At 65.2% G+C, this 109,765-nt stretch carries 114 protein-coding genes (2 of these 114 only partly in view); 60 read left to right on the top strand and 54 right to left on the bottom strand.

What is annotated here, in order from left to right:
* The 3 genes from ACT6QU_RS04130 to ACT6QU_RS04120 form a co-directional block, all read left to right on the top strand.
* Window positions 1-886: the 3' portion of an AIPR family protein gene (locus ACT6QU_RS04130; RefSeq protein WP_444564447.1), read on the top strand. 869 nt of this gene lie to the left of the window's left edge; only the last 886 of its 1,755 coding nucleotides appear in the window; the start codon falls outside the window, past its left edge; the stop codon is at window positions 884-886.
* A gap of 331 nt (window positions 887-1,217) precedes the next feature.
* Window positions 1,218-1,685 carry a preQ(1) synthase gene (gene queF, locus ACT6QU_RS04125; protein ID WP_444564448.1) on the top strand — a complete coding sequence of 156 codons (468 nt, stop codon included), beginning with the start codon at window positions 1,218-1,220 and terminating at the stop codon, window positions 1,683-1,685.
* Window positions 1,686-1,730: 45 nt separating this feature from the next.
* Window positions 1,731-2,696 (top strand): threonine ammonia-lyase, encoded by a 966-nt coding sequence (locus ACT6QU_RS04120; protein WP_444564449.1) that lies wholly within the window; start codon window positions 1,731-1,733, stop codon window positions 2,694-2,696.
* Here ACT6QU_RS04120 and ACT6QU_RS04115 read toward each other — a convergent pair whose 3' ends face one another.
* From ACT6QU_RS04115 to ACT6QU_RS04095, 5 genes are all read right to left on the bottom strand, one after another.
* The gene (locus ACT6QU_RS04115) at window positions 2,697-3,692 is read right to left on the bottom strand and encodes a diguanylate cyclase domain-containing protein (RefSeq protein ID WP_444564450.1); all 996 of its coding nucleotides are present in this window, start codon (window positions 3,690-3,692) and stop codon (window positions 2,697-2,699) included.
* Between the two features lie 66 nt (window positions 3,693-3,758).
* Window positions 3,759-4,163, bottom strand: a complete 405-nt coding sequence (locus ACT6QU_RS04110; protein ID WP_444564451.1) for a VOC family protein — start codon at window positions 4,161-4,163, stop codon at window positions 3,759-3,761.
* A gap of 308 nt (window positions 4,164-4,471) precedes the next feature.
* Window positions 4,472-4,672: a hypothetical protein gene (locus ACT6QU_RS04105; protein ID WP_024588893.1), complete on the bottom strand. Its 201-nt coding sequence runs from the start codon at window positions 4,670-4,672 to the stop codon at window positions 4,472-4,474.
* Window positions 4,673-4,744: 72 nt separating this feature from the next.
* Window positions 4,745-7,666 (bottom strand): excinuclease ABC subunit UvrB, encoded by a 2,922-nt coding sequence (gene uvrB / locus ACT6QU_RS04100; RefSeq protein ID WP_444836525.1) that lies wholly within the window; start codon window positions 7,664-7,666, stop codon window positions 4,745-4,747.
* A 105-nt stretch (window positions 7,667-7,771) separates the two neighbouring features.
* Window positions 7,772-8,569: a DUF2189 domain-containing protein gene (locus ACT6QU_RS04095; protein ID WP_444564453.1), complete on the bottom strand. Its 798-nt coding sequence runs from the start codon at window positions 8,567-8,569 to the stop codon at window positions 7,772-7,774.
* Window positions 8,570-8,748: 179 nt separating this feature from the next.
* Here ACT6QU_RS04095 and ACT6QU_RS04090 point away from each other — a divergent pair, with 179 nt between their 5' ends.
* Window positions 8,749-8,961: a DUF2945 domain-containing protein gene (locus ACT6QU_RS04090; RefSeq protein WP_444564454.1), complete on the top strand. Its 213-nt coding sequence runs from the start codon at window positions 8,749-8,751 to the stop codon at window positions 8,959-8,961.
* A gap of 201 nt (window positions 8,962-9,162) precedes the next feature.
* Here ACT6QU_RS04090 and ACT6QU_RS04085 read toward each other — a convergent pair whose 3' ends face one another.
* From ACT6QU_RS04085 to ACT6QU_RS04075, 3 genes are all read right to left on the bottom strand, one after another.
* Window positions 9,163-10,191: a fatty acid desaturase gene (locus ACT6QU_RS04085; protein WP_444564455.1), complete on the bottom strand. Its 1,029-nt coding sequence runs from the start codon at window positions 10,189-10,191 to the stop codon at window positions 9,163-9,165.
* A gap of 192 nt (window positions 10,192-10,383) precedes the next feature.
* A complete protein-coding gene (locus tag ACT6QU_RS04080) occupies window positions 10,384-11,394 on the bottom strand; it encodes a serine hydrolase domain-containing protein (protein ID WP_444564456.1) in 1,011 nt (336 codons plus the stop codon).
* Window positions 11,395-11,663: 269 nt separating this feature from the next.
* The gene (locus ACT6QU_RS04075) at window positions 11,664-12,323 is read right to left on the bottom strand and encodes a transglycosylase SLT domain-containing protein (RefSeq protein WP_444564457.1); all 660 of its coding nucleotides are present in this window, start codon (window positions 12,321-12,323) and stop codon (window positions 11,664-11,666) included.
* 349 nt (window positions 12,324-12,672) lie between these two features.
* Between ACT6QU_RS04075 and ACT6QU_RS04070 the strand changes: the two genes are divergently transcribed.
* Window positions 12,673-12,924 (top strand): hypothetical protein, encoded by a 252-nt coding sequence (locus ACT6QU_RS04070; protein ID WP_444564458.1) that lies wholly within the window; start codon window positions 12,673-12,675, stop codon window positions 12,922-12,924.
* A gap of 43 nt (window positions 12,925-12,967) precedes the next feature.
* Here the strand turns inward: ACT6QU_RS04070 and ACT6QU_RS04065 are convergent, their stop codons facing one another.
* The 7 genes from ACT6QU_RS04065 to ACT6QU_RS04035 all read right to left on the bottom strand — a co-directional run bounded on the left by ACT6QU_RS04065 (window position 12,968) and on the right by ACT6QU_RS04035 (window position 19,931).
* Window positions 12,968-14,056 carry a sn-glycerol-3-phosphate import ATP-binding protein UgpC gene (locus ACT6QU_RS04065; RefSeq protein WP_444564459.1) on the bottom strand — a complete coding sequence of 363 codons (1,089 nt, stop codon included), beginning with the start codon at window positions 14,054-14,056 and terminating at the stop codon, window positions 12,968-12,970.
* Between the two features lie 13 nt (window positions 14,057-14,069).
* Window positions 14,070-14,918 (bottom strand): sn-glycerol-3-phosphate ABC transporter permease UgpE, encoded by an 849-nt coding sequence (gene ugpE / locus ACT6QU_RS04060; RefSeq protein ID WP_024588902.1) that lies wholly within the window; start codon window positions 14,916-14,918, stop codon window positions 14,070-14,072.
* A gap of 61 nt (window positions 14,919-14,979) precedes the next feature.
* A complete protein-coding gene (gene ugpA, locus ACT6QU_RS04055) occupies window positions 14,980-15,864 on the bottom strand; it encodes a sn-glycerol-3-phosphate ABC transporter permease UgpA (RefSeq protein WP_444564460.1) in 885 nt (294 codons plus the stop codon).
* 120 nt (window positions 15,865-15,984) lie between these two features.
* Window positions 15,985-17,295 carry a sn-glycerol-3-phosphate ABC transporter substrate-binding protein UgpB gene (ugpB, locus tag ACT6QU_RS04050; protein WP_444564461.1) on the bottom strand — a complete coding sequence of 437 codons (1,311 nt, stop codon included), beginning with the start codon at window positions 17,293-17,295 and terminating at the stop codon, window positions 15,985-15,987.
* A 170-nt stretch (window positions 17,296-17,465) separates the two neighbouring features.
* On the bottom strand, window positions 17,466-18,080 hold the full coding sequence (locus tag ACT6QU_RS04045) for a glutathione S-transferase family protein (protein WP_444564462.1): 615 nt from the start codon (window positions 18,078-18,080) through the stop codon (window positions 17,466-17,468).
* A 97-nt stretch (window positions 18,081-18,177) separates the two neighbouring features.
* On the bottom strand, window positions 18,178-19,026 hold the full coding sequence (locus ACT6QU_RS04040; RefSeq protein WP_444564463.1) for an EAL domain-containing protein: 849 nt from the start codon (window positions 19,024-19,026) through the stop codon (window positions 18,178-18,180).
* Entirely contained in the window at window positions 19,023-19,931 is a 909-nt protein-coding gene (locus ACT6QU_RS04035) for an EAL domain-containing protein (protein WP_444564464.1), read from the bottom strand. The genes ACT6QU_RS04040 and ACT6QU_RS04035 overlap by 4 nt, the downstream gene beginning before the upstream one ends.
* A 175-nt stretch (window positions 19,932-20,106) precedes the next feature.
* Between ACT6QU_RS04035 and ACT6QU_RS04030 the strand changes: the two genes are divergently transcribed.
* The 5 genes from ACT6QU_RS04030 (at window position 20,107) to ACT6QU_RS04010 (ending at window position 24,726) form a co-directional block, all read left to right on the top strand.
* Complete coding sequence (locus tag ACT6QU_RS04030; protein WP_444564523.1) at window positions 20,107-21,309, top strand: pyridoxal phosphate-dependent aminotransferase; 1,203 nt, start codon at window positions 20,107-20,109, stop codon at window positions 21,307-21,309.
* A 196-nt stretch (window positions 21,310-21,505) separates the two neighbouring features.
* Window positions 21,506-23,140: a BCCT family transporter gene (locus tag ACT6QU_RS04025; protein ID WP_444564465.1), complete on the top strand. Its 1,635-nt coding sequence runs from the start codon at window positions 21,506-21,508 to the stop codon at window positions 23,138-23,140.
* 198 nt (window positions 23,141-23,338) lie between these two features.
* Window positions 23,339-23,554: a cold-shock protein gene (locus ACT6QU_RS04020; RefSeq protein WP_024588910.1), complete on the top strand. Its 216-nt coding sequence runs from the start codon at window positions 23,339-23,341 to the stop codon at window positions 23,552-23,554.
* Window positions 23,555-23,934: 380 nt separating this feature from the next.
* Window positions 23,935-24,147 carry a cold-shock protein gene (locus ACT6QU_RS04015; protein WP_024588911.1) on the top strand — a complete coding sequence of 71 codons (213 nt, stop codon included), beginning with the start codon at window positions 23,935-23,937 and terminating at the stop codon, window positions 24,145-24,147.
* A gap of 156 nt (window positions 24,148-24,303) precedes the next feature.
* Complete coding sequence (locus ACT6QU_RS04010) at window positions 24,304-24,726, top strand: BA14K family protein (protein ID WP_444564466.1); 423 nt, start codon at window positions 24,304-24,306, stop codon at window positions 24,724-24,726.
* 98 nt (window positions 24,727-24,824) lie between these two features.
* On the opposite strand, the gene ACT6QU_RS04005 is transcribed toward ACT6QU_RS04010, so the two are convergent.
* Window positions 24,825-25,463 carry an MBL fold metallo-hydrolase gene (locus ACT6QU_RS04005; RefSeq protein WP_444564467.1) on the bottom strand — a complete coding sequence of 213 codons (639 nt, stop codon included), beginning with the start codon at window positions 25,461-25,463 and terminating at the stop codon, window positions 24,825-24,827.
* 234 nt (window positions 25,464-25,697) lie between these two features.
* Window positions 25,698-26,591, bottom strand: a complete 894-nt coding sequence (locus ACT6QU_RS04000) for a branched-chain amino acid aminotransferase (RefSeq protein ID WP_444564468.1) — start codon at window positions 26,589-26,591, stop codon at window positions 25,698-25,700.
* 236 nt (window positions 26,592-26,827) lie between these two features.
* Here ACT6QU_RS04000 and ACT6QU_RS03995 point away from each other — a divergent pair, with 236 nt between their 5' ends.
* From ACT6QU_RS03995 to ACT6QU_RS03980, 4 genes are all read left to right on the top strand, one after another.
* Window positions 26,828-27,382, top strand: coding sequence for a MarR family winged helix-turn-helix transcriptional regulator (locus ACT6QU_RS03995; protein WP_444564469.1), 555 nt, complete (start codon window positions 26,828-26,830; stop codon window positions 27,380-27,382).
* A 36-nt stretch (window positions 27,383-27,418) separates the two neighbouring features.
* The gene (locus ACT6QU_RS03990) at window positions 27,419-28,123 is read left to right on the top strand and encodes a response regulator (RefSeq protein ID WP_444564470.1); all 705 of its coding nucleotides are present in this window, start codon (window positions 27,419-27,421) and stop codon (window positions 28,121-28,123) included.
* Window positions 28,124-28,190: 67 nt separating this feature from the next.
* Window positions 28,191-29,600, top strand: a complete 1,410-nt coding sequence (locus ACT6QU_RS03985; protein WP_444564471.1) for an ATP-binding protein — start codon at window positions 28,191-28,193, stop codon at window positions 29,598-29,600.
* Between the two features lie 143 nt (window positions 29,601-29,743).
* Entirely contained in the window at window positions 29,744-30,160 is a 417-nt protein-coding gene (locus ACT6QU_RS03980; protein ID WP_444564472.1) for a DUF983 domain-containing protein, read from the top strand.
* Here ACT6QU_RS03980 and ACT6QU_RS03975 read toward each other — a convergent pair.
* The 3 genes from ACT6QU_RS03975 to ACT6QU_RS03965 all read right to left on the bottom strand — a co-directional run bounded on the left by ACT6QU_RS03975 (window position 30,157) and on the right by ACT6QU_RS03965 (window position 31,793).
* Complete coding sequence (locus ACT6QU_RS03975) at window positions 30,157-30,516, bottom strand: tRNA-binding protein (RefSeq protein WP_444564473.1); 360 nt, start codon at window positions 30,514-30,516, stop codon at window positions 30,157-30,159. The genes ACT6QU_RS03980 and ACT6QU_RS03975 overlap by 4 nt on opposite strands.
* A gap of 145 nt (window positions 30,517-30,661) precedes the next feature.
* Complete coding sequence (locus ACT6QU_RS03970) at window positions 30,662-31,162, bottom strand: YbjN domain-containing protein (protein ID WP_024588921.1); 501 nt, start codon at window positions 31,160-31,162, stop codon at window positions 30,662-30,664.
* A 358-nt stretch (window positions 31,163-31,520) separates the two neighbouring features.
* Window positions 31,521-31,793 (bottom strand): accessory factor UbiK family protein, encoded by a 273-nt coding sequence (locus ACT6QU_RS03965; RefSeq protein ID WP_444564474.1) that lies wholly within the window; start codon window positions 31,791-31,793, stop codon window positions 31,521-31,523.
* A gap of 139 nt (window positions 31,794-31,932) precedes the next feature.
* Between ACT6QU_RS03965 and lgt the strand changes: the two genes are divergently transcribed.
* The 7 genes from lgt to ACT6QU_RS03930 all read left to right on the top strand — a co-directional run bounded on the left by lgt (window position 31,933) and on the right by ACT6QU_RS03930 (window position 38,207).
* Window positions 31,933-32,769 (top strand): prolipoprotein diacylglyceryl transferase, encoded by an 837-nt coding sequence (lgt, locus tag ACT6QU_RS03960; RefSeq protein ID WP_444564475.1) that lies wholly within the window; start codon window positions 31,933-31,935, stop codon window positions 32,767-32,769.
* Window positions 32,766-33,809, top strand: a complete 1,044-nt coding sequence (locus tag ACT6QU_RS03955) for a class I SAM-dependent methyltransferase (RefSeq protein WP_444564476.1) — start codon at window positions 32,766-32,768, stop codon at window positions 33,807-33,809. The genes lgt and ACT6QU_RS03955 overlap by 4 nt, the downstream gene beginning before the upstream one ends.
* 239 nt (window positions 33,810-34,048) lie before the next feature.
* Window positions 34,049-34,843 carry a peptidoglycan editing factor PgeF gene (gene pgeF, locus ACT6QU_RS03950; protein ID WP_444564477.1) on the top strand — a complete coding sequence of 265 codons (795 nt, stop codon included), beginning with the start codon at window positions 34,049-34,051 and terminating at the stop codon, window positions 34,841-34,843.
* Between the two features lie 3 nt (window positions 34,844-34,846).
* Window positions 34,847-35,998 (top strand): M24 family metallopeptidase, encoded by a 1,152-nt coding sequence (locus tag ACT6QU_RS03945; RefSeq protein ID WP_444564478.1) that lies wholly within the window; start codon window positions 34,847-34,849, stop codon window positions 35,996-35,998.
* A 52-nt stretch (window positions 35,999-36,050) separates the two neighbouring features.
* Complete coding sequence (locus ACT6QU_RS03940; RefSeq protein WP_444564479.1) at window positions 36,051-36,557, top strand: hypothetical protein; 507 nt, start codon at window positions 36,051-36,053, stop codon at window positions 36,555-36,557.
* A 109-nt stretch (window positions 36,558-36,666) separates the two neighbouring features.
* Window positions 36,667-37,599 carry a ribose-phosphate pyrophosphokinase gene (locus tag ACT6QU_RS03935; RefSeq protein ID WP_024588927.1) on the top strand — a complete coding sequence of 311 codons (933 nt, stop codon included), beginning with the start codon at window positions 36,667-36,669 and terminating at the stop codon, window positions 37,597-37,599.
* Window positions 37,600-37,607: 8 nt separating this feature from the next.
* Window positions 37,608-38,207, top strand: coding sequence for an AAA family ATPase (locus tag ACT6QU_RS03930; RefSeq protein WP_444564480.1), 600 nt, complete (start codon window positions 37,608-37,610; stop codon window positions 38,205-38,207).
* Here the strand turns inward: ACT6QU_RS03930 and chrA are convergent.
* Together chrA and ACT6QU_RS03920 are read right to left on the bottom strand one after the other, a co-directional pair.
* Window positions 38,196-39,506, bottom strand: a complete 1,311-nt coding sequence (gene chrA, locus ACT6QU_RS03925; RefSeq protein WP_444564481.1) for a chromate efflux transporter — start codon at window positions 39,504-39,506, stop codon at window positions 38,196-38,198. The two genes, ACT6QU_RS03930 and chrA, sit on opposite strands and share 12 nt — an antisense overlap.
* Before the next feature lie 47 nt (window positions 39,507-39,553).
* Window positions 39,554-41,155, bottom strand: coding sequence for an ABC-F family ATP-binding cassette domain-containing protein (locus tag ACT6QU_RS03920; protein WP_444564482.1), 1,602 nt, complete (start codon window positions 41,153-41,155; stop codon window positions 39,554-39,556).
* A gap of 248 nt (window positions 41,156-41,403) precedes the next feature.
* On the opposite strand from ACT6QU_RS03920, the gene ACT6QU_RS03915 reads away from it, so the two are divergent.
* Window positions 41,404-42,768 carry an alpha/beta hydrolase family protein gene (locus ACT6QU_RS03915; RefSeq protein ID WP_444564483.1) on the top strand — a complete coding sequence of 455 codons (1,365 nt, stop codon included), beginning with the start codon at window positions 41,404-41,406 and terminating at the stop codon, window positions 42,766-42,768.
* 62 nt (window positions 42,769-42,830) lie between these two features.
* Here ACT6QU_RS03915 and ACT6QU_RS03910 read toward each other — a convergent pair whose 3' ends face one another.
* Window positions 42,831-43,946 carry a helix-turn-helix transcriptional regulator gene (locus tag ACT6QU_RS03910; protein WP_444564484.1) on the bottom strand — a complete coding sequence of 372 codons (1,116 nt, stop codon included), beginning with the start codon at window positions 43,944-43,946 and terminating at the stop codon, window positions 42,831-42,833.
* Window positions 43,947-44,127: 181 nt separating this feature from the next.
* On the opposite strand from ACT6QU_RS03910, the gene ACT6QU_RS03905 reads away from it, so the two are divergent.
* The 9 genes from ACT6QU_RS03905 (at window position 44,128) to ACT6QU_RS03865 (ending at window position 52,065) form a co-directional block, all read left to right on the top strand.
* Window positions 44,128-45,336 carry an MFS transporter gene (locus tag ACT6QU_RS03905; protein ID WP_444564485.1) on the top strand — a complete coding sequence of 403 codons (1,209 nt, stop codon included), beginning with the start codon at window positions 44,128-44,130 and terminating at the stop codon, window positions 45,334-45,336.
* A gap of 60 nt (window positions 45,337-45,396) precedes the next feature.
* On the top strand, window positions 45,397-46,563 hold the full coding sequence (locus ACT6QU_RS03900) for an LBF_2804 family protein (RefSeq protein ID WP_444836526.1): 1,167 nt from the start codon (window positions 45,397-45,399) through the stop codon (window positions 46,561-46,563).
* A 118-nt stretch (window positions 46,564-46,681) separates the two neighbouring features.
* Window positions 46,682-47,374 (top strand): 50S ribosomal protein L25/general stress protein Ctc, encoded by a 693-nt coding sequence (locus ACT6QU_RS03895; RefSeq protein ID WP_444564486.1) that lies wholly within the window; start codon window positions 46,682-46,684, stop codon window positions 47,372-47,374.
* Window positions 47,375-47,403: 29 nt separating this feature from the next.
* A complete protein-coding gene (gene pth / locus ACT6QU_RS03890; RefSeq protein ID WP_444564487.1) occupies window positions 47,404-48,102 on the top strand; it encodes an aminoacyl-tRNA hydrolase in 699 nt (232 codons plus the stop codon).
* 221 nt (window positions 48,103-48,323) lie between these two features.
* Window positions 48,324-48,911, top strand: coding sequence for an exopolysaccharide biosynthesis protein (locus ACT6QU_RS03885; RefSeq protein ID WP_444564488.1), 588 nt, complete (start codon window positions 48,324-48,326; stop codon window positions 48,909-48,911).
* 71 nt (window positions 48,912-48,982) lie between these two features.
* Entirely contained in the window at window positions 48,983-50,086 is a 1,104-nt protein-coding gene (gene ychF / locus ACT6QU_RS03880; protein WP_444564489.1) for a redox-regulated ATPase YchF, read from the top strand.
* A 9-nt stretch (window positions 50,087-50,095) separates the two neighbouring features.
* The gene (locus tag ACT6QU_RS03875) at window positions 50,096-51,061 is read left to right on the top strand and encodes a magnesium transporter CorA family protein (protein WP_444564490.1); all 966 of its coding nucleotides are present in this window, start codon (window positions 50,096-50,098) and stop codon (window positions 51,059-51,061) included.
* 51 nt (window positions 51,062-51,112) lie between these two features.
* Window positions 51,113-51,598 (top strand): MaoC family dehydratase, encoded by a 486-nt coding sequence (locus tag ACT6QU_RS03870; protein WP_444564491.1) that lies wholly within the window; start codon window positions 51,113-51,115, stop codon window positions 51,596-51,598.
* Window positions 51,595-52,065 carry a MaoC family dehydratase gene (locus tag ACT6QU_RS03865; protein WP_444564492.1) on the top strand — a complete coding sequence of 157 codons (471 nt, stop codon included), beginning with the start codon at window positions 51,595-51,597 and terminating at the stop codon, window positions 52,063-52,065. Before ACT6QU_RS03870 ends, ACT6QU_RS03865 begins: the two co-directional genes overlap by 4 nt.
* Window positions 52,066-52,075: 10 nt before the next feature.
* Here ACT6QU_RS03865 and ACT6QU_RS03860 read toward each other — a convergent pair whose 3' ends face one another.
* From ACT6QU_RS03860 to ACT6QU_RS03805, 12 genes are all read right to left on the bottom strand, one after another.
* The gene (locus tag ACT6QU_RS03860; RefSeq protein WP_444564493.1) at window positions 52,076-52,360 is read right to left on the bottom strand and encodes a type II toxin-antitoxin system RelE/ParE family toxin; all 285 of its coding nucleotides are present in this window, start codon (window positions 52,358-52,360) and stop codon (window positions 52,076-52,078) included.
* Window positions 52,347-52,643, bottom strand: a complete 297-nt coding sequence (locus ACT6QU_RS03855) for a type II toxin-antitoxin system RelB/DinJ family antitoxin (RefSeq protein WP_444564494.1) — start codon at window positions 52,641-52,643, stop codon at window positions 52,347-52,349. The genes ACT6QU_RS03860 and ACT6QU_RS03855 overlap by 14 nt, the downstream gene beginning before the upstream one ends.
* A 64-nt stretch (window positions 52,644-52,707) precedes the next feature.
* The gene (locus ACT6QU_RS03850) at window positions 52,708-53,583 is read right to left on the bottom strand and encodes a class I SAM-dependent methyltransferase (RefSeq protein ID WP_444564525.1); all 876 of its coding nucleotides are present in this window, start codon (window positions 53,581-53,583) and stop codon (window positions 52,708-52,710) included.
* Window positions 53,525-54,160, bottom strand: a complete 636-nt coding sequence (locus ACT6QU_RS03845; protein WP_444564495.1) for an FMN-binding negative transcriptional regulator — start codon at window positions 54,158-54,160, stop codon at window positions 53,525-53,527. Before ACT6QU_RS03845 ends, ACT6QU_RS03850 begins: the two co-directional genes overlap by 59 nt.
* Window positions 54,161-54,226: 66 nt before the next feature.
* Window positions 54,227-54,772 (bottom strand): adenine phosphoribosyltransferase, encoded by a 546-nt coding sequence (locus ACT6QU_RS03840; protein WP_444564496.1) that lies wholly within the window; start codon window positions 54,770-54,772, stop codon window positions 54,227-54,229.
* Window positions 54,773-54,888: 116 nt separating this feature from the next.
* Window positions 54,889-55,716, bottom strand: a complete 828-nt coding sequence (locus ACT6QU_RS03835) for a cytochrome c1 (protein WP_252926096.1) — start codon at window positions 55,714-55,716, stop codon at window positions 54,889-54,891.
* A 33-nt stretch (window positions 55,717-55,749) separates the two neighbouring features.
* Window positions 55,750-57,054, bottom strand: a complete 1,305-nt coding sequence (locus tag ACT6QU_RS03830) for a cytochrome b (RefSeq protein ID WP_444564497.1) — start codon at window positions 57,052-57,054, stop codon at window positions 55,750-55,752.
* Between the two features lie 21 nt (window positions 57,055-57,075).
* A complete protein-coding gene (gene petA, locus ACT6QU_RS03825; protein ID WP_444564498.1) occupies window positions 57,076-57,639 on the bottom strand; it encodes a ubiquinol-cytochrome c reductase iron-sulfur subunit in 564 nt (187 codons plus the stop codon).
* Window positions 57,640-57,855: 216 nt separating this feature from the next.
* On the bottom strand, window positions 57,856-58,164 hold the full coding sequence (locus ACT6QU_RS03820; RefSeq protein ID WP_444564499.1) for a DUF6665 family protein: 309 nt from the start codon (window positions 58,162-58,164) through the stop codon (window positions 57,856-57,858).
* 4 nt (window positions 58,165-58,168) lie between these two features.
* Window positions 58,169-60,064 carry an ABC transporter ATP-binding protein gene (locus ACT6QU_RS03815; protein ID WP_444564500.1) on the bottom strand — a complete coding sequence of 632 codons (1,896 nt, stop codon included), beginning with the start codon at window positions 60,062-60,064 and terminating at the stop codon, window positions 58,169-58,171.
* Window positions 60,061-61,923 carry an ABC transporter ATP-binding protein gene (locus tag ACT6QU_RS03810; RefSeq protein WP_444564501.1) on the bottom strand — a complete coding sequence of 621 codons (1,863 nt, stop codon included), beginning with the start codon at window positions 61,921-61,923 and terminating at the stop codon, window positions 60,061-60,063. The genes ACT6QU_RS03815 and ACT6QU_RS03810 overlap by 4 nt, the downstream gene beginning before the upstream one ends.
* A complete protein-coding gene (locus ACT6QU_RS03805; protein WP_444564502.1) occupies window positions 61,907-62,152 on the bottom strand; it encodes a hypothetical protein in 246 nt (81 codons plus the stop codon). The genes ACT6QU_RS03810 and ACT6QU_RS03805 overlap by 17 nt, the downstream gene beginning before the upstream one ends.
* Window positions 62,153-62,413: 261 nt before the next feature.
* Here ACT6QU_RS03805 and ACT6QU_RS03800 point away from each other — a divergent pair, with 261 nt between their 5' ends.
* The gene (locus tag ACT6QU_RS03800) at window positions 62,414-62,860 is read left to right on the top strand and encodes a tRNA (cytidine(34)-2'-O)-methyltransferase (protein ID WP_444564503.1); all 447 of its coding nucleotides are present in this window, start codon (window positions 62,414-62,416) and stop codon (window positions 62,858-62,860) included.
* 25 nt (window positions 62,861-62,885) lie between these two features.
* Here ACT6QU_RS03800 and ACT6QU_RS03795 read toward each other — a convergent pair whose 3' ends face one another.
* Together ACT6QU_RS03795 and ACT6QU_RS03790 are read right to left on the bottom strand one after the other, a co-directional pair.
* Complete coding sequence (locus ACT6QU_RS03795) at window positions 62,886-63,164, bottom strand: MoaD/ThiS family protein (protein WP_444564504.1); 279 nt, start codon at window positions 63,162-63,164, stop codon at window positions 62,886-62,888.
* Window positions 63,157-64,239, bottom strand: coding sequence for a WD40/YVTN/BNR-like repeat-containing protein (locus ACT6QU_RS03790; RefSeq protein WP_444564505.1), 1,083 nt, complete (start codon window positions 64,237-64,239; stop codon window positions 63,157-63,159). Before ACT6QU_RS03790 ends, ACT6QU_RS03795 begins: the two co-directional genes overlap by 8 nt.
* 416 nt (window positions 64,240-64,655) lie before the next feature.
* On the opposite strand from ACT6QU_RS03790, the gene leuA reads away from it, so the two are divergent.
* From leuA to ACT6QU_RS03775, 3 genes are all read left to right on the top strand, one after another.
* Entirely contained in the window at window positions 64,656-66,326 is a 1,671-nt protein-coding gene (gene leuA / locus ACT6QU_RS03785) for a 2-isopropylmalate synthase (protein WP_444564526.1), read from the top strand.
* A complete protein-coding gene (locus ACT6QU_RS03780; protein WP_444564506.1) occupies window positions 66,323-67,093 on the top strand; it encodes an alpha/beta fold hydrolase in 771 nt (256 codons plus the stop codon). Before leuA ends, ACT6QU_RS03780 begins: the two co-directional genes overlap by 4 nt.
* A 73-nt stretch (window positions 67,094-67,166) precedes the next feature.
* Entirely contained in the window at window positions 67,167-67,745 is a 579-nt protein-coding gene (locus tag ACT6QU_RS03775; protein ID WP_444564507.1) for a hypothetical protein, read from the top strand.
* Here the strand turns inward: ACT6QU_RS03775 and ACT6QU_RS03770 are convergent.
* Window positions 67,709-68,662, bottom strand: a complete 954-nt coding sequence (locus tag ACT6QU_RS03770) for a metallophosphoesterase family protein (protein WP_444564508.1) — start codon at window positions 68,660-68,662, stop codon at window positions 67,709-67,711. The genes ACT6QU_RS03775 and ACT6QU_RS03770 overlap by 37 nt on opposite strands.
* A gap of 71 nt (window positions 68,663-68,733) precedes the next feature.
* Between ACT6QU_RS03770 and ACT6QU_RS03765 the strand changes: the two genes are divergently transcribed.
* Complete coding sequence (locus ACT6QU_RS03765) at window positions 68,734-69,204, top strand: NUDIX domain-containing protein (protein WP_444564527.1); 471 nt, start codon at window positions 68,734-68,736, stop codon at window positions 69,202-69,204.
* 1 nt (window position 69,205) lies between these two features.
* On the opposite strand, the gene ACT6QU_RS03760 is transcribed toward ACT6QU_RS03765, so the two are convergent.
* On the bottom strand, window positions 69,206-69,463 hold the full coding sequence (locus ACT6QU_RS03760; RefSeq protein WP_024588967.1) for a hypothetical protein: 258 nt from the start codon (window positions 69,461-69,463) through the stop codon (window positions 69,206-69,208).
* A gap of 118 nt (window positions 69,464-69,581) precedes the next feature.
* On the opposite strand from ACT6QU_RS03760, the gene hemF reads away from it, so the two are divergent.
* Complete coding sequence (gene hemF, locus ACT6QU_RS03755) at window positions 69,582-70,496, top strand: oxygen-dependent coproporphyrinogen oxidase (protein ID WP_444564509.1); 915 nt, start codon at window positions 69,582-69,584, stop codon at window positions 70,494-70,496.
* Window position 70,497: 1 nt separating this feature from the next.
* Here the strand turns inward: hemF and ACT6QU_RS03750 are convergent, their stop codons facing one another.
* The gene (locus tag ACT6QU_RS03750; RefSeq protein ID WP_444564510.1) at window positions 70,498-71,256 is read right to left on the bottom strand and encodes a bestrophin-like domain; all 759 of its coding nucleotides are present in this window, start codon (window positions 71,254-71,256) and stop codon (window positions 70,498-70,500) included.
* A 305-nt stretch (window positions 71,257-71,561) separates the two neighbouring features.
* On the opposite strand from ACT6QU_RS03750, the gene ACT6QU_RS03745 reads away from it, so the two are divergent.
* Window positions 71,562-72,458, top strand: a complete 897-nt coding sequence (locus ACT6QU_RS03745) for a LysR substrate-binding domain-containing protein (protein WP_444564511.1) — start codon at window positions 71,562-71,564, stop codon at window positions 72,456-72,458.
* 133 nt (window positions 72,459-72,591) lie between these two features.
* On the top strand, window positions 72,592-73,320 hold the full coding sequence (locus tag ACT6QU_RS03740) for an alpha/beta hydrolase (RefSeq protein ID WP_444564512.1): 729 nt from the start codon (window positions 72,592-72,594) through the stop codon (window positions 73,318-73,320).
* 212 nt (window positions 73,321-73,532) lie between these two features.
* On the opposite strand, the gene ACT6QU_RS03735 is transcribed toward ACT6QU_RS03740, so the two are convergent.
* The gene (locus ACT6QU_RS03735; RefSeq protein ID WP_444564513.1) at window positions 73,533-74,156 is read right to left on the bottom strand and encodes a L,D-transpeptidase; all 624 of its coding nucleotides are present in this window, start codon (window positions 74,154-74,156) and stop codon (window positions 73,533-73,535) included.
* A 173-nt stretch (window positions 74,157-74,329) separates the two neighbouring features.
* On the opposite strand from ACT6QU_RS03735, the gene ACT6QU_RS03730 reads away from it, so the two are divergent.
* Entirely contained in the window at window positions 74,330-74,515 is a 186-nt protein-coding gene (locus tag ACT6QU_RS03730) for a DUF1059 domain-containing protein (RefSeq protein WP_024588971.1), read from the top strand.
* On the opposite strand, the gene ACT6QU_RS03725 is transcribed toward ACT6QU_RS03730, so the two are convergent.
* Genes ACT6QU_RS03725 through ACT6QU_RS03715 form a run of 3 tightly spaced genes read right to left on the bottom strand, consistent with a single transcriptional unit; the run spans window position 74,512 to window position 77,025 of the window.
* Window positions 74,512-75,777 (bottom strand): CCA tRNA nucleotidyltransferase, encoded by a 1,266-nt coding sequence (locus tag ACT6QU_RS03725; protein WP_444564514.1) that lies wholly within the window; start codon window positions 75,775-75,777, stop codon window positions 74,512-74,514. The genes ACT6QU_RS03730 and ACT6QU_RS03725 overlap by 4 nt on opposite strands.
* Window positions 75,774-76,412 carry a CoA pyrophosphatase gene (locus ACT6QU_RS03720; RefSeq protein WP_444564515.1) on the bottom strand — a complete coding sequence of 213 codons (639 nt, stop codon included), beginning with the start codon at window positions 76,410-76,412 and terminating at the stop codon, window positions 75,774-75,776. The genes ACT6QU_RS03725 and ACT6QU_RS03720 overlap by 4 nt, the downstream gene beginning before the upstream one ends.
* A complete protein-coding gene (locus ACT6QU_RS03715) occupies window positions 76,402-77,025 on the bottom strand; it encodes a DUF1285 domain-containing protein (RefSeq protein ID WP_444564528.1) in 624 nt (207 codons plus the stop codon). Before ACT6QU_RS03715 ends, ACT6QU_RS03720 begins: the two co-directional genes overlap by 11 nt.
* 109 nt (window positions 77,026-77,134) lie before the next feature.
* Between ACT6QU_RS03715 and ACT6QU_RS03710 the strand changes: the two genes are divergently transcribed.
* The 5 genes from ACT6QU_RS03710 to ACT6QU_RS03690 all read left to right on the top strand — a co-directional run bounded on the left by ACT6QU_RS03710 (window position 77,135) and on the right by ACT6QU_RS03690 (window position 84,604).
* Window positions 77,135-78,139, top strand: a complete 1,005-nt coding sequence (locus tag ACT6QU_RS03710) for an AAA family ATPase (protein WP_444564516.1) — start codon at window positions 77,135-77,137, stop codon at window positions 78,137-78,139.
* A complete protein-coding gene (locus ACT6QU_RS03705) occupies window positions 78,139-79,035 on the top strand; it encodes a DUF58 domain-containing protein (protein ID WP_444564517.1) in 897 nt (298 codons plus the stop codon). Before ACT6QU_RS03710 ends, ACT6QU_RS03705 begins: the two co-directional genes overlap by 1 nt.
* The gene (locus ACT6QU_RS03700) at window positions 79,035-81,845 is read left to right on the top strand and encodes a DUF4159 domain-containing protein (RefSeq protein WP_444564518.1); all 2,811 of its coding nucleotides are present in this window, start codon (window positions 79,035-79,037) and stop codon (window positions 81,843-81,845) included. Before ACT6QU_RS03705 ends, ACT6QU_RS03700 begins: the two co-directional genes overlap by 1 nt.
* 220 nt (window positions 81,846-82,065) lie before the next feature.
* Window positions 82,066-84,135, top strand: coding sequence for a hypothetical protein (locus tag ACT6QU_RS03695; RefSeq protein ID WP_444564519.1), 2,070 nt, complete (start codon window positions 82,066-82,068; stop codon window positions 84,133-84,135).
* Window positions 84,136-84,211: 76 nt separating this feature from the next.
* Window positions 84,212-84,604 (top strand): VOC family protein, encoded by a 393-nt coding sequence (locus ACT6QU_RS03690; RefSeq protein WP_444564520.1) that lies wholly within the window; start codon window positions 84,212-84,214, stop codon window positions 84,602-84,604.
* Window positions 84,605-84,801: 197 nt separating this feature from the next.
* On the opposite strand, the gene ACT6QU_RS03685 is transcribed toward ACT6QU_RS03690, so the two are convergent.
* Window positions 84,802-85,314, bottom strand: a complete 513-nt coding sequence (locus tag ACT6QU_RS03685) for a GNAT family N-acetyltransferase (RefSeq protein ID WP_444564521.1) — start codon at window positions 85,312-85,314, stop codon at window positions 84,802-84,804.
* Window positions 85,315-85,790: 476 nt separating this feature from the next.
* Between ACT6QU_RS03685 and ACT6QU_RS03680 the strand changes: the two genes are divergently transcribed.
* Complete coding sequence (locus tag ACT6QU_RS03680) at window positions 85,791-86,780, top strand: glutathione S-transferase family protein (protein WP_444563692.1); 990 nt, start codon at window positions 85,791-85,793, stop codon at window positions 86,778-86,780.
* A gap of 22 nt (window positions 86,781-86,802) precedes the next feature.
* Here the strand turns inward: ACT6QU_RS03680 and ACT6QU_RS03675 are convergent, their stop codons facing one another.
* From ACT6QU_RS03675 to ACT6QU_RS03665, 3 genes are all read right to left on the bottom strand, one after another.
* A complete protein-coding gene (locus ACT6QU_RS03675) occupies window positions 86,803-87,570 on the bottom strand; it encodes a L,D-transpeptidase (protein WP_444563693.1) in 768 nt (255 codons plus the stop codon).
* A 200-nt stretch (window positions 87,571-87,770) separates the two neighbouring features.
* Entirely contained in the window at window positions 87,771-88,679 is a 909-nt protein-coding gene (locus ACT6QU_RS03670; protein WP_444563694.1) for a cation diffusion facilitator family transporter, read from the bottom strand.
* A gap of 180 nt (window positions 88,680-88,859) precedes the next feature.
* Window positions 88,860-91,049, bottom strand: a complete 2,190-nt coding sequence (locus ACT6QU_RS03665; protein ID WP_444563695.1) for an anthranilate synthase — start codon at window positions 91,047-91,049, stop codon at window positions 88,860-88,862.
* 285 nt (window positions 91,050-91,334) lie between these two features.
* Between ACT6QU_RS03665 and cueR the strand changes: the two genes are divergently transcribed.
* Window positions 91,335-91,727, top strand: coding sequence for a Cu(I)-responsive transcriptional regulator (cueR, locus tag ACT6QU_RS03660; protein WP_024587480.1), 393 nt, complete (start codon window positions 91,335-91,337; stop codon window positions 91,725-91,727).
* On the opposite strand, the gene ACT6QU_RS03655 is transcribed toward cueR, so the two are convergent.
* Window positions 91,667-92,431, bottom strand: a complete 765-nt coding sequence (locus tag ACT6QU_RS03655) for a phosphatase PAP2 family protein (RefSeq protein WP_444563696.1) — start codon at window positions 92,429-92,431, stop codon at window positions 91,667-91,669. The genes cueR and ACT6QU_RS03655 overlap by 61 nt on opposite strands.
* A gap of 189 nt (window positions 92,432-92,620) precedes the next feature.
* Between ACT6QU_RS03655 and ACT6QU_RS03650 the strand changes: the two genes are divergently transcribed.
* On the top strand, window positions 92,621-93,295 hold the full coding sequence (locus ACT6QU_RS03650; protein ID WP_444836603.1) for a glutathione S-transferase family protein: 675 nt from the start codon (window positions 92,621-92,623) through the stop codon (window positions 93,293-93,295).
* Between the two features lie 3 nt (window positions 93,296-93,298).
* On the opposite strand, the gene ACT6QU_RS03645 is transcribed toward ACT6QU_RS03650, so the two are convergent.
* Window positions 93,299-93,733 carry a DUF1801 domain-containing protein gene (locus ACT6QU_RS03645; RefSeq protein ID WP_444563698.1) on the bottom strand — a complete coding sequence of 145 codons (435 nt, stop codon included), beginning with the start codon at window positions 93,731-93,733 and terminating at the stop codon, window positions 93,299-93,301.
* Between the two features lie 186 nt (window positions 93,734-93,919).
* On the opposite strand from ACT6QU_RS03645, the gene ACT6QU_RS03640 reads away from it, so the two are divergent.
* The 3 genes from ACT6QU_RS03640 (at window position 93,920) to ACT6QU_RS03630 (ending at window position 96,604) form a co-directional block, all read left to right on the top strand.
* The gene (locus tag ACT6QU_RS03640) at window positions 93,920-94,282 is read left to right on the top strand and encodes a hypothetical protein (protein ID WP_444563699.1); all 363 of its coding nucleotides are present in this window, start codon (window positions 93,920-93,922) and stop codon (window positions 94,280-94,282) included.
* A gap of 126 nt (window positions 94,283-94,408) precedes the next feature.
* On the top strand, window positions 94,409-94,939 hold the full coding sequence (locus ACT6QU_RS03635) for a YcnI family copper-binding membrane protein (protein WP_444563700.1): 531 nt from the start codon (window positions 94,409-94,411) through the stop codon (window positions 94,937-94,939).
* A 69-nt stretch (window positions 94,940-95,008) separates the two neighbouring features.
* Window positions 95,009-96,604, top strand: a complete 1,596-nt coding sequence (locus ACT6QU_RS03630) for a copper resistance CopC/CopD family protein (RefSeq protein ID WP_444563701.1) — start codon at window positions 95,009-95,011, stop codon at window positions 96,602-96,604.
* 3 nt (window positions 96,605-96,607) lie between these two features.
* Here ACT6QU_RS03630 and ACT6QU_RS03625 read toward each other — a convergent pair whose 3' ends face one another.
* From ACT6QU_RS03625 to ACT6QU_RS03615, 3 genes are all read right to left on the bottom strand, one after another.
* Window positions 96,608-97,855, bottom strand: a complete 1,248-nt coding sequence (locus ACT6QU_RS03625; protein WP_444563702.1) for a DUF2254 domain-containing protein — start codon at window positions 97,853-97,855, stop codon at window positions 96,608-96,610.
* Window positions 97,856-97,965: 110 nt separating this feature from the next.
* Entirely contained in the window at window positions 97,966-99,645 is a 1,680-nt protein-coding gene (locus tag ACT6QU_RS03620) for a formate--tetrahydrofolate ligase (RefSeq protein WP_444563703.1), read from the bottom strand.
* Between the two features lie 194 nt (window positions 99,646-99,839).
* On the bottom strand, window positions 99,840-100,457 hold the full coding sequence (locus ACT6QU_RS03615) for a thymidine kinase (RefSeq protein ID WP_024587489.1): 618 nt from the start codon (window positions 100,455-100,457) through the stop codon (window positions 99,840-99,842).
* A gap of 197 nt (window positions 100,458-100,654) precedes the next feature.
* Between ACT6QU_RS03615 and ACT6QU_RS03610 the strand changes: the two genes are divergently transcribed.
* The 3 genes from ACT6QU_RS03610 (at window position 100,655) to choV (ending at window position 103,720) form a co-directional block, all read left to right on the top strand.
* A complete protein-coding gene (locus tag ACT6QU_RS03610) occupies window positions 100,655-101,602 on the top strand; it encodes a choline ABC transporter substrate-binding protein (protein WP_444563704.1) in 948 nt (315 codons plus the stop codon).
* A 79-nt stretch (window positions 101,603-101,681) separates the two neighbouring features.
* Window positions 101,682-102,536, top strand: coding sequence for a choline ABC transporter permease subunit (gene choW, locus ACT6QU_RS03605; protein ID WP_024587491.1), 855 nt, complete (start codon window positions 101,682-101,684; stop codon window positions 102,534-102,536).
* Window positions 102,533-103,720: a choline ABC transporter ATP-binding protein gene (gene choV, locus ACT6QU_RS03600; protein ID WP_444563705.1), complete on the top strand. Its 1,188-nt coding sequence runs from the start codon at window positions 102,533-102,535 to the stop codon at window positions 103,718-103,720. The genes choW and choV overlap by 4 nt, the downstream gene beginning before the upstream one ends.
* 3 nt (window positions 103,721-103,723) lie before the next feature.
* On the opposite strand, the gene ACT6QU_RS03595 is transcribed toward choV, so the two are convergent.
* Entirely contained in the window at window positions 103,724-103,930 is a 207-nt protein-coding gene (locus tag ACT6QU_RS03595; RefSeq protein ID WP_444563706.1) for a DUF1059 domain-containing protein, read from the bottom strand.
* A 260-nt stretch (window positions 103,931-104,190) separates the two neighbouring features.
* Here ACT6QU_RS03595 and ACT6QU_RS03590 point away from each other — a divergent pair, with 260 nt between their 5' ends.
* The 6 genes from ACT6QU_RS03590 to ACT6QU_RS03565 all read left to right on the top strand — a co-directional run.
* Window positions 104,191-104,952 (top strand): 3-hydroxyacyl-CoA dehydrogenase, encoded by a 762-nt coding sequence (locus ACT6QU_RS03590; protein WP_444563707.1) that lies wholly within the window; start codon window positions 104,191-104,193, stop codon window positions 104,950-104,952.
* 10 nt (window positions 104,953-104,962) lie between these two features.
* A complete protein-coding gene (locus tag ACT6QU_RS03585; RefSeq protein ID WP_444563708.1) occupies window positions 104,963-106,105 on the top strand; it encodes a CaiB/BaiF CoA transferase family protein in 1,143 nt (380 codons plus the stop codon).
* A 2-nt stretch (window positions 106,106-106,107) separates the two neighbouring features.
* A complete protein-coding gene (locus ACT6QU_RS03580) occupies window positions 106,108-106,878 on the top strand; it encodes a HugZ family pyridoxamine 5'-phosphate oxidase (protein WP_444563709.1) in 771 nt (256 codons plus the stop codon).
* Between the two features lie 108 nt (window positions 106,879-106,986).
* Window positions 106,987-107,331, top strand: coding sequence for an ArsR/SmtB family transcription factor (locus ACT6QU_RS03575; protein ID WP_024587497.1), 345 nt, complete (start codon window positions 106,987-106,989; stop codon window positions 107,329-107,331).
* Between the two features lie 74 nt (window positions 107,332-107,405).
* Window positions 107,406-107,612, top strand: coding sequence for a heavy-metal-associated domain-containing protein (locus tag ACT6QU_RS03570; protein WP_444563710.1), 207 nt, complete (start codon window positions 107,406-107,408; stop codon window positions 107,610-107,612).
* A gap of 5 nt (window positions 107,613-107,617) precedes the next feature.
* Window positions 107,618-109,765, top strand: partial view of a heavy metal translocating P-type ATPase gene (locus tag ACT6QU_RS03565; RefSeq protein WP_444563711.1) — the 5' portion only. The gene runs 30 nt beyond the window's last position; the window shows 2,148 of its 2,178 coding nt (coding positions 1-2,148); the start codon lies at window positions 107,618-107,620; its stop codon lies off the right edge, out of view.

The following is a 109,765-nucleotide window of genomic DNA, read 5'->3' as shown; positions in this document are numbered from 1 at the left end:
AAACAATGGTATCACTGTGGTTGCGCGAGACATCAGAGTAACGTCGAGTCAGTATGTACTCGAAGACTACCAGATCGTGAATGGATGCCAGACTAGCCATGTGATTTTTGCAAATCAGCATCTGATAACGGGTGATCTTTTTGTACCAATAAAACTTATACATACCATCAGTGATGATGTCGCGCAGAGCATAATAAAATCAACGAATAAGCAGACGAACGTAGAGGAAAATGATCTCTTAGCTCTCACACAATTTCAACGCGATCTAGAAGATTATTATGCTGGAGTGTCAGGTGACACGAAACTTTTCTACGAAAGGAGAGCAAAGCAATATGCCAGCAATGGAGCAATTGAAAAAAGTCGCATAGTCACCATTGGGAACCAATTAAAGTGCTATGCTTCCATGTTTCTCGATTCCCCTAATCAGGCTAGTCGGTATCAAGGGACGCTCTTGAAGACGGTGAAGGATCGCGTCTTCCAGTCCTACCACAAGCCAGAAGCTTATTTTGTTGCTGCCTTAGCGGCGTATCGCTTCGAAATCGCGCTGCGCAAACTAACCAACGAAGAGCGTGACATCCGTCCGTTCAAGTACTTCCTGCTCTATGCGTTTCGCTCGCGTTTTGAACAAGAGGAGTTCCCCGGTGCTGGTGGCAAAAAGGTTGCAGCCTACAGCAATGCACTCAAAGACCACCTGACCGACACATCTAAGGCTAAGCTAGCCTTCGATGAAGCGGTCCTCATTGTCCGCGAAGCACTTGCAGGATCAAGACTGCCGGTTGCTCGTGACAGCGCTAAGTCTCGGCCGCTTGTGGAGGAAGTAAAGCGCGTGGCAACCTTGCGACGCGCGACTGCGCTACCCCCAACAACTACAGGCGGAAAAGTTTAACCGTCACATCCACTTTGAGGCAACACCCTCAAGGACGGAACGACTGATATGGGGGGGGCGGAAACTGATATGCTGTTCAATCTCCAATCGCGCCGGATATCAGATAATGCGCTGATCCCCCACTGCCGTCGCGCTTGCTAGCGGCTATAGTCGGCGGCACCTCCTCCACATCGTCATCCTCGGGTCAAGCCCGAGGATGACGATGTGGAGGGGAAGCGCCCGTAGTCCCGGCACCGCCACCCCCGCCTTTACCTCGCCGCCCTTCCCTGCTATCCGCGCGCCTTTCGCAATTCCGGTCGCAGCCTACCCGGTCAAAACAAGGACGAAGCGCTTGGCGCATGACACGATCTATTCGAACCTGACGCAGCTCGGCGCGGACGCCGCCATTCCCGCCCGGCCGGAGGATGCCGTGCTGGAGCGCGTGGCGAACCCGCAGGCCGGCACGCGCTATACGGTGCGCTTCACCGCGCCCGAATTCACCTCGCTGTGCCCGATGACCGGTCAGCCGGATTTCGCGCATCTGGTGATCGACTATATTCCCGGCGACTGGCTGGTGGAGAGCAAGTCGCTGAAGCTGTTCCTGTTTTCCTTCCGCAACCACGGCGCCTTCCACGAGGATTGCACGGTGACGATCGGCAAGCGGCTGGTCGAGCTTCTGGAGCCCCAATGGCTGCGGATCGGCGGCTACTGGTATCCGCGCGGCGGCATTCCGATCGACGTCTTCTACCAGACCGGCGCGGCGCCGGCCGATGTGTGGGTGCCCGAACAGGGCGTGCCGACCTACAGGGGCCGCGGGTGAGGAAAGGGGCTGGCGGCGCGCGGCGCGGCTTGGCATAAGGCGGCCATGACCGACATTTCCCGCATCCGCGCCGCAGCTTCGCGCCTGGAGGGCAAGGCCCGCCGGACGCCGCTTCTCAACTCGCAATTCCTCGACGAGATCGCCGGACGGCGCGTCTTCGTGAAGCCGGAATGCCTGCAGCATACGGGCTCGTTCAAGTTTCGCGGCGGCTGGTCGGCGCTCTCAGCGCTCGAGACGGAGGTGCGCGCGCGCGGCGTGATCGCGTTTTCCTCCGGCAACCACGCGCAGGGCGTGGCGCTGGCGGCGCGGATGCACGGCGTGCCGGCCGTGATCATCATGCCGTCCGACGCGCCGAAGATGAAGATCGACAACACCCGCGCCTATGGCGCCGAAGTGGTGCTCTACGACCGCGCCAACGAGGATCGCGACGCGATCGGCGAGCGGCTGGCGGGCGAGCGGGGGCTGACGCTGATCCGCCCCTTCGACGAGCCGGAGGTGATCGCCGGACAGGGCACGGTGGGGCTGGAGATCGCCGCGCAGGCGGCCGAACTCGGCGTTGCGCCCGGCGAGGTTCTGGTGCCGTGCGGCGGCGGCGGGCTGACCTCGGGCATCGCGCTGGCGCTCGCCGCCGAGGCGCCGGGGTTCACCGTGCGCACCTGCGAGCCGGAAGGGTTCGACGACGCGGCGCGTTCGCTCGCGGCGGGCGAGATCCGGGCCAACCAGCCGGGCGCAAGCTCGATCTGCGACGCGATCGTGACGCCGCAGCCGGGCCGGCTGACCTTTCCGGTAATGAAGGAACTGTGCGGCGCGGGCATCGCGGTGGCCGAATCCGACGTGCGCCGCGCCATGGCGCTCGCCTTCACGCGGCTGAAGATCGTGGTCGAGCCCGGCGGCGCGGTGGCGCTGGCGGCCGCGCTGTTCCATGGCGACACGATTTCGGGCGGCGACGTGGTGGTGGTCGCCTCGGGCGGCAACGTCGATCCGGAGCTGTTCGCGCAAATCCTCGCGTAATCAGGCGGCGGCGCTGTCGCGCCCGGGCGCCGCTTCGCCCTTGAAGATGCGGAACGTGCCGCGCCCGCCGGATTTGGCGGCGTAGAGCGCGGTGTCGGCGTGGACGAAGAGGTCGGCCGGCGCGGCGTCCGCGGCCAGCGCGATGCCGACGGAGGCGCCGAGCGCGTGGCTGCGCCCGTCGAGCAGGAACGGCTCGGCCATCGCGGCGGTGATCGCGCGGGCAAGCTCGGCGATCGCCTCGAGGTTCGCGCCCGCACCGACGAGCACCGCGAATTCGTCGCCGCCAACGCGGGCGACGAGATCGGCCGAGGCGCAGGTGACTGAGAGCCGCGCCCCGGCCTCGCGCAGGCAGGCATCGCCCGCCATGTGGCCGTGGCCGTCATTGACCTGCTTGAAGCCGTCGAGATCGATCAGCAGCAGCGCCGCAAGCGCGCCCGCTTCGGCCCGTTCCGTCAGGCGCTCCTGGAACTGCGCGCGGTTGGCAAGGCCGGTCATCTCGTCGAAGGCGGCAAGGTGGCGCAGGCGGTCGACGGCGCGCTTTTCGGCGGTGATGTCCTGCTTCATGCCGAAGATGCGCACGGCAACGCCCTGCTCGCATTCGACCTGCGCGGTGATGCGCATGAACTTCTGCACGCCTTTGGCGGTGACGATCTCGGCGTCGAAGGTGAAGGACGAGCGCTCCGCGATGGCGCGGCTGCGCCGCCGCTCCATCTCGGCGCGCGATTGCGGCGTGTAGAGCGCCAGCGTCGCCTCGCGGTCGGGCATCGAGCCGCGCGGCAGGTCGAAGATGTCGTAGACGACGTCGCTCCAGCGCAGTGAATTGTCGGCCAGCTCGCATTCCCACACGCCGATCTGCGCGGCTTGCGAGGCGCGAGCGAAGATCTTGCGAAAATGGGCGAGTTCGCGCGCCTGGTCGGCGATCAGCGCATCCTGCGCCGCCACCTGAAGGCGCAGCGCGTCCGCTTCGTCGAAATCGCCCGACAGGAATTCATGCACTGCTGATCGCCCCCGATGTCGCGGCGCACAGCCTAGCGGCGGAGGATTAAGGATTTTCCACCGGGTTCATTTGAAACTTCCGTCCGGCGGAGCGTCGTAGCAGACGAAGGCGATCTTGTTGCCGTCGCGGTCGCGCGCATAGGCGCCGTAGAAGCCTTCGCCGTAACGTGGCCGCCGACCGGGGGCACCCTCGTCGCTTCCGCCGTTTTCGAGAGCGAGTGCATGAAGGCGGTCGATGGTTTCGGGGCCGTCGACGAGGAAGGCCGTCATCGTGCCGTTGCCGACCGACGCCTCCGCGCCGTCGAAGGGCAGGCAGGCCATGAAGCGTGCGGTCGTCTCGTCGGCATGGCCCCAAGCCAGCGCCTCTTCGTCGGTGAACTGGCGCGCGATCCCCATCACCTCGAACAGCGGATCGTAGAACTGCGCCGCGCGGTCGAGGTCGCGCACGCCGACCATGGTGTAGCCGATCATTCCGTGATCTCCGGATTTTCTCGAGTGTTGACGCCTGACTTCAGCAACAGGCCGTCAAGAAGCCAGCAATCGATCATACTCGCCATGATGGCCGATCCAGAACCAGACGCAATCCTCCGCCTCCCTCACAGCGAGCGCGCGATAGGAAAGCCCTATGCGCACCGACCAGAACCGTCCGACATTCTTGAAATGGAGTGGAGGGTGGCGTGGGTCCGACTTGAGAAGCTCGAAGTTCCGATCCGCGAGCAGGCGAACGTGCTCCGGCAAAGCGGCATGACAACGCCAGAACGAGGGCGTCGCGAAATGGTTCAAAGACGCGTCGACTTGCCAGCGCGATGCTCAGCCAGGGCAAGGTCGGCCAATGCATCAAGCTTTCCGCCGGCCGCATCCTCCGCAATGCGTCGATCAAAAGCCTCGGCATCATGGGCCGCGAACCAGGCGCGAAATTGCTCCAGTTCTTCCACCGAAAGACTGGCAATCTCGCGTTCGATTCGTTCGAGCTTCGTCATGATCATCCTGACGCATCTTCGCTAATCGGGTGGCATCCTACACGATTTCTCGATCGATGCACGACCGGCCGATCACCGCCCCGGCCGTCCCGTCTTGCCCGGGCGGCGCTTCTGCTTGCGCTGGTCGGCGGGGTCTTCGTAGGAGCCGATGCCGGCGCGCTCGCGCTTGACGGGCTTGGGGTCGTCGGCGGGCTTGACCGGGATGCGGCCCTCGACGGGCTTTTCGGTGCGGCGCACGGTCATCTCGTCGAGCGAGTTCTTGCGGAACAGGGTCGAGCCGGCGGGCTGGGCGTGGTCGCCGGAGGTGCCCATCTCGTCGAGGTCGGGCTTGCGGAAGAGGCTCTGGCCGTCCTCGCCGACGGTGCGGTGGCGCGCCTTGCCCTTGTTGTGCTTGCCCTTCTCGCGGCCCGAGACCGGGCTTTCCATCTCGACGTCGCGCGCGAGCGGATCGTCGGAGATGGCGAGTTCCATTTCGCGCAGGCGCTTGATCTCGTCGCGCAGCCGTGCGGCGCGCTCGAAGTCGAGATCGGCGGCCGCGTCGCGCATCTCTTTTTGCAGGTGCTCCAGATGCGCCTTCATGTTGGCGCCGACCAACTGGCCGTCCTTGGTGACGGACGAGATGTCGGGGCGGACATGGTCGCGCTCGTAGACCGAGGACAGGATGTCGCCGATGTTCTTCTTCACACTCTCCGGCGTGATGCCGTGCTCGGCATTGTATTCGAGCTGCTTTTCGCGGCGGCGGTTGGTTTCCGCCATCGCGCGCTCCATCGAGCCGGTGATGCGGTCCGCGTAGAGCACGACTTTGCCGTCGACGTTTCGAGCGGCGCGGCCGATCGTCTGGATCAGCGAGGTCTCGGAGCGCAGGAAGCCCTCCTTGTCGGCATCGAGAATGGCGACGAAGCCGCATTCGGGAATGTCGAGCCCCTCGCGCAGGAGGTTGATGCCGACCAGAACGTCGAACGCGCCGAGGCGCAAATCGCGGAGAATCTCGATGCGTTCCAGCGTGTCGATGTCGGAGTGCATGTAACGCACGCGGATGCCCTGCTCGTGCAGGTATTCGGTCAGATCCTCCGCCATGCGCTTGGTGAGCACGGTGCAGAGCGTGCGGTAGCCCTTGGCGGTCGTGTCGCGGATTTCGCCGAGCACGTCGTCGACCTGGCTCTTGGCCGGGCGCACCTCGACCGGCGGGTCGATCAGGCCGGTCGGGCGAATGACCTGCTCGGCGAAGACGCCGCCGGACTGGTCCATCTCCCAACCGCCGGGCGTGGCCGAAACCGCGACGGTGAGCGGGCGCATCGCGTCCCACTCCTCGAAGCGCAGCGGCCGGTTGTCCATGCAGGACGGCAGGCGGAAACCATATTCGGCCAACGTCGCCTTGCGCCGAAAGTCGCCGCGATACATCGCGCCGATCTGCGGCACGGTGACGTGGCTCTCGTCGATGAAGACGAGCGCGTTGTCGGGAATGTATTCGAACAGGGTCGGCGGCGGATCGCCGGGGCGACGGCCGGTCAGGTAGCGCGAATAGTTCTCGATGCCGGCGCAGGAGCCAGTCGCCTCCAGCATTTCGAGGTCGAAGCGCGTCCGCTGTTCGAGCCGCTGGGCCTCGAGCAAGCGTCCCGCCTGCTCGAGTTCGACGAGCCGGTGCTTCAGCTCTTCCCGGATCGAACGGATCGCCTGGTTGAGCGTCGGGCGCGGCGTCACGTAGTGCGAATTGGCGTAGATCTTGACCGATTTCAGATCGCCGGTCTTCTGGCCGGTCAGCGGGTCGAACTCGACGATGGTTTCGATCTCGTCGCCGAACATCGAAATGCGCCAGGCCCGGTCTTCAAGGTGGGCCGGGAAGATTTCGATCGTGTCGCCACGCACGCGAAACGAGCCGCGCACGAAATTGATGTCCTGCCGCTTGTATTGCTGCGCCACGAGATCGGCGAGAAGCTGGCGCTGGTCGAGCCGGTCGCCGACGCTCATCTGGAAGGTCATCGCCGTATAGGTCTCGACCGAGCCGATACCGTAGATGCACGACACCGACGCGACGATGATGACGTCGTCGCGCTCGAGCAGCGAGCGCGTGGCGGAGTGCCGCATCCGATCGATCTGCTCGTTGATCGACGATTCCTTCTCGATGAAGGTGTCGGTGCGCGGAACGTAGGCCTCGGGCTGGTAGTAGTCGTAATAGGAAACGAAATACTCGACGGCGTTGTTCGGGAAGAACGACTTGAACTCGCCATAGAGCTGCGCGGCGAGCGTCTTGTTGGGCGCGAGGATCAGCGCCGGACGCTGCGTTTCCTCGATCACCTTGGCCATGGTGAAGGTCTTGCCCGAGCCGGTGACGCCGAGCAGGACCTGCGTTCGGTCATGCTCCTGGACGCCGGAGACGAGGTCGCGGATGGCGGTCGGCTGGTCGCCCGACGGCTTGAACTCCGTCTCCATCGAAATGGAGATGCCGCCTTCCGACTTGTCGGGCCGCGCCGGCCGGTGCGGGACCCACAATTCGCCATTCTTGTGCAGCGGGTTGCCGCTTTCGATCAGCGCAGACAGGGCCGCCACGGTGGCCGTGACGCCGGACGAGGACAGCGAGGCCGCGTCCTCCAGGCTGACATCCATGCCGGCGACGGGATTGAGCCCGGCGGCAGCGCGTTCCTTGGGCGATGCCGCGCCACCCATCGACGTCCCACGGCCCGAACGCGTCGGGGCGGAGGAACGCGCGGCAGGCTGCTTGCTTTTCTTAGCACTCACGCTGTCGCCGCTGCGCGGCTCGCTCCGTAAGGGCGCGCCGTCAGGCGCGACGGCCGGTCGGCCTTGCCGCGCTTCGCCCGGAATCTGCAGCTTTTCCGCCTCATCCGAAATCTGCCGCGCCCAGTCGGCGACGCCGCCTTTCAGAGGTTCACCCTCGAATTCGGCCTGCGGCCCTTCGCCGAAGCCATGCAGCGGCTGCGACGCGTCCATGAAATCGGTGATCGGGCTGCGCCGCGCGGTCTTGGGGGATTTGGCCATGGTCGGAATATGGAGAGAGTCCACGCCGAAGAAAAGGGTTGCGCCGGCTCTGGCACATCGTCCTGACAGGAGGCTGTCAGGAGCCCTTGGCCTACCGCGCCGCCGTCAACCCATGCCGACCACACTGCGATAGAGATGCCAGGTCGCGTGGCCGAGGATCGGCAGGATGACGATCAGCCCGACGAGGAAGGTCGCCATGCCGACCGCGAGGCCGGCGGCGACGATCATGCCCCAGACGAGGATCGGCAGCGGGTTCTTCGCGAAGGCGCGCACCGAGGTTTCCATCGCCGAATAGGCGCCGACGTCGCGGTCCAGCATCATCGGGAAGGCCACAACCGTGGTCGCCAGCACAATGAGCGCGAAGGCGAGGCCGACGAGATTTCCGGCGACGATCAGCGTCCAGCCCGCCCCGGTGCCGACGATCTCCTGCCAGAAGGCGGCGAGCGAGGCCGGGGCGGCGGTGCCGATCAGCACGACATAAAGTTCGCGCGCGACCAGAAGCCAGGCGAGGAACATGGCGAACAGGAAGAACCCGACCGCGGCGATCGACGGCAAGGCCGGCGAATGGCGCAGCTCCAGAACGTCGCGCCAGTGCGTGTCGAGCCCCTGCTCCTTGCGCCGGCTGATCTCGTAGATGCCGAGCGCGGCGAACGGGCCGATGAGCGCGAAGCCGGAGATGATCGGGAAGACCAGCGGCAGCGCATTCGCGCCGGCGGCCCAAGTCAGGACCAAAAAGCCGATGATCGGATAGATCATCAGAAGGAAGAAATAATGCGACGGCCGGTCCCGGAAATCCGCGATGCCGGCGCCGAGGCAGCCGAAGACTTCGCCGATATCGATCCGCCGGATGCGCGGCCGCACGATGCCGCCCTGCGCGCCTGCAACGACATGAAAGTTTGCCATGCTTCGTTCCTCCGCATGCTGGTGCGGGAGAAGGGGCCGGCGGCCGGGCCTCGTTCAAGCTGGACCGGCCATACCGACCCCAGCTCTCGAATGCCCCATCATACACGATCGACGGCGTCTGCGCATTTGGAACCGCATCGGCGCCGACGTCATTTCACGCCGAACGAAGGAGCGACGAGATGAAGTATCGCAAGGGCACAAAGGTCGAGTGGAAGTGGGGCAGCGGCACGGCGACCGGCAAGGTGGCCGAGAGCTTCACAGAGGAGGTCGAACGCACGATCAAGCAGGAGAAAATCAAGCGCAAGGCGACGAAGGAAGAGCCGGCCTATCTGGTGGAACAGGAGGATGGCGGCCGGGCGCTGAAGAGCCATTCGGAGTTGACGAAGGGATAGGAGTCTCTCTGAATTGACCCCCACCCTTTATCCCTCCCCACAATGGGGAGGGAGTTCGCCGGCGATGCGCCTGGCTCTTCAATGCACAACCCGGCTTGGAGGAAAGAGCGCAGCGCGCATGCCCTCCCTCCCCCTTGTGGGGAGGGATAAAGGGTGGGGGTCAATTCAAGAAAAAGCCCGCGTCACGCGCGGACCGCGCCCTCACGCCATTGCCATCCGCACGTCGCGGAACGAGACCAGGCGGCGTTGCTGCTCGTCCCAGAGCACCAGCTTCACGCAGCGCAGGCTTTCCATGAAGGTGATGCGGCCCATGTCGCGCAGTTCGGGGTGGTGATCGAGGACTTCGGGCAGCCGGTAGAACGGTACTTTCGACGACAGATGGTGGACGTGGTGGATGCCGATATTGCCGGTGAACCAGCGCAGAACCGCGGGCAGGTCGTAATGCGAGGAGCCGTGCAGCGCGGCCTGCTGGAAGTTCCAGTCCTGCTGCTCGCTCCAGTGCGTTTCTTCGAACTGGTGCTGGACGTAGAACAGCCAGACGCCCGCCGTCGCCGCCATCAGCGTGATCGGCAGCTGCACCAGCAGGAACGGCCCGAGGCCCATCAGCCAGATCAGCAGCGCGGCGGGGATGGCGATGCCCAGATTAGTGGCCAGCGTCGAGGTCCAGGGCGTCAGCCCTGCGCGCATCAGGCCGAACGGCAGGCGGTACTGGCAGATGAAGAGCCAGGCCGGGCCGATGCCGAACATGACGAGCGGGTGGCGGTAGAGCCAGTATTTGGTGCGGCCCCAGCGCGACAGGGCGCGGTATTCGGCGACGGTCAGCGTGTCGATGTCGCCGATGCCGCGCTGGTCGAGATTGCCGGTCGTGGCATGGTGGACGGCATGCGTGCGGCGCCAGTAATCGTAGGGCGTGAAGGTGAGGACGCCGATGACGCGGCCCGTCCAGTCGTTGAGACCGCGCCGCGCGAACAGCGAGCCGTGGCCGCAATCATGCTGCAGCATGAACAGGCGCACGAGGAAGCCGGCGGCCGGGATCGTCAGCACCAGCGCCCAGTAATGGCCGTGGACGACGGCGAACGCGGTCACGGTCCACAGGGCGACGAATGGAACGACGGTGACGATGAGCTCGAAGGCGCTGCGGGCGGTGCTCGGCTCGCGGTAGCGGGCAAGCACCTTGGTCCAGGCGCGGGCCGCCTGCACGGCATCTGAGGTCGTGAAATGGGACGTCATCGGATTCCAGGCTGCAAGAGGAAACGTCGACCTGCCGGAACATGTGACGCGCGAAATGTTCGGAAGGGGTAGACCCCGATCACGGCCGAAGAACGGCGCAGCGCGAATTCAACTCCCCTCGCCCTGCGTAGTCGCTCGCGGCAGGCGGCGCAAGCACGCCCTTCGTCGCGTCCACGCAAATCGTCCCGAACGTCAGCTCTCGGCGCGGCGCGCGGCCTCGATGATTTCGCCAAGGAGGGCGTGCAGATCGTTGCGGTGGCCGCTGCGCGCCGACGGGCTCGCCTCGTCGGAGGTCATCACGACGGTCAATTCGAGTTCGGGCACGATGTAGAGCATCTGCCCGCCATAGCCCCAGCCATAGACGACCTCCGCGCCGGCGATCTCGCGCAGGAACCAGCCATAACCGTAACCATCGCCATTGAAGCGCGAATTGGTGCGCGGCTGCCAGGAGGTCTCGATCCAGTCGGCCGAGACGAGGCGCTCCCCGTCCGCCGTCTCGCCGCCATTGCGGTAGAGTTCGCCGAAGGCGGCGAGCGAGCGCGGCGTCATCGCCATCTGGTTGCCGCCGAGATAGATGCCCTGCGGATCGCGCTCCCACGAGCCGATGCGGAAACCGTCGAGCGGGCCGAGCCAGTCGCGCGCGAGTTCGAGCGTCGAGCGGCCGGTCTCTTTCGTCAGGATGGCGGAGAGAAGATGCGTCGAGCCGGTCGAATAGAGCATCCGCCCGCCCGGCTCGTCGTCGAACGGCATGGCAAGCGCGGCACGCACCCAGTTGCCGCTCGACACCCAGCGCCCGTAATTGCCGCCCGAGGTGCGCCCGAGCCCCGCCTGCATGGAAAGGAGATGGCCGATCGTGATGTCCTCGACGCGCGGATCGGCGCCGTCCGGCAGGTCGTCGGCGAGAAGGGGCGCGATCTTCTGGTCGGGGCCTTCGAGCACGCCCTTGTCGATGGCGATGCCGACGAGGGCCGAGACGATCGATTTCGAGGCCGACTTGATGTTGGTGGAATCCGTGACCGAATTGCCTCGATAGCCGCGCTCCACAACGATCTCGCCATTGCGGGAGATGATGACGGTTTCGAGGGGCTCGAGGGTCTCGGCCTCGTCGAGGAGGGTTTCGAAGGTCGGGGGCTCGTCCTGCGCGACGGCGGGGATGGCGAGGGTGGAGACGAGGGCGAAGGCGAGAAGGGCGCGTCTGTTCATGGAAGCGAGGTAGGGAGCGCGCACGGCGAAATCATGGGCGTCACGGCAATGTGACAGGTGATTGTGGGGAATGTTTTTCGAAGGGGACCCCCACCCTTTATCCCTCCCCACAAGGGGGAGGGAGCCGCGAGCGTCGCGCCTTTCCTTTAAGCCGGGCGCAGCGTTGAGGGTGCAAGCGCCGCGCCGATGCCCTCCCTCCCCCTTGTGGGGAGGGATAAAGGGTGGGGGTCGCTTTTCGAAAAAATGCCTGGTCCGAAGGACCAGTCCACCTAGGACCGCAGCCCCGTCTCGCGCAGGATGCCCTTGCGCTTGGCGTCGTAGTAATAGCCGCGCGCATAGAACCGCACGGCGCGGTCCTGGTTGCCGTCGGCGGTCAAATAGGCGCCGCGCAAATATTTGACGGCGTATTTGAGGTTCGTCTCGGCGTCGAGCAGGCCCTCGGCCGAGCCGCGATAGCCCATGGTGCGGGCGGTGTCGTGCCGGATCTGCATCAGGCCCCAGTAGATGCGGTTGCGCGCGCCGGGGTTGAAGTTGCTCTCGCGCTTGACGACGCGGCGCACCAGTTCGACCGGCAATTCGTAATGCGCGGCATATTTGGCGATGAGCTGGTCGAGTTCGGGGCTCTGCGGCGCGACCGACCGGATGCCGGAGGGCACGATGGCGGCCTGCAGGGCGGAAGACGGCGTTGCGCCGGCGAATGCGGAGGCGATGACGGCCGGCTCGCCGGAGGCGGCATCGACGGCCACGTCTGCCTCGGTGAACTTGGCCGACGGGCGGACCTCGACAGTCTCGGGCAGCGCGACCTCGGCTTCGGCGGCGGCCTGAAGGTCGGTGGCCAGATCGCCGGTGGAGGTGCAGCCGGACAGGAATGCCAGCGACAGAAATGAAGCGGCAATCAAGCGTGCCGCGACGGTCTTTTCAGCAGCCAAGATCGTCTCTTTCGAATTCGTCCCGAATTGTCGTCCCGCCCGCACATTCCTTACGCGAGCCGACGCCGTTCGGCAATCGGCGATCGGGGCCGGACGAAGCACAGATTGCGGACGGCTGCACCGGATCACGCGAAGGTTGCAAGAAGATATGATGTTCTGTGCACAAGTTTCGAACTTATCCACGGCTTTCTTGCACCTGCGACCGCACGCGCCATACTCGGGGCCAACGATTCGCGTCATGACCAGTTTGCGTCGTGACACCGACGCAGGATGGTTCACCGAACATCGGGCGAACGGGAAGACCGCAACATCTTCCAGGCCGACGTTCCAGGCAATGCGGGGGGTTCGAATGGGCAGAAATGTCGACGATTGCGCCAAGCGCCGTCTCGTCGAGCATGACGAGATCGAATTCGCCATCCGCTTCATGACCAGCCGCGGCGTCAAGACCGACGATGTGCCGGTCCAGCTTGCCCGCTACTACTATGTCGACATCGACGAAGTGAACGCGATCCTGGCCCGCGCGGCAGCCGACGCCGCCCCGGCCGCAAAGCCGAAGCAGGCAACCACCGACCGCGAGACGAAACTGCGCAACGTCGCCTGACGCCCACCCCGCCTGTTTGGCGGGGCAGCGCCCTCCCCCATGATCAGATGCGCTTGCCGGTTCCGGCGTCGAACAGATGCGCCATGCCCGGATTGATCGCCATCGGCAAGACGTCGCCGACGTCGACCCGCGTGCCGCCTGGCAGGCGAGCGATGAGCTCGCCGCCGGCCTGCGTGGCGTCGGCCGGTTGTCCGTGCGCAAGCACGTCGGCGCCGAGGATTTCGACGGCGGTGACCTTGAGGGTCAGGTCGGCCGTGCTGCGGCTCGACGTCACGGTCATGTGCTCCGGGCGAACCCCGAGCAGGATTTCGCGGCCGATCTCCGGCAGCACCGTGTCACGCGGCTTGACCGAGCCGCCGCCTGCCAGCGTCAGGCCGTGCCCGCCATCGGCGACACGCGCCGTCATCAGGTTCATCGCCGGCGAGCCGATGAAGCCGGCGACGAAGGTCGAGGCGGGCTTGTCGTAGATCGCCATCGGCGTGTCGATCTGCTCGGCCAGGCCGCCATTCATGACGACCAGCGTGTCGGCGAGCGTCATCGCCTCGACCTGGTCGTGCGTGACATAGACCGAGGTGACGCCGAGGCGGCGCTGCAGGCTCTTGATCTCGACGCGCATCTGGCCGCGCAGCTTGGCATCGAGGTTGGACAAAGGCTCGTCGAAGAGGAAGGCCTTGGGGCTGCGCACGATGGCGCGGCCCATGGCGACGCGCTGGCGCTGGCCGCCGGAAAGTTCGCGCGGACGGCGCTGCAGGAATTCGGCGAGGCCGAGCGTGCCGGCGGCCTCGCGCACGCGCCGGTCGATCTCGTCCTTGGCCATGCCGCGATTGCGCAGACCGTAGGCCATGTTGTCGTAGACGGACATGTGCGGATAGAGCGCGTAGTTCTGGAACACCATCGCGATGTCGCGCTCGACCGGGCCCATGTCGTTGACGACGGTGCCGCCGATCGAGACCGTTCCCTCGGTGATCGTCTCCAGCCCGGCGATCATGCGCAGGAGCGTGGACTTGCCGCAGCCCGAAGGGCCGACCAGCACGCACATCTGGCCATCGGGAATGGAGATCGACACGCCCTTCACGGCCTCGACGCTGCCGCCATAGACCTTCTTGACGTTCTTCAGTTCGACATTTGCCATCTGAGCGGCCTTCTTATTTTTCGGTTTCGACCAGGCCCTTGACGAACCAGCGCTGCATGAAGAGCACGACGAGGATCGGGGGCAGCATGGCGAGGACGGCGGTGACCATGACCAAATGCCATTGCGTATCGGCATCGGCGAACGAGATCATCTTCCGCAGCGCGATGACGATCGTGTTCATGGAATTGGAGTTGGTGACCAGAAGCGGCCACAGATACTGCGTCCAGCCATAGATGAACATGATGACGAAGAGCGCGGCGATGTTGGTCTTCGACAGGGGCATCAGGATGTCCTTGAAGAAGCGCCACGGCCCTGCCCCGTCGACGCGCGCGGCCTCGATCAGTTCGCCCGGAATGGTCAGGAAGAACTGGCGGAAGAGCAGCGTCGCCGTCGCCGATGCGATCAGCGGCAGGATCAGGCCGGCATAGGTGTCGATCAGGCCGAGATCGACCATCACCTTGTAGGTCGGCAGGATGCGGACTTCGACCGGCAGCATCAGGGTGATGAAGATGATCCAGAAGAAGACCATCCGGCCGGGAAAGCGGAAGAACACGATGGCGAAGGCCGACAGGACCGAAATCGCGATCTTGCCGATGGCGATGCCGAGCGCCATCACCAGCGTGTTGAACAGAAGCGTGCTGGCGGGCACGCCGCCGATGCGCCCGACGCCGCCGAACAGCGTCTGGTAGTAGTTCTCGAAGAACCGGTCGCCCGGCAGGAGCGGCAGCGGCGGCCGCAGGATCGTCTGCAGCGAATGGGTCGAGGCGACGAAGGTGTAGTAGATCGGGAAGGCGACGATGAGGACGCCGAGGATCAGGACGGCATGGGCGATGTAGCGCGACGTGCGCGAGACGCCGAGCATGTTGCCCTCTTCGCGCCGGCCGAGCTTGGCGGCGGTGGATTTGCCGTTCACGGCAGCAGCCTCAGCCATAGTGCACCTTCTTTTCCACGTAGCGGAACTGGATCGCGGTCAGCACGATGACGATGACCATCAGGATCACGGATTGCGCGGCGGAATCGCCGAGGATCAGGTTCACGAAGCCGTCGTGATAGACCTTGTAGACCAGCGTCTCCGTCGACTTGCCCGGACCGCCGCCGGTGACGGCATGGATGATGCCGAACGTGTCGAAAAAGGCGTAGGTCGTGTTGATGACGAGCAGGAAGAACGTCGTCGGCGCGAGCAGCGGGAAGATGATCGTCCAGAAACGCTTGGTTTCGCCAGCGCCGTCGATGGCGGCGGCTTCGATCAGCGTCTTCGGGATCGCCTGCAGGCCAGCGACGAAGAACAGGAAATTATAGGAAATCTGCTTCCACGCCGCCGCCGCGATGACGAGGATCATCGCCTGGTCGCCCTTCAGGAGCGGGTCCCAGGCATAGCCGGCCGAGCGCAGCATGAAGGCGAAAGTGCCCATCGCGGGATTGAACATGAACAGCCACACCATGCCGGCGATCGCCGGTGCGATGGCGTAGGGCCAGATCAGCATGGTGCGGTAGATGCCCTTGCCCTTGATGATCTTGTCCGCCATCACCGCCAGCAGCAGCGCGATCGACATGGCGAAAAAGGCGACGGCGATGGAGAATACCGCCGTGTTCTCGACCGCGTTCAGATAATTCGGATCGGCCAGCACGCGCTGGAAATTGCGCATGCCGACGAAGGTGGTGCGCAGCCCGAACGGGTCCTCGCGCAGCACGGACTGGTAGAGCGCCTGGCTCGCGGGCCAATAAAAGAAGATGCCGACGATGACGAGCTGCGGCAAGAGCAGCGCATAGGGCAGGATCTTGTTGGGGAAGACGACGCGCGGGGACAAGGGATTTCCTCTCGATGCCGGGCTCTCTGGGGTCGGGACGCGGCGCGAGGCCACGTTCCCCCTTAAAGCACCGCCCGCGTGTCGGCCACGCGGGCGGCAATGTCGTTCATGAAAGCCGGCTTAGTTGCCGATGGCTTCCTGGATGGCGGCATTGGAGCGCTCGACGGCATTGTTCAGCGCCGTCTGCGCGTCCTGCTCGCCGGCGAGCATCTTTTCGAACTCTTCGTTCTGGATGTCGCGGACCTGCGGCAGGTTGACGAGACGCACGCCGCGCGAATTCTCGGTCGGCTCCTTGCCCATCATCTGCGTGATCGGAATCTCACGGCCCGGGTTCTCCTCGTAGAAGCCCGATTCCTTGGTCGCCTCATACGCGGCCATCGTCACCGGCAGGTAGCCGGAAACCTGGTGCAGGCGGGCCTGGATCTCGGTCTGCGAGAGGAAGTCGAAGAACGCCGCGACACCGGCATATTCCTCGTCCGACTTGCCTTCGAACACCCAGAGGCTCGCGCCGCCGGGAATGGTGTTCTGCGGGGCACCTTCGGCTTCCGGATAGTAGGGAAGCTGGCCGAGGCCGTAATTCATGCCCGAATTGATGACGTCGCCGAGACCACCCGAGGATTCGGTCATGATCGCGCATTCGCCCGACAGGAAGAGCTGCTTGGCTTCCGAGGTGCGCCCGCCATAGCGGAACGTGTCGTCGGCGGCGAGGTCGGCGAAATTCTGGAAGTGGGTGACGAACTGGCCTTCATTGATCTTCAGCTCGACATCGGTGCCGGCCAGGCCGTTCTCGTTGGTGCCGTACTGAAGGTTGTTCCAGGCGGCGAAGTTCTCGAGGCCGATCCAGGTCAGCCAGGTCGAGGTCAGGCCGCACGGGGCAGCACCCGATTCCTTGATCTTCTTGGCGGCTTCGAAGACTTCCGGCCAGGTTGCGGGCGGGGTTTCCGGATCGAGACCGGCTTCCTCGAACACGTCCTTGTTGTAGTAGAGGATCGGCGAGGAGGAGTTGTAGGGGAAGGACAGCATGGTGCCGTCCGGACGCGAGTAGTAGGCGGCGATGCCGGCCAGGTACTGCGACTTGTCGAACTCGGTGCCGCCCATCGACAGGATGTCGGCGACCGGCTTCACGGCGCCTTCGGCAGCCATCATGACGCCCGTGCCGACGTCGAAGACCTGGATGATGTGCGGCGCCTGGTTGGCGCGGAACGCGGCGATGCCCGCATTGAGCGTCTCGGGATAGGTGCCCTTGAAGACCGGAACGACCTTGTACTCGTCCTGGCTGTCGTTGAATTCGGCGGCCAGCGTGTCGACGACTTCGTTGTTGGCGCCGGTCATGGCGTGCCACCAGTCGATCTGCGTCTGGGCGAGCGCGGTCGAGGCGGACAGAAGGGTAAAGGTGGCGGCAAGACCCGCCGCATAGGCTTTCATGGACATGTTTCGCTCCCGTTTGTTGGCGAAAGGTTACTTCCGCGAACCGCACTATCGGCGGTTTGTGACAACCGGACAACAGTTTTGCTGTTATCCGGTGAAACTGGAAACGAAATTTCCCGAAATCGGCTAAGAGTCAACAGGAAAGCTGCCGAGTTGCGCAGTTTGCCTAGCTTTCAGGCAGGTGTCCAACCGATTTCGACATGGCACTCATCGGCAGCCACGCGCGCAAGCCACGCCGAAACGAAAGGAAACCGCGCCAATTCGAAACCGGCGGCTTCGGCATCGTGGGTGTAGGCGTAGAGCGCGATGTCGGCGACGCAGAGCCCTTCGCCGGCAAAGAACGGCGCGCGCGCAAGCCGTTGTTCCATCACGGCGAGCGCCTTGTTTCCGCCGTCGAGAAGCGCCGCCATCCGCTTTTTGCTCACCGCTGCGGCAAGGTGCGGATATTTGACCAGCGAGCGGCGCACCGCGATCTGGGGCTCGTGGCTGTACTGCTCGAAGAACAGCCACTGATAGGCGAGCGCGCGCTCATAGGGGTCGGTCGGCAGGAAGCGCGTGCCTTCGGCCAGATGCAGCAGGATCGCGTTGCTTTCGGCCAGCATCCGCCCGTCCTCGAATTCGAGCAGCGGAACCTTGCCGTTTGGATTTTTGGCCAGGTAGTCGGCGGTCCTGGTGCCGCCATCGACGGTCGAAACCTCGACATGGCGGAAGGGCCGCCCGAGCTTGGCGAGCAGAAGGCGCGGCTTGTAGCAATTGCCGCTGTCGGTCATTCCGTAAAGGGTCAGCATGTCGCTCTCCGCTGGTTCGGAGCGAGATTGCCAAGCCTAGCCGTGCCAAGCGAGCCCCTGCCGGTGATGGATCGATGATTTCGCCTGATGAAAGCGCTCAGGCCGGACGCCGCAGCGGGATGACCTTGCCGTGCGGGCGCAAAAGTTCGGGCAGGCGCAGCGGGCGCTGGGTGAAGGCGGAACCGGCCAGGAAAGGCGGCGCTAAGAGGAAGCCCTGATACATGTCCGCGCCGACATCGAGCGCCGCCTCGAATTGCGGCGTCGTTTCCACCCCGTCGGCCAGAACCTCGATGCCCTGCGCGTGAAGCAGCGCCGTCAGCCGCGCGAGCAGCGTGCGGGCCTCGGGCGCCCGCGCCACCGTGCGGAACCATGTCCCGTCGAGGCGGATATAGTCGGGCGTCGCCGCCATCGCCGCCGCGATGCCCGCCGGCTCGGGGCCGAAATCGCACAGCGCGACGCGAAATCCGTGCGCACGCACCGCGACCGCCTGTTCGGCCGCCATGGGCGTGGCCGCAAACTCGCACCAGATGCGCGGCGGATCGTAGCCCTCCTCCTCGAGCTCGTCCGTCGCCAGACGCAGAAGCCTGAGCGCGGCGTCGAGCATGTCGCGCGGCATCTGGTCGAGCCGCAGCGCAAGGGTCGCCGTATCGAGATCGACATAGGGGAGGTTCGCGATGTGCAGCGTCTGGCACAGACATTCGAATGTCAGCCGGTCTTCGCCGCGCAGCCGCTCGAAGAAGCGCGAGGGCAGCGCCGGCCGCCCGTCGCGGCTCGGCCGCACCAGCGCCCGCGCGCCCACGACCGAAAGCCGTCCGCTCTGCAGGCGATAGATCGGCTGGTAGGCGGAGCGCAGGACGTGACCGTCGAAGTGACCGATGGCAAGGCCGATCTCGTCATGGAGGATCGCCGCCGCGACATTGGTGCCGAGATCCGCGAAACGGGTCATATCAGCCCCCGCCGGCCGAAGACCCGGCCCTGCGGCTTGCGCGCGATGACCGGGGCGTCCCCGACGATGAGCGCTTCCGGTGCCGGGTCTGAAGGAGTGCACGCCTGCGCGGGTTCGCCGCCTTCGAGCCGAAAGCTCGTCGGCGACAGTTCGGGCCGTGCGAGGACGAAGCCCTGGACCATCGACGCACCCACTTCATGCGCCACGTCGAGCTGCCAGTTTTCCTCGATGCCCTCGAAGACGGTCACGATGCCCTGCTGCCGAAATTCCCCGACCATGACCTTAAGCAAGGTGACGCCGGGCTGTGAATCCATCAGACGGGCTACCCATTTGGCGTCGAACTTGACGATGTCGGGCCGCAACTGCTTGACGCGCTCCATGTCCGAGCTTTCGGCGCCGTAGTCGTCTACGGCGACGCGATAGCCCTCGCGGCGCAGCGCGGCGACGAAATCCTGCAGCGCAAGGGCCGAGCCCGACGGCTGCTCCGTCACCTCGCAAACGATGTTCTCGAACGGCAGGCCCGCCTCGCCCAGCACGATCCGCATTTCGTGCAGCGCCGTGTCGACCACCGGCTTTTCGCAAAAGAGCGAGGGGTCGAAATTGATGAACAGCGTCACCTGCGGCCCGAACGCCGTTCCCGCATTGAGGATGTGAAGATCGCGCGCCAGCGCCTCGACACGTAGACGGTCGATGCTCGGAATGGCGGCGAAGAACTGGCCCGGCGACGTCGCCTGGCCATCGCGGAAGGGCCGGATCAGCCCTTCGAATGCCCGCTGCTTCAAGCCGTCGGGCTCGAAGGCGAAGATCGGCTGGAAGGCGGTCTTGAGGACATAAGGTCCCCAGTGGCCGACGGCGGTGCCGTCGGCTTCGCGCATGATGTGCGGCAGGCCGAGACTGCGGGCCAAGAGAACGGCCCTCCCCTGGGCGACAAACTTCCTGCGAAGCTTAGTTGCACAAGGCTAAGCAGGCGTTAATCGCGGATGACTGGTCCAACCTTCGAGCCTTGCGATTCGACGCCGGATCATTCATTAAGCCGGCGGCCGCGACAGGCGGCTGAAAACGAGCCGGAGACGAATGACCATGGCCTTTCTTGCCGATGCCCTTTCCCGCGTGAAGCCGTCCGCGACCATCGCGGTGACGCAGAAGGCGCGCGAACTGAAAGCGCAGGGTCGCGACGTCATCGGCCTTGGCGCCGGCGAGCCCGATTTCGACACGCCGGACAACATCAAGGATGCCGCCGTCGAGGCCATCCGCCGTGGCGAGACCAAGTATCCGCCGGTCTCCGGCATTTCCGAACTGCGCAAGGCGATCGCTGCCAAGTTCAAGCGCGAGAACAATCTCGACTACACGCCCGAGCAGACCATCGTCGGCACCGGCGGCAAGCAGATCCTGTTCAACGCCTTCATGGCGACGCTGAACGCCGGCGACGAGGTCATCATCCCCCGCCCCTATTGGGTCTCCTACCCGGAGATGGTGGCGATCTGCGGCGGCACGTCGGTTTTTGCCGAAACCTCGATCGACAATGGCTTCAAGCTGACGGCCGAGGCGCTGGAAAAGGTGATCACGCCGAAGACCAAGTGGCTGTTGATGAACTCGCCGTCGAACCCGTCCGGCGCGGCCTATACCGAGGCCGAGCTGCGCGCCATCGCCGACGTGCTGCTCAAGCACCCGCATGTGTGGACGCTGACCGACGACATGTACGAGCACCTGACCTATGGCGACTTCGTCTTCAAGACGATCGCCGAGGTCGAGCCGAAGCTCTATGAGCGCACGCTGACGATGAACGGCGTCTCCAAGGCCTATGCCATGACCGGCTGGCGCATCGGCTATGCGGCCGGTCCGATCGCGCTGATCAAGGCGATGGACATGATCCAGGGCCAGCAGACCTCCGGCGCCTGCACCATCGCGCAGTGGGCGGCGGTCGAGGCGCTGAACGGACCGCAGGACTTCGTGGCGAAGAACAAGGACATCTTCCAGGGACGCCGCGACCTCGTCGTCTCGATGTTGAACCAGGCCAAGGGCATTTCCTGCCCGGTGCCGGAAGGCGCGTTCTACGTCTATCCGTCCTGTGCGGAGCTGATCGGCAAGAAGACGCAGGGCGGCAAGGTGATCGAGACCGACGAAGATTTCGTCTCGGCGCTTCTGGAGCAGGAAGGCGTCGCCGTCGTCCACGGTTCGGCCTTCGGCCTCGGCCCGAATTTCCGCATTTCCTACGCGACTTCCGAAGCCTTGCTGGAAGAGGCTTGCAGCCGAATCCAGCGCTTCACGGCGTCGCTTCTCTGAGCCGATTTTTCACCGACGGCCAGAATTATGGTTGAAATGAGGCGTCAGCGCGTTAGGTTCCCGTGCCATCGCGCTTTCGCCGGCTTTCTTTCAGGTTGATCAGATACCGTCACGATATGCCGCAGCGGAAGCTGTGCATTTCTGCTTGCTGACAGAGGATACCTCCGAGCAAGGAACTAAAGACGGGGACCTATCCATGGAAGAAGAACCAAACAAAAGCACCGCTACGGTCGATGATATCGACTACGAGGTCGGACAAGACAACATTCAGGTCTTCGGACTGGATATTCACAACCCGGTCTTCGCGATCTCGGGCGGCGTGGTGGTCGTCTTCGTGATCCTCACACTGCTGTTCCCGGTGACGACTGGGGATTTCTTCGCCTGGCTGCGGCCTTGGCTGACCGACAATTTCGACTGGTTGCTGATGATCGCGGGCAATCTGTTCGTGCTGTTCAGCCTTGTCCTCATCGTCACGCCGCTCGGCTCCATCCGCCTCGGCGGCGCCGATGCAAGGCCCGACTACAGCTATCTCGGCTGGTTCTCGATGCTGTTCGCGGCCGGCATGGGCATCGGCCTCATGTATTTCGGCGTTTCCGAACCGCTCGGTCACTACCAGGCCGCACTCGGCGGCGTTACGGTCGAAAACGGCGTTCGCACCGATTGGGCTCCGCTTGGCGGCGCTGAAGGTGACACAGCCGCGGCACAAAGCCTCGCAATGGCCGCAACCATCTATCACTGGGGCCTTCACCCCTGGGCGATCTACGCCGTTCTCGCGCTGTCGCTCGCCTTCTTCTCCTACAATCGCGGCCTGCCGCTGACGCTGCGCTCGGTCTTCTATCCGCTTCTGGGCGAGCGCGTCTGGGGCTGGCCGGGCCACATCATCGACACGCTCGCCGTCTTCGCCACGCTCTTCGGTCTCGCCACTTCGCTCGGTTTCGGCGCCGAACAGGCGATGGCGGGCATCGAATTCCTGTTCGGCATTCCGGCAACGGACGGCAACAAGGTCATCCTGATCGTCGTCATCACGGCCATCGCGCTGGTCTCGGTCGTGGCCGGGCTGGAAGCGGGCGTGAAGCGCCTGTCGGAAATCAACATGGCGCTGGCTCTTACCCTGCTCCTGTTCATCCTGCTGGCCGGGCCGACGCTGGTGATCGTCACCGGCTTCTTCCGGAACACGGTGTCCTACTTCACCTACCTCCTGCCGCTGGCCAACCCGTTCGGCCGGGAGGACGTCAACTTCCTGCATGGCTGGACGACGTTCTACTGGGCGTGGTGGATTTCTTGGTCGCCCTTCGTCGGCATGTTCATCGCCCGCGTCTCGCGGGGACGCACGGTGCGCGAATTCATGACCTGCGTCCTGATCGTGCCCACCGTCCTGTCGATCATCTGGATGTCGACCTTCGGCGGCACCGCGATCGATCAGGTCGCCGTCGCCGGCAACGCGCTGGTTGCCGAGGCCTCGGACGACCTGAAACTGTTCATCATGGCCAACGCACTGCCGCTGACGCAGATCGTCTCGTTCGTCGGCATTGTGCTCGTCATCATCTTCTTTGTCACCTCGTCGGATTCGGGGTCGCTGGTGATCGACACCATCACCGCCGGCGGCAAGGTCGACGCGCCAACCGCGCAGCGCGTCTTCTGGGCCTCGTTCGAAGGACTGGTTGCGATCACACTCCTCTTGAGCGGTGGCCTGGCCGCGTTGCAATCGGCGGCCGTGGCGACGGGCCTGCCCTTCGCCGTCCTCCTGGTGCTGATGATGTTCAGCACCTGGCGGGGCCTTCGCGGCGAGCGCTACGTGACGACGATACCGGCATCCGCACCGGGTCAGTGACGCAACGGGGCCAAGGCATGGATTCAACCATACCTTGCCTTGGCCGCCGTTCCGTGTCATGCAATATGCGTTCGGGTATTTGACGGCCCGGAGACTGGAACGTTTTGGACGACCTTTCCCCGATTTCGTGAACTCTCGACGACCGCGACCGCAACCGAACGGCGGACGCACACCACAATCAGGGCATAGGAGTCCCACATGAGCAGCCAGAGCGGCACCGTTAAGTTCTTCAACACCACCAAGGGCTTCGGCTTCATCACGCCGGACGACGGCGCGAAGGACGTGTTCGTCCACATCTCCGCCGTCGAAAAGTCCGGCCTGCGCACCCTCGTCGACGGCCAGAAGGTCACGTTCGACGTCGAGCCGGACCGCATGGGCAAGGGCCCGAAGGCCGTCAACCTTCAGGAAGCCTGATCCCTTCGCAGCATCGCTGCAGGGAACGACGAAGCGCCGCCCGAAGCGGCGCTTTTTTTGTCGGTCGGATTTGCTTCACACGTGCAGGAAACTTTTTCTTGCCGAGTGTTTCAAAATGCGGGACAGTCTTGACGTTCGGGCAATTGCCGGCCCGGAGACTGGAATAGAATGACCGGATCGACAGACCAGACGACCATGATCGCTCGCAAAGTCCATCCGGCTCGACCGCGAAAAGAATGGGGGACTTCAACCCCGCGCACCGCCCTGTTTCCTTCTCCCTCAAAAAGAGCACTGCCCAATCAAGCGCCGGGCGCCGGCGCGCCCTTATGTCATGGGGCCGAACACCCCTGATGCAATCCCGGGAGATGAGGAACCTTCCCATGCCGCAGAGTGGAACAGTCAAATTCTTCAATCACGCCAAGGGCTTCGGCTTCATCACGCCGGATGACGGGCAAAAGGACGTGTTCGTCCACATCTCCGCCGTACAGGCCTCGGGCCTGCAGGGCCTGGAGGACGGGCAGAAGGTGAGCTTCGAAACAGAGCCGGACAAGCGCGGCAAGGGCCCGAAGGCCGTCAACCTCACCGTTGGTTGAAGCCGTTATGTTTCGAGCCTCGCGAAGCCTGCTTCGCGGGGCTTTTCCATGCGTTTTCATCCGTGATTTGCCGTTCAGCATCCGTTCATCGAAAGAGACTTAAATCTTGTAGCAACGCCGGCGATGGATGTGTTTGGGCCGGTCAGGAGTAGAACGATGAACCGCATTGTGAAGACAGCCGCCGTCTCCGCACTCGTTGCAGTCACGGCGCTCACCGCCGCAATTCCCGCCAATGCCGGCGAGCGCTGGCGCCACCGCGACCGCGTCAATGGCGGCGATGTCGTCGCCGCCGGCGTCCTCGGCCTTGCCGCCGGCGCGCTGATCGCCGGCTCGGCCAACCGCCCCGTCTACCGCGAGCGCTATTACGACGATGGCTACTACGCCCCCCGCCCTGTCTACCAGCGCCCCGTCCGCGTCTACGAACAGCCCCGCCCGGTCTATGTCGAGCGCTATTCGAGCTTCGAGCCGTGGACCCGCGACTGGTACCGCTACTGCTCGGACCGCTACCGCTCGTTCGACCCGGACACCGGCACCTTCGTCGGCTACGACGGCGTCCGCCGGTTCTGCGAAGCGAACTGAGGTTTCAGGAATTGACGAAAAGGCCCGCCGGTTGGCGGGCTTTTTTGTTGGGTGGTGGTGAGGTTTGAGGTCGCGGTTTTTTTGAATTAACCCCCATCTCACACCAGAAACGGATTGTTCCGCCGCTCGTCCCCAAACCGACCCCCCGGCCCATGACCGCAGATGAAGCCGATCTCGTCACCGAGCGGCAGCAGCTTTTCCTTGATCGAGCGGATCAGCGTGTCGTGGTCGCCGCCCGGCAGGTCGGTGCGGCCGATCGAGCCGGCGAACAGCACGTCGCCGACATGGGCGAAGCTGGCGGCGCGGTTGTAGTAGACGACGTGGCCGGGCGCATGGCCGGGGCAGTGCAGCACCTCGAATTCATGCTCGCCGAACGACACCTTCTCGCCCTCGGCCAGATACCGGTCGGGGGTGCAGTTGGCGAGGCCCTCGATGCCGTAATTGCGCGCCTGATCGGCGATGCGCGACAGCAGCGGCGCGTCGGCCTCGTGCGGGCCGACGATGTCGACGCCGAGCGCTGCCTTCAATTCCATCGCGCCGCCGGCATGGTCGAGATGGCCGTGCGTCAGCCAGATCGCCTCGATCGTCAGTCCGTTTTCGGCAACGACCTTCGTCAGCGTCTCGACGTCCCCGCCAGGATCGACGACCACGCCGCGCTTCGTCGCCTCGTCGAACAGGATCGTGCAGTTCTGCTGGAACGGCGTGACAGGGACGATCCCCGCTCTCATCTCACCCATGATGGTCTCCTCTTTGTCGGGCTCTACCTGAGGAGAATAAGGGCGGATTGCAAGGGTGGAAGGCGATGCATGTCCATCCCGCGTCATCCCGCAACGGGTGCGGCGCGTAGCGGCGTACCCGTATGCGGGAACCATTCCGTGACCGTAATTCCAAGGTGGAAACCGCACGGAGTGGGTTCCGGATATCCGGTCCCCGCTTCGCGCGGACCGAATCCCGGAACGACACGCTTTTCTCTACTCCGCCGCGATGGCGTGCTTGGGCTGCACTTCGGCGGAATAGTCGTTCATCAGATTGCGCGAGATCTCGCCCGGCGTGAAGCGATAGGGGCCGACTTCGGAGACGGGCGTGACTTCGGCGGCCGTACCGGTCAGGAAGCACTCCGAAAAGCCTTCCATCTCCTCCGGCTGGATCGCGCGCTGGACGACTTCGATGCCGCGGCGCTTGGCGAGGTCGATGACCGTGCGGCGCGTGATGCCGTCGAGGAAGCAGTCCGGGTCCGGTGTGTGGATCTGGCCGTCCCTGACGAAGAAGACGTTGGCGCCGGTCGCTTCCGCGACGCGGCCGCGCCAGTCGAGCATCAGCGCGTCGGCATAGCCCTTGGCCTCGGCCGCGTGCTTGGACAGCGTGCAGATCATGTAGAGGCCGGCAGCCTTCGACTTCGACGGCGCCGTGCGTGGGTCGGGGCGGCGGTATTCGGCGAGGTCGAGCCGGATGCCCTTCAGCTTCTGCTCGGGGTCGAAATAGCTCGGCCACTGCCAGATCGCGATCGCGCAGTTGATGCGGTTCGACTGCGCCGAAACGCCCATCATCTCCGAGCCGCGCCAGGCGATCGGGCGAACATAGGCGTCCTGAAAACCCTGCTTCTTCAGAAGCTCGCGGCAGGCGTCGTCGATCTCGCCGACGGAGTAGGGAATCTTGAAGCCCAGCAGGCGCGCGGATTCGTGCAGGCGCTCGGTGTGCTCGGTCAGCTTGAAGATCTCGCCGCCATAGGCCCGCTCGCCCTCGAACACGGCGCTGGCATAGTGGAGGCCGTGGGTCAGCACGTGAATCTTGGCGTCCGCCCATTTGACGAATTCGCCGTTCATCCAGATATGGCCGTCCAGTTGGTCGAAGGGAACGGATGCCATGGTAACCTCCCGCGGGCCTTTGCCCTGATCGTTGAGAGCTGCGTTTCTTGTCCTGTCGCGTTTCGTCCGCATTGGCGCGACGGGGTGGCAAATTGAAGGAAGTTCCAGAAAAATCCGCTTCGACTTGCCTTTTCGTTCGTCAATTGGCGAAAAGATTGGCAAAAATTACAAGCCCGTGCAATTTATGTCAACAAGGCTGACATAAATTTCGAATCTGCTAGGCTGACGATACGATGATGGCGAAGAAACCGGCCGAAATGGCCAAGGCGATCCGAACCCCGCTGACGGTCGATGACGGTATCGATTTCCCGATGATCGAGCTGTTCTTCTTCGCCTATCGCGATTTCACCTCCGATCCCGACCAGTTGCTGGCGACCTACGGGTTCGGGCGCGCGCATCACCGCGTCGTCCACTTCGTCAACCGCATACCGGGCCTGACGGTCGCCGAGTTGCTGGACGTGCTCAAGATCACCAAGCAGAGCCTTGCGCGGGTGCTGAAACAGTTGATCGACACCGGCTACATCGTCCAGATCCAGGGCTTGCGCGACCGGCGCCAGCGCGAGCTCTATCCGACCGCCAAGGGACGCGACCTCGCGCTTGCGCTGGCCGCGCCACAGTCCCGCCGTATCGCCAATGCACTGACGCGCCTGGACACGCAGGATCGCGAGACGGTCGAGACCTTCCTGAAATCGATGGTCGATCCCGACCTGCGCGCCCAGATCGAACAGCTTCCCGACGCCGCCGGAAACGTGCAGGATAAAGCGGTCGCCGAACCGGAAGCAACGCGATAGAAAACGACTTTCGGGCGGGGATCGAAGGGAGCATTCATGACCGAGACCACTCCAATTCTGGATGACGATGCCCCGCATCTGCTCATCGTCGACGACGACACGCGCATCCGCAGCCTGCTCGAGCAATATCTGGGCGAGAACGGTTTTCGCGTCACCGCCGCGGGCGACGCGGCCGAAGCCCGCCGCAAGCTGGCCGGGCTCGATTTCGACCTGATCGTGCTCGACGTGATGATGCCCGGCGAGACCGGCGTCGAACTGACAAAGTCGCTGCGCGAGGAAAAGGACGTTCCGATCCTGATGCTGACCGCACTGTCGGAGACCGACAACCGCGTCGAGGGCCTGGAGGCCGGTGCCGACGACTACCTGCCCAAGCCCTTCGATCCGCGCGAACTGATCCTGCGTGTCAACGCGATCCTGCGTCGCGGCGGCCCGCTGACCACGCCCAAGGTCGAGCAGATCGTCTTCGGCCCCTACACGTTCCAGATCACCCGTCGCGAACTGAAGCGTGGCGGCGAGCTTTTGCGCCTGACCGACCGCGAGCAGGAAATCCTGGCGATGTTCGCCGAGCGCGCCGGAGAGACGATCCCCCGCCACGAACTCGTCGGAGACGGCTCGGAAGTCGGCGAGCGCACGATCGACGTCCAGATCAATCGCCTGCGCCGCAAGATCGAGAAGGACCCGTCCAACCCGATCTGGCTGCAGACCGTGCGCGGCATCGGCTACAGGCTGAGCGTCGAATAGAACGCTCGGCTTTTCTTTGAGCTTCGCCTCGCCCTGTCCTACAGTCGAGCATAAGCGGTAGGTGACGATGGCGAGTTCGGACATCACGGAACGGGAAGGCGAAAGGCGCGAGACGGCGCCCAGCTTCGGCGAAAGCGTGATCGCGCTCTGGCAGCGCACGGCCCGCCGCGTCGCCCGCTATATGCCCAAGCGCCTCTATGCGCGCTCGCTGATCATCGTCATCGCGCCGATGATCCTGTTCCAGTCGATCGTCGCCTTCGTCTTCATGGAGCGGCACTGGCAGACGGTGACGATGCGCCTGTCGGCCGGCGTCACGCGCGACATCGCCGCGATCATCGACATGATCGAGACCTACCCGCCGGGCGACAACTACGCCAACGCGATCCGCATCGCGCAGGAGCGGCTGGGTCTGAAGGTCGACCTCCTGCCGGCCGATCCCCTGCCCGCGCCCGGACCGAAGCCGTTCTTCTCGATCCTCGACCATTTTCTCAGCCAGGAGATCAACCGCCAGATCAACCGGCCCTTCTGGCTCGACACGGTCGGCAATTCCAACGTCGTCGAAATCCGCGTTCAATTGCAGGACAAGGTTCTGCGCGTCTTCGCCCGAAGATCGCAGACCTATGCGTCGAACACGCACATCTTCCTGCTCTGGATGGGCGGCACGTCGCTGGTGCTGCTGGCCATCGCCATCGCCTTCCTGCGCAACCAGATCCGCCCGATCCTGCAACTGGCGGAGGCCGCCGAAAGCTTCGGCAAGGGCCGGCCGATGCCTTCCGACTTCCGCCCGCGCGGTGCCGACGAGGTGCGACGCGCCGGCAAGGCCTTCATCCAGATGCGCGAGCGCATCGAGCGCCAGATCGAGCAGCGCACGGCGATGCTGACCGGCGTCAGCCACGATCTGCGCACCATCCTGACCCGCTTCAAGCTGCAGCTCGCGCTGGCCGGGTCCAAGATGGATACCAAGCCCATGGAGCAGGACATCGACGACATGCAGTCGATGCTGGAAGGCTACCTCGCCTTCGCCAAGGGCGATGCGTCGGAGGACACCGGCTTTTTCGATCTGGAGGAATTCCTCGGCAAGCTGGAGGCGGAGGCCAAGCTGCGCAAGCGCAAGCTGACGACCAAGCTCACAGGCCGGCCCGAGATCACCGTGCGCCCGATCGCCTTTTCGCGGCTCCTGTCCAACATCGTCGGCAACGCGTTCCGCTACGCCAAGAAGGTCGAGATCACGGCCGTCCATTCGGCCGGATCGCTGACCGTCACCGTCGACGACAACGGGCCGGGCATCCCCGCCGAGCGCCGCGAGGACGTGTTCAAACCCTTCGTGCGCCTCGACGAGGCCCGCAACCAGGACGCCAGCGGCACCGGCCTCGGCCTCTCGATCGCCCGCGACATCGCCCGCGCCCATGGCGGCGACATCAAGCTGGGCGACAGCCCGCTCGGCGGCCTGCGCGCGGTCATCCGCGTGCCGGCATGAGCATGTGAGCCATGCCGACGAAGATGCTGCACCGCTGAGGCGCGAAACCTGCTAGATTGCCGCAGGGTGACTTGCCGCATTGTTGCGGCGAACGATGTCTGCCACGGATATGCGAGCCGTCATGGCCAGCAAAGTGCAAGACGATGACCGACACGACCTACAATCCGACTGACAATCCGATGAAGACCGGCATTCTGGGCCGCTGCCCGCAATGCCAGAAGGGGCACCTTTTCGACGGCTTCCTGTCGCTCGCCCCGCGCTGCGAGGTCTGCGGCCTCGACTATTCCTTCGCCGACCCGGCCGACGGTCCGGCCTTCTTCGCCATGTCGCTCGCCTGCGTGCCCGCACTCGCCTTTGCGGTATGGATTCAGGTCAATTTCGAGCCGCCGCTCTGGGTGCATGTGATCACGACCCTGCCGCTGATCGTCGCCTGCTGCGCCGCGCTCCTGCGCCCGCTCAAGGGCTGGCTGGTCTGCTCGCAATATTTCCACAAGGCCGAGGAAGGCAGGATCGACCGCGACTGGCACGCCGCCCGGTCGCGACGTGAGGAGGACGGCTAAAAAAGCCGCCCGCCATCCGGCACGCGCTTGTCGATCGCGCCGAGCACGACTTCACCCTCTTCGTCGGGAAAGCCGAGCGTCAGCACTTCGGACATGAACTTCCCGATCTGGCGCGGCGGAAAGTTCACTACGGCCATCACCTGCTTGCCGACGAGGTCGGCCGGTTCATAATGCCGAGTGATCTGCGCGGAAGACTTCTTCACCCCGAGCGGCGCACCGAAATCGATCCGGAGCTTGATCGACGGCTTGCGCGCCTCGGGATAAGGCTCCGCCTCGACGATCGTACCGGCGCGGATGTCGACCTTATCGAAATCGGCGAAGTTGATCTCAGGTTTCAGGTCGACGCTTCCTGACATGGATCACTACCGTTGGTGATTGGCCAATTCGGGTCAGGGTGAGCCGAAAACGGGTCGATTTCGAGAACCGGAGCGGAGCGTACATTTGGTACGTGAGCACCGGAAGCGCAGAAAGCGGCCGTTTGCAGGCCACCCTCGCCCGAATTTACGCGTTGCCGCGGGTCTCGAAGAGGACGTTCGCCAGCGCGTCCCGGGCGTTCGAGCCGGACCAGACGACGAACTGGAAGGCGGGGAAGTAGCATTCGCAGGCTTCGAGCGCGGAGTGCAGGAGGACTTCGACCTGCTGGCTCGTCGGTTCGGCGCCGCCGGACAGAAGCAGCGACTGGCGGAACATGATCGCGCCTTCCTGCTCCCAGAGGTCGAAATGGCCGAACAGCATCTGCTCGTTGATCAGCGAGAGGAGGCGCATGACTTCGAGCGCGCGGTTTTCGGGAACCTTGATGTCGAACGCGCAGGCCAGGTGCAGCGCCTCGAAATCCTCCATCCAGGAGAAGGAGACGTGGTAGTCGGTCCAGCTTCCAGCCACCGAGATCGCGATCTCGTCGCTGCCTGTCCGCTCGAACGACCATTCATTGGTGTTGGCGACATGCTCGATCACATCCACCGGGTGGAGATCGCGGGCGATATCGAGTTCAACAAGGCTCATCAAAATCTTTGCTTTCCCGTTCGTTCCCGGCGCGGCACGCGCGCCAATCAGGACCTGCCCCACACGGACTGAAACTGCCGGCGACAGCCGCATCGAACCGGCCGTCTCACCGTCTCCCGCAGGACCCCGGCGCTTCGAAGCGCTCCGAATCATGCTGTAAATTCAGTCTATTGATGCCGAGTCCCGTGAACAGCCCCTTTTTGGGAGCGGGCCGGAGCAACATGTGGATAGTCGCAAGGCGGCAAAGATGAAGGAAGGCTTAAGCGATTCAGCGGAAAGGTCTTTTCGCGCCGAGCCCCTGTGGAGAACCGGCGCACTGAAACTTGCGCAAAACTTGCGCGGCGTCCCGCTTGGCCGGTCAGGCGGTCGGTTCGACCGGCTTGTCGGCGAGCCTGGCTTCGAGCGCGTCGATGCGTGCGGCCAGCTTCTCGTTTTCCGCGCGCGCCTTGAGCGCCATTTCGCGCACCGCCTCGAATTCCTCGCGCTGGACGAGGTCCATGGAATTCAAGATGCGCTCGGCCTGGCCGCGAAAGGCCGTCTCGAACTCGCGGCGCACGCCCTGCGCGGCGCCGGCGGCATCCGTCATCAGCTTGGCGAACTCGTCCAGAATGCGGTTGGGGCCGGTCGACATCTTCACACCTCGCGTCAGGAACACCGTTTCGTTTGAGGTAGTCGCGGCCCCTTCATATTGCAAGGAAAAGCGGGCCGCTTGACCCGGCAAACCCGCCCGCGCCATATGAGGCCCGCGTCATTCGCCTGCGGAGCCTGACTTGCCCGATTATCTCGCCCTTCCCCTGACGGCGATCGCCTTCCCGAACATCGATCCCGTCGCCCTGCAACTGGGCCCGCTCGCGATCCATTGGTACGGGCTCGGCTATGTCGTCGGCATCCTGTTCGCCTGGTGGTATGCGAAGAAACTGATCGCGACGCCGCATCTTTGGCCCAACGACACCGCGCCGATCAAGCCGGTCGACATCGATGACTTCCTGATCTGGGCGGCCGCCGGCGTCGTGCTCGGCGGGCGCATCGGCTACATGCTGTTCTACGATTTCGCGCGCTATGCGGAAAACCCGCTCGACGCGCTGGCGATCTGGCGCGGCGGCATGTCGTTCCATGGCGGACTCGCGGGCGTCACCATCGCGATGATCCTCTTCGCGCGCCGGCGCGGCTTTTCGCCCTGGAGCCTGTTCGACACGATCGCGGTCGGCGCACCTGTCGGCCTCGGCATCGTGCGGGTGACGAACTTCGTCAATTCCGAACTCTGGGGTCGCCCGACCGACGTTCCCTGGGCGGTCGTCTTCCCCAATGGCGGACCGTTCGCACGTCATCCGAGCCAGCTATATGAAGCCATCCTCGAAGGGCTCGTACTCTTCCTCGTTCTGTTCGTGCTCACCCACAAGGGGCTGAAGCTGAAGCAGCCGGGCTTCCTCGCAGGCGTCTTCATCGCCGGCTACGGGCTCTCGCGCATCATCGTCGAGTTTTTCCGCGAACCGGACGCGCATATCGGCTATCTCGCCGGCAACTGGCTGACCATGGGCATGGTGCTATCGGTGCCGCTGGTGCTGCTGGGTGTTTGGGCGATGGCCCGGGCGCGCCGGGCGGCGTGAGGTTCAAGCAGCGCATCGCCGAACTGATCGCCGAGACGGGGCCGATCCCCGTCTCGCAGTACATGGCGCTGTGCCTGTTCGATCCCAAGGACGGCTACTACACGACGCGCGAGCCTTTTGGCGCCAAGGGGGACTTCACCACCGCGCCGGAAATCAGCCAGATGTTCGGCGAACTCGTCGCCGTCTGGCTCGCCTCGGCGTGGCAGGCGTCAGGTGCGCCGCAGGACGCGATCCTCACCGAGATCGGGCCGGGACGCGGCACGCTGATGCGAGACATGCTGCGCACGCTCGCTCGCATCGCGCCCGATTTGACACGGCATGTCGCGCTGGTCGAGACCAGCCCGCGGCTGGTCGAGGTGCAGAAAGAAACGCTCGGCGCGACGAGCGCGACATGGCACCGCGACATCGGGGAAGTGCCCGGCGCACCACTTTTCATCGTCGGCAACGAACTCTTCGATGCGATCCCGATCCGTCAATTCGTGAAGACGCCGCAGGGCTGGCGCGAGCGCTGCGTGGGGCTCGATGCCGATGGACTGGCCTTCGTCGCCGGCCCCGGCACGACGGACGCCGCCCTGCCCGATGCGCCGAATGGCGCGATCTTCGAAATCGCTCCCGCCCGCAATGCGCTGATGCAGGAGACCGCCGAGCGGATTTCGACGCATGGCGGCACGGGGCTTTTCATCGATTACGGCCATCTGCAAACCGGCATCGGCGACACGCTGCAGGCCATGCGCGCGCATGGCTATGTCGATGTGCTGGCGACGCCCGGCGAGGCGGATCTGACGAGCCATGTCGACTTCGCGGCGCTTGGAGCGGCCGCCGGCGCGGTCAGTTTGGAAACGCGGACGATGACGCAGGCGCGGTTTCTCCTCGGCATGGGACTGCTCGAACGCGCGGGACAGTTGGGCGCGGACGGTGATGCGGGGATGCGGGAGCGGCTGCAGGGCGAGGTCGAACGGCTGGCCGGGCCGGATGAGATGGGGGAGTTGTTCAAGGTGTTGATGGTGGGGAAGGATGTAGCCAACCTGCCACCGCAGTAGCCCCCTCTCCGTCTCGCTTTGCGAGGCACCTCTCCCCCACTTCGCGGGGGCGAGGAAACGATGCTGCAAGGGTCGGCCGATTTCCAGCTTGGCGTTCCTCGCCCCCTTCGGGGGAGAGGTGCCTCGCAAAGCGAGGCGGAGAAGGGGGGGTGCGTTGGCGCAAACCTCCCCCCAATTGACACCACCCCTCCCCTCCACCACCATCGCGCCCGACCCGGCAGAAGACGAGAAGGCGGCATATGCTCGATCTGGCTCGACCGGACCCGGTGCGGTCCGATCTACTCGACACACTTGCGCCCAAGGGCATACGCCACGGCTTCTTCACGCGCGCCGGCGGCGTGTCGGACGGCATCTATCGCGGCTTGAATGTCGGCCTCGGATCGAACGATTCGCGCGAGGCGGTCGTCGAAAATCGCCGGCGCGCGGCCAAATGGCTGGGCGTGCCCGAGACGCATCTGACGACGGTGCATCAAATCCACTCGCCCCACGTCGAGATCGTGACCGCGCCAATCCCCTATGACCAGCGCCCGAAGGCAGATGCTCTGGTGACCGCGACGCCTGGTATCGCGCTTGGCGTGCTGACGGCCGATTGCGGCCCGATCCTCTTTGCCGACGCCGATGCGGGCGTGATCGGCGCCGCCCATGCCGGCTGGAAAGGCGCGGTTTATGGAATCATCGAGAATACGCTCACCGCGATGGAAAAACTCGGCGCGGACCGCGCGAACATCCACGCCGTGCTCGGCCCGGCGATCAGCGCGGCGAACTACGAGGTGGGCCCGGAACGCGTCGCCGATCTGATCGCGGCGGACGGTGCGAACGCAGCCTATCTCGCGCCCTCGGCGAGCGCCGGCCATGCAATGTTCGACCTGAACCGCTACACGGTCGACCGCCTGACGCGCGCGGGCGTGGCGGTTGACCATGTCGCGCGCTGCACCTATGCGGAAGCCGACAACTTCTTTTCCTACAGGCGGACGACGCACAGGCAGGAGCCGGATTACGGCCGCCAGCTCTCCGCAATCGTCCTGGAGACCTGATTGATGGCGCTGCATTTCGACAGAACCGAATTCGATTCCCGCCGTGACCGTCTGCTGATCGAAATGGCCGAGCGCAAGCTCGACGCGATCCTGCTCTTTGCGCAGGAAAGCATGTACTGGCTGACCGGCTACGACACGTTCGGCTTCTGCTTCTTCCAGTCGATGGTGGTAAAGTCCGACGGCTCGATGGTGCTTCTGACCCGCTCCGCCGACATGCGTCAGGCCAAGCACACCTCGACCATCGAGAATATCGTCCTATGGACCGACCGCGACAAGGTCGACCCGACCGCCGACCTGCGCAACCTTCTGAACGACATTGATCTTCTCGGCTGCCGCATCGGCGTCGAATACGACACGCACGGCCTGACCGGCCACAATGCGCGCCTGCTCGACGAGCAGTTGAAGACCTTCGGCAAGATCGAGGACGCCTCCGACCTCGTCTCGCGGCTTCGCCTCTTCAAGAGCCCCGCCGAGATCAAGAAGGCCGAACGCGCGGCTGCCCTCTCCGACGACGCGCTCGACGCGGCGCTGCCGCTGATCAAGCAGGGCGGCGACGAAGGCGCGATCCTGGCGGCGATGCAGGGCGCGATCTTCGAGGGCGGCGGCGACTATCCGGCCAATGAATTCATCATCGGGTCGGGCGCCGACGCGCTCCTCTGCCGCTACAAGTCCGGCCGCCGCAAGCTGACCAAGACCGACCAGTTGACGCTCGAATGGTCGGGCGCCTTCGCGCACTACCACGCGCCGATGATGCGCACGGTCCTGATCGGCAAGGCCACCAAGCGCCATCAGGAACTCTACGAGGCCGCCCATGATGCGCTTCTGGCGGTAGAGAAGGCGATGGTTCCGGGCTCGACCTTCGGCGACGTCTTCGACGCCCATGCCCGTGTGATGGAGGCGCGCGGCCTGACGCGTCACCGGCTCAACGCCTGCGGCTATTCGGTCGGCGCGCGCTTCACACCGTCCTGGATGGACAAGCAGATGTTCTTCTCCGGCAATCCCGAGCCGATCGCGCCCGACATGACGCTGTTCGCCCACATGATCATCATGGACTCGGATTCGGAGACGGCCATGACGCTCGGCCGCACCTACCTGACCACCGAAGCCGCCCCGCGCGCCCTGTCGCGCCACGGCCTCGACTTGATCGTGCATTGACGGCATAGTTCGCGCCATGGCTGTTTCGAGAACTCTTGCAAACGGATTCGCTTTGTCGACGGCGCTGGCGCTTGCCGGTTGCGCCGGCTCGAACGCGCTCCAGCCGAACGCACTGACGAGCACGCAGGAGGAGGCGATCGCCGCCGCCTCGTCGAACCCGGCCGGCCGGCAGACGGCGTCTCTGGCCGCCGCCTCCAATCCGCGGCTTGCGATCCCGCCCGCCATCGGCGCGCCCGACAGCGCCAACGCGCCGCTCAACGCCCGTCTCGTCACCCGCGCGCAGGAACTCGGCATCCCCCTCACCGCGGCCGCCAGCGCCAATGGGCTGACGATGAAGGGCTATTTCTCGGCCATATCCGAAGGCCCGCAGACGACCGTCATCTATGTCTGGGACGTCATCGACGGCCAGGGCAATCGCCTGACCCGCATCCAGGGCCAGGAACGCGGTGCCCGCACGGCCGGCGATGGCTGGACGAGCGTCGGGCCGGAACTGATGCAGCGTATCGCCGACCAGACGATCGACGCCTACGCATCCTGGCTTCTTGCCCGCGCCGGTTGAATTGGGCGCAAAGGACGGGAGAGGCCGAAGTGAATCGTCCCCGAAGGGTTGCATTCGCGACGCTTGCCGGTAAAAGGCCGGTCAAATCCTTTGCCGGGGACCTGACTACATGAAGCTTTTCGCGGGAAATTCGAACCGGGTGCTGGCCGAAGCCGTCGCCCGATACCTGAACATTCCCCTCGGCAAGGCCAGCGTGCGCCGCTTCGCCGACCAGGAAATCTTCGTCGAGATTCAGGAAAACGTGCGCGGCGAGGATGTCTTCATCCTGCAGTCGACCTCCTATCCGGCCAATGATCACCTGATGGAAATGCTCATCATGATCGACGCCTTCCGCCGGTCTTCGGCGCGGCGCATCACGGCGGTCATTCCCTATTTCGGCTATGCTCGGCAGGATCGTCGCGCCTCGGGCCGCACGCCGATCTCGGCCAAGCTCGTCGCCAACATGATCACCCGCGCCGGCGCCGACCGCATCCTGACGCTCGACCTGCACGCCGGCCAGATCCAGGGCTTCTTCGACATCCCGACCGACAATCTCTTCGCCGTGCCGGTCCTGGCGCGCGACGTGAAGGCCAACTATTCGCTGCCCAACACGATGGTCGTCTCGCCGGATGTCGGCGGCGTGGTGCGCGCCCGCGCGCTCGCAAAGCGCATCGATTCCATGCTCGCCATCGTCGACAAGCGCCGCGACCGGCCGGGCGAATCCGAAGTCATGAACATCATCGGCTCGGTCGAGGGCAAGGACTGCCTCCTGATCGACGACATCGTCGATTCCGGCGGCACGCTCTGCAACGCCGCCGATGCGCTTCTCGCCAACGGTGCGACCAGCGTCACCGCCTACATCACCCACGGCGTGCTCTCGGGCGGCGCGGTCGCGCGCATCACCGGCTCGAAGCTGAAGGAACTGGTCACCACCGATTCCATCCAGCCGACCTCGGCGGTGGAAGCGGCGCACAACATCCGCGTCGTGACGATCGCCGATTTGATCGGTGAGGCCATTTCGCGGACGTCGAGCGAGGAATCGGTCTCGAGCCTGTTCGACTAGGAACCCGCATGGACGCCAAAAAACGATTCTGGTTGATCGCAGGGCCGAATGGCGTCGGCAAGACGACCTATGCGTTCAAACATGTGGTCGCGATCAGCGGCTCGGTCAATTTCGTCAACATGGACGAGATCGCGCGCGGCCTCTCGCCGCTGGCGCCGGTCGCAGCCGAACGGGAAGCTGCGCGTGTCGCGCTGTGGCGCGCACGCTTCTTCATTGCAAACGACATCGTCTTCTCGATGGAAACGACGATGTCGGGCAACGTCCACCTCGCCTTGATGGAAGAAGCGCGGGATGCGGGCCTGTCGCCGGTCCTGCTCTATTTCTCGGTTCGCGAGCCGGAGATTTCCTTGCAGCGAATTGCCCGCCGTGTCGCCGAAGGCGGACACGACGTCGCCGAAGACGTCGTTCGCCGCAGGTTCACGCGTAGCCACGCAAACCTTCCTCGCTATGCCGCCGCTGCCGACCTCTGGCGCGTCTATGAGGCATCCGGCACGAAGCCGTGCCTGGCGCTCGAAGGGCGCGGTGAAACGCTCGATCACCGCGACGATGATTGCCTCGCCGGCGCCAACGACATGATCCGCGACTTCGCCGCAGGTCTATCGAAGTAGCACCCAGCCCATTCCCGCAAGCGCCGCGATTGCCAGCACCACGATCAGATTGACGTGGAAGCGCAGCAGCGCCACGGCCGCGGCAACCGCGATCACCGCCGCCGCCGCATCGAACGTGGCGAGTTCCGGCAGCAGGATGCGGAACGGCCCCGCCTGAACCTCCGAAAGTTCGCCGAACAGGACGTGCAGGCCGAACCAGACGGCGAGGTTGGCGATGACGCCGACGACCGCAGCCGTCACCGCCGAGAGCGCATTCGCAAGCCAGCGCACGTTGCGCACCGTCTCGACATAGGGCGCGCCGGCAAAGATCCACAGGAAGCAGGGAACGAAGGTGAACCAGAGCGTGACGACGGCACCGGCGACGCCGCCCGTCAGCGGCTCAAACCCGGACAGCCGCGCGCCGCCGAGGAAACCCACGAAGACCAGCACCAGAATGAGCGGTCCCGGCGTCGTCTCGGCGAGGCCGAGCCCGGTCAGCATCTCGTCGGGCCGCAGCCAGCCATAGATCTCGACCGCCTGCTGCGCGACATAGGCAAGCACGGCATAGGCGCCGCCGAAGGTCACGGCCGCCATCACCGAGAAAAACCCGGCCTGCTGGGTGTAGACGTTCTGCGCGCCTGCGACGAGATAAAGCGCGGCAAGCGGCAGCAGCCAGATCGCCAGCCAGGTCGCCGTCGTGCGAACGAAGCGCGGCCAGCTCGGGCGTGCCCAGTCGGGCAGGTCGCGCACGGGCGCGCCGTCACCCACCGCCTTGCCATTGCCCGCAACGCCGAGCGCGCCAAGTGCGGCGGCAGCGAGGATCACGACCGGGAACGGGATCTGCAACAGCGCGATGGCGACGAAGGCCATCACCGCGATCGCGACCATCGCCGGCCCCTTGATCGCGCGTTTCGAAACCTTCACCAGCGCCTCGAGCACGATGGCGAGCACCGCCGCCTTGAGGCCGAAGAGCAGGCCCTGGACGATCGTGACCTCGCCGGCGATGATGTAGATCGCCGACAGGATGGTGATGAGGAGCGCGCCCGGCAGCACGAAGAGCAGGCCCGCGATCAGCCCGCCGAGCGTGCCCTTCAGGAGCCAGCCGGCATAGGTAGCAAGCTGCATCGCCTCGGGCCCGGGCAGCATCATGCAATAGTTGAGCGCATGCAGGAAACGCGGCTCGTCGAGCCAGTCGCGCTCCTCGACGAGTTCGCGGTGCATCAGCGCGATCTGCCCGGCCGGCCCGCCGAAGGAGAGGAAGCCGATCTTGGCGAAGACGCGCGTGACCTCGCCAAGCGAAGGATCTGAATGTGTCTGCACGAAAGCCCCGCATCTCAAGTCGTCGGCAAACTAGATCGCGCTCCATATCATCTCAATGACATATCCGATTCATTTCCAAGGGAAATCACCCGCTCGATGCCGATTGCATCGAGGAAGGCCGTATCGTGGCTGACGACGAGGAGCGCGCCGGAGAACTCGCGCAACCCCGCTTCGACCTCCAGGATTGAGTCGAGATCGAGATGGTTGGTCGGCTCGTCGAGGATGAGCAGTTCGGGCATTTCGCAACCGGCGAGAACGCAGGCGAGCCCCGCGCGCAGACGTTCGCCGCCCGAAAGGGTGGCAACGCGCTGCAAGGCGGCGTCGGCGCGGAACGCGTAGCGTGCGAGCGCGGAGCGGCAGAAATTCTCCTCGGCGTCAGGATTGATCCGCCTGAAATTCTCCAGGATCGATCGCTCCGGGTCGAGCAGGCCGACATGCTGGTCGAACATGGCGAGCCGCGCCGGCACGCGCAGCGACCCGCCGAGCGGCGGCAACATCCCCGCGATCGTCTTCAGGAGCGTCGACTTGCCCGAACCGTTCGGGCCGGTGAGCGCAATACGCTCCGGCCCGACGATGGAAAGGTCGATGCCGGTGCGAATGGGCGTTGCGCCAAAGCCGATCGCAAGCTGTCGCGCCTCGACGAGAAGCTTGCCGCCCGGCACATGCGCCTCGCCGAGCCCTGCGGAAAAGGGCGTGACGCGCTCCACCGCCGCGCGCGCGGCTGCCAGTGCATCGGCGGCAACCATGCCCTGCTTTTCTGCCATGCGGCTGCCCCGGCCCGCGGTCGCCTCGGCGCGCTGCTGTTTCGCGTCGAGCAGGATCTTGGGGTCGGAACTGCCCTTGCGCGCCTTCCGGCCCGCGGCATCGCGCCGGTCCTGCTTCTCGCGGGCGATCTGGGCATCGCGCCCCGCCTGTTTCGCCTCCGCCTCGGCCGATTGAAGCTGGCGTCGGGCCGCCTCGCGCTCGGCCTCGCGCGCTGCGCGATAGGCGTCGAAATTGCCGCCATAAGTCTTCGCGCCGAGGGGTGAGAGCTCGACGATGCGGTCCATCCGGTTCAGAAGCGCGCGGTCGTGGCTGACCACCAGCGCCCCGCCTTTCCAGCTACCGATCAAGTCGGCCACCAGCGCGCGGCCGTCGGTGTCGAGATTGTTGGTCGGCTCGTCGAGCAGGATCATGTCGGGCTGGCCGAAGACGAGGGCGGCAAGCGCCGCTCGGGTGCGTTGGCCGCCACTGAGGCTCGCGAGCAGGCAATCCGGCGCAAGGCCCGCCAGCCCGACATCCGCCAGCGCCTTGTCGAGCCGGGCGTCGAGCGTCCAGTCGACCGAGGCGACCTCGTCGGCATTGGCGTCACCGGCAAGCGCGCGTTCGGCAAGGCGCAGCGCTTCGCTGACGCCGAAGAGATCGGAGACCGTTTCGTCCGGCCCGACATCCGTCATCTGGCTGAGGAACGCGATCGTGCCGGAGCGCTGGACGCTGCCCGATGCGGGCATGGCCTCGCCTGTCAAAATCGCCAGCAGAGACGACTTGCCGACGCCGTTGCGCCCGACGAGGCCGGTGCGTTCCGCACCGAAGGCGAGATCGAGATTGTCGAGGAGAACGCGCCCGTCAGGCAGGCGGAAGGTCAGATTGCGAACGGAGAGGAATGGCATGGGACACCAGGCGAACGGTTGCGAAGCGGGCGAGATTGGCGCGCGTCGTGTCGTTCATCGGTGTCGACCTCCAGTTGGAATTTCCATTCCGGGATCAGATAGGGGAACGCAAAGATTTGTTCAACCCGCGCTTGCGTCCGTGCGGCGGGCGACGGAAGATCGCGGCCGACCGTCACGCAACCGTCAGCCGGCCCCGATAGAAGTCGGCACGAAGCAATCACTGTCTTGCAGAAAAGGGATGGAGCTCCATGAAGATGATCGTCGCCGCAGCCTTCGCGGCAGGACTTGTCACCACGACGGCAATGGCCCAGGACAGCGCCGCGCCGGCCGACGCGCCAGAGGAAGCGGCTGCCGCCACGCATGAAAACCGCATCGACATCATCCGCCCCGATGCGCCGGAACTGGCCGCGCATGGCGATTTGCCCATCGGCGTGCGCACGGTCGAGGTGACGAATGCCGACCAGATCGACGTCGCCAAGACCACCGCCGGCGGCGAGCCGCCGCGCTATGAGCGCAAGCTGACGCTCGAAATCTGGTATCCGGCGGCCGAAGGCACCGGCGACGAAGGGACCTACACCACGCTGCTGCGCGACGGCGAAACCGAGGTGACCCTGACGGGACGCGGCGTGCGCGACGCCGAACCCGCCGCAGATGGCGGCCTCTACCCGCTCGTCATCATCTCGCATGGTTACCCCGGAAACCGGTTCCTGATGAGCCACTTGGCCGAGAACCTTGCGACCAAGGGTTATGTCGTCGCCTCGATCGATCATCTGGAATCGACCTATGCCGACCAGGGCGCGTTCGGCTCGACGCTCGTCAACCGCTCGCTCGACCAGCTCTTCGTCCTCGACGAGATCGAGCGCATGAACGGCGAGGACGGCGATTTCCTTTCCGGCCTCGTCGACACGGCAAACACCGGCCTGATCGGCTATTCGATGGGCGGCTATGGCGCGGTCATCACCGCCGGCGGCGGCGTCACCGAGACCTCCGTCGGCTATGAATGGGGTGCGCCGGCGGGAACGCTGGCCATCCATCAGGCAGGCTCCCCCGAACATGGCGAGCGGGCGGAAGACCGGATCAAGGCCGTCGTCGCCTTCGCGCCCTGGGGCCGCCAGCGCGGCTTCTGGGATGCAGAAGGACTGAAGGGCATCGAGACGCCGATCTTCTATGTCGCCGGTTCCGCCGACGACGTCTCCGGCTACGAGGACGGCGTGAAGATGCTCTATGACGAGACCATCAATGCCGAGCGCTATCTCCTCACCTTCGAGAACGCCAACCACAACGCCGCCGCCCCGATGCCTGCGCCTGCCGAAAGCTGGACGATCTCGCAAAAGCTCGGCTACGCACCCTTCGACCACTACGCCGACCCGGTCTGGGACACGGTGCGGATGAACAACATCGCCCAGCACTTCGTCACCGCCTTCCTCGGTAAGGAACTGAAGGGCGAGGAAGAGATGGGCGAATATCTCGACCTCGTCGAGAACGCCGCCGACGGCGTCACCGCGCTCGACGAGGAAGACAAGCCGACCGCCGAGCATACCTACTGGAAGGGCTTTCCCGACCGCACGGCGATGGGCCTGTCGCTGATGCACGCCATGCCGGCGGGCGAATAGGACCTCAATCTTATCGCATCGGATCGATCCGAAAACCGGCAACCACTTTTCGGTCCGATGCTCTACCGCATCACGTTGCGAAGCAGGGCGACGAGTTCGCCCTGCCTATGCGTGTCCGTCTTGGCGAAGATCGATTTGAGCCGGTGACGCGCCGTCTCGCGGGCGATGCCGAGGAACTCGGCCGCCCGGTCGATGCTGTCGCCATTGGCCAGAAGAACGGCGAATATCGCCTCGGCCTCAGTCAGGCCCAGGATCGATTGCAGCGTTTGGGCACTGGTGCGCGGGCCGGAATCGGGATCGCGCAGGAGGACGATGACACGTGCCTCGCTGTGAAGCCGGGTGACAAAGGCCGGCAGGTCGACGACTTCCGCGACGAGCGGGCGGCGGCCGGGGCGAAGGATCGGGATCGGCACCGCGCGCGCCGCATCGGTGAAGCCGGCCCGCAGCCGCACGGCCTTCCCGACGAGCGCATGCAGCGCCCGGTTGCTGTCGGCATGGATCGCGGTCAGTCGGCCATTGACGAGCCGGATCGCGCGCGGATTGTCCTCGAGCAGCGCCCGGGCCGGCGCATTCATCTCGATGACGCTCCGGTCGGCGGCGATCAGCACGGCGGCCTCGGCCAGCGTATCGAGGATTTCGAGCCCGGTAATGCCACGCGCATTGTTGAAGAAGCCCGACAGTTTCACCATCCGCCGCAGATGCGGTGCCAGCCGCTCCATCGACTTCGCTTCCTCGCGCGTGAAGAAGCCTTGCTCCGTGCGCCGCAGCATCGGCACGCACCAGGGCTGTCCGTCGACCTTGAACCCGACGGCTGCAAAGCCCGAGTAGCCCCATTTGAGATAAAGCTCGTTGTAGGTCGCGAGCTTGCGGCGCTCCTCGTCGGTCGCCAGATCGTGCTCGATCACCACCGCTCGACCGGAATTGAGCAGCGGCCAGCCGCGATCGGCGCGATAGTGGTCGACATACCATTCGCCGGCGACGTAATCCTCGAGGAATTCCGTATAGGTCGCGGTGGCCGGCATCGCGACGGCCGCCGCTTCCACGTCCTTGGGATAGAACATCGCATCGGCCGCGCCGAAGACGCCGACGAGGTTGCGCAGCGCCGTAGGCCAGTAGTCGGGCGCGACCGTCGCCGCATAGCATTCGTCGAGCGCGCGATCGTAGATCGTGTCGGACATGACCGTTTCCCCCCGGAAGGTCGCTTCGGCTTGCCGCTTGGGCCGGCGGTGGTCACCGACAGACGAAAGTCTAACCCAGAATTGACGTAGCGGCAAAAAAGTTGGCCCAAGAAAATCTCGTCCTGCCGCAAGGCAAAGCGCATGGCTTGCGCTATAGCCGGCCAAGACCGGAGCTTTTCCCTTGACCGATACGACTGCCCAGCCCGCCCGACTTCCCGCCGAGACGACGGCCTTCACAGTCATCTTCGCGGTGTCGTTCTGCCACATGCTGAACGACGTGATGCAGTCGCTTCTGGCCGCGCTCTATCCGATGCTGAAGGAGGATTACGGTCTCGCCTTCTGGCAGATCGGGCTTTTAACGATGGCGTTCCAGGTCACGGCCTCGCTGCTGCAGCCGGTCGTCGGGCTCTACACCGACAAGAACCCGAAGCCCTATTCGCTGTCCTTCGGCATGGCGTCGACCTTCTGCGGCCTGCTGCTCCTCGCCTTCGCGCATTCCTATGGCTTCCTGCTGCTCGGCGCCTCGCTGATCGGCATCGGCTCGGCGATCTTCCACCCCGAGGCCTCCCGCGTGGCGCGCATGGCGTCGGGCGGGCGCTACGGGCTGGCGCAGTCGCTGTTCCAGGTCGGCGGCAATTTCGGCACCGCCATCGGTCCGCTGCTCGCCGCCTTCATCGTCGTGCCGCGCGGGCAGGAAAGCGTCGCCTGGTTCTGCGCCGCCGCGCTCGCCGGCATGATCATCCTCTACCAGATCGGCAACTGGTATCAGCGCTATACCGCGGCGCGAAAGGCCCGGCCCGCAGCGGCCGCCATCGCCCTGCCGCGCAACAAGGTGGTCATCGCGCTCGTCGTTCTGGCGCTGCTCGTCTTCACCAAGAACATCTACATGGCGTCCTTCACCAGCTACTACACCTTCTATGCCATCGAGCGGTTCGGCGTGACGGTACAGCAGTCGCAGATGATGCTGTTCCTGTTCCTCGGCGCGGTCGCGCTCGGCACGGTCCTCGGCGGCCCCTTCGGCGACCGATACGGCTCCAAGACGGTGATCTGGCTGTCGATCCTCGGCATCCTGCCCTTCACCATGGCGCTGCCCTATGTGGGCTTCGAGGCGACGCTCGTGCTGACCTTCGTCATCGGCGTGATGATCGCCTCGGCCTTCCCGGCCATCGTCGTCTTCGCGCAGGAGCTCGTGCCCGGCCGTGTCGGCATGATCGCCGGCATCTTCTTCGGCTTCGCCTTCGGCATGGGCGGCATCGCCGCCGCCGTGCTCGGCGTGGTGGCGGATGCACGCGGCATCGAGTTCGTCTACACGATCTGCGCCTTCCTGCCGCTGCTCGGCCTGCTGACGATCTTCCTGCCCAACATGCGCGAATTGCACGTGGCAGGTTGACGGGAACCGGACCGCGCTGCCACGCTTTTCCTCGCACGAGACGTCGAGGCGGAGGGGAAGATCGCTGATCCTGTCGAACATTACGCACCGGAACTGAACCTGCTGGAAAGGCGCGCGCGCGACTACCTGTCCACCGCGCGCGCGGGTTCCGGCAAGTTACCGCTGACCAAGGGCGACCTGAAAAGCCTGGCGGCAATCCGCAATCGTGCCGTTCATCTGGCAATCGTCTCGGGCGTCATTTCCGGCCTGATCATCGGCGGTGGCGAAATCTGGATCAGGCTGGGCCTTTTGAACGGCAACGAGGATCGGGCTCTGTGGGACGATCCGTGGATCTGGACCGGCTTCTATGCGGTCGTCGGGCTGATAACCGTCGTCGAAATCGTCTTTCTCTACTGGAACGCGCTCAACGCCATCACCAAGATCGGCGACGTTGTCGGCCTCGCGATGAAGGGCAAGCCGGCCTCGGGGCTCATCGCGACGGGTCTCGCCCGTTCGGCCCTCGAAATCCCAAACCCGCACCGCAAGATCTACGGCATCGACCCCTATGCCGACCTTCCGCGCTGGCGGCTTCTGCTGTGGAACCTCGCCTACAAGGCCAAGGTCGGCGCGACCAGCTTCGTGATGCGGATTCTGCTCAGGCGCGTCTTTGCGCGCGCAGTGCTCCGCGGCTACGTGCCGCTGCTCGCCGTTCCGCTCTATGCGATCTGGAATGCCTGGATCACATGGGCGGTGATGCGCGAGGCGCGGCTGCGCGCGCTCGGCCCCTCTGGCGTCGACCAGATCGTCAAAGCTGCGGGCGAACGCCAAGGGGAGGCATGGCGGAACGCCCTCCTCCACGCCGCCGGCGAGGCCGTTCGTCGTGGCGGCGACGCCCACCCCACCTACGTGCTCCTTCTGGCCCGCCTCCTCGAAACGCTCGACCGCGACCGCGACGAGATCGAGGTGGACTGGGAGACGGCCCGCAAGGAAGCGCGGGCGCTTGCAACCGACGACCGCGCGGCGCTCGCCGACATCATTGCCTGCGTCACCGTACTGGCCGGCAAACCCGCAAAGTCGCAGATGGAATTGCTGGCCAAACTGGACGAGATCGCCGGACGTCCGCATGATCGCGAACGCGTTGCGGCGCTTCGCGGCGCGCTGCTCGACGGCCAGCCATTTGCAGATACGGCGGATCGCCCGAACTTGCACCCAAAAGCCAGTTCGTCTATAGAGCCGCCACCCGCGTAGACACCCTTGGAGGCAACGCGGACGATTGCCGTTGGGATTTTGGTTCCGGCGGCATTCGACGTTTGCGGCATGAGGCCTGAAGCCGTCGCAAACGCTCCACAACCTGAAAGGAACTGCCATGAGCCACGAGAGCTACACGCTCGAGGCCGAAGCGCGCGAGACGGTCGGTAAGGGGTCCGCCCGTGCACTGCGCCGCGAAGGTCGCGTCCCCGCCGTCATCTACGGCGACAAGAAGGAACCCGTTTCGATTTCGCTCCCCTACAAGGAGCTGTTCATGAAGATCCACGGTGGTGGCTTCAAGACGACCGTTGCGACCATCAAGGTCGGCGGGAAGTCGTACCAGGTCCTGCCCAAGGATTACCAGCTCGACCCCGTCAAGGACTTCCCCGTCCACGTCGACTTCCTGCGCGTGTCGAAGAAGACCGTCGTCACCGTCGAAGTGCCGGTCCACTTCCTCCATGAAGAGAAGTCGCCCGGCATCAAGCGCGGCGGCGTGCTCAACATCGTCCGCCATGCGGTCGAGGTTCACTGCCCGGCCGATTCGATCCCCGATGCGCTGGAATTCGACTTGACCGGTCTCGAGATCGGCGATTCGATCCATATCTCGGCCATCGAACTGCCGAAGGGCGTCGAGCCGACCATCACCGACCGCGACTTCACGGTTGCCACCATCGCCGCCCCGGCCGTCCTGACGGCTGAGGAAGAGGCTGGCACGACCGAGGAAGCCGACGTCGAGGCCGTCGAAGTGGAAGGCGAGGAAGAAGCCGCCGAAGGCGACGACGCCGAGCCCAAAGAAGAAAAGGGCGAGTAATCGCCCGATCCGGTCCGGGAGCGCCCGACATGCGCATCATTGCAGGCCTCGGCAATCCCGGATCGAAATACGAGAACAACCGGCACAATGTCGGCTTCATGGCGGCGGACGCGATTGCCCGCCGCCATTCCTTTTCGCCCTGGTCGAAGAAGTTCCAGGCGCTGATTTCCTCCGGCACGATCGGCTCCGAAAAGGTGCTCTTGATCAAGCCGCAGACTTTCATGAATCTGTCGGGTCAATCGGTCGGCGAAGCATTGCGCTTCCACAAGGCCGAAATCGGCGACCTGATCGTGCTTTACGACGAGCTCGACCTCGACCCCGGCAAGGTCCGCATCAAGACCGGCGGCGGCCATGGCGGCCATAACGGCATCAAGTCGATCGATGCCCATTGCGGCAAGGACTACCGCCGCGTTCGCATCGGCATCGGCCATCCGGGCATCAAGGAAATGGTCACCCACCATGTCCTCGGCGATTTCGCCAAGGCCGACCGCGACTGGCTCGACCCACTGCTCGACGCCTTCGCCGACCACGCCGAACTGCTCGCCAAGGGCGACGACGCCGGCTTCATGAACAAGGTTGCGTTGGCCGTGCAGGGCAAGAAGACCGCGCCCAAGCCCGCCCCGAAAGCGCAAAGCCACATCCGCCAGGCGCGTCCCGCCCCGCAAGTCAAGCTGCCGGAGACGGGGCCGATGGCGGCGATGCTGAAGAAGTTGTTGGGCCGGGAGTAGCTTTTCCCTTACACCATTCGCGTTCCTTCGCGCCCCCCTCTGGCCTGCCGGCCATCTCCCCCGCATGGGGGGAGATTAGTCTCGTCCTCGTCGCGCGTGATCTCCCCCCTCGCGGGGGAGATGGCCGGCAGGCCAGAGGGGGGCGCGACAAAGCACACCCCTTCCCTTTTCCCACCACCGACACGATATCCGACGACCACTCACCGCGGGAACCACCCCCCATGCCCGAAAACAACGACCTCGACTCGATGGAAGCCGTCCTCGACACCATCGCCGACGCCGGCGATGGCAGGCGCGTTTCGGTTGAGGACATCGTCAATGAGATCGGCGACGATGCGTTCGGGCCGCTGATGCTGATCCCGGCTCTCGTCGCGGTGACGCCGGCGAGCGGCATTCCCGGCCTGACGGCGACGGCCGGGCTGATCATTGCCCTCGTCTCGTTCCAGATGGTGATCGGCCGCAAGGCGCTCTGGCTGCCGGGCTTCATCCTGAACCGCACCATGTCCCGCTCGAAGCTCGACACCGCGCGCGACTGGCTGGCGAAGCCCGCGCGCATCATCGACCGGCTGACCGGCAAGCGCCTCTCCTTCCTCGTCAAGCCGCCCTTTTCGGTCGTCCCGGCCCTGATCTGCCTTTGCGCCGGGCTCGTCATGCCCTTCCTCGAGGTCATTCCCTTTTCCGGCTCGGTCATGGCCGGCGCCGTGTCGCTCTTCGCGCTCTCCTTCGTCACCGAGGACGGCATCCTGTCGGTTCTGGGCACCGCGCTTGTCGCGACGGCCGGCTATCTGGCCAGGACCGCCATCGTCTGACCCTTGACCTTCGCGCGCCCATTCCCCATAGCCCCCACAAAGAAAATTTCTGCCACAGGACGGGCAATTCCATGGGTTTCAAATGCGGCATCGTCGGGCTTCCCAATGTGGGCAAGTCGACGCTCTTCAACGCACTGACCAAGACGGCCGCCGCGCAGGCCGCCAACTATCCCTTCTGCACCATCGAGCCGAACACCGGCGAGGTCGCGGTTCCCGATCCGCGCCTGAAGGCCATCGCCGGCATCGCCAAGTCGAAGGAGATCATCCCGACGCGCATCTCCTTCGTCGATATCGCCGGCCTCGTGCGCGGCGCCTCGAAGGGCGAAGGCTTGGGCAACCAGTTCCTCGCCAACATCCGCGAGGTTGACGCCATCGTCCACGTGCTGCGCTGCTTCGAGGATGACGACATCACCCATGTCGAGGGCAAGATCGACCCCGTCGCCGATGCCGAGACGGTCGAGACCGAGCTGATGCTGTCCGATCTCGAAAGCCTCGAGCGCCGCGCGCTGCAGTTCCGCAAGCGCGCCGCCTCGAAGGACAAGGAAGCGATGACCGTCCTGCCGATGATGGAGGCGGCGCTGACGCTGCTCCAGGACGGCAAGCCGGTGCGCATGCTTTTGAAGGGCATCGCGGCGGAGGATCTGCGCATCCTGCAGGGCCTCAATCTCCTGACGTCGCATCCCGTGCTCTATGTCTGCAACGTCGCCGAAGGCGACGCCGCATCCGGCAACGAACACACGGCCGCAGTCGCCAAGATGGCCGAGGCACAGGGCGCCAGCGTCGTCGTCATCTCGGCCGAGATCGAGGCGCAGGTCGCACAGCTTTCCGATGAGGAAGCCGCAGAATTCCTCGGCGATCTCGGCCTCGACGAACCGGGCTTGGACAAGCTCATCCGCGCCGGCTACGAGCTTCTCGACCTGATCACCTATTTCACCGCCGGCCCGAAGGAGACGCGCGCCTGGACCGTCGCCAAGGGCTCCAAGGCCCCGCAGGCGGCCGGCGTCATCCACACCGATTTCGAGCGCGGCTTCATCCGCGCCCAGACCATCGCCTATAACGACTACGTCACCCTCGGCGGCGAGACGGCGGCAAAGGACGCCGGCAAGGCGCGCGACGAAGGCAAGGAATATGTCGTGCAGGACGGCGACGTGCTGCTCTTCAAGTTCAACACCTGACGGACTGCCATGATCCAGGCCTACGCGCTTCAGGGCGGACTTCTCGTTCCCGTCGCCGTCACCGGCGAGGGACGCGACGCCGCTGTCTGGATCGACATGGTGGCGCCGACCGATGCCGACGAGGCGCTGGTGGAGGAATGGCTCGGCATCGACGTGCCGACCCGCGACGAAATGGACGAGATCGAGCTTTCCTCGCGGCTCTACAGCGAGGGCGACGTCCACTTCATGACGGCGGCTGTCACCGCCAACACGCATCAGGAGCGGCCGGAGATCGGTTCGGTCACTTTCATCCTCGGTGCCGGCAAGCTGGTCACCGTGCGCTACATCGAACCATCCACCTTCACGCGCTTCGCCGAACGCGCTGGCCGCTCACCGCTCGGCTGCACCAACGCGACGTCGCTCCTGCTGGCGCTGCTCGAGGCGATCGTCGGCCGCGCGGCCGATGTGATCGAACAGGTCGGCAGCGATATCGGCGATCTATCGGAGCGCATCTTCTACCCCGCCGCCCGCAAGGCTTCGCGCCGCGACCGCGACTTCCAGCTCATCCTGCGCAAGATCGGCCGCAAGGAAGAGCTGCTCGCCAGCCTGCAGGACAGCCTGCACACGCTCCAGCGCGTCGCCGGCTATCTCGCCTATGTCACCGACCGCGAGAAGGATCACCGCCATCGCATCCGCTCGCTCTCGCGCGACGTCACCTCGCTGGCCGACTACTCCGAGCGGCTTTCGCAGAAGATTTTCTTCCTGCTCGACGCCACGCTCGGCATGATCTCCATCGAACAGAACGCGATCATCAAGATCGTCTCGGTTCTGGCGACCATCTTCATGCCGCCGACACTGGTCGCCTCGATCTACGGCATGAATTTCGACTTCATGCCGGAGCTCCACTGGACCTATGGCTACCCCCTGGCGCTCCTGGCCATGGTCGCCGCCGCCGCCCTGCCCTTCTGGTACATCAAGAAGAAGGGCTGGCTGTGAACCGAACCCGGTTGCGCATCGCGCTTCTTGCCGCCACACTATCGTTCAAACTTGAACAGGATGACGGACATGGCTGAAAAGCGCTGGGCGTTCGAGGATTTCACCGTCGGACGAACGATCGACCTGCCGGTCAAGCACGTCACCGCCGCGGAGATCGTCGACTTCGCCTCGCAGTTCGACGCGCAGCCCATGCACATGGACGAGGAAGCCGGCAAGGCCTCCATCCTTGGCGGCCTGGCCGCCTCCGGCTGGCACACCTGCGCGATGTTCATGCGCATGATGTGCGACGCCTTCCTGCTCGATTCGACCTCGCAGGGCGCGCCCGGCGTCGACTATGTGCGCTGGAAGAAGCCGGTCATCGCCGGCGACACGCTCTCCGGCACCTCGACCGTCACCGCCGCCCGCGTATCGGCCAAGCGGCCCAATCTCGGCTTCGTCACCGTCGAGCACCGCATCTTCAACCAGAAGGGCGAGACGGTCTGCGAACTCGCGAACACCGGCATGTTCCTCCTGCGCAACCCGGGAGTGGCCGCATGACGCTCGACGAGTATTTGCTGATCGGCCAGCGCATCGACCTCGGCAGCCACACCTTCCGCGCCGACGAAATCAAGGCATTCGCCGCGAAATACGATCCGCAGCCCTTCCACATGGACGAGACGGAAGCCGAGCACTCCGTCTTCGGCCGCCTTTGCGCCTCCGGCTGGCACACCTGCGCGATGTGGATGCGCTACAATCTCGAAAAGCGCCAGGACATGGAAGGCGCAGGCTGGGGCGGCGACGGCGAAAAGCCCGTCTTCGGCCCCTCCCCCGGCTTCACCAACCTGAAATGGCTGAAGCCCGTCTATGTCGACGAAACCATCACCTTCACCCGCACCGCCAAAGCCCATCGCGCCATCGCCTCCCGCCCCGGCTGGCGCGTCATGACGCTGATCTGCGAGGCGTTCGATTCGGGCGGGGACAAGGTGCTGGAGTTTGAGAGCGCGGTGCTGTTGAAGGCGGAGTGAGCCCAGTCCGTCAGTCCATCTGGGGCCATTGCTGCGCAGCATGGAGCACTCGCAGGATCGTTACGGCTCGGCCATCCTCGGTATAGACGACGATGTAGTTCGAGCGCACGACCATTTCGCGCGTACCGACGACACGTCCCGAGCGATAGAGCTTTGGATAGTCCGGCAAAACTGCCGCCCGGTCGACGATATCTTCCAGGAGCCGTTGGCTGGCGTCCGGGTTGTCCGCCGCAATATAATCAACGATGGCGATCAGATCGTCGCGCGCGGCCTGTTGCCACTCAAGAACGCGCACGGCGCCTGTTGTCGATCAACGCCTGAGCTTCTTCGATGACCTGTCGATGCGGAATGGTTGGGCGCTTGTCGTCCAACGCCTCCTGAACTTTGGCGCGAAACCAGGTGTCGTGGGCCTCGGGATCGACCGTCAGACCCGCCGGAAGCCCACCCTCTTTTGAAATTCGCGTCAAAAGAATTCGGACGGCATCCGAAAACGTCAGCCCGACATTTGCGAGTTTGGCACCTGCATCTTCTTTTAACTTGTCGTCCACACGTATGTGCAGCATCGAAGTTTGCGCCATGAGAGTGGCCTCCTGTCAAACTTGATCCGAACGTATCTCAATTGAGAAACGCGCGCAATCTGCGCTAAAGGCGTATCCCGGTAGCAACCCAGACCCGATGCGGAACGTCGAGCGGATCGCCGGGGAATTTGCTGCTGAGCACTTCTGCCAAATCCCGATCGAAGCGCTCGACTTCGACGTCGGTGAGACTTGCCTTGACGCCTGCGCTCGCGGCGATGCGCCCGCGCCACGCCTCGTGCGAATAGGCGACGGAAAGATCGAACGAGAACGTCTCGATTGACCCGAAACCGGCATTGGCCAGATCGCCAAGCCATAGCGGATAGATGCCGGTTCCACCGCCCATGGTCCAGTTCGGATTGGCCTGCAGAATGAGCCGCTCCGTCGCCTCGACCACGTTGCCGGGAAGCGGCAGCCAGTCGAAATGCGCGATGAGAAGCCGGCCACCGGGGCGAAGGACGCGACGCGCCTCCTGTGCGGCCGCAGGGCGATCGAACCAGTGCCAGCACTGGCCGGCGGTGACCAGATCGAAGCTCTCATTCGCGAAAGGCAGCGCTTCTGCCTTACCGACATGGTAATCGATCCCAACGCCCGCCTGACGGTCCAGTTGCCGCGCAGCCTCGATCAGCGCCCCGGCCGGGTCAATCGCGGCGGCTTGCAGGCCAAGCAACGCCAGACCTCGAGCAACCGTCCCCGTTCCCGAGCCCAGATCGAGGACGCGCTGCCCCGGCCTTGCAAAACCACATGCGTCGACGGCCTCGAAGAACGCGGGCGGAAAACCTTGCCTGTGCTGCTGATATTCGCGGGCCGTCCGGCCGAAGTCGACTTGCGCCCCGAAACGCCGCGTGGCCGGAATGTTTGGCCCGTTCATGCCTCGATGCCCATCAAGACGAGGTGTTCCCCGCCACCATCGCCCCAACCGCCCGATCCACCTCGCGATCACTCGCCCCAAGCCCCTCCGCCACCCCGACCCGATCCGCTTCGGGCCGGTTCTGGCTCATCTTGCGCTTGCCGAAGAGGCGCGTGATGGGCAGGCGGAGGCCAACGATGCCGCGAAGTTGCGCGTCGATGAAGCGCTCCGGCGCGTCCGTGACGGCCCAGGGATCGGCGCGGGCGGCTTCGTGGCGAAGGGTCAGCCGGGTGACGATGTCGCGCAACCGCTCCGCGTCCTCGAAGAACTCGACCGGACCATGCGCGTGGACGGCGATGTAGTTCCAGGTCGGCACGACCTTGCCGTGTTCGCGTTTGGAGGCATACCAAGACGGAGTGATGTAGGCGTCCGGGCCGGGGAAGATGGCCAGCGCCTCGCCTATGGGCGCAAGCTGCCACTGGCGGTTCGCCTTGGCGACGTGGCCGTAAAGCGTGCCGAACTCTCCCTCGTTCTCGTCGAGAATAAACGGCAGCGGCGTGGCGACGAGGCCTTCCCCGGTCGATGTGACGAGCGTCGACAGCCCTGCCTCACGCATGATGGCGGCGAGTGCGGCGGGGTCGTCCTCACGGAAGGCGGGCGGTGTGTACATGGCCCGATCCTAGCACCGCAGCCCGGTTGGGAAAGAGGCGGGCCGGCCGAAGAGGTTGGACCAGCCTCAGTGCCCCTCGAACGCGACCAGAGTGCGTACCGGCACGTCGAGCGCCTCCAGCTTCGCGCGCCCGCCGAGTTCCGGCAGGTCGATGACGAAGCAGGCGGCGACGATCTCGGCGCCCATCTGGCGCAGGAGCTTCACCGCGCCCTCCGCCGTTCCGCCCGTCGCGATCAGATCGTCGACGAGGATCACCTTCTCGCCCGGCACGACGGCATCCTTGTGCATTTCCATCTCGTCGAGCCCGTATTCGAGGCTGTAGGCGACGCGCACCGTCTCGTGCGGCAGCTTGCCCTTCTTGCGGATCGGGATGAACCCGGCCGACAATTGATGCGCCATCGCGCCGCCGAGGATGAACCCTCGCGCCTCGATGCCGGCGATCTTGTCGATCTTGGAGCCGGCATAAGGGTGCACCAGCTCGTCGATCGCCCGGCGGAACGCGCGCGCATTGCCGAGCAGCGTGGTGATGTCGCGAAACATGATGCCGGGCTTGGGATAGTCCGGAATGTTGCGGATCGCCGAGACGAGCGTGTCGTGGAGGGTGTTGTGCATGGCTGCCTCGGAGTGGATGAGCGCTATTGGTAGAAGATGGCGGCGGCGAAGGAAAGCGGCGCGCGGCCATGAAAAAGGGCGCCCGGAGGCGCCCTTTGCAAATCGCGGCGGAAACGTCAGTGCGCGACGTTCGCCCAGATCTTGCGCTTGGTGAGGTACACCAGAACCGCAAAGCCGATGAGGAACAGCATGACCACGAAGCCCATGCTCTTGCGGTCCTCCATATGCGGCTCGGCGGCCCACATCAGGAACGCGGTCACGTCATGCGCATATTGCTCGACCGTTTCGGGCGCGCCGTCATCGTAGGAGATGAGGCCTTCCTGCAGCGGCGGCGCCATGGAAAGCGAGGTGCCGGCGAGGAAATGCGGGTTGTAATACGTTCCAGGCTGCTGCTCGTAGCCCTCGGGCGCATCCTCGTAGCCGGTCAGCAGGTTGTAGATGTAGTCCGGACCGCTTTCGGCATACTGCGTGAAAATGTCGACGACGAAGAGCGGAAAGCCGCGCTCCACGGCGCGCGCCTTGGCGATCAGCGACAGGTCGGGCGGAGCCGCGCCGTTGTTGGAAGCGGCGGCGGCTTCCGGATTGGCGAATGGCGACGGGAAATAGTCGGACGGGATCGCCGTGCGCATGAACATTTCGCCGTCGGCGTCCGGGCCGTCCTGGATTTCGTATTCGCCGGCCAGTGCGCGGACCTGCGCCTCCGAATAGCCGAGGTCTTCCAGCGTGCGGAAGGCCACGCGCTCGAGCCCGTGACAGGCCGCGCAGCCTTCGCGATAGACCTTGAGGCCGCGCTGCAGCTCGCCGCGGTCATAGGTGCCGAACGGGCCTGCGAAGCTCCAGTTCTGCTCTACCGGCTTGATCAGCGGATACTCCGCCGCGCTTGCCGCCATCGTCGCACCAACGACGAAACCGAGCGCGGCGATCCCCTTGAGAACAGTCTTCATGTCGTGTCAGTCCTTTCGAGCCGGCGCGCCGGTTCAGCCTTTGGTTTCCGGCGACGCATTGGCGCCGGCGGGCTGGACGGATGCCGCCCCCTTGTTCTTGGCAAGCACCGCTTCGGTGATCGAATTCGGCAGGCGCTTCGGCGTCTCGATCAGGCCGAGCAGCGGCATGATCACGAGGAAGAAGCCGAAATAGTAGAGCGTGCCGATCTGCGACATGATCACATAGGCGCCTTCCGCCGGGCGCGAGCCCAGCCAGCCGAGGAAGATCGAATTGACCACGAACAGCCAGAAGAACAGCTTGTACCAGGGACGATAGACGGCCGAGCGCACCTTCGACGTGTCGAGCCAGGGCACGAAGAACAGAACCGCGATGGCGCCGAACATGGCGAGCACGCCGCCGAGCTTGGAATCGATCGGGCCGATGTTGAAGGTGATGGCGCGCAGGATCGCGTAGAACGGCAGGAAGTACCATTCCGGCACGATGTGCGACGGCGTCTTCAGGGAATCCGCCATGATGTAGTTGTCCGCATGTCCCAGATAGTTCGGGATGTAGAAGACGAAATAGGCGAACAGGATGAAGAACAGCACCATGCCGAACGCGTCCTTGACGGTCGCATAGGGCGTGAAGGGCAGCGTGTCGGTCTTCTGCTTGACCTCGATGCCGGTCGGGTTCGTCTGGCCGGTGACGTGAAGCGCCCAGACGTGGAGAACCACGACGCCGGCGATCATGAATGGCAGCAGATAGTGCAGCGAGAAGAAGCGGTTCAGCGTCGGATTGTCGACCGCGAAGCCGCCGAGCAGAAGCTGCTGAATCCACTCGCCGACGAGCGGAATGGCGGTGAAGAAGCCGGTGATGACGGTCGCGCCCCAGAAGGACATCTGGCCCCAGGGCAAGACATAGCCCATGAAGGCGGTCGCCATCATCAGAAGGTAGATGATCACGCCGAGAATCCACAGAAGCTCGCGCGGCGCCTTGTAGGAGCCGTAATACATGCCGCGGGCGATGTGGAGGTAGACGGCGATGAAGAACATCGACGCGCCATTGGCGTGGAGATAGCGGATCAGCCAGCCGGAATTGACGTCGCGCATGATCTTTTCGACCGAATCGAACGCCATGTCGACATGCGCCGAATAGTGCATGGCGAGCACGATGCCGGTCACGATCTGCACGACGAGCATGATCGAGAGAATGCCGCCGAACGTGTAGGCGTAGTTCAGATTGCGCGGAACGGGATAGGAAACGAACGAGTCATGCACCAGCCGCGGCAGCGGCAGGCGTGAATCGATCCAGCGTCCGATGCCGGTCGTCGGCGTGTAGGTAGAGTGTCCACCGCTCATTATTGTAAGCTCTCTCTTGACTTAGCCGATTCTGATGACCGTCTCGGAAATGAATTCGAACACCGGCACGGGCAGGTTCGTCGGCGCCGGGCCGGTACGGATGCGGCCGGCGGTGTCGTAGTGCGAACCGTGGCAGGGGCAGAACCAGCCGCCGAAGTCGCCCGACTGGCCGAGCGGCACGCAGCCCAGATGGGTGCACGAACCGACCATGACGATCCAGTTCTCCATGCCTTCCCCTGCCGAGCGCGCCAGATCCGTCGCCGGCTCCGCATCGCTAAGATTGTCGTTGCGGGCGACCGGGTCCTTCAGTTCGGAAAGCTCGACGGCCTGCGCCTCGGCGACTTCCTCTTCGGTCCGGTTGCGGATGAAGATCGGCTTGCCGCGCCACTTCGCCGTCACCGACATGCCAGGCTCGATCGCCGACACGTCGACGTCGACGGTCGCGAGAGCCAGCGTCGAGGCGTCGGGACGCATCTGGTCGATGAACGGCCACACGGCGCCGCCGACGGCCACGACGCCGGCCATGCCAGTGGCGATGTAAAGAAAGTCGCGGCGGGTCGGCTCGGTCGTATCGTTCACGCTCACGGGACTATGATCCTTATTGCCTCACTTCGACCGCAGGAAACCGTGATCTTCACCCGTCCCGGACACGCTGCGCAACGGCAAGCGATGCCGGGGGCGTCCCCCAGTCATTTGGCGAAGGTTTCTATGCCCGCCTTGGCGTCTTGTCCAGCCGTTACAAGGGCGTGATGGCAGTTTGTCGCGGGGGCTGTTGATAGTCGAAAGAGCCCTTTTCGAGGTTCAACTCGCGCCCAGCCGCGCCAACACCTCTCCGGAAATTCCGTAATCGCGGATCGCGTCGTGGTGACGGCGAAGGCCGATCAGTTCGCGCTGGATGAAATAGGCATGAACGGCGACGGCGGCGGCCTTCACGAGAGGCACGCGCTCGGCGTCGCGTGCTTCATGCGCGTTGAGCGCCGCCATGGCTCTGGCGACCCGATCGCCTGCGCGCCCCAGCGAAGACGCCATTTCGCCGGCAAGCTCGTAGTCAAGCGTGTCGAGCCCCGTCTGGAGCCGGACGCCGCCCTGCCCGGGAAGCCGGAGCGCCATCGCCCTACTCCGCCGCCAGGCTCTGCGCGAGGAAGCCGCCGGACTGGCGCTTCCACAATTGCGCATAGAGCCCGTCGCGCGCGATCAGGTCGTCATGCGTGCCCTCCTCCACGATCCGGCCCTCGTCGATGACGATCAGCCGGTCGAGCGCGGCGATGGTGGAGAGCCGGTGCGCGACGGCAATGACGGTCTTGCCCTCCATCAGCCGGTAGAGGTTTTCCTGGATCGCAGCCTCGACCTCCGAATCGAGCGCCGAGGTCGCCTCGTCGAGCAGCAGGATTGGCGCGTCCTTCAGCATCATCCGCGCGATCGCGATACGCTGGCGCTGACCGCCCGAAAGCTTGACGCCGCGCTCGCCGACATGCGCGTCATAGCCGCCGCGGCCCTTGGGGTCCGAAACGCCGGCGATGAACTCATGCGCCGCCGCGCCCCGCGCCGCCTCGATCACCTCCGCCTCGCTCGCATCGGGGCGCGCATAGGCGATGTTGTCGTGGATCGAGCGATGCATCAGCATCGGGTCCTGCGCAACGACCCCGAACTGGGCGCGCAGCGACCCTTGCGTCAGGGAGCGGATATCGCGCCCGTCGATCAGTATGCGCCCGTCCTCCACGTCGAAAAGGCGCAGGATCAGGTTCACGATAGTCGTCTTGCCGGCGCCCGACGGGCCGACCAGCGCGATCTTCTCGCCCGGCCGGATGTGGAGGTTGAGATCGTCGATGATTCCGCCATCCTTGCCGTAGTGGAAGGAGACTTCCTCGAAACGGATATCGCCCTTCGCGCGCGGCGCGACGACGGCATCGGGCGCATCCGTCAGCGTCGGCTCGACCGAGATCGTGCCGGTCGCGTCCTGCACGGTCGCGTAGTTGCGGATGAGGCCGTTGATGTTGAACATCATGTAGCCGGACATCTGGTTGAGGCGGTAGGCGAGGCCCATGGCCGCCGCGATGGCACCCGTCGTGGCCGCGCCCGCCATCCAGCTTTGCAGCGCGAGCAGGAAGATCGCCGCCATCATGAAGCCGTTGATGATGGCGACGGCGGCGCGCACGCGGGTGATGGAGCGCGTCAGTCTCTTCACCGCCATCAGGTAGCTGTGCATGCCGTCGCGCACGAAGGAATGCTCGCGCCCGCCCGAATCGAACAGCTTGACGGCGAGGATGTTGGTGAAGGCGTCGACGAGGCGTCCGTTGACGATGGAGCGCTCGTCCGCCGTGCGCCGCCCGGCAGCGCGCAGCGGCGGCAGGAGCTTCCACCCGGCGATGCCGTAGGCGGCGAGCCAGACGGCAAGCACCGCCAGCATCCACGGATCGACCGAGAACATGATCGTCGCCGCAAGAACGAGAAAGGTGACGAAGCCCCAGACGGTCTGCAACGACGAGATGATGAAATCACCCGTCGCCTCCGCGCCTTGCGTGATCTTGGTCGCGATCCGGCCGGCGAAATCGTTCTGGAAGAAGGTGTAAGGCTGCTCGATCACCCGCCGGAACGCCTGCCAGCGCACGCGCTGGTAGAAATTCGGCGCGATGGTCTGCTCTTCCACCACGGTCTGGAAGATCATCGCGACGGCGCGCACGAGAAGGATCAGGACGAGATAGCCGAGGATCGCCCAGCCATAATCGGCGATCAGAGCCGTCGGCGTCGTCGTTTCCAGAACGTCGATGATCCTGCCGAGCGCCCAGTAAAGCCCCGCATCCACCGCTCCCGTCAGCCCGCCGGCGATGAGCAGCAGAACGAACGGGCCAGGCGCCTGCCGAGCGAAGAATCCGATGAAGCCGAACGCCGTCTTCGGCAGCACGGCGCGATCCGTATCGGCGAACGGATCGATGACGTTCTCCACGCTCCGCCACGCCCGTTCGGACAGGCGCGGCGCGTGATCGTCCGTCTTCACCGGCGCTTCGCTCATTCGGCTGCGATGTCCTTCTCGTTTTCCGCCTCGTCTGGCAGAAGGAATCCGCCCGACTGCCGGTTCCACAGATGGGCATAAAGGCCGCCGGTTGCGATCAATTCCTCGTGCGTCCCATCCTCGACGACATGGCCCTTGTCCATGACGATCAGCCGGTCCATCGCCGCGATGGTCGACAGGCGGTGCGCGATGGCGATCACGGTCTTGCCTTCCATCAGGCGGTAGAGGTTCTCCTGGATCGCCGCTTCCACCTCCGAATCCAGAGCCGAGGTCGCCTCGTCGAGGATCAGGATCGGCGCGTCCTTCAGCATGACGCGGGCGATCGCGATCCGCTGGCGCTGGCCGCCGGAGAGCTTGACGCCGCGCTCGCCGACATGGGCGTCGAAGCCCTTGCGCCCTTCCGGGTCGGAGAGCCCCGCGATGAAGTCCAGCGCCTCGGCCCGCCGCGCCGCCTCGACCATCATCTCCTCGGTCGCGTCGGGACGGCCATAGAGGATGTTGTCGCGCACGGAGCGGTGCAGCAGCGATGTATCCTGCGTGACGACGCCGATATGCGCGCGCAGGCTCTCCTGCTTCACGTCGGCGATGTTCTGCCCGTCGATCATCAGACGCCCGCCCTCGATGTCGTAGAAGCGCAGCAGCAGGTTGACGAGCGTCGACTTGCCCGCGCCCGAACGCCCGACGACGCCGACCTTTTCGCCCGGCCGGATGGTGAGGTCGAGCTTTTCGAGCACGCCCCTCTGCTTGCCATAGTGGAAGCGCACGTCGTCGAACACGATCTCGCCCCGCGGCACGGTGAGTGCCTTCGCATCCGGCTTGTCGTCGACCACGCGCGGCATCGAGATCGAGGCGATGCCGTCCTGCACGGTGCCGACATTCTCGAACAGCGCCGAAAGCTCCCACATGATCCACTGCGACATGCCCCACAGCCGCAGCACGAGGCCGAGCGCCACCGCGATGGCACCGACCGTGACGGCATCGAGTTGCCACAGATGGATGCCGAGCGCTGCGACGGAGAACAGGCAAAGCGAGTTGAGCACGTAAAGCAGGCCGTAAAGCCCCGTCACCAGACGCATCTGGCGGTAGACCGTGTCGAGGAACGACCGCATCCCCTCACGCGCGAAGGTCGCCTCGCGCTGGGCGTGGCTGAAGAGCTTCACGGTCTGGATGTTGGTGTAACTGTCGACGACGCGTCCCGTCATCACCGAACGCGCATCGGCCTGCTCCTCCGAGACGCGGCCGAGACGCGGCACGAAATAGACCATCAGGCAGACATAGGCGACCATCCAGCCGGCGAGCGGCACGGCCAGCCGCCAGTCGGCCGACCCGACGATGAAGATCATGCCGAGGAAATAGACGACGACATAGTTCATGACGTCGAACGTCTTGATCACCGTCTCGCGCACGGCGAGCGCCGTCTGCATCAGCTTGGTGGCGATACGGCCGGCGAACTCGTCCTGGTAGAAGGTCATCGACTGCTTGAGCAGGTAGCGATGGACCTGCCAGCGGATGCGCATCGGGTAGTTGCCGAACAGCGTCTGCTGCTGGAGCAGCGAGTGCAGGAACACCATGCCGGGCAGGCCGACGAGGACGAGCAGCGCCATGCCGGCAAGCTGCCAGCCATTATCGGCGAGAAACGTCTCGCGATCCTGCGCCGTCAGCCAGTCGACGATGTTGCCGAGGAAGGAGAACATCCATACCTCGGTGATCGCGATCGCCGCGATCAGGATCGCCGCGGGGATCAGGTAGGGCCAGGCGTCCTTCGTGTAATGGAGGCAGAAGGCGAACAGCGTCTTCGGCGGCTCCACCGGCTCTTCGGCCGGAAACGGATCGAGGCGGGATTCAAACCAGCGGAACATGGCAAGCTCTTTCAGTCGTATCGGGATCGAGAACGGCGTCGCAGAGCGACAGCCCATGTTCCGCCGCTCTCATGTAGGGCGTCGCAGCCGGGCTTCCCACATCGGCGCCCTGCCCTCCTGCCATGACGATGGCAACAAGCGCGAAGAGCGCCGAGACGGTGAGGCCGCCGGCAAGGTCTCGAATATCGGGCAGGCGCCGGACGGGGCGCGGGGCGTATTGGGGAAACATCGTCGAAATCTCGTAGAACCGGTCGTCTTGCCGGCGGATTTCGAAAGCGGATGCTTCAGTGTCTCAGGGAAGCGTCGATCCGAAAACCACAGGCGCGAAATCTGCGCGGCGCGCGCGAATGCGGGATGGGAAGAAAATATTCATCGCGTGCCTCCTCGTGGTTCGGGTTGGACGAAGCCGCTTCTTAGCCGAAACGGGGCGATTTGACCACCCGCCCGGATTGGCGCTACGCCCAACTCTCGATTGCACCAGGGAACGACCATGCGCATCGCGCTCTACCAGCCCGACATCGCCGGCAACACCGGCACCATCCTGCGCCTCGCCGCGTGCCTCGGGCTTGAAATCCACATCATCGAGCCGGCTGGCTTCGACCTCTCCGACCGCAACCTGAAACGCGCCGGCATGGACTATCTCGAAATGGCCGCCTTGACGCGCCATGTCGACTGGGATGCGTTCGAGGCTTGGCGGCGGGAACGGGGCGCGCGGCTGGTGCTGCTCTCGACCAAGGCCGAAACCACCTACACCGACTTCGCCTATGCGCCCGACGACATCCTCCTCTTCGGCCGCGAATCCGCCGGCCTCCCCGACATAGTCCACGACGCCGCCGACCACCGCCTCACGATCCCCATGCAACCCGGCGCGCGCAGCCTCAATCTGGCGATGAGCGTCGCGATGGTAGCGGGTGAGGCGCTGCGGCAGGTTCGGTAGGGGACCCCCCAAAAAGAATCTGTCCTCACCCTCCACTGATCGCCGTGAGTACGAACACCTCGTCCCCATCCGCAAGCCTATGATCGAGCTTCACCCTCTCCCCATCCACGAACACATTGATATGCCTGCGAATAGCCGGCCGCGTATCGCACAGCCGGTCCCGCATCCCCGGCCATAGCGCTTCCAGCCCGTCGACCATTTCACCGACCGTCGCGGCCTGCATCTCGACCCGCCGCCCCGCGCCCGGAAACAGGTCGACGAGGATCGCCGGCAGGCGGACGACGATTTCGGGCCGCTCAGTCATGAACCGTCAGCGTCTCGACCGACAGGATCGCCGGCATGTGCACCTCGATCTCGCGCCATGTCTCGCCCTCGTCGCTCGAGGCGAAGAGCGCGCCGCCGCTGGTGCCGAAATAGACGCCGGCCTTTTCCATCCGGTCGGTCGCCATCGCCTGTCGCAGCACGCCGAAATAGGCGTTTTCCTGCGGCAGCCCTTCACGCAGATCCTGCCATGTCCGGCCCGCGTCGCGCGTGCGCCAGACTGCCGCCCTGGCATCGGGCATGTAGCGGCCCTTGGTGTCGCCATTGAGCGGCAAAAGGAAGAGCGTGTCGCGGTCGCTCGGATGCGCGGCGGCGGGGAAGCCGAAGCTCGACGGCAGTCCCTGTTCGATGCTCTCCCACTTCATGCCGCCATCGTCGGTGCGGTACATGCCGCAATGGTTCTGCTGGTAGAGCCGCCCATTCGCGCCCGCCGCCATGACGACATTGTGCACGCACTGGCCGAATGCGGGATAGTTCTCGCCCTCCGGCAGGAAGTCGGCGCGCGTGCCGCGGTTGCGCGGCTCCCAGGTCTCGCCGCCATCGGCGGTGTGGAACACGCCGGCGGCCGAGATGCCGACCCAGATCTTGTCGTCGTCTGCGGGGTCGATCACCAGCGAATGCAGGATCAGCCCGGCTCCGCCGGGGTTCCAGTGCGGCCGCGTCGGGTGCTTTTGCAGCCCCTCGACATGCGTCCACGTCTCGCCATCGTCGTCGGAGCGGAAGAGGCCGGCCGGCTGGACACCGGCATAGACGCTGCCATTGTGCGCCGCCACGCTCCACACCGACGAGATCGGCTCCTGACCCTCGGCATAGGCGAGCCCGTTAGAGGAATGCGTCCATGTCCGGCCCAGATCGGTCGATTTCCAGACGGCCGGACCGAACCACGCATCGCCGCCGCCGGCATAGAGCGTTCCCGTCTCGGAATGGGCGACGAAATGGTTGATCGGCCAGGTCTGGCAGAACGGGCCGGAGAGCTTCCAGTCACGCCGCGCACCGTCGCTTTCCAGGATGAAGGCACCCTTCTTGGTGCCGACCAGTATCAGAACCTTGTCTGCCATCAGATCCTCCATCTATCCGGCCGCGGAGACACTACTCCTTTTCCAATGACGGTTGAACGGGCCGCGTCCCGACAACCATTGGCGCAATTTTTTGAAAGCGATGCGGCTTGTCACGCAATCATCGCTCGGCTATCTCTTCGGCCATGACCTCGTCGCGCGCCCCTTTCTCGACCGTCCCGGCCATTGCTGCCGGCGATCGCGCGCGCCTATCCTCGCTTCTTCTCCTTCTTAGCAGCGGTCGTCGGGTTGGCTGAAGGAGCGCCCGGCGGTCGAAGTGCCGCCGAGATCCGGCAAAGCTCCTTGTCCCGACACCATTCCCAGAACTAGAAGTGCCCGCCGCCGATCTGAGATCGCGGCCGGGCAAGGAGACGAAGATGAACGAGCAATCGAAGATCGTTGCCACGGGCGCCAAAGGCATGCCCGACGCCGCCCGCAAATACGAGCCCTACCCCTTCGTCGGCCTGAAGGACCGGACCTGGCCCGACCGGCGCATCGAGAAGGCGCCGATCTGGTGCTCCGTCGATCTGCGCGACGGCAACCAGGCGCTGATCGATCCGATGGGCCACGACCGCAAGGCGCGGATGTTCCAGTTGCTGCTGGACATGGGCTTCAAGGAGATCGAGATCGGCTTTCCATCTGCCTCGCAGACCGATTTCGACTTCACCCGCTTCGCCATCGAAGAAGCCGGCGTGCCCGACGACGTGTCGTTGCAGGTGCTGGTCCAGTGCCGGCCCGAACTGATCGCGCGGACATTCGAATCGTTGCAGGGCGCCAAGCGCCCGATCGTCCATTTCTACAATTCCACCAGCGAGTTGCAGCGCCGCGTGGTGTTCGACAAGGACGTGGCCGGCATCAAGGCGATCGCCACGGATGCGGCGAAGATGATCGTGGACGAGGCCGCCAGGTCGGTGCCCGGCTGCCGCTTCCAGTATTCGCCGGAAAGCTTCACCGGCACCGAGCTCGAAGTCGCGCTCGAAATCTGCAACGCAATCACCGAGATCATCAATCCGACGCCCGACAACAAGCTGATCCTCAATCTGCCAGCAACCGTCGAGATGTCGACGCCCAACATCCATGCCGACCAGATCGAGTGGATGAGCCGCCAGCTCGACCGGCGCGATTCGATCATCCTGTCCTTGCATCCCCACAATGACCGTGGCACCGGCATCGCCGCGACCGAACTCGGCCTGATGGCCGGCGCCGACCGCGTCGAGGGCACCTTGTTCGGCAATGGCGAGCGCACCGGCAATGTCGACGTCGTCACGCTGGCGCTCAACATGTACACGCAGGGCATCGACCCGATGCTGGACTGTTCGCAGATCGAGCGGATGAAGGAAGTCTACGAATACTCCAACCAGTTGAAGATACCCGAGCGCCACCCTTATGTCGGCGAACTCGTCTACACCGCCTTCTCCGGCTCGCATCAGGACGCGATCAACAAGGGAATGAAGGCGATCAAGGCCGCCAACAAGACGCAGTGGGAAGTCCCCTATCTGCCGATCGACCCGCAGGATGTCGGCCGGTCCTACGAGGCGATCATCCGCATCAACTCGCAGTCCGGCAAGGGCGGCATCGCGTACATCCTGCAGGCCGATTACGGCCTCAACCTGCCGCGCAATCTGCAGGTCGAGTTCAGCCGCGACGTTCAGGAAATCACCGACCGCGAGGGCAAGGAACTGCGCCCCAAGGCGATCCACGAGCGCTTCCTCAAACTCTATGTCGACCAGCCCAAAGGCCGGATGAAGTTCGTCGATCACCAGACCTTCCCGGACACCTCCGCCAAGGGCCGGCGCGTGGTCGAGGCGACGATCATCGACAATGGCCAGGAAGTGCAGATCACCGGCACCGGCACCGGCCCGGTCGACGGCTTCGTCGACGCGCTGTCGAAGCATATCGGCATCGACCTGACCGTCCTCGACTATTCGGAGCATTCCATGCAGCGCGGCTCGAACGCGGCGGCCATCTGCTACATGGAGGTCGAGCATCCGGGCGGAAAGCTCTTCGGCGCGGGCATCAACACCAACATCGTCGCGGCCTCGCTCGAGGCGGTCGTGTCGGCGGCCAACCGCATTCTCGGTGCCAAATGAGCGACAAGCTTGGTGCGCGCGTGGAGGGGAAAGGCGGCGAGACCATCGTCCTTCTCCACGGTTTCGGCGGGTCGCATTCGACCTGGACCGACATCCAGCCATCGCTTGCACGATACGCGCGCGTGATCGCCTATGACCTTCCCGGTCATGGGCGCTCGCTCGATTTTCCCGGCGCGGGCCCGGCGACGGTGGCGGCCAAGGCCGTCGCCGCCGATCTCACCGCACGCGGCATCGAGAAGGTGCATCTCGTCGGCCATTCGATGGGCGGCGCGGTCGCCACGCTGATCGCCATGCGCTCGCCCGAGCGCGTCGCCTCGTTGACGCTTCTGGCGCCCGGCGGCTTCGGGCCGCAGATCAACGGCGAACTTTTGAAGCGCTACGCCAATGCGCCCGACGCCGGCGCGCTGGGGTCGATCATGGACGAGATGTCCGCGCCGGGCTTTTCGACGCCGCCGAAATACGTGCTCGGCCTTGCCGCCGTGCGCGGTCAGCGCGGCCAGCGCGCCAACCTCGACACCTTCCATGGCATTATCCAGAAGGACGGCGTGCAGGGCGAGATTCCGCGCGAGGCGCTGGCAAAACTCGCCATGCCGGTCAACCTCGTCTGGGGAACGGCCGATCCGGTGCTGCCTTTTGCGCAGACGCAGAACCTGCCCGAAAACATCCGCCTCACCCCCATCGACGGCGCCGGCCACATGCTGACCGTGGAGGCCAAGCCCGCCGTGCTCGCTGCCATCCGTGCCTCTCTCGTTGCCGGAAGCCCTTGACTTTTGGCGCGTTTTCGCCGGAATCGGGGTGTAACGAAGCGTTAACTGTACCCTTGAGTCCCGGAGCGCCGGCATGAGCGAAGCTTTGGAAGAAACGCCCCACAAGGGCGAGATGCGCCGCCTCGCCGCCGCGATCCGCGAGGTCAAGACCAACAATGCCGACCGCACCGACGTCGTCGTCGATTTGCGCGAGGCGCAGCAGACGCGGCTCGAAATCCTCGCGCAGGACCTCGAACAGGTCTTCGCCGACATCCCGTCGGACGACGAGCGCTTCGATCTGAACGTCACGGCCGGGCTCCAGCCGCGCCTTTGGATCGACGCGGTGAGCCACGTCACCATGGGACGCGACAAGCGCACCTACCGATTCCTGAAGGACACCCGCAACGGCCGCATCGTGCTGGCCGAGACGCCCGACATCAAGAAGGCCGCCAATGCCGTGACGCTCTATGTCGCCGAGCGCATGGTCGAGCGCGAAGCGGTGCTGGCCGGCGACCGCGAGGCCCCTGCCCCCGTCCTCGGCGTGCTCGACCGCGAACCGGCCAAGGCCGCCTTCGACGTCTTCACCTCGTTGGCGCTGTTCCTGGCCGGTGCCTTCGTCGGCGTGGCCGCGGTGCTCTATTTCGCCTGGGACCGGCTGGCGATCAGCTTCTGAGCGCCGTCTTCCGCCGGCAGCAGCGTCTGCGCGACGATCTCGCGCACGCCTTCATGGCCGTGCATCAGCCCGCGCCGCTGAAGGCGCACGCCCCAGCCATCGTCCGGCCCGCCGTCGATCTCGATGAGGTTGTACTGCGCCGCCGGCTTCGACCCGCCGATCGCCTGCCCGGCCGCCGCCACGCCCAGCACCGGCACGCGCCCGTCGCGCCCGTCGAGCCAGTAGAGGCTCGGCAGATGCGTATGGCCGTGAAGAACGAGTTCGGCGCCGTGGCGCATCATCACCTTCTTGAACCGCCCGATGCCGTAGAGCCGCTTGTGCTGCGGCGCCGCCCCGCGGACCGGCGGGTGGTGGATCAGGATCACCCGGCAAAGCCCCTTCGTCTTCGCCTCGTCGAGCATCCGCCCGAGCCGCCGCGCCTGTGTGGAACCGAAATAGCCCGACGCCATGAACGGTGCCGTCGCGCGCGCCGAAGAAACGCCGATGATCGCCATGTCCCCGCGCACGCGCATATAGGGAAACGCGCCGCGATGGGCCGGCTGCGCCTTGCCATCGCCCCACATCCACTTGCCCCAGGCCCTGCAAGCCTTGTCGAGCGCGCCCGGTACATAGGCATCATGGTTGCCCGGCACGACAGAGACGTCGTCGCCATGGCCGACCTCTTCCAGCCACTGGCGGGCGACCTCCACTTCGGCGTCGAGCGCGAGGTTGACCAGATCGCCGGTGACCGCGATATGGTCGGGCGCGCGCACCTTCATGTCGTCGAGCAGCATCCCGATCACCTGGTCGTGGAGATTGGCTTTCCGGTTGCGCTGCCAGTTGATGTAGCCCGTGATCCGCTTCGAGGCGAGTTCACGATAGGACATGTCGGGAAGGGGGCCGAGGTGGACGTCCGAGAGATGAGCGAGCCTGAGCATACCCTTCCTTACGATATGAAATTCCGCGTGACCACCCCGGGAGGCGCGCGGTGAGCGAGACGTCCCGCACAATGCCGACCCGGCTGCAATGGTTGCGCATCAAGCTCTTTCACGGCTGGTTTCTTCTGCGCCGTCCGATGACGCTCGGCGTGCGCGGCATCGTCCACGACGCGGACAAAGGCACCGTCTTCCTCATCCGCCACACCTACATCGCCGGCTGGCAACTGCCCGGCGGCGGCGTGGAAGTGGGCGAAACGATGCGCCTTTCGCTCGAGCGCGAACTGGCCGAGGAAGGCAATATCGAGTTCACCGGCGAGCCCCGCCTTGTCTCGATCCATCTGAACCGCCAGGCGAGCCCGCGCGATCATGTCGCGCTCTATCTCATCACGCAGTTTCGCCAGACGGCGCCGAAACTGCCCGACCACGAGATCGCCGAGGCCGGCTTCTTCCCCCTCGACGCCCTCCCCGACGCAACCACGCCGGCGACAAGAAGACGCCTCGCCGAGGTGTTCGGCGAAGCCGTGCCGGAACATCATTGGTAGATCAGTCTGCTGTGGGGAGCCTGCGGATCGTAAACTCGATGATGTCGTCGGGGCGCTCGGCCCAGCTTTCGATTTCGGTCCAGTAGGCCTGTTTCGGCCAGCGGTCGAACCACTCCTGCGCCTTCACACGCGCGTCGGGGCGCGGCAGGCGGAACGTCTCGCGCACGAAGCCGTCGCGCGGATGGGGGCTGCCTTCTGCGCGATGCTTGTTGAGGCTGCGCCTCAACCCCTCCAGCGGTGGTCTCGCAGGCACCCGCAACAAAGAACTCCTTGACCCCAACGACCAACAGATTAGGGATCAGGACGTCAAATTACGAGTCAAATGTTGAACGCGTGCCGGCTGCCGCCGAATGCGCGCCCTCCCCACGGAGATTGGAATGGAACGTCCCGACATCCCGGCCGGCCTGCCCGACGACATCGAGGCGAAAAAGGCGACCGCGAAGGCCTGGTTCGAGGAGCTGCGCGACAAGATCGTCGCCGGTTTCGAGGCCATCGAGGACGATCTGTCGGGACCGCACGCCTCCTGGGCGCCGGGCCGGTTCGAGCGCACCGAATGGCTGCGCGACGAAGGCCGCGGCGGCGGCGGCATCATGTCGATGATGCGCGGCCGCGTCTTCGAGAAGGTCGGCGTCCACACCTCGACGGTGCATGGCGAGTTCTCGCCCGAATTCCGCAAGCAGATCCCCGGCGCCGACGAGGACCCGCGCTTCTGGGCAAGCGGCATCTCGCTCATCGCCCACCCGCACAATCCCAACGTGCCGGCCGTCCACATGAACACGCGCATGGTCGTAACGACGCGCCAGTGGTTCGGCGGCGGCGCCGACCTGACCCCGGTCCTCGACCGCCGCCGCAAGCAGGACGACCCCGACACGGCCGCCTTCCACAAAGCGATGAAATTCGTCTGCGACAAGCACAAGGCCGTCGCCGACCATGACCGCCTCAAGGCCTGGTGCGACGAATATTTCCACCTCCCCCACCGCGACGAGCCGCGCGGCACCGGCGGCATCTTCTACGACTGGCTGAAGACGCCGGAAGACAAGGGCGGCTGGAACGCGGATCTGCGTTTCTCTCAAGACGTCGGCCGCGCCTTCCTGGTGGTCTACAACCACCTCGTCCGCAAGAACTTCAACGACAACTGGACCGACGCCGACCGCGAGGAACAACTCATCCGCCGCGGCCGCTACGTCGAATTCAATCTGCTCTATGACCGCGGGACCATCTTCGGCCTCAAGACCGGCGGCAATGTCGATTCCATCCTGTCGTCGATGCCGCCCGAGGTGAAGTGGCCTTGAGCTATGGCGAGCCGATTTCCGCAAGCGCGCGTCGCAGCGGCATGTCTGACACCTGGATCGGTCCCGAGAAAGGTACGTTCATGTCGAGGACGAGATAGAACGAGCCTGCCAGAAGAAGTGATGAGGCGATGAATGCGCCGATGACAACCGCATTGCGCGGCGCCCGAAACCCGAAACCGGCGAAGACAAGCGACAACCATGCGATCAGCATGGCAATCATCTCATGGGGAATGGAGCCCTCCGATTGCTCAACGATTTCCCAGCGCCGCTCGACGATCGAACGATACTGCCCGCGAATATCCAGCATGACCTCCTGACGATACCTGTCCGAAGGCTGCACGGCCGCCAGCACATTTCCCAGTTGTTCCAGCGCCGCACCGGCTGGATCGGCCTTGGCGTGAAGGGCATCGGACGCGCGCGCCGGCGACGCTATGGCGGCTTCGACATAGGTGTTCAGCGCTTCGCGCGCCTCATCGCCCGGCGGGCCGTAATGGCGCAGGCTCCTGTCGAGAATGATCAGTTGGGTTGCAAATGTATGAACGTCAGCCTCAATGCCGTCATACGTGCTTCGGGCCGAGTTGATCATCAACCCGAACACCAGCGATGTCATAAGGGTGAAGATACCTGCGACGAGCCTGAGCACGGTTTCTGTCGCCTCGTCGCGGTGACGTGCGGGCAGTCGGGGGTAGGCGAACAGCATCGCCAGCGCCGAGCCCGCTAGGCAGCAAAAAACGAGGATGGAAAGCCCCAGATTGGTCACGGCGATCCTTGGACCGGTGATCGATGCCGGCGATCATAGCTTGCGATCTGTCAAACACCAGCTTGGCGTAAAGGTTCTGCGAGAGTTGTGCGGCCATTGTGGCGTCAGTGGCAGATCGGCGATTTCGTCCAGCGACATGGCCTGGATAGCGGGATGTGCGAGCGGGTCGTCGGGACTGGGCTCGCGACGGCGCTTCAAGAAAAACTTAAACATGGCATTGCTCATCAACCTCAGATGCCAAATTATCCCGCCATTCCAGTTGGATTTCACTGGAGTTTGCCTTCACCTCACTTTAGTTTTTCTCTATGAAAGAACTGAACCGCGTACATATGAACGGGCTACGCGCGACGGAAGCCGTCGGCCGGGTCGGCGGGCTACAGGCGGCTGCCGATGAACTGGGCGTCACCGTCGGCGCGGTCAGCCAGCATGTCGCTCGCCTTGAAGCCGCGCTTGGTCGGCTCGTCTTCGTCCGAACGTCGCGCGGGCTCGTCGCGACGGAGTTCGGCCGCACCTTCCTCGCACGTCTGACGTCCGGCTTTGCCGAACTCGAAGGCGCACTGAAAAGCGCGCGTCACGACCGGGCGAACATCCTGACGGTGTCGGTTGCGCCCGTCCTCGCCTCGAAATGGCTCGTGCGGCGCCTTGCCCGGTTTTCCGCGCTCCATCCGGACATCACCTTGCGCCTCGACGCCTCGGTCACGCTCGTCGATCCCGACGCCAGCGACGTCGACGTCGCCATCCGCGTCGGCGACGGAAACTGGCCGGGCGTGACGAAGACGTTTCTGCTGCCGCAGGATGTCTTTCCGGTCTGCGCACCGGCGCTCGCGAAACGCCTGCGCGTGCCGCTGGATCTGACGAATGCGCCGATCATTCGCGATGCGAACTCGACACTGAAATGGTCGACCTGGCTCGCCCCGTTCGGCATCAATGAAGACCAGCTTGCCGACGGCCACAGCTTCACCGATGCCGCACTGTGCCTCGACGCGGCGATTGCCGGCCAGGGCGTCATGCTCGCCTGGCAGACGCTGGCGCAATATGCGATCGGCGCAGGCCAGCTTGTCGCCCCCTTTCCGCAGCGCGCAGCGACCGGCCTCGGCTACTGGGCGGTCACCTCGTCGTCCCAAGCACTCGCGCGAAAGACGCGCGCTTTCATCACGTGGCTCAAAGCCGAACTCGACGAAACCCGCCTTGCCTTTCCTTAGACCTCGAATGACAAGTTGCCCCTAAGCAACAGAGGTCGAACACGAAATTGCGAGCGCAATTTCCTTAAATCACGCATTAACTTTCTGCGTTAATCTCGCGTGCATGAAGACAGCGCGCATCATTACATTAGCCTTGACTGTTGCAACCGCCTGGCCCGCCCTGGCCAGCGAGGTCGTGCCGTTCCCTGCCCTGCCCGCGCCGCAAATCCCGGCGACGGTGGAAAGCGTGACGCGCGAGACCAATTTCACGCACCGCATCCACAAGCCGGCGCAGCCGAACGGGCGGACGATCATCCTGATGCACGGCTCGGGTGGCGACGAGACGACCTTGGTGCCGCTGGCGACCAAGATCGACCCGAACGCGACGCTGATCGGCATTCGCGGGCGCGTCGTCCAAGAGGGCGTGAAGCGCTGGTACAAGCGCATCACCCCGACGAGCTTCGACCAGACCGACATTCGCGGCGAGGCGGCGGCGTTTGCCGAGTTTTTCGGCCGGCTGGTCAAGAGCGAGGGCATCGACCTCGAGCGCACGACCTTCCTCGGCTATTCCAACGGCGCCAATCTGATCGCGGCCCTGTCGGTCCTGCATCCCGACGTCGTGAAGACGGCCGTGCTGCTGCGCCCCATGCCGGTCCTGGAAACCGCGCCTCACGCGAACCTCGCCAAGGGGAGGTTCCTGACCATTTCCGGCCGCGACGACACGCTCTACGCGCCCTTCGCGTCGAAGCTGGAGGCGATGTTCAAGTCCTGCGGCGCGGACGTGGTGGCGAAAACCATCATCGCCGGTCACGACATCGGCGACGAGGATGCGAAGATCGCGTCAGAATGGCTGGCTGGGTTGCAGATGGCTTCGGTGCAGTAGGGTCGGGCTGATACGGCAGCGCTGAGCACCCCCACTCCGTCGCGCTTCGCGCGTCACCTCTCCCCCTGCCCGGGCGAGAGGAAAACGCGTTGCCGCAACGTCGGCGCTTCTCCAGCTTGGATTTCCTCTCCCCTTTTTTAAGGGGGAGAGGTGGCGCACGAAGCGCGACGGAGGGGGGGTGCTTCGCTACCTCTCAGTTCGAGGCTTCGACCTCAAGCCTGGATCACCACCACATTCGCCCCCACCGGCACCCGTTCGTAGAGATCGATCACGTCGTGGTTGAGCATGCGCACGCAGCCCGATGACATGGCATGTCCGATAGACTGTGGCTGGTTGGTGCCGTGAATGCGGAACATGGTGTCGCGGCCGCCGCGGTGGAGATAGAGCGCGCGGGCGCCGAGCGGATTGGTCGGGCCACCGGGCAAGCCGCCGGCGAACTCGCGATTGCGCGGGTCGCGGCTGATCATGTTGGCGGTCGGCGTCCAGCTTGGCCATTCGGCCTTGCGGCCGACAGTTGCATTGCCGCGCAGCGCAAGCCCTTCCTTGCCGACGCCGATGCCGTAGCGCATCGCGCGGCCATTGCCCATCACGTAGTAGAGGCGGCGCTCGGGCGTGTTGACGACGACCGTTCCCGCCTTGTGCTTGGTCTCGAAGGCGACCTCCTGCCGGCGCAGCTCCGGCTTGATCTTGTCGAGCGGGACGGCGCGCAGCGGGAAGCTTTCGTCCGGCAGCGCGGCGTAGTTGAGCATGGCGGTTCGGTATTCGGTGCCGGCGGCCGTGCAGCCGGCGAGAAAGAGCGGAAGGCCGGCGAGAAAGCCGCGACGCGAGATGGACATGATGTTGCCTTTGACCAAGAAACCCCTGTCGATTTTCGTAAACGCGTATGGTTAACGATACCTTCCCGGACGAAAATTTGAAGGAACTTCTGCACCGTCGTCAGGTTGGAGATGCATCGACGCAACACGTCGCGTCGGCTATGATTGGACGTTACCAAGAAGGGAGAAGACCGATGAAGGAATTTCATTGCGGCTCGCTCGTTCCAGGTTGCGACTGGCACACACGGCATGACGAAGAGGCGGAAGTGATGCGCCGCGCGGTCGAGCACATGCGCCAGGCGCATGGCGAGGACACGATCCGCGAGACGATGGTCGAGGCCATCCGCTCCCGCATCACCAACGCGCAGAAGGCTGCCTAGCCTTCGAATTGCAAGAGCCCGCGGGCACGCTCGATGAGCGCCTCGCGGCCAAGCGTGAAGCCCGACGACACCCACTCACCCTTGAGCGTTGCGAGCGCCTTGCCGAGGCGCTCGTCCTGCGCCGCGCCGAGCGCGACGAGGTCGCGTCCCTGGAGCGGAAACTGCGGCGCGATCCAGTTTTCGGCGTATTTCAGCAATTGCGAATATTGGCCGGCGGCGACCAGATCGAGGTCGTTCTGGACGCCCCGCACACGCGCGGCGGCGAGTGCGAGCTTCAACTTATCCACGCCCGGCCGGTGTCCGGCCGAAAACAGGCGCTTTGCGAGCGATATCTCGCTCGTTTCAGCCGCGATTTCGCCGAAACCGGCCCATTCCAGCAGCCTTTTGGCCTCGTTCTTCGACAGTTTCAGCCGCTCGGAAAGACTATCCACGCGCTCGGCCGTCGGCGGGATGATCGCCATGAGGCGCAGCATCGGATCGACCGGCCAGCCAAGATCGCGCTCAGTGGCGACGAGCCCGGGCACGGCATCGATGCCCCATTTCTCGCTCTCGGGAAGCACCGCGGTCAGAACGCCGGACTGGCGCATCCAGAGCAGTGCGCGGGAGGGGTCGGGGGCGGCGAGGAGCTTCTTCAGTTCCGCCCAGATACGCTCGGCGGAAAGCCGCGACAGGCCGGATTTCAGCCGCGCCGAGGCCTTGATCCCCTCCGCATCCGGCCGGCCGGAGCCGTACCAGGCGAAGAAGCGGTAGAAGCGCAGGATGCGCAGGTAATCCTCACGGATGCGGTCCTCGGCATCGCCGATGAAGCGAAGGTTGCGTTTCTCGAGGTCCGCGACGCCGCCCACGAGGTCGATGACCTGGCCGTCGGCAGTGGCGTAGAGCGCGTTGATGGTGAAGTCGCGCCGTTCGGCGTCGACCTGCCAGTCGCGGCCGAAGGCGACGGTCGCGTGGCGGCCGTGGTTTTCGACGTCTGCCCGCAAGGTCGTGACTTCAAAGGGTTTTCCGTGCGCGACGACCGTGATCGTGCCATGCGCCTTGCCGGTCGGAACCGGCTTGAAACCGGCTGCCGCAGCGCGTCTTTCGGTCTCGTCGGGCAGGCAGGTGGTGGCGATGTCGATGTCGGTGACGGCTTCGCCGAGAAGCGCGTTGCGCACCGCCCCGCCGGCGATCCGGGCTTTCTCGCCATCGGCGGACAGGACGGCCAGCAGCTTCTGCAGCGCCTTGTCCCTGAGCCACGGTGCGTCGGAGATGGAAACGCTCACGCGTAGAGCCTTTCATAGAGCGTGCGGATGATGCCGGCGGTGACGCCCCAGATATACCGCTCGCCGAAGGGCATCGTGTAGAAGAAGCGCTCGCGCTCCTGCCAGATGCGGCTGTCGCGAGTGTGGTTGGCGGGGTCCATCAGGAAGGCGAGCGGCACCTCGAAAGCGTCGTCGACTTCGTCCTCGTTAAGCGTCAGCATGAAGCCCGGCTGGGCGATGCCGAGAACCGGCGAGATGCGGAAACCCGAGCCCGAGACGTAGTCCGGCATCCGGCCGACGATCTCGATCGTCTCGGCGCCGATGCCGATCTCTTCCTCGGTTTCGCGGATCGCGGCGAATTCGGGCGTCGGGTCGGTCGCGTCGATGCGCCCGCCGGGAAAGGCGATCTGGCCGGAATGGCTGCGCAGCTTTTCGGTGCGCTTGGTGAGGATGATCGTCGCACCGTCCGGATGGTCGACGGCGGCGATCATGACGGCGGCATCGCGCAGCCGCTCGTGGACGATCAGGTGGCGCATGTCCGGGTTGAGGCTGTGGTCGCCATAGTCGGTGCCCTCATGCGGCGCCTGTTCGCGCGCGGCGCGGCGGCGGAAATCGGCGCCCGAATAGAGCGGTGCGTCCAGTGCTTCAGCCCGCAAGACGGTTCAGCTCCGCAATCGGCATGACCGGGAAGATCTCGCCCTTCGAGCGCAGGCAGAACATCGCGCGCCCATCCACGTCGATCTCTTCTCCGATCTCGGCGAGCTGGTACATCACCGGCCGCGCGACGAGCGCTTCGAGCCGGCCGCGGACGTGAAGATAGGGTTTCAGGCCGCCCGTCTCGTCCTCGTCGACGAATCGCAACGGATGTTCGGCGCCGGCCTCGACGACGTCGCCGACATTGGTGCGGAAGGTCAGGACTTGCCCCTCCCCGCTGCCGGAAACGTCCATCTCGACGGCGAGGAAATGCGCGTCTTCGACCCGGATGCCGACCTTTTCGACCGGGGTGACGAGATAGGTGTTGCCGTCCTCGTCCTTGCGCAGGACGGAGGAGAAAAGCTGGACGAGCGGCATGCGGCCAATGGGGGTTCCCATGTAGAACCACGTGCCGTCCGCCTTGATCTCCATGTCGAGATCGCCGCAAAAATCGGGGTTCCACTTGTCGACGGGAGCCGCGCCCTTGCCGGCGCGCGCGGCGCGGGAAATGAGCGCTTCGAGGCCTGTGCTGTCGGTTGCTGCGGCAAGGCCAGCCGTTTTCTGTGCATCGGTCATCGTCACGAAATAGTCACTGTTGTTTCGCTTGTCAGCACAGGCGTACCATTTAAGTTGATCGCGCCGGTTGCGCCAAGGCGTGAATTGCCCCAAGCCCAAGGACGACGACATGAGCCTGACCATCAAGGAACCAGCGATGAGCGAGACCGAGATGGTGGCCGAAGCCGAGCGCGCGCTGGCTGAAATCGGCAAGGTGCGCCAAGCGGTCGGCAAGGTGATCTTCGGACAGGAACAGGTGGTCGAGCAGACGCTGGTCGCCATTCTCGCCGGCGGCCACGGGCTGCTCGTCGGCGTGCCCGGCCTTGCCAAGACCAAGCTGGTCGAGACGCTCGGCATCGTGCTCGGCCTCGACGGACGGCGCATCCAGTTCACCCCGGACCTGATGCCGTCCGACATTCTCGGCTCCGAAGTGATGGAGCAGGACGAGACCGGCCGGCGCTCTTTCCGCTTTCTCAAGGGGCCGATCTTCGCGCAGCTTTTGATGGCCGATGAAATCAACCGCGCCTCGCCGCGCACGCAGTCGGCGCTGTTGCAGTCGATGCAGGAATATCACGTCACAGTCGCCGGCGAGCGGCACGATCTGCCCTCCCCCTTCCACGTGCTCGCGACGCAAAACCCGCTGGAGCAGGAAGGCACCTACCCGCTGCCCGAAGCGCAGCTCGACCGCTTTTTGATGCAGATCGACATCGACTATCCCGAACTTGCCGCCGAACGGCGCATCCTGATCGAAACGACGGGCGTCAACGACCAGAAGGCCGAGAATGTGCTCGACGCGGCACGGCTGAAGACCGTGCAGGCGCTGATCCGCCGCATGCCGGTGCCCGAAAGCGTGGTCGACGCGATCCTGAAGCTGGTGCGCTCGGCGCGGCCTGGCTCGGGCGACGCGGAAACGGACCGGCACGTTTCGTGGGGTCCCGGCCCGCGCGCCAGCCAGGCGCTGACGCTGTGCGCCCGCGCGCGCGCTCTTTATGACGGCCGGCTCGCGCCCTCGATCGACGACGTGCGCGACCTTGCAGAACCCGTTCTGCAGCACCGCATGGCGCTGACTTTCGCCGCAAGGGCGGAAGGCATGACCGTTCGCGACGTGATCGCGCGGCTCGCAAAGGCGGTCTGATGGCTTCGCTCGGTGCGGTCAGCCCTGCCGTCGCCCCGCGCGACGCGCTGGCCCGCGCCCGCGTTCGCGCGGCGCTGGTGCCCGACCTGCTGATCGAGGCGCGGCGCGTGGTCAACACGGTGATCGCCGGCTGGCACGGCCGGCGCAAGCGCGGCATCGGTGAGAATTTCTGGCAATTCCGGCCTTACGTCGATGGCGAGGCGATCGCCCGGATCGACTGGCGGCGCTCGGCGCGCGACGACCACACCTATGTGCGCGACCGGGAATGGGAAGCAGCGCACACCGTGTGGCTTTGGGCCGATCCGTCCGCCTCCATGCTCTACCAGTCGAAGACGGCGTCCGTTTCCAAGGAATCGCGCGCGCTGGTGCTAGCGCTGGCGCTGGCCGAACTTTTGTCGCGCTCTGGCGAGCGCATCGCCTGGCCGGGGCTGACCGACCCCTTCTCGGCGCGAAATGGGGCCGAGCGGCTGGCGGCGCAGATGATGCACGCGGTGCATCTGCCGACGCGGCCTGACCTTTCGACCATGAAGCGCTTTTCCGACGTGGTGCTGATCTCCGATTTCCTCGACCCGGTCGAGGAAACGCGCGAATGGCTCGATGTGCTGGCGACGCGCGGCGTGCGCGCGCACCTGATCGAGATTTCGGACCCGGCGGAGGAGGAGTTTCCCTATTCCGGCCGTACCGAATTCCAAGACCCGGAGACCGGCACGAAGCTGACGGCCGGACGCGCCGAGACGCTGCGCGAGGACTACCGCAACCTTTACACCGCGCGGCGTGAGGAGCTTTCCGCCTGGGCGCGCAAGCTCGGCTGGAGCTATACGGTGAACCACACCGACAAGCTGGCCTCCGACGCGCTGGTGCGCGTCCATCTGGCGATGAGCCAGGGGGGCCGCTGATGGGGTTCCTGCCGCTCTCCTTCGGGCTGCCGGCGGTGCTGGCCGGGCTCATCGCCCTGCCGGTGATCTGGTGGCTGTTGCGCCTGACGCCGCCGAAGCCGCAGACGGAAGCCTTTCCGCCGCTGCGCATTCTGGCGCGCGTGCTGCGCAAGGAGGAGACGCCGCACCAGAGCCCCTGGTGGCTGACGCTCTTGCGGCTCGCGATGGCGGCGCTGATCATCTTCGCGCTCGCCGAACCGGTGTTCAATCCGCGCGAGCGCATCTCGACCGGCGGCAATGCGGTGGCGATCGTCGTCGACAATGGCTGGGCGTCGGCGCCGGACTGGGCGATGCGCGTCGCGACCGCCGAGCGGCTGATCGCCGATGCGGAGGCGGAAAACGCCCCCGTGCTGCTCGCCTTCACCGTCGATGCGCCCAATGCCGAGATCGGCCCCTTCGATGCACAAGCGGCGCGCGAGCGGCTGAATGCGGCCGATGCGCGCCCCGTCCCGGTGGACCGCGCGGCGACCTATGAGCGGGTCGCAGCGGCGCTGGGCGACGTGCCGAACGCCTCCGTCGCCGTGCTGTCGGACGGGCTGGCGAGTGAGGCGGACGAAGCGGCTTTCGACGCGCTTCTCGCCAATGCAAGCGGGCTGATCTGGGCGACGCCGCAAGGCGTGACCGAAATCGGCCTGACGGGGACCGCCAACGAGCCTGACGCCTTCGTCGTCGAGGCCGTGCGGCCGACGAGCGATGCCGGCCCGCGCCAGGCGCTTATCGCCGCGCTCGACGATCGCGGCCGGCGGATCGCGGAAGCGGAACTGTCCTTCGGTGCGGGCGAAGCGGCGACAACGGCGGCCTTCACCGTGCCGTTCGAACTGCGCAATGACTTCGATTCGATCGCCGTCGACGGCGAGGCGCAGGCGGGCGCGGTGCGCGTTCTGGATGAAAATTCGCGCCGCCGCCGCGTCGGCCTGATCGCGCAGGGCGATGGCGACGAGGCGCAGCCGCTTCTCTCGCCGCTCTATTACATCAACCGCGCCCTTTCCCCCTTCGCCGACCTCGTCGAGCCGACGAGCGCCGATCTCGGCTCGGCCATTCCCGAGCTGCTGGAACAGCGCCCGGCGATGATCGTGATGGCCGATGTCGGGACGCTGCCGGACGAGGCGCATGCGGCGCTCGTCGAATGGGTCGACGGCGGCGGCACGCTCGTGCGCTTCGCCGGACCGCGCCTTGCCGCTGCCGAGCCGGACGAGGACCTCTTGCCGGTGCGGCTGCGGATCGGCGAGCGCGCTTTGGGCGGCACGTTGTCCTGGACCGAGCCGCAGGCCATAGCCGAATATCCGCAAGGCTCGCCCTTCGCCGATCTGACGCCGCCGACCGACGTGACCGTGTCGCGACAGGTGCTGGCCGAGCCGACCGCCGACATCGTCGAGCGAAGCTGGGTCAATCTTGCCGACGGTACGCCGCTGGTGACCGGCGCGCGGCGCGGCGACGGCACGCTGGCGCTGTTTCACATCACGCCTCAGGCGACATGGTCGAACCTGCCGATCTCGGGCTCCTTCGTCGAATTGTTGCGGCGGCTGGTGCAATTGTCGCGCAATCAGGGGCCGGCAACCGCGCAGGCCGGCAATGGCGAGGCGACGCTGCCGCCCTATCGCCTGATCGCCGCCGATGGCAGCCTCGTGCCGCCGACGCCGGATGCACGGCCGCTGGCAGTTTCCGTCGATGCGCCGGTCACGCTGGAAAATCCACCGGGACTTTACGGCAGCGAGGAAGGCGTCGTGGCGCACAATCTCCTGCCTCAGGATGCGGTATTGGAGCCGATTGCGCGACCTCAGACACCGCTCGCCGCGCGCGACGTCGCCTATGGCTTCGACGAGCAGGTGGATTTGCGCGGGCCGCTCTTTGCCATCGCGCTGGCGCTGATGATCCTCGACACGCTGGCGGTGCTGTGGCTCGGCGGCAAGCTGCGCCGGCCGCGCGCTGCGCGGGCCGTTCCCGCCGCTCTGGCGCTGGCGTTGATGGGCGCGGTTGCGATGCCGGATGCCAACGCGCAGGAGGGCGATATTCAGCCCGGCGACGAGGAGGCCATCGCCGCGATCAGCCAGACGCGCATTGCCTATGTTCTGACGGGGGACTCGTCGATCGACGCGATCAGCCGCGCCGGGCTCGAAGGGCTCGGCCGGTTCCTGACCGACAAGACGGCGCTGGAGCCGGGCGAGCCGGTCGGCGTCGACATCGCCGAGGACGAGCTTGCGTTCTATCCGCTGATCTACTGGCCGATCGACGAGGGCGGCGAGATGCCGTCGGAGGCCGCGCTGGCGCGGATCGACGCCTATATGCAGGATGGCGGGACGGTGCTGTTCGACACGCGCGACCAGTTCGGCGCGGGGTTCGATGCCGGCTCGGCGAGCCCGTCGACCATGCGCCTGCGCGACATTCTCGCCAACATGAACGTGCCGCCGCTGGAGCCGGTGCCCGAGGACCACGTCCTGACCAAGGCCTTCTACATCCTCCCCGAATTCCCCGGCCGCTTCAACGGCAGCCCGCTCTGGGTCGAGGCGTCGCAGACGCTTGAGGAGACGGCCGACCGGCCGGTGCGCGTCGGCGATGGCGTGACGCCGATCATGATCACCGCCAACGACCTTGCCGGCGCCTGGGCGGTCGGCGCCAACGGCGCACCCATGCTGCCAACCGTGCCCGCCGACCCGATGCAGCGCGTCTATGCGTATCGGGCGGGGGTGAACATCATGATGTACATGCTGACGGGGAATTATAAGTCGGACCAGGTGCATGTGCCGTCGATTTTGGAGAGGTTGGGGCAGTGATGGGCTTGATCACCGGAACCACCCCCACTCCGTCGCGCTTCGCGCGCCACCTCTCCCCCTGTCCGGGGGAGAGGAACGCAGGCTGGATGAGCGTTTTCGCTGCGGCAGCGTTTCCTCTCCCCCGGGCAGGGGGAGAGGTGGCCTCCCCGGGTCTTGCCTTCGGCAAGCCCGAGGACAGGCTCCGGGACGGAGTGGGGGCGCTTCGCAACGGTAACCGCCCATGAACTGGTCCCTCGCCTTCGAACCCCTCCTCGCCTGGCCGTGGCTCGCCGCGCTCCTCGTACCCGTCGCAGCGCTCGTCACCTGGGGGCTCTTCGCCCGGCAGCGGGGCGCGTGGATGCGGCTGGCGGCGATGGCGGCGCTGGCGCTGGCGCTGATCAATCCCGTCCTGCTGGACGAGGAACGCGAGCCGTTGAAGAGCGTCGTCGCGCTCGTCGTCGACCGCAGCCAGAGCCAGGAGATCGGCGATCGGCGGGCGACGACGGACCGGGCGCTGGAGGAGATGCAGGCGCGGCTGGCGCGGTTCGACCAGTACGACGTGCGCGTGGTCGAGACCGGCCAGTCGGACGCCGCCGACGACCGCACGCAGACGCGGCTCTTCGGCGCGCTGGATTCGGCGCTGCGCGACGTCGCGCCCTCGCGGGTCGGCGGGGCGATCATGATAACCGACGGGCAGGTGCACGACGTGCCGGAGAGCCCTGGCTTTTCCGGTCCGCTCCATGCGCTGGTGACCGGCGAGGAAGACGAGTTCGACCGGCGCATCCGCTTCGAGCGCGCGCCGCGCTTCGGTATCGTCGACCGGCCGGTGACCATGAGCTACCGGGTGCTGTCGACCGACGGGGCGAGCGGGCCGGTCGAGGTGACCGTGCGCGTCAATGGCGAGCATGTGGTGCGCCAGACGGCGGTGATCGGCGAGGAGACCGAGGTCGACATCGTCATCCCCAACGCCGGGCGCAACATCGTCGAGCTCGAGTTCCCTGTGGCCGAGGGCGAGCTGACGGCGACCAACAACCAGACCATCGCGATCCTAGATGGCATCCGCGAGAACCTGCGCGTGCTGCTCGTCTCCGGCGAGCCGCATGCCGGCGAGCGGACGTGGCGCAACCTTTTGAAATCCGACGCTGCGGTGGACCTCGTCCACTTCACCATTTTGCGCCCGCCCGAAAAGCAGGACGGCACGCCGATCAACGAACTCTCGCTCATCGCCTTCCCGACGCGCGAGCTCTTTGTCGATCGGATCAACGATTTCGACCTGATCATCTTCGACCGCTACCAGCACCGCGACGTACTGCCGATCCTCTATTACGACTACATCGCCGAGTATGTGGAAAATGGCGGCGCGCTTTTGATCGCGGCGGGGCCGGAATATGCCGGCAACCAGTCGATCTCGCGCACGCCGCTGATGGCGGCGCTGCCGGCGATGCCGACCGGCGAGGTGGTGGAACAGGCGTTCTATCCGCGCCTGACGGAAACCGGCGAGCGCCATCCGGTGACGCGCGGGCTCGAAGGCTCGGGCCAGGAGCCGCCGCAATGGAGCCGCTGGTTCCGCCAGATCGGCATCGAGCGGCCGGAGGGCGAAGTGGTGATGCAGGGCGCCGACGACATGCCGCTGCTGCTGCTCGACCGGCAGGGTGAAGGCCGCGTCGGCATGCTTTTGTCCGACCATGGCTGGCTGTGGGCGCGCGGCTTCGAGGGCGGCGGCCCGCATGTCTCGCTCTATCGGCGCATGGCGCATTGGCTGATGAAGGAGCCGGAGCTCGAAGAGGAACGGCTGACGGCGAATGCGCGCGGCATGACGCTCGAGATCGAGCGCCAGACGATGGAGGACGAGGCCGGCGAGGCGAGCGTGACGACGCCTTCGGGCGAGACGCTGACCGTGCCGCTGACGGCCGGCGCGCCGGGCACGTTCGACGGGACGGTCGAGACCGACGAGATCGGGCTCTATCGGATCGCCAATGGCGACCTGGAAACGCTCGCCCATGTCGGGCCGGTAAACGCGCCGGAATTCACCGACACGGTGTCGACGATGGAAAAGCTGCAACCGGTGGCAGACGCCAGCGGCGGCACGGTGCGGCGCATCGAGGCCGGGCTGACCGGCGCGCTCGATTTGCCGAACATCGTGCCGATCCGCCCCGGCGCGGATGCGGACGGGCGCGGTTGGGTCGGGTTGCAGACGACGAATGACAGCGTGCTGCGCTCGGTCTCTCGCGTACCGCTCTTCGCTGGTTTCTTCGGACTAGCGTTGCTGCTCTTCACCTTCGGCGCGACCTGGTATCGCGAGGGGCGCTGAATTTTTCAGATGTCCGCTGTCGGGATCGGGTGAGCCCGGCCGTCCTATGCGCAGACATCAATCAGGGAGCTTTTCCATGCGCATGATCTTCGTCAATCTGCCAAGCAAGGACCTCGCCGCCAGCCGCGCCTTCTTCTCGGCGCTTGGCTATTCGTTCAACGAGGACTTCTCCGACGACACGGCGACCTGCATGGTGGTCGCGGACAACATCTTCGTGATGCTGCTCACCCATGAGAAGTTCAAGGGTTTCATCAATGGCGAGATGGCCGACGGTCACAAGGTGACGGAGGTGCTGACCGCGCTCTCGGCCGACAGCCGGCAGGAGGTGGACGACATTCTCGCCAAGGCGCTGAAGGCCGGCGCCAAGCCGTGGAAGCCGGTGATGGACATGGGCTTCATGTATGGCTGCTCGTTCCAGGATCTGGACGGGCATGTCTGGGAATATGTGTTCATGGAGCAGGCGGCCTGAAATCTGCTGGTACTACGGCCAAGTTGCAGCAGACCCCCACTCCGTCGCGCTTCGCGCGCCACCTCTCCCCCTCAAAAGGGGAGAGAAAACCAAGCTGGAAGAGCGCTTACATCGCGGCAGCGAGTTCCTCTCCCCTTTTGAGGGGGAGAGGTGGTCCGCAGGACCGGAGTGGGGGTCTGCGCAAGAGTGGCGGTCTTCTAAGCACCAGCCACATCCGCATGGCTGATCGCCCCATGCAGCGAAGCCGCCCCTCCCGGCACCAGTTCCAGCACCAGAAGCCGCGCCGGGTCGACCGGCCAGGGCATGGTCATCGTTCCCGGCTTGACCGGAACATAGCCGAGCGGGCCGTAATAGGGCGCGTCGCCGACGAGGACGATGGCGCGGGCGCGCTTGGACTTCGCCGCGTCGGCGGCCATTGCCATGAGCTTGCGGCCGATGCCGAGATTCTTCCACGACGGGCGTACGGCTAGCGGGCCGAGGAGCATGGCGCGGCCTTCGCCGACCGCGATCGGCGTCAGGCGCACCGAGGCGATGACGTGGCCGTTTTCGGTGGCGACGAAGGAGAGGTCGCGCGCGTGCGGCCCGCCTTCGCGGATCTTGTGGGCGGCGCGGGTGAAGCGGCCGGGGCCGAACGCCTCGGCGTTGATCTCTTCGATTTCAGCGTCGTGGGATGGCAGTTCCGGCGCGTAGGCGACGTCGGCAAGGGTCATGGCGGGAATTCCGGATCGGCGTTGGGAAAGGCAGGGCGGAATGGCGTCAGCCATCGTCCGCGCTTACGCGCGGGTGCTCTTTCGTCGTCGCTCGATGCGGATGGTCGGCATGGATTTCCCCCGGAGATTCGCTGCTAGCATGAGAATGGGGGGACGTCTATCGCGTTTCGCGGTGAGTGAGACGGGTAGCCAATGGGTTGAACCCAAGTGCGGCGGAAACGGAGAGGCCTGGATTCCTGTGACAAGCACAGGAATGACGATGGCATGGAGGATGACGCCAATCGTCGAAGTGGGAGGTTGGGCATAACCCTCTCCGCCGTCATTCCTGTGCTTGTCACAGGAATCCAGGCCTCTCCGTTTCAATATCCGTTACGCAGACCGCCTGCGCACCTCACCACTTGACGATCTGTTCAATACGCAAAGTTTGGCTCGGCCCGCCCCCTGCCCTAACTCTTGGTCAACAAGAGGAGATACGCATGGGACTTCTGGTCGACGGCAAGTGGCAGGACAAGTGGTACGACACGTCCAAGACGGGCGGGCGCTTCGAGCGGTCGCAGTCGCAGTGGCGCGACTGGGTGACGGTCGACGGCGAACCCGCCGAGGGGCGCACACGCGGCTTCAAGGCCGAGCCCGGCCGCTACCATCTCTACGTCTCGCTCGCCTGCCCCTGGGCGCACCGGACGCTGATCTTCCGCAAGTTGAAGAAGCTCGAGGACGTGATCTCGGTCTCCGTCGTCCACCATTTCATGGGTGAGAACGGCTGGACTTTTCTGACGGACGAAGCGGCGACCGGCGACGATCTCTATGGGCTCGACTTCCTGCACCAGATCTACACCAAGGCCGACCCTAACTACTCGGGCCGCGTGACCGTGCCGGTCCTATGGGACAAGAAGGAACAGACGATCGTCTCCAACGAGAGCGCGGAGATCATCCGCATGTTCAACTCCGCCTTCGACGAATGCGGCGACGGAAGGCTCGATTTCTACCTAGAGGAGTTGCGCGGCGAGATCGATGCGGTGAACGCGCGCGTCTACGACGCGATCAACAACGGCGTCTACAAGGCCGGCTTCGCCACGAAGCAGGAGGCGTATGAGGAGGCGTTCGACGAGCTTTTCGCGGCGCTCGACGAGATGGAGGCGCGGCTCTCACGCCGGCGTTACATCGCCGGAAACGTGTTGACCGAAGCCGACTGGCGGCTGTTCACGACGCTGGTGCGCTTCGATGCGGTCTACTACTCGCACTTCAAGTGCAACGAGCGCCGGATCGAGGACTACGCCAATCTTTCCAATTATTTGCGCGAACTCTATCAGGTACCGGGCGTGGCGGAGACGGTGAACATGCACCACATCAAGAGCCATTATTACGGCAGCCACGAAACGATCAATCCGACGCGGATCGTGCCCAAGGGGCCGGATCTCGACTTCGCCCGGCCGCATGACCGGGCGAAGCTGAAGAAGGCGGCCTGACGGAGGCGCCAGGCCGCGCCGATCAGATTTCGATCATCGGGTTCTGATCCTGCCGCTGCGGGATTTCGAGCTGGCGGCGGATCGACTCGGGGACTTCGCGCTGCGGGAACATCAACGGCTCGTTCTGGAGCACCAGGACGGGCGTATCGATCGCGACGCGGGCGTAAAGATCGATGATGTCCTGGTTGAACAGACGGATGCAACCCGAGGAAACCGCGAGGCCGATCGACCACGGCTCCGACGTCCCGTGGATGCGGTAGAGCGTGTCGCGGCCACCCTCGAACAGATAGAGCGCTCGCGGCCCGAGCGGGTTTTCGAGGCCGGGGGGCATGCCGCCGGCCCACTGGGCGTTGCGGCCGGGTTCGCGCTCGATCATCGCGGCAGTCGGGGTCCAGGTCGGCCACTGGGCCTTGCGGGCGACGCGGGCCTCACCCTCGAATTCGAGGCCGGCACGGCCGACGCCGATGCCGTAGCGCATCGCCATGCCGCCTTCCTGAACGAGGTAGAGGAAGCGGTTCTGCGTGTCGACGACGATGGTGCCGGCGCGCTCGGAGCGGTGATAGCGAACCTGCTGGCGGAAGAAGCGCTCCTCGACATTCGAAATGTCGATGGCCGGAAGCGGAAAGCGCTCGTTCGGTTGCGGGCCGTACATGGCGAGGAAATAGGGATCAGGACCGGGCTTCACCGCCTCGATGGCGCCGGTCGAGGACATGCAGCCCGAAAGGACCAGCGGCGCGACCGCGCCCAGGGAAGCGGCCTGAAAGAGGAAGCGACGTCGAGACACACACATGAATTGTTACCCATCACTGAATTCTTGAAGACGGACCGGCCGCCGAGACGACCAATAGCCTCTTGAATGGAAACGAAGTGTGGCGCCTGCCGGGACGAAATGCGGCGAAAACGAGTCCGGCCGGCGGGTGTGTTGTTTGTGTCACAGGTTGAAATAGGGGGAAATGTGACGTGATCGGGGCGCGAGTGCGACGGCGCCGTTCAGGCGAAGGGCACCGCAGCGGTGCCGGGCGGAAGCTTCGCCTCGTGGTCCGGCTCGACATGGATGACGACGCGGACCGAAGGGATTTCGTTTTCCAGTGCCGCCTCGATCCGGTCGCAGATCAGATGGCTGTCGCCGACTGACATGCAGGCATCGACGACCATGTGGAACTCGATGAAGGTGGCGCGGCCCGCGATGCGAGTCTTGAGGTCGTGGATTTCGAGCGCCCCTTGGGAATTGGCCGAGATCAGGTCGCGGATGCGCAGGTGGTTCTCATGGTCGACGGCCCGGTCCATCAAGCCGTCCAGCGAGGAGGCGATGACCTTCCAGCCCTGCCACAGGATGTTGAGCGCGACGACGAGCGCGAGCAGCGGATCGAGCATCCACCAGCCGGTGGCGATCGCCGCGAGCAGGCCGACGAGGACGCCGGCGGAGGTGACGACGTCGGTCAGGATGTGGTGACCGTCCGCCGCCAGCGCCGGCGAGCGGTGCTCGCGGCCGTTGCGGATGAGAAGCCACGCCCAGAACCCGTTGACGCCGGCGGCCGCCGCATTGATGGCAAGGCCGAGGCCGGGCGCATCGAGCGGCACCGGATTCTGCCACGCGCGCCAGACCTCGGCGAGGATCAAGAGCGCGGCGACGACGATCAATACGCCTTCGAGCACGGCGGAAAAGTATTCGGCCTTGTGGTGGCCGTACTGGTGGTCGCGGTCGGCCGGCTTGTGGCTGACGGAGATGGCCCAGAAGGCGGCGAAGGCGGCGATGACGTTGACGATGGATTCGAGCGCGTCGGAGTAGAGCGCGACGGACCCGGTGAGCCACCAGGCGACGAATTTGAGGCCCATCACGGCGAAGGCGACGACGATCGACCAGGCCGCGAGGCGGCGGATTTTTTGTTTGGTGGTCATGGATAGGGGCGGAGACGTTGCGCTCGACGTTGCCCCCCTCTGTCCTGCCGGACATCTCCCCCGCAGGTGGGGAGATCAGCTAGTCGCAGAGGTTTGAGCGCGTGATCTCCCCCCTCGCGGGGGAGATGTCCGGCAGGACAGAGGGGGGCGCGAAGGAATGCGGTCGTCAAGATGTCATTCCTAGGCGGCTTTGACTTTGGCCCTGCGCGGCAGATGCGCGACGACGTTTTCGATCATCCGCATGCCGGCATTCTGGCCGAGCGTCATGATCGATTCGGGATGGAACTGCACGGCGGCGATCGGCTCGGACTTGTGCTCCAGGGCCATGATGACGCCGTCCTCGGTTTCGGCGGTGACGAGGAATTCGGGCGGCAGACGCACCGGATCGGCGAAGATCGAGTGGTAGCGGCCGACCGTCACCTCCTTGGGCAGGCCGGAAAAGACGATGCCGGGCTTGGTCACGCGGATGCGCGAGGGCTTGCCGTGCATCGGCTCGTGCAACTGGCGCAATTCGCCGCCATAGGCCTCGGCGAGTGCCTGCAGGCCAAGGCAGACGCCAAAGATCGGCAGGTCGCGGGCGCGGGCCTTCCTGATCGTCGCCTTGCAGTCGAAATCCGACGGCATGCCGGGACCGGGCGAGAGGACGACGATGTCGGGATCGACGCGGTCGAAGACTTCTTCGGGCACCGGCGAACGGACGGTGGCGACGGTCGCGCCGGTCTGGCGGAAATAGTTCGCCAGCGTGTGGACGAAGCTGTCCTCATGGTCGACCAGCAGGATCGAGACGCCCTCGCCCACCTTGGCGCTTTCGCGCTGCGCGGCGGCGGAATTGCCGAGCGATGCCTCGCGGATCGCGGCCAGCATGGCGGAGGCCTTGAGTTCGGTCTCGGCCTCTTCCTCGGCCGGGTCGGAATCGTTGAGCAATGTCGCGCCGGCGCGGACCTCGGCGATGCCGTCCTTGATGCGGATGGTGCGCAGCGTGAGGCCGGTGTTCATGTCGCCGTTGAAATGGACCATGCCGATCGCGCCGCCATACCAGGCGCGCGGGCTCTTCTCGTTGGCCTCGAGAAAGCGCATGGCCCACAGCTTCGGCGCGCCGGTGACGGTGACGGCCCAGGCGTGAGAGAGGAACGCGTCGAACGCGTCCATGCCCTCGCGCAGGCGGCCCTCGATATGGTCGACCGTGTGGATGAGGCGCGAATATATCTCGATCTGGCGGCGGCCGATGACGCGCACGGAGCCCGGCTCGCACACGCGGCTCTTGTCGTTGCGGTCGACGTCGGAGCACATGGTTAGCTCGGATTCGTCCTTCTTGGAGTTGAGCAGCTTCAGGATCTGTTCCGAATCCGCGATGGCGTCCTCGCCGCGCTTGATCGTGCCCGAGATGGGGCAGGTCTCGACGCGGCGGCCCGATACGCGCACGAACATCTCCGGTGAAGCGCCGATCAGATATTCGTTCTCGCCCAGATTGATGAAGAAGGAATAGGGCGACGGATTGATGGATTTCAGCTTGCGGCTGATCTCCGAGGGCTTGGAGACGCAGCGCTCCATGAACATCTGGCCCGGCACCACCTCGAACAGATCGCCGCGCCGGAAGCTTTCCTTGGCGCGGGTGACGAGGCCGGCATATTCGCCGGGCTCGTGGTCTGAACGCGGCGGGACGGTGTCGGACGGCTTGAAGGGCGCCTCGGCGCCGCCGCGCGGCAGGCCTTCCGTGGAAAAGCCCGCGCCGGAAAAGTCGTAGCGGGCGTGCCAGGCCTTGGCCTGGTGGTGGTCGACGACGAGAATTTCGTCGGGGAGGTAGAGGACGACGTCACGCTGGCTCTGCGGCCGGTCGAGCTTGAGCGCGACAGGGTCGAACTGGAAGGCGAGGTCGTAGCCGAATGCGCCATAAAGGCCGAGATTGGCGTCTTCCGGCGACTTGAACAGCGAAACGATGACGCGCAGGACGGAAAAGACGGTGGGAACGCGGGAGCGCTCCTCCTCGGCGAAGACACGCGTCGGTTCGGCAACGGTGAGGGTGACGAGCGCGGGTGCGCGGACGAATTGGGTAACCTCGTCGAGCGCCTCGACGACCGGCACGATACCGTCGAGCAGCTTTTCGCCGCGCGCATTCAGCGCCTCGATGCGCATGTCGCGGCCGCGCGCCGAAACGACCAGCGGCGGATCGACGATCGCCGTGTCCCAACGCGTATAGCGGCCCGGATATTCGTAATTGGAGGAAAAGACGCAGCCGCGGCGCGAATTCAGCGCGTCGACATAGGTCTCGATCGCGCCGACATAAGGCGTCTCGTGGCGCTGTCGGGTGACGGTGACGCCGCCCTCGGTGCGGTAGCGCTCCGCGCCGTTTTCCAGAAGCTCGGTGCTCATGATGTCCTTCCCCTCATCTGTCAGGTTCCGGATCGGCAGGTCCCAAAAAGACGAAGGCCGCCCGGAGAATTCCGTTGCGGCCAAACCTTTGAAACGCGCACGCAAGTGCTCGTGGCCGCTGTTAGCGGGTCCACCACCACTTGTTCGTGTGCGAATGCGCGTTCATGGGAATCTCATACAAACGATCCGCCGTCGCGGCAAGCGCGATTGTGCGGCTTGATCTTCCAGCTACTGGAAGGATTAGCTTGGCGCTCCTATCTCGAGGGTCGATCAGGAGTTGCCGCAATGAACATCGGAACTGCCGCCCGCCGCTCGGCCCTGCCGGCCAAGACGATCCGCTACTATGAGGAGATCGGCCTTTTGCGCCCGGCGCGGGCCGACAACGGCTATCGCGACTATTCGGACGCCGACATTCACCGGCTGAAATTCCTCCAGCGCGCACGTGGGCTCGGCTTCTCAGTCGAGGAATGCCGGCAGTTGCTATCGCTCTATGGCGATTCCCACCGGGCGAGCGCCGACGTGAAGGCGCTCGCGGCGACCAAGCTCGACCAGATCGAGCACAAGATCGCCGAGTTGCAGAGCCTGAAGAAGACGCTGACGCATCTGGTCAGGACCTGTCACGGCGATGCGCGGCCCGACTGCCCGATCCTCGACGAGCTTTCCGGCGCCTCGGCCTGACCTCGCTTGCGCTCGCGGTAGAAGCGCAGGGCCGAGACGGTGAGCCAGGCAAGGCTCGCCCACGCCGCGCCCATCGCCCAGCCGGCCACGACGTCGCTCGGCCAGTGGACGCCGAGATAAACGCGCGAGACGCCGATCATCAAGGTGAGCAGGATCGCGACGGCGAGGACGTAAACGCGCACGCGCAGATTGTCGACGAAGCGGACGATCAGCGAGCCGAGCGTCAGGTAGACGATGGCCGAAACCATCGCGTGGCCGGACGGGAAGCTCGGCGTGTGGGTGTTGACAAGGTGCTCGACGAGGTCAGGCCGCGGCCGCGCATAAAGCTCCTTCAGGAGGTGGCCGACCAGCGTGCCGGTTGCGATCGACAGGAAGGTGTAGAGTGCGGGCCCGTATTTGCGCGACGCGACGAGAAAGCCGATGACGGCCGCCACCAGCACCAGGATGACCGTATAGCCGCCGAGCGCGGTGATCTCGGCCGCCGTTTCCTGCAGCCATTCCGGCCCGATCGGCGTGCCGCCGGGCATGTGGAACCACAGGAAGATGCGCTCATCGATGGCGTTGAGCTCGCCATCGTCGAGTTCGTCGGCGATCGACAGGAAGAGCGAAATCCCCGCCGCGGCGATTGCGAAGATCGCCAGCGGCAGGAAAGCGGTCTTGTGATCGCGCATGCCGCGCACGAGTTCGGTGATCGATCGGTTCATGACGCCCCTGGAGATTGCATGTGCCGATAAGGATGGGGCGGGGAAAAGGTTGCAGCAAGGGTGTTACGGCGATGCAGCGACGGAACGATCCACCGCCAATCCAATCGTCCACGATTAGTGGGCACGGATTTCATGTCGGGAACGGATCTCGCCAGTCGTCCTTGATGGGAGAAGCTCCCGGAGGATGCAATGATCACGATAACCGCTATGAAATGGGTGCCCCCCTTTGCCGCTGGACAGGTTCGGGACCATCGCGCCCGCTGGATACTCAACGAAGCTGGCTGGCCATACTCGGTCCGGCTGGTGGATACGCCGACGATGAAGTCGGCCGAATACAGATCCAATCAGCCATTCGGCCAGGTCCCGGTGCTCGAGGAAGACGGCCGGCCGCCGATCTTCGAATCCGGCGCCATCGTTCTCGAGGTTGCTCGAAGGGCCGCAATACTGATGCCGGAGGACGAGGCCCAACGCGCGCTTGCCGTTTCTTGGGTGATCGCAGCGCTGAACTCGATCGAACCGTTCCTGATGAACCTCGCCGAAGTCGATTTCTTCATGACCGATGAGACCGAAAAGAGGCAGCGCCGGCCTCAAGCCCTGGCGATGGCCGAGCTGCGGCTTGGCGAATTGCAGCACGCGCTGGGCGAGCGCCAATGGATGGTCGGGCCGCAATTCTCCGTCGCCGATCTGATGATCTCGTCAGTCCTGAAGATTGCCGGTTCGTTGAAGGTACTCGATGGGTTCCCGAAGCTGGCTGCCTATCAGGCTCGATGTTTCGATCGTCCGGGCTACCGCAAGGCAATCGCCGACCAGTGCGCAGCGATCGACGCCCATTCCGCCGCGGACATGAAGTACGAGACCGCGTGATGATTACAACTTCTCCCCCGGCAGCTTCGTGGCCTGGGCCACCCAGGCGGTGAACTGCGCCTCGTCGAATTTGTCCTCGTAGATATCAAGATAGCGCGTGTCGGCGTGTTTCGATGCGCCGGGTGGGACGGGATCAAGCGACGCGCCACGGAAGAAGGTGACCTTCACGTATTTCGTGAAGCAGCGGAAGCTCAAGAACCAGACATCCGTTTCGAGACCGTAGAATGGCGAGTTCCATTTGACCGCCTTGACGACACCGGGGACGGTCTTCTCGATCAGAATGTCGAGACGGTGGCCGAGCGCGCTTTTCCAGCCCGGCATGGCGGCGATGTAAATTTGGACGGGTTCGTTACCATAGCCCTTGGCGATCTGCGGATTGCCGCCGGAAAGGAGAACCACTCCATTCGGACCGGCTTGCGGTGAGTTGCTTCTGGACATGAAGAGCCTCTATTCTTCGCCTGTCGGAACGCAACTGACCATTTCGAATGCGCGGCGGCAAAGATGGGTGCGACGATCAGCACCATGATACTGCGGCCAAAGCCAGTTTTGCGAACGCTGCGCGGCTGTTAGTGTCTCTTTGCAAAGGGGACGGACGGAACGATGCAGTGGGGCCGGGGGAAGCTGTTGAGCAAGGGGGTCGCGCTGGTCGCTGCCTATATGCTCGTGCTCCAGGCGCTGTTCGGTGCGTTCGCGGTCGGCGCTTCTGCCGGCGTGCCGATGCTCGACGATTTCGGCAATCCGCTCTGCATCACCAGCCACGAACCGGCGCCGGCCGGTGAGGGACGCGACCATTCGGGGATGCCCGATTGCTGCGCGCCGGGCTGCAGCATGTTCGCGCCGGTGACCGCCGGCGACCGCGAGCCAAACGCGCTTTCAAACCCGCTGCGGGTCGCCTACGCGATTCGCAGCGCGATGCCGACAATCGTCGCGGTGGATGACATCGCCCGACGGCCGGGCAATCCCCGCGCACCGCCGCTCGCGGCGTGAAACACCTGATTCCATTCGACTGACGGAACGTCGCGGCCAGCGCTGCGCGACCGTCTTGCCTGCCCCGCATCGCGCGCCGCAAACCGGCCGCACGGGCGCATTCCATATGATCTGAAAGAAACACCGATGTTCAAGCACATCATCACCGCTGCCGGCCTTCTCGCACTCGGCACGTCCGCCGCCCTTGCCCACGTCTCGCTCGAAGGCAAGGAAGCGGCTATCGGTTCTACCTACAAGGCGGTCTTCCGCGTGCCGCATGGCTGCGAGGGCGAGCCGACCAATGTCGTGCGCGTTCGCATCCCGGAAGGCGTGATCGCGGTCAAGCCGATGCCGAAGCCCGGCTGGGAACTGGAAAAGGTGCGCGGCGACTATGGCACGACCTACGAGTATCATGGCTCGCAGGTGAGCGAAGGCGTGACGGAGATCGTCTGGAGCGGCGGAAACCTTGCCGACGACGAATATGACGAGTTCGTCCTGCGCGGCTACCTCACCCCTGCCCTGACGGCCGGCGAGACGCTCTATTTCGCGGTCGTGCAGGAATGCCCGGGCGGCCTTGCCGAGCGCTGGATCGAGGTGCCGGCCGAGGGCCAGTCCGCCGACGACCTCGAAATGCCGGCGCCGGGCGTGGCGATCACCGAGGCGGCCGGCGGCCACTGACGGACAAGGACGCGGCGGCCGGCGCGATGCGTGCCGGCCGCCCGATCGCGGCTTCAGGTGGACGGACCCATGCAACGAGTGAAAAACGGACCCGGTCTGGCAGGTTGGATCGCGGCGCTGGCGCTGCTTCTGGCGCTTGTCGGCGAGGCCGCTGCGCACGCCTCGCTGACCGGCGCCGAGCCTCGCGACGGCGCAGTGATCGCGACCGCGCCGGAAAGCTTCCGGCTGGATTTCAGCGAGCCCGTATCGCCGCTCGTCCTGCGGATCGTACGACCGAACGGCGAGGCGGTGGACCTCGGCGACTTCGCTGTGCGGGACCGCTCGGTCGAGATCGAAGCGCCGGCGGGCCTTGAAGACGGCACGCATGTCCTGACCTGGCGCGTGGTCTCGGCGGATGGGCACCCGGTCGGCGGATCGGTGGTGTTTTCGATCGGCGCGCCGGGCGCTGCGCCGCCGCCCGTTCCCGAACCGGTCGACTGGACGGTGCGGGCGGCCGTGTGGCTGGCGAAGATCGGGCTTTATGTCGGCCTCTTTCTCGGCGCGGGGGGCGCATTCGCGCTCGCCTGGTTCGTGCCGGTCTCGCGCGCGGGATCGCGGGCGGTGCTGGCCTTCGTCGGGATCGGCCTTGCGGCAGCGGCGATTTCGCCGGGCCTGCAGGGCCTCGATGCGCTTGGTGCGCCGATCGCGAGGTTCGCCGACCCGGCCATCTGGCGGGCAGGGCTGGAGACGAGCTTCGGCCTGACGGTCAAGCTGGTGCTCGCAGCGCTCGGCGCGGCCGGCATCGCCGCTTTGACCAAAAATGCCGGTGTGTCCTGCATCCTGGCGACTGGTGCGCTCGCCGCCGGCGCCTATGCGCTGACCGTCTCGGGTCATGCGAGCGCAGCCGAACCGCAATGGCTGACGCGGCCGGCCGTCGCGCTTCATGCCGCGGCGATCGCCGTCTGGGTCGGGGCGCTGGTGCCGCTTGGCCTGGCGCTTCGCGCGAATGCCTTCAATGCGGCGCGCGGGCTGGAACGGTTCTCGACATTCATCCCCTTTGCCATCGCCGGGCTCATCGCGGCGGGCATCGTGCTGGCGGTCATCCAGGTGGAGACGCCGGCGGCGCTGGTCGACACGGCCTATGGCCGGTTGTTCCTTGCCAAGCTCGGCTGCCTGGCGGCGCTATTCGCGCTTGCCGCTGTCAATCGCTGGAGGCTGACGCGGCCGGCGCTGGCGGGCGATACGCATGCGCTCGTCCGCTCGATCGCTGCGGAGACGCTGGTCGTGCTCGTCATCCTCGCCATCGCGGCAGGCTGGCGCTTCACCCCGCCGCCGCGCGCGCTCGCCCTCGCCGCCGCGCAGCCGGCTTCGGTGCACATCCATACCGCCGAAGCGATGGCCGACGTTTCGGTGACGCCGGGACGGGCGGGACCGGTTGCGGTGTCGGCGATGATCATGACGGGCGATTTCGGCCCGCTCGATGCGAGGGAAGTCGCCTTCGTCTTCGCCAATCCCGAGGCCGGCATCGAGCCGTTCCGGCGGCAGGCGGAAAAGCCTGGCGACGGCACGTGGCGCGCAGACGACGTGGTCCTGCCGCTGGCCGGGCGCTGGACCGTGCGGCTCGATATTCTCGTCACCGATTTCGACATCGTGCGGCTGACGACAGAGATTGAGATCAGGCCGTAAGGGTCATACCGAAACGGCGCGCGCGGCGGTGCGGACCGCCTCGAGATCTTCGGCAAGCGTCAGGGCTCCCTCGGCACGGCGGAGCGCCATGTCCGAGTGCCGCGCCGCCTCGATGCGAAAGCGCGGGTCGGCAAAAGCTGCCGTGGCCGCGAAGGCCTTTTGCAGGCGCACCTGCACCTCGGCAACCGCCGCACCGTCGCGGGCGATCGGCAGATAGACGTCATCGAAGAGCTCAGACAGCTTGATCGACGCGACATGGACGTTCGGGAAGCGAACCGGCTCGCGCTCCTCCGCTTCGTCCCAGATGGACAGAAGCCGCACGCTGCGTCCGATGACGTCGATCGCCGTACCGGGATCGTTAAGGGCAGGCGAGAGGGCGCGTTGGGCGATTTCTGCCAGCACCGACAGGCCGAAGCGCGGGTCCTGGTCGAAGGAGCGCTCACGGGCGAGCGAATAGGCCGCGACGACGGCAGCGTGTACCTTCTCGTCACTGGATGCTATGCGCGCCAGCGGTCGTCGCCCGTCGACGAACGTGCCTGGAAGCGCGAGCGAATAGATGACGACGCCTTCGGCCTCGGCGATCTCCTGCAGGCTGGCCATGTCGATGTGCTGGACGTAGCCGATGAATGGGGCGGCGACCGCCGCGGCATCAGCGGGAATGACATCCTCGTCGGCGAGGTGCACGCCGCCGAGATAGGGTTGTTGGCGGCGGCTGCGCAGCGCCTCCGCCGTCGCCTTCTCCACGACTTCCGTCGTCTCGCCGACGCGCCCGAGGCGAGTCAGATAGTCGATCCAGCGCAGGAGCGTGACCACGATCAGAAGCACGACGAAGATAGTGACCACGAACAGGATCACACGGCCCTGTTCGCCATAGGCGCCCATGGAAAGCGTGATGATCGCGACGAGGCTGTAGAGGAACGAGCCGACGAAGGTCGCCAGGACGTTCTGGGAGGTCGTGTCCTGAAGCAGGAGCTTGGTGGCGCGCGGCGTCACGTTGGTCGTGGCTGCGGAATAGGCCGCGACCATGGTGGACAGCGAGAACGTCGTCACCGCCAGCATCGACGAGGCGATGATGGTCAGGATGTTGTCGACCGCCTCGGCGCCGATGGAGGCGGAGATTTCGTAGGGAATGTAGGGGCCGAGAAAGACGGCGAGAAGCGCCGACAGGACGGCGAGCAGCGAGATCAGCGTGCTGCGGAACCACAGGCGCCGCGTCAGGAGCCTGTAGATCCAGTTCCACTTCGAAATCATGCTGCCGCCCCCGGTTGTTCAGCGACAACGCATATGCGCGCGGAGCGTTGCCGTCTCAGCGCCCGAAAAAGGGCGCCGCAGCGCCCTTTCGCGGAGACTGTCGCAGAGCCCTAGAACAAGCCCTCGATCTGGCCTTCGTCATTGAGGAAGATCTTTTCCGAGGACGGCGTCTTTGGCAGGCCCGGCATGGTCATGATCTCTCCGCAGATGGCGACGATGAAGCCGGCGCCGGCCGACAGGCGCACCTCGCGCACCGGCACGACGTGGTCGTTGGGCGCGCCGCGCAAATTCGGGTCGGTAGAGAAGGAATACTGCGTCTTCGCCATGCAGACCGGCAGGTTGCCGTAACCCGCCTGCTCCCACTGGTGAAGCTGGTCGCGCACCGACTTGTCGGCAATGGCGTGCGAGCCGCGATAGATGCGCTTGACGATGGTGTTGATCTTGTCGAAGAGCGGCATCTCGTCGGGATAGAGCGGGGCGAATTGCGACGAGCCGCCTTCGGCGAGCTCCACGACCTTCCTCGCCAGATCCTCGATACCGGCCGAGCCCTGCGCCCAGTGTTTGCACAGGATCGCCTCCTCGCCCATCGAGGCGACATAGTCCTTCAGCGCCTGGATTTCGGCGTCGGTGTCGGAATAGAAATGGTTGATCGCGACCACGGCCGGGACGCCGAACTGGCGTACGTTCTCGATATGGCGGCCGAGATTGGCGCAGCCCTTCTTGACGGCCTCGACGTTTTCGGTACCCAGATCGTCCTTCTTGACGCCGCCATTCATCTTCATCGCGCGCACGGTGGCGACAATGACCGCGGCGGCGGGCTTGAGCCCGGCCTTGCGGCACTTGATGTCGAAGAATTTTTCCGCGCCGAGATCCGCGCCGAAACCGGCCTCGGTGACGACATATTCGCCCAGCTTGAGCGCGGTCGTGGTGGCGACGACCGAGTTGCAGCCATGCGCGATGTTGGCGAACGGGCCGCCATGGACGAAGGCCGGGTTGTTCTCCAAAGTCTGGACGAGGTTCGGCTGCATCGCGTCCTTGAGCAGAACCGCCATCGCGCCGTCGGCCTTCAAATCGCGCGCATAGACCGGGGTCTTGTCGCGGCGATAGGCGACAATGATGTCGCCGAGGCGCTTTTCGAGATCGGCAAGATCCTTGGCAAGGCACAGGATGGCCATGACTTCGGAGGCGACGGTGATGTCGAAGCCGGCCTCGCGCGGGAAGCCGTTGGCCACGCCGCCGAGCGAGCAGGTGATCTGGCGCAGCGCGCGGTCGTTCATGTCCATCACGCGGCGCCAAACGACGCGGCGCTGGTCGATGCCCAGATCGTTGCCCCAGTAGATGTGATTGTCGATCAGCGCGGCCAGCAAATTGTGCGCGGTGGTGATGGCGTGGAAATCACCGGTGAAGTGGAGGTTCATGTCCTCCATCGGCACGACCTGCGCCATGCCGCCGCCCGCCGCGCCGCCCTTCATGCCGAAATTCGGCCCGAGCGAGGCTTCGCGGATGCAGACCACGGCCTTCTTTCCGATCCGGTTGAGACCATCGCCGAGGCCGACCGTCGTCGTCGTCTTGCCCTCGCCGGCCGGCGTCGGATTGATCGCGGTGACGAGGATCAGCTTGCCGTCCTTGTTGCCGCTCACCGACTTGATGTACTCGGCCGAGACCTTCGCCTTGTCGTGTCCATAGGGCAGGAGATGCTCGTGCGGGATGCCCAGGCTCGCGCCGATCTCCATGATCGGCTTCTTCTTCGCGGCGCGCGCAATCGCGATATCGGATTTCACTTCGGCCATTTAGGTCCCCCAGGAGGCTTCTAGCTCGGTTCTGTTCGCGACGGCCGGGACCGCGCGCTTCGGTTCGGATTCATGGCGGTTGCCGCTGTTGCGCGCCGTCTCAATAAAGCCGCGCAATGCACGGAATGCGACAAGGCGAAAGCGGTCTTGGGCCCGGATCGAAAAGCTGTATACAACTGCGATGGCGGGTCCGTCTATTCCCCGGCGGTGAAGCCAACGAGGTCTTCCGGCGGCAGGCGCCCCATCTCTTCTTCCCAGTGGCGGCGGCACAGCGAGACGTAGCGATCCTCGCCGCCGATCGCGACCTGATCCCCCTCCAGCAGCACCTTGCCGTTCGGTCCGAGCCGCACGACCATCGTCGCCTTGCGCCCGCATTTGCAGATGGTGCGCACCTCGCGCAGCTCGTCGCCGATTGCGAGCAGCGCCTTCGAGCCGGGAAAGAGTTCGCCGCGAAAATCGGTGCGCAGCCCGTAGCACATCACCGGCACGCCGAGCCTGTCGGCGACGCGCGCAAGCTGCCAGACCTGCTCTTCTGAAAGAAACTGCGCCTCGTCGACGAAGACGCAGTGCAACGGCCCGCTGCGGGCGAGCGCGTCGATGATCGCGAAGAGGTCGGTTTCCGCCGAAAAGAGCTCCGCATCGGCGCCGAGCCCGATGCGCGAGGCGATGCGTCCGACGCCGGCGCGGTCGTCGAGGGCGGCAGTGAAGGTCGCGGTGCGCATGCCGCGCTCGCCGTAATTGTACGACGCCTGCAGGAGCAGCGTCGACTTGCCGGCATTCATCGCGGAATAATGGAAATAGAGCTTGGCCATGCGTGCCTTTTAGGCCGGTTGGGCGCGGGAGCGGGAGTGCCACCGCGCAACCGTCCACGAAAAATCGCTGCACACGTGCAATTTCAGGCTTTTCGACATGGTTCTTGAATCATCGTGCAAATGATGTTTGGCTTTAGCAACTCGTGAAAGACCGCGTTTCGAGCGGTTTTCCATAAACCCGATGGGAGACGAATTCGATGTTGCGTACCCGCACATTCCTCACGACGCTTGCCCTTTCGACCGCGCTTTCGGCCGGAGCCGCGCTGGCGCAGGATCCGGAAGCCTGCCAGACGATCCGCTTTTCCGACGTCGGCTGGACCGACATCACCGCGACGACGGGCACGGCGACGGTGCTCTTGAAGGCACTCGGCTACGAGACGGACGTGCAGGTGCTTTCGGTTCCGGTGACCTATGCGTCGTTGAAGAATGGCGACATCGACGTGTTCCTCGGCAACTGGATGCCGACGATGGAAGCCGACATTGCGCCCTATCGCGAGGACGGGTCGGTGGAGACCCTGGTCACCAATCTGGAAGGCGCCAAATACACGCTCGCCGTCCCGAAATACACCTACGACAAGGGCCTGACGAGCTTCGACAAGATCGCCGAGTTCAGCGACGATCTGAACGGCCAGATCCTCGGCATCGAGCCGGGCAATGACGGCAACCGCCTGATCCTCGACATGATCGAGGCCGACCAGTTCGGCCTGTCGGGCTTCGAGGTCGTCGAGAGCTCGGAGGCCGGGATGCTTTCGGCCGTTACCCGCGCCGCCCGTTCGCAGCAGGACGTGGTCTTCCTCGGCTGGGAGCCGCACCCGATGAACGCCAATATCGAGATGGAATATCTCGAAGGCGGCGACGAGGTCTTCGGGCCGAATTTCGGCGGCGCGACGGTGCATACCAATGTGCGCGCCGGCTACACCGAGGAATGCCCGAATGTCGGCAAGTTCCTGACCAATCTCGTCTTCTCGCTCGAAATGGAAAACGAGATCATGGGCGCGATCCTCGATGACGGCGCCGACCCGGAGGCCGCCGCGAGCGAATGGCTGAAGGCCAACCCGGACGCGCTGACGCCGTGGCTCGAAGGCGTAACGACGGTGGGTGGCGAGGACGGCGAAGCCGCCGTGCGCGCGGAACTCGGCCTTTAAGGCCGCGTCGACCGTGTGATTTCGGAGCGGCCGGCAACGATCCGGCCGCTTCGCGTTTGAACTTCGAGGGGATGAGGCGATGGACCCGGTTTCGGATTGGGTGGCAAGCGAGAAGATTCCTGTCGGGCGCTGGGGGCAGACGCTCTTCGACTTCCTGATCGGCAATTTCGCCTGGTTTTTCGATTCCATTTCCAATGGCTTGCGCACGGTTCTGGATTCGATGGTGAACCTCATCATGTGGTTTCCGCCGGTGGTCGTCGTCCTCGCCATCGCCGCCCTGGCCTTCGCGCTCAAGCGCTCCTGGAAGCTGTCGCTGGGAGTGATGCTGGGCCTGCTCTTCATCATCAACCAGGGGCTCTGGTCCGAGACGGTGCAGACGCTCGTGCTCGTCGTATCGGCCGCGACCGTGTCGATGGCGATCGGTGTGCCGATCGGCATCTGGGCGGCGCATAACGACCGCGTCTATGCCTGGCTGCAACCGGTGCTCGACCTGATGCAGACCCTGCCGACCTTCGTCTACCTCATCCCCGTCCTGATCCTCTTCGGCCTAGGCATCGCGCCGGGCCTGATCGTCACCGTGATCTTCGCCTGTCCGGCCCCGATCCGCCTGACCTATCTCGGCATCAAGTCGGTGCCCCGGCCGATGCTGGAGGCGGGCGAATCCTTCGGCGCGACGCGCAGCCAGTTGCTCTGGAAGGTCGAACTGCCCTCGGCCCTGCCGACCATCATGGCGGGGCTGACCCAGTGCATCATGCTGTCGCTGTCGATGGTGGTGATCGCGGCGCTGATCGGCGCGAACGGGCTCGGGAGGCCGGTCGTGCGGGCGCTGAACACGGTCAACATCCCGCTCGGCCTCGAAGCGGGCCTCGCCATCGTGGTGCTGGCGATCATCCTCGACCGGATGGCGCGGATCGGCCAGGAGAAGGCCAAATGAGCACCGCCGTCGAGTTCCGCCGCGTCGACATCGTCTTCGGCACGCAGGCCGAGCAGCGCGCCGCGCTGCCGCTTTTGGATGCCGGCGCCAGCCGCTCGGAAATCCTGGAAAAGACCGGCGCGGTGCTCGGCTGCTGCCAGGCGGACCTGATCGTCCACAGCGGCGAAATCTCGGTCCTGATGGGCCTGTCGGGTTCGGGCAAGTCGACGCTGCTGCGCGCCGTCAACGGACTGAACCAGGTGACCCGCGGCGCGGTGATCGTGCACGACAAGGACTGGCAAGCCGACGTGGTGAGCTGTTCGCCCGCCAAGCTGCGCCAGATCCGCCGCGAATGCGTGGCGATGGTGTTCCAGCAATTCGCGCTCCTGCCCTGGCGCACCGTGGCGGAGAATGTCGGCTTCGGCCTCGAACTGGCAGGCGTGCCGGCCGCCCAGCGCAAGGAGCGTGTCGCCGCCCAGCTCGACCTCGTCGGTCTGACGCAATGGGCCGACAAATATGCGCATGAGCTTTCGGGCGGCATGCAGCAGCGCGTCGGCCTTGCCCGCGCCTTCGCGACCGACGCGCCGATCCTCCTGATGGACGAGCCCTTTTCCGCCCTCGACCCGCTGATCCGAACCAAGCTGCAGGACGAGCTGCTCGACCTTCAGGACAAGCTGAAGAAGACGATCCTCTTCGTCAGCCACGACCTCGAGGAAGCGCTGAAGATCGGCAACACGATCTCGATCATGGAGGGCGGGCGGATCGTCCAGACCGGCGCGCCGGAGGAGATCGTGCTGGCGCCGGCGAACGACTATGTCCGCGACTTCATCGCCAATGTGAACCCGCTCTCGGTGCTGACGGCGTGGAACATCATGCGCGACGCGCGCGACCTCGACGCCGCCGGCGACAACTGGCTTTGGCTCGACCGCCGGCACACCACGCGCTTCAAGTTCGACGAAAACATGCTGGTGATCGATGCCGAGCGCAACGGCACGCCGGCGATCTGGGTCTCGTGCGAGAACATGGAAGACCTGCCGGCCGACAAGCCGCAGGTGTTCTGGGCCTCGCCGGGAACGCCGCTCAAGACGGTGATGGCCGCGATGCACCGCTCGGCGACGGCGCCTGTCGCGCTGTTCGACGAGCAGTCGCGCTTCGTCGGCTCGATCGGCGTGCGCGACGTGCTGAAGGCGGTGATCCGGCGCTGACGCCTACGCGGCGCGGCTTGCCGGCGGGTTGCCCTTGTGGATCGCCTTGGCGATTTCCGAGCGGAACTCCGGCGTGTCGTGGTGGCCGTGAACGGCGACGGCGTGTTGGACCGCAGCGTCGACGAGTTCGCGCTCATTGTCGGCGGCGATCGCGACGGTGCAGTTCATCTCGCTGGGGAATTCGCGGCAGTCGATGTAAATACGTCCCATGTGAACCTCCCGGAACCTGCGCCCATCGGGCGCAGTGGGAAGGATACGCCTGCGGCCGGGGCTGCGAAATAGATCGATGGATCGTCGCTGCGACCCCGGGCAAGCGTCTCCCCTACCCGTACGGAACCGTGCAATTCGGCCAAACCGGCTATGCGCGGGGCCCATGAGAAGCACGTGAACACGTGCTTGCACGCCGTCCTCGTGCCCCGCTAAGATGGGGGTCGATTGTTCTATCTCATAACATTTCCGGAGGAATTTTCATGAACCCATCAGGTCACGTCGCGGTCGTCACGGGCGGCGGTTCGGGTCTCGGCGAGGCGACGGCGCGGGCGCTGGCGGCCAAGGGCGCCAAGGTCGCCCTGTTCGACGTCGGGCTGGAACGCGCGCAGAAGGTGGCGGCGGAGATCGGCGGCATCGCGGTCAAGTGCGACGTGTCGAACGCGGAAGCCGGTGAAGCGGCGTTCAAGGAAGTTTCGGAAAAGCTCGGCGAGCCGCGCATCCTGATCAATTGCGCCGGCATCGCCATCGCGATGAAGACGCTGAGCAAGGACGGCGTCCACCCGCTCGACGCCTATCGCAAGGTGATCGAGGTCAATCTGATCGGCACCTTCAACATGATCCGCCTGATGGCCGACCGCTGCCAGAACCTCGAGCCGATGGAAAGCGGCGAGCGCGGCGTCATCGTCAACACCGCTTCGGTCGCCGCCTATGACGGCCAGATCGGGCAGATCGCCTATGCATCGTCGAAGGGCGGCGTCGTCGGCATGACGCTGCCGGCCGCGCGCGACCTCGCGCGTTCGGGCATTCGCGTGTGCACCATCGCGCCCGGCATCTTCATGACGCCGATGCTGGCCGGCCTGCCCGAGGACGCCCAGAAGTCGCTCAGCCAGCAGGTGCCGTTCCCGCCGCGTCTCGGCCAACCGGCCGAATATGGCGCGCTGGCGGTTCACATCGTGGAGAACCAGATGCTGAACGGCGAAACGATCCGTCTCGACGGGGCGATTCGCATGGCGCCGAAGTAAGGCGCGCGGCGTGGGGGAGGAAAAGCGCGCCGGACCGCTCGCCGGCCTCACCGTCATCGAGATGGCGGGGCTCGGCCCCGTCCCCCTCGCCGGGCTGATGCTGGCCGAACTCGGCGCGCGCGTGGTGCGCGTCGAGCGCAAGGCGAAGGCGCAAGCCTTCCTCCACGTGCCGCCCGAATTCGACCTCGACCGGCACGGCCGCGACATCGTGAAGGTCGATTTGAAGGACGAGCGCGGGACCGCGCTGGTGCTCGACCTGATTGCCGGCGCCGACGTCCTGATCGAAGGGTTCCGGCCGGGCGTGATGGAACGGCTCGGGCTCGGGCCGGACATCTGCATGGCGCGTAACGAAAAGCTGGTCTTCGCGCGAATGACAGGGTTCGGGCAGGACGGGCCGCTTGCCGACCGCGCCGGACACGACATCACCTATCTCGCCTATTCGGGTGCGCTGCATGCAATCGGCGAGAAGGACGGCAAGCCGGTGCCGCCGCTCAATCTCGTCGCCGATTTCGGTGGCGGGACGATGTTCCTTCTGACCGGGCTGCTGGCGGCGCTGGTCGAGCGCGGCATTTCCGGCCGGGGCCAGGTGGTGGACGCGGCGATGATCGACGGCGTCGCCATGCTGACCGCGCCGTTCCACTCGTTCCTGGCGACCGGATTCTGGAAGGACGCGCGCGGCTCGAACCTGCTCGACACCGGCGCACCCTTCTACGACACCTACGAGACGGCAGACGGCAGGCATGTCGCCGTCGGCTGCCTCGAGCCGCAATTCTTTGGCGAGTTCGCACGGCTGCTGCCGCTCGATGCGGCGTTCGTTCCAAGACAGTACGATTTGTCGTGCTGGGGTGAGATGCGCGCGGCGATCGCGGCGCGGTTTCGCGAAAAGACCCGCGACGAATGGGCGGCGATCTTCGAGCCGACCGAGGCCTGCGTCGCGCCGATCCTGTCGCTCAGCGAGGCGACGCGTCATCCGCACAATGTCGCGCGCGACGTGTTTGCGGCGAAGGGCGCGATGACCCGGCCGCGCCCTGCCCCGCGCTTCTCGCGCACGCCGGGCGCGGTCGCGGAAATGGGCGTTGCGGCCAGCCTTGCCAGCTTGGGCATTGCGGCGGACCGGATCGAGGACCTGACCGGCGCAGGCGTGATCGGCTGACCATGGCGGAGACGAAGAAGGACGTTCTGCGACCGACCGACGCCGAGGCGATCCGGCTCGGCCGGACGCTTCTGCGCGCCGCGCGCCATGCCGCATTGGCGGTGCTGGAGCCGGAAAGCGGCTGGCCGCTCGCAAGCCGCGTTTCGGTCGCGACCGACTGTGCCGGGCGTCCGCTGATCCTCGTCTCGACGCTTTCGACCCATACCGGCGGGCTCGTGGCGGATGCGCGCTGCGCGCTGCTTTTCGGCGAAGCCGGTAAGGGCGACCCGCTCGCCCATCCGCGCATGACGCTGAAATGCCGCGCCGAACGGATCGGGCGCGAAAGCGAAGACCATGCGGGCGTCGCGCAGCGCTTTCTGGCGCGTCATCCGAAGGCGGCGCTCTATGCCGATTTCGCGGATTTCTCGTATTTCCGGCTGGAGCCGGAGGAAGCGAGCCTCAATGGCGGGTTTGGCAAGGCGTATCGGCTGACGCGCGAGGAGTTGATGAGTGATGCGGCGGTCGCGCGGGCGCTGGAACGCGCCGGGCCCGGCGCGGTGGCGCATATGAATGACGACCATCGCGACGCGATCGCGCTCTGCGCGAAACACTTTGCCGGCGTCGCGGAGCCGTTCGACTGGAGGATGACGGGGATCGACCCCGACGGGTTCGACCTCATGGTCGGCGACCGCGCGGCGCGTATATTTTTCGCCGAGCCCCTGAAGTCTGCCGGCCAGATGCGGGAAATGCTCGTCCAGATGGCAAGGGTTGCGCGCGGGCGCGAAGCCGGTTGAACCGGCGTTCCGATCCGTTCAATTGATGCAAAGTTTTGTGATTGCGCGCAACCTGCGTGGCCGCCGGACGTTGTCCGTCAAATTCTCTTCGAATTACCGAGGGGTAGGATGGTATCCGATGAACTCGTCAGGAATGCCGGCAAGGCCGCCGGGCTGCTTGGCGTCCTGGGCAATGAGAAGCGCTTTGCCATCATGTGCCACTTGCACGATGCCGAGCTTTCCGTAGGCGCAATCGCAGAAAAAGTGTCGCTGAGCCAGTCGGCTTTGTCGCAGCATCTCGCGAAGCTGCGCGCGATGGACCTCGTCCAGACGCGGCGCGACCGGCAGACGATCTTCTACAGTTGCGACGCGCCATCCGTGCAGCTCCTGCTTGAAACAATGGAACGCATCTACGGCAGCGCCCCCAAGCGCCGGCAGAACGGCGAACTGCACGACGACCGCAAGGCAAGCTGAAGCGGTTCCCAAACGGGCACTTGACCTTCTAGCGACTGGAAGCCCTATCTCCTGTTCAACAAGGAGAATGGCTGATGCAGATCGATCTCGAAATCGGCGGCATGACGTGTGGCGGGTGCGTCAGATCCGTGACGCGGGTGCTCGAAGCCGTGCCCGGCGTGAACGCTGCAAATGTCGATCTTGAAAAAGCCCGCGCCCAGATCGAGGGCGAGGCTCTCGATGCCGCAACGCTGATCGCTGCCGTCGAGGATGCGGGCTTCGACGCACGTCAAGCCAAGTGACGCCGATGACGACCCATTCGCTCGACATTTCCGGCATGACCTGCGCCGCCTGCTCGGCGCGCGTGGAAAAGACGCTGTCCCGGGTGCCCGGCGTGACGCGGGCGAACGTCAACCTGGCGATGGAGCGCGCCTCGGTCGAGACCGGGACGGATGTTGCCGTCGATGCGTTGATCGCCGCGGTGAGCAAGGCGGGATACGAGGCGCGGCTGCGCCGCGACGACCTGGCCGCGCAGCGCCTTGCCGATGAGCGGCGCGACGCCGAGCGGCGCGCGGACGAGCGCCAGACGCTGCTGCGGCTCGTCGTCTCGGCGCTTCTGACGGTCCCGCTGGTCATTGGAATGCTGCCGATGATGACCGGCACCGGCCATGCGTGGATCGGACCTTGGACGCAGACGGTTTTGGCGACCGGCGTGATGGCGGTGGCTGCGCCGCGCTTCATGCGCGAGGCGGTCGCGGCATTGCGCGGCGGCAGCGCGAATATGGCGGTGCTCGTCGTGCTCGGCACTGGCGTCGCGTATGTCTATTCGCTGGTGCTCGTGCTTCTCGGCGAAACCCACGCCCATCTCCACTACGAGGCGGCGGCCGTCATCCTGACGCTGATCACCGCCGGCAAGTATCTCGAGGCGCGCGCCAAGCGCTCGACCTCCGCCGCGCTGACGGCGCTCGGGCGGTTGGCGCCGCGCGAGGCGGAGCGGATCGGGCCTAGTGGGGCGGAGATCGTCGCGGTGGAAAGCCTTGGTGCTGGCGACCGCGTGCGCGTGCGGCCCGGCGCGATCATCCCTTGCGACGGGCGCATCCTGGCGGGACAGTCGAGCATCGACGAAGCACTGGTGACGGGCGAAAGCCTGCCGGTCGACCGAAAGCCCGGCGACGTCGTCATCACGGGAACGGTGAATGGCGAGGCCGTGCTCGATATCGAGGTGACGGCGGTCGGCGCCGACACGCGGCTTGCACGCATGACGCGCCTCGTCGAGGACGCGCAGATCGGACAGGCGCCGATCCAGAAACTGGTCGACCGCATCTCGGCGATCTTCGTGCCGACCATTCTGGTGATCGCGGCGCTGACCTTTCTCGGCTGGTGGCTGATCGGCGGCGACGCCGTCGCGGGAATGGTTTCGGCAGTGGCGGTGCTCGTCATCGCCTGCCCCTGCGCGCTCGGCCTTGCGACGCCGACGGCGCTCGTCGCCGGAACGGGCGCAGCCGCGCGCGCGGGCATCCTGATCCGCGACATCGAGACGCTGGAGCGCACGGACGCAATCCGCACCATCGCCTTCGACAAGACCGGAACACTGACGCTCGGCGAGCCGGAATTGGTGGAGATCGCGGTGGCGGAGGGCAGCGAGGCGGAGTTGCTGGCGCTTGCGGCGGCGGTCGAGGCGCAAAGCGAGCATCCGCTCGCCAGGGCGCTGGTGCGGCGCGCGGGTGCGGATTTTCCACCGGCGATCGAGACGCGCGCGATTGCGGGACGCGGGCTTGCCGGCGTCGTCGGCAACCAACGCGTCGCGGTCGGCAATGCGAGGCTGGCGGCAGAGGAAGGCGCTGACCGGGCATCGCTCGATGCGTTGACTTCGCGGCTGACGGTGCGGGGCACGACCTCCTTCGTGACGATCGACGGGCGGCTGGCGGGCGCGTTCGTCTTCGCCGACAGGGCACGACCGGAAGCAGCCGACGTCGTCGGCGACCTCAAGGCGCGCGGGCTGTCGGTCGTGATGCTGACGGGCGACAATGAAGCGGCAGCAGAGGCAATTGCGGCCGAGACCGGTGTCACCGACTATCGCGCCGGGCTGACGCCCGAGGACAAGGTCGCGGCGGTGCGCGAGCTCGGCACGCGAAGCGACGTCGCCTTCGTCGGTGACGGGCTCAACGACGGACCCGCGCTGGCGGCCGCGAAGCTCGGCATCGCGCTCTCGTCGGGAACGGAAGTGGCGCGCGAGGCGGCCGGGATCACGCTGATGCGGCCCGACCTGCGACTGGTCCCCGCCGCGCTCGACATCGCGCACAGGACCAAGCGCACGATCCGCCAGAACCTCGTCTGGGCATTCGTCTACAACGTCATCGGCATCCCGCTCGCCGCCTTCGGCATCCTCTCGCCGGTCTTTGCAGGCGCGGCGATGGCGCTCTCCTCGGTCTCGGTGGTGACGAATTCGGCGCGG

The organism is Aliihoeflea sp. (genome assembly GCF_052435475.1).
Classification (GTDB): domain Bacteria; phylum Pseudomonadota; class Alphaproteobacteria; order Rhizobiales; family Rhizobiaceae; genus Aliihoeflea.
Note: the sequence above shows the minus strand (reverse complement) of the source record. Positions and strands in the feature narration are given on the sequence as shown.

What these genes read in the sequence shown, in the direction of transcription:
- ACT6QU_RS04120 (WP_444564449.1), top strand. Translation starts at nt 1,731, where the DNA reads ATGACCGACATTTCCCGCATCCGCGCCGCAGCTTCGCGCCTGGAGGGC.
- ACT6QU_RS04110 (WP_444564451.1), bottom strand. Translation starts at nt 4,163, where the DNA reads ATGATCGGCTACACCATGGTCGGCGTGCGCGACCTCGACCGCGCGGCG.
- ACT6QU_RS04105 (WP_024588893.1), bottom strand. Translation starts at nt 4,672, where the DNA reads ATGACGAAGCTCGAACGAATCGAACGCGAGATTGCCAGTCTTTCGGTG.
- uvrB (WP_444836525.1), bottom strand. Translation starts at nt 7,666, where the DNA reads ATGGCCAAATCCCCCAAGACCGCGCGGCGCAGCCCGATCACCGATTTC.
- ACT6QU_RS04095 (WP_444564453.1), bottom strand. Translation starts at nt 8,569, where the DNA reads ATGGCAAACTTTCATGTCGTTGCAGGCGCGCAGGGCGGCATCGTGCGG.
- ACT6QU_RS04090 (WP_444564454.1), top strand. Translation starts at nt 8,749, where the DNA reads ATGAAGTATCGCAAGGGCACAAAGGTCGAGTGGAAGTGGGGCAGCGGC.
- ACT6QU_RS04085 (WP_444564455.1), bottom strand. Translation starts at nt 10,191, where the DNA reads ATGACGTCCCATTTCACGACCTCAGATGCCGTGCAGGCGGCCCGCGCC.
- ACT6QU_RS04080 (WP_444564456.1), bottom strand. Translation starts at nt 11,394, where the DNA reads ATGAACAGACGCGCCCTTCTCGCCTTCGCCCTCGTCTCCACCCTCGCC.
- ACT6QU_RS04070 (WP_444564458.1), top strand. Translation starts at nt 12,673, where the DNA reads ATGGGCAGAAATGTCGACGATTGCGCCAAGCGCCGTCTCGTCGAGCAT.
- ACT6QU_RS04065 (WP_444564459.1), bottom strand. Translation starts at nt 14,056, where the DNA reads ATGGCAAATGTCGAACTGAAGAACGTCAAGAAGGTCTATGGCGGCAGC.
- ugpE (WP_024588902.1), bottom strand. Translation starts at nt 14,918, where the DNA reads ATGCTCGGCGTCTCGCGCACGTCGCGCTACATCGCCCATGCCGTCCTG.
- ugpB (WP_444564461.1), bottom strand. Translation starts at nt 17,295, where the DNA reads ATGTCCATGAAAGCCTATGCGGCGGGTCTTGCCGCCACCTTTACCCTT.
- ACT6QU_RS04045 (WP_444564462.1), bottom strand. Translation starts at nt 18,080, where the DNA reads ATGCTGACCCTTTACGGAATGACCGACAGCGGCAATTGCTACAAGCCG.
- ACT6QU_RS04040 (WP_444564463.1), bottom strand. Translation starts at nt 19,026, where the DNA reads ATGACCCGTTTCGCGGATCTCGGCACCAATGTCGCGGCGGCGATCCTC.
- ACT6QU_RS04030 (WP_444564523.1), top strand. Translation starts at nt 20,107, where the DNA reads ATGGCCTTTCTTGCCGATGCCCTTTCCCGCGTGAAGCCGTCCGCGACC.
- ACT6QU_RS04025 (WP_444564465.1), top strand. Translation starts at nt 21,506, where the DNA reads ATGGAAGAAGAACCAAACAAAAGCACCGCTACGGTCGATGATATCGAC.
- ACT6QU_RS04020 (WP_024588910.1), top strand. Translation starts at nt 23,339, where the DNA reads ATGAGCAGCCAGAGCGGCACCGTTAAGTTCTTCAACACCACCAAGGGC.
- ACT6QU_RS04015 (WP_024588911.1), top strand. Translation starts at nt 23,935, where the DNA reads ATGCCGCAGAGTGGAACAGTCAAATTCTTCAATCACGCCAAGGGCTTC.
- ACT6QU_RS04010 (WP_444564466.1), top strand. Translation starts at nt 24,304, where the DNA reads ATGAACCGCATTGTGAAGACAGCCGCCGTCTCCGCACTCGTTGCAGTC.
- ACT6QU_RS04005 (WP_444564467.1), bottom strand. Translation starts at nt 25,463, where the DNA reads ATGGGTGAGATGAGAGCGGGGATCGTCCCTGTCACGCCGTTCCAGCAG.
- ACT6QU_RS04000 (WP_444564468.1), bottom strand. Translation starts at nt 26,591, where the DNA reads ATGGCATCCGTTCCCTTCGACCAACTGGACGGCCATATCTGGATGAAC.
- ACT6QU_RS03995 (WP_444564469.1), top strand. Translation starts at nt 26,828, where the DNA reads ATGGCGAAGAAACCGGCCGAAATGGCCAAGGCGATCCGAACCCCGCTG.
- ACT6QU_RS03990 (WP_444564470.1), top strand. Translation starts at nt 27,419, where the DNA reads ATGACCGAGACCACTCCAATTCTGGATGACGATGCCCCGCATCTGCTC.
- ACT6QU_RS03985 (WP_444564471.1), top strand. Translation starts at nt 28,191, where the DNA reads ATGGCGAGTTCGGACATCACGGAACGGGAAGGCGAAAGGCGCGAGACG.
- ACT6QU_RS03980 (WP_444564472.1), top strand. Translation starts at nt 29,744, where the DNA reads ATGACCGACACGACCTACAATCCGACTGACAATCCGATGAAGACCGGC.
- ACT6QU_RS03975 (WP_444564473.1), bottom strand. Translation starts at nt 30,516, where the DNA reads ATGTCAGGAAGCGTCGACCTGAAACCTGAGATCAACTTCGCCGATTTC.
- ACT6QU_RS03970 (WP_024588921.1), bottom strand. Translation starts at nt 31,162, where the DNA reads ATGAGCCTTGTTGAACTCGATATCGCCCGCGATCTCCACCCGGTGGAT.
- ACT6QU_RS03965 (WP_444564474.1), bottom strand. Translation starts at nt 31,793, where the DNA reads ATGTCGACCGGCCCCAACCGCATTCTGGACGAGTTCGCCAAGCTGATG.
- pgeF (WP_444564477.1), top strand. Translation starts at nt 34,049, where the DNA reads ATGCTCGATCTGGCTCGACCGGACCCGGTGCGGTCCGATCTACTCGAC.
- ACT6QU_RS03945 (WP_444564478.1), top strand. Translation starts at nt 34,847, where the DNA reads ATGGCGCTGCATTTCGACAGAACCGAATTCGATTCCCGCCGTGACCGT.
- ACT6QU_RS03935 (WP_024588927.1), top strand. Translation starts at nt 36,667, where the DNA reads ATGAAGCTTTTCGCGGGAAATTCGAACCGGGTGCTGGCCGAAGCCGTC.
- ACT6QU_RS03930 (WP_444564480.1), top strand. Translation starts at nt 37,608, where the DNA reads ATGGACGCCAAAAAACGATTCTGGTTGATCGCAGGGCCGAATGGCGTC.
- ACT6QU_RS03920 (WP_444564482.1), bottom strand. Translation starts at nt 41,155, where the DNA reads ATGCCATTCCTCTCCGTTCGCAATCTGACCTTCCGCCTGCCTGACGGG.
- ACT6QU_RS03915 (WP_444564483.1), top strand. Translation starts at nt 41,404, where the DNA reads ATGAAGATGATCGTCGCCGCAGCCTTCGCGGCAGGACTTGTCACCACG.
- ACT6QU_RS03910 (WP_444564484.1), bottom strand. Translation starts at nt 43,946, where the DNA reads ATGTCCGACACGATCTACGATCGCGCGCTCGACGAATGCTATGCGGCG.
- ACT6QU_RS03895 (WP_444564486.1), top strand. Translation starts at nt 46,682, where the DNA reads ATGAGCCACGAGAGCTACACGCTCGAGGCCGAAGCGCGCGAGACGGTC.
- pth (WP_444564487.1), top strand. Translation starts at nt 47,404, where the DNA reads ATGCGCATCATTGCAGGCCTCGGCAATCCCGGATCGAAATACGAGAAC.
- ACT6QU_RS03885 (WP_444564488.1), top strand. Translation starts at nt 48,324, where the DNA reads ATGCCCGAAAACAACGACCTCGACTCGATGGAAGCCGTCCTCGACACC.
- ychF (WP_444564489.1), top strand. Translation starts at nt 48,983, where the DNA reads ATGGGTTTCAAATGCGGCATCGTCGGGCTTCCCAATGTGGGCAAGTCG.
- ACT6QU_RS03875 (WP_444564490.1), top strand. Translation starts at nt 50,096, where the DNA reads ATGATCCAGGCCTACGCGCTTCAGGGCGGACTTCTCGTTCCCGTCGCC.
- ACT6QU_RS03865 (WP_444564492.1), top strand. Translation starts at nt 51,595, where the DNA reads ATGACGCTCGACGAGTATTTGCTGATCGGCCAGCGCATCGACCTCGGC.
- ACT6QU_RS03855 (WP_444564494.1), bottom strand. Translation starts at nt 52,643, where the DNA reads ATGGCGCAAACTTCGATGCTGCACATACGTGTGGACGACAAGTTAAAA.
- ACT6QU_RS03845 (WP_444564495.1), bottom strand. Translation starts at nt 54,160, where the DNA reads ATGTACACACCGCCCGCCTTCCGTGAGGACGACCCCGCCGCACTCGCC.
- ACT6QU_RS03840 (WP_444564496.1), bottom strand. Translation starts at nt 54,772, where the DNA reads ATGCACAACACCCTCCACGACACGCTCGTCTCGGCGATCCGCAACATT.
- ACT6QU_RS03835 (WP_252926096.1), bottom strand. Translation starts at nt 55,716, where the DNA reads ATGAAGACTGTTCTCAAGGGGATCGCCGCGCTCGGTTTCGTCGTTGGT.
- ACT6QU_RS03830 (WP_444564497.1), bottom strand. Translation starts at nt 57,054, where the DNA reads ATGAGCGGTGGACACTCTACCTACACGCCGACGACCGGCATCGGACGC.
- ACT6QU_RS03820 (WP_444564499.1), bottom strand. Translation starts at nt 58,164, where the DNA reads ATGGCGCTCCGGCTTCCCGGGCAGGGCGGCGTCCGGCTCCAGACGGGG.
- ACT6QU_RS03815 (WP_444564500.1), bottom strand. Translation starts at nt 60,064, where the DNA reads ATGAGCGAAGCGCCGGTGAAGACGGACGATCACGCGCCGCGCCTGTCC.
- ACT6QU_RS03810 (WP_444564501.1), bottom strand. Translation starts at nt 61,923, where the DNA reads ATGTTCCGCTGGTTTGAATCCCGCCTCGATCCGTTTCCGGCCGAAGAG.
- ACT6QU_RS03805 (WP_444564502.1), bottom strand. Translation starts at nt 62,152, where the DNA reads ATGTTTCCCCAATACGCCCCGCGCCCCGTCCGGCGCCTGCCCGATATT.
- ACT6QU_RS03800 (WP_444564503.1), top strand. Translation starts at nt 62,414, where the DNA reads ATGCGCATCGCGCTCTACCAGCCCGACATCGCCGGCAACACCGGCACC.
- ACT6QU_RS03795 (WP_444564504.1), bottom strand. Translation starts at nt 63,164, where the DNA reads ATGACTGAGCGGCCCGAAATCGTCGTCCGCCTGCCGGCGATCCTCGTC.
- ACT6QU_RS03790 (WP_444564505.1), bottom strand. Translation starts at nt 64,239, where the DNA reads ATGGCAGACAAGGTTCTGATACTGGTCGGCACCAAGAAGGGTGCCTTC.
- leuA (WP_444564526.1), top strand. Translation starts at nt 64,656, where the DNA reads ATGCCCGACGCCGCCCGCAAATACGAGCCCTACCCCTTCGTCGGCCTG.
- ACT6QU_RS03780 (WP_444564506.1), top strand. Translation starts at nt 66,323, where the DNA reads ATGAGCGACAAGCTTGGTGCGCGCGTGGAGGGGAAAGGCGGCGAGACC.
- ACT6QU_RS03775 (WP_444564507.1), top strand. Translation starts at nt 67,167, where the DNA reads ATGAGCGAAGCTTTGGAAGAAACGCCCCACAAGGGCGAGATGCGCCGC.
- ACT6QU_RS03770 (WP_444564508.1), bottom strand. Translation starts at nt 68,662, where the DNA reads ATGCTCAGGCTCGCTCATCTCTCGGACGTCCACCTCGGCCCCCTTCCC.
- ACT6QU_RS03765 (WP_444564527.1), top strand. Translation starts at nt 68,734, where the DNA reads ATGCCGACCCGGCTGCAATGGTTGCGCATCAAGCTCTTTCACGGCTGG.
- hemF (WP_444564509.1), top strand. Translation starts at nt 69,582, where the DNA reads ATGGAACGTCCCGACATCCCGGCCGGCCTGCCCGACGACATCGAGGCG.
- ACT6QU_RS03745 (WP_444564511.1), top strand. Translation starts at nt 71,562, where the DNA reads ATGAAAGAACTGAACCGCGTACATATGAACGGGCTACGCGCGACGGAA.
- ACT6QU_RS03735 (WP_444564513.1), bottom strand. Translation starts at nt 74,156, where the DNA reads ATGTCCATCTCGCGTCGCGGCTTTCTCGCCGGCCTTCCGCTCTTTCTC.
- ACT6QU_RS03730 (WP_024588971.1), top strand. Translation starts at nt 74,330, where the DNA reads ATGAAGGAATTTCATTGCGGCTCGCTCGTTCCAGGTTGCGACTGGCAC.
- ACT6QU_RS03715 (WP_444564528.1), bottom strand. Translation starts at nt 77,025, where the DNA reads ATGACCGATGCACAGAAAACGGCTGGCCTTGCCGCAGCAACCGACAGC.
- ACT6QU_RS03710 (WP_444564516.1), top strand. Translation starts at nt 77,135, where the DNA reads ATGAGCCTGACCATCAAGGAACCAGCGATGAGCGAGACCGAGATGGTG.
- ACT6QU_RS03705 (WP_444564517.1), top strand. Translation starts at nt 78,139, where the DNA reads ATGGCTTCGCTCGGTGCGGTCAGCCCTGCCGTCGCCCCGCGCGACGCG.
- ACT6QU_RS03700 (WP_444564518.1), top strand. Translation starts at nt 79,035, where the DNA reads ATGGGGTTCCTGCCGCTCTCCTTCGGGCTGCCGGCGGTGCTGGCCGGG.
- ACT6QU_RS03695 (WP_444564519.1), top strand. Translation starts at nt 82,066, where the DNA reads ATGAACTGGTCCCTCGCCTTCGAACCCCTCCTCGCCTGGCCGTGGCTC.
- ACT6QU_RS03690 (WP_444564520.1), top strand. Translation starts at nt 84,212, where the DNA reads ATGCGCATGATCTTCGTCAATCTGCCAAGCAAGGACCTCGCCGCCAGC.
- ACT6QU_RS03685 (WP_444564521.1), bottom strand. Translation starts at nt 85,314, where the DNA reads ATGACCCTTGCCGACGTCGCCTACGCGCCGGAACTGCCATCCCACGAC.
- ACT6QU_RS03680 (WP_444563692.1), top strand. Translation starts at nt 85,791, where the DNA reads ATGGGACTTCTGGTCGACGGCAAGTGGCAGGACAAGTGGTACGACACG.
- ACT6QU_RS03675 (WP_444563693.1), bottom strand. Translation starts at nt 87,570, where the DNA reads ATGTGTGTGTCTCGACGTCGCTTCCTCTTTCAGGCCGCTTCCCTGGGC.
- ACT6QU_RS03670 (WP_444563694.1), bottom strand. Translation starts at nt 88,679, where the DNA reads ATGACCACCAAACAAAAAATCCGCCGCCTCGCGGCCTGGTCGATCGTC.
- ACT6QU_RS03665 (WP_444563695.1), bottom strand. Translation starts at nt 91,049, where the DNA reads ATGAGCACCGAGCTTCTGGAAAACGGCGCGGAGCGCTACCGCACCGAG.
- cueR (WP_024587480.1), top strand. Translation starts at nt 91,335, where the DNA reads ATGAACATCGGAACTGCCGCCCGCCGCTCGGCCCTGCCGGCCAAGACG.
- ACT6QU_RS03655 (WP_444563696.1), bottom strand. Translation starts at nt 92,431, where the DNA reads ATGAACCGATCGATCACCGAACTCGTGCGCGGCATGCGCGATCACAAG.
- ACT6QU_RS03650 (WP_444836603.1), top strand. Translation starts at nt 92,621, where the DNA reads ATGATCACGATAACCGCTATGAAATGGGTGCCCCCCTTTGCCGCTGGA.
- ACT6QU_RS03645 (WP_444563698.1), bottom strand. Translation starts at nt 93,733, where the DNA reads ATGTCCAGAAGCAACTCACCGCAAGCCGGTCCGAATGGAGTGGTTCTC.
- ACT6QU_RS03635 (WP_444563700.1), top strand. Translation starts at nt 94,409, where the DNA reads ATGTTCAAGCACATCATCACCGCTGCCGGCCTTCTCGCACTCGGCACG.
- ACT6QU_RS03630 (WP_444563701.1), top strand. Translation starts at nt 95,009, where the DNA reads ATGCAACGAGTGAAAAACGGACCCGGTCTGGCAGGTTGGATCGCGGCG.
- ACT6QU_RS03625 (WP_444563702.1), bottom strand. Translation starts at nt 97,855, where the DNA reads ATGATTTCGAAGTGGAACTGGATCTACAGGCTCCTGACGCGGCGCCTG.
- ACT6QU_RS03620 (WP_444563703.1), bottom strand. Translation starts at nt 99,645, where the DNA reads ATGGCCGAAGTGAAATCCGATATCGCGATTGCGCGCGCCGCGAAGAAG.
- ACT6QU_RS03615 (WP_024587489.1), bottom strand. Translation starts at nt 100,457, where the DNA reads ATGGCCAAGCTCTATTTCCATTATTCCGCGATGAATGCCGGCAAGTCG.
- ACT6QU_RS03610 (WP_444563704.1), top strand. Translation starts at nt 100,655, where the DNA reads ATGTTGCGTACCCGCACATTCCTCACGACGCTTGCCCTTTCGACCGCG.
- choW (WP_024587491.1), top strand. Translation starts at nt 101,682, where the DNA reads ATGGACCCGGTTTCGGATTGGGTGGCAAGCGAGAAGATTCCTGTCGGG.
- choV (WP_444563705.1), top strand. Translation starts at nt 102,533, where the DNA reads ATGAGCACCGCCGTCGAGTTCCGCCGCGTCGACATCGTCTTCGGCACG.
- ACT6QU_RS03595 (WP_444563706.1), bottom strand. Translation starts at nt 103,930, where the DNA reads ATGGGACGTATTTACATCGACTGCCGCGAATTCCCCAGCGAGATGAAC.
- ACT6QU_RS03590 (WP_444563707.1), top strand. Translation starts at nt 104,191, where the DNA reads ATGAACCCATCAGGTCACGTCGCGGTCGTCACGGGCGGCGGTTCGGGT.
- ACT6QU_RS03580 (WP_444563709.1), top strand. Translation starts at nt 106,108, where the DNA reads ATGGCGGAGACGAAGAAGGACGTTCTGCGACCGACCGACGCCGAGGCG.
- ACT6QU_RS03575 (WP_024587497.1), top strand. Translation starts at nt 106,987, where the DNA reads ATGGTATCCGATGAACTCGTCAGGAATGCCGGCAAGGCCGCCGGGCTG.
- ACT6QU_RS03570 (WP_444563710.1), top strand. Translation starts at nt 107,406, where the DNA reads ATGCAGATCGATCTCGAAATCGGCGGCATGACGTGTGGCGGGTGCGTC.